Raw genomic sequence first — 112,265 nt, forward strand, 5'->3', positions numbered from 1 at the left:
ATGAGATCGAGCGCCGCCCGCGCGGCGCATCGCTGGCAAGCCAGCTCCCACATCTGTTTCGGGCCAGTCACTCCTGTGGTTTCATCACTGTCCGCCTTGTTGGTACGACGCGGTTTCAGCGTGGGCGTTCCCGCCGCTCCACATGACTCAAGACATGCACCAAGGCAGGCGCCGGTACTTTCACAGGATTCATTGGCCCGAAACAAACTGTGGGAGCTGGCTTGCCAGCGATGCGCCGCGCGGGCGGCGCTCGGTCTCATAGGCGCCACAAGAGCTGTGGCAAGCACCTGCATGCCCTGATGCAATCAACAACCAGGCACCCACACCAGGCAGGTTTCGCGGCCCTAGGTGGTGCAGGTTTTCAGGTCGTCGCTCATGGGCGTGGCTCCTGGGCGCCGTCGCAACGGGCCATCGTGTGTTCGATCAGGGCACGCGCCATATCGGCGGCGTAGGCGGCGTTGCTCAGCATGTGCAGGCCAAGGTCGCCGGCGTGCAGCCGGCAGTGTTCGTCCAGGGTTTCGCTCACGCCGCGCAGTAGCTGGCTGGCGTGGGCCAGGGCGTCGGGGGTGGGCAAGTCGGTTTGGAGGGTGAAACAGGGGATGAAGCGCGGTGGGTCGGGGACGCGTTTTTTCATTGCGGACATTCCTATTGAGAGTTCAGGAACTGCCCTCCGCCTCGTCTCACTGAATTGGGTGGCAGCCGTACGCGGGGTGAGACCCGGGACAATAGGAAAACCCGAACAGGCCGAAGCCTGCCCGCGTACAGCTGCCATAAAGCGGCGCTTATTGTTCCCGGGGGTCTCAATTCCCGATCGCCCGAAAGCGACCCTGGGACGTTATTCCTGAGGGATTCCACCGACAACATCGAAACTTCCGCAAGCCGCGTAGGATACGTCCCAAGCCATGCGGAACCGTAGGATTTGGTTTCATTTTCGGAAATGTCGCACGGCTTTCTGGCCATTCCTCGCGCTGGACCGCATCAAGGCCACCAGGTGTTCGCCGAAAGCCTTGCAGCGCCTATCAGATCGAGCGCCACGCGGGCGGCGCTCGGTCTGATAAGCGCTGCAAGGGCTGTGGCAGGCACCTGCATGCCCTGATACAACCATAAGCCAGGCATCTATCCCCTCGTGGGAGCGGGCTTGCCCCGCGATTGGCCAGGCCTGAAAACCACGCAACATGGCACTGGCTACGCCAGTGATCGCGGGGCAAGTCGCACCGCCAATCCCACGCAGCCTACCTACATCAGTTACTTGAAGATTGCCGCAGGGACTTGCCCTCGAAGACCTGCGCAGCACTTCAGCATTGATGAGCACCTGACAATTTTGCCAGTTGTCGCCCCACAGAAACTTATCCACAGTCAGGCCAATACCGCCCTCTTCGGGAACAACCACGCCATGGCCACTCGACTCTTTTACCAAGGCAAAAAGCTTCACTCGTTGATGAACGGTGACACCACATCATCGCTGCTGCACATAGCGGGTATCGCGCATGCCGAACGCAAGGCTACGCCTCTGGGAACCGACACATTACTGTTGGCCACGAACGAGCCAGGCTCCGTTGTGCAAACCTGCGCAAGCAGCGGCCCAGCCCAGCCATTGAGTTACTCCGCTTATGGCGCTACTCCGGCGGACCTGACCATGGCACAAACATTGATGTTCAACGCCGAACGGTATGAGTCAGTGAGCGCATGTTATGCACTGGGAAACGGTCATCGCTTATTCAGCCCAACGCTCATGCGCTTCTACTCATTCGACACATCCAGCCCTTTTGATAAGGGAGGGATCAACGGCTATGCCTATTGCGTCGGGGACCCGGTGAACTTGATTGACCCCAACGGCAGGGCAGGACGAAGACCTCTAAAGGCGCTGAACCAAGTGCAACGGCCTAAGATTGCCCGCAGAGCTGAACGGCGGGATCAAGCGCGCGCAAGAAAGAGGGAGCGGTTAATGCAATTAGCGGCAAGCAACCGTAGTGATGCACGAGATACTAGAGCGGAACTTTTGGAGCACCTAAGGGCGACTCAAACAGTTGAGGACACGGCTCTAGCCTCGGCGCCCCCCCCAGTGGGACATCAGCTGAATACCAGCGCCGCAAGACTGCCAGTAGAAGTTCAAGAGCTTCAGAGGGAATTTTTGCACCTACGATCCCGAGCTAACAAACTTCAACGTAAGGCCATCGCGCTTCAAGAAAACGTGAATCCTCGCTACACAAGTTCGGCCCAGACTCTGGCACCCGAGGGCAATCCCCCGCGCAGGGATGCTGATGACGGAATAATTGCTAACACTGCAGTGGCTCATACGGTGGTAGAAATACGTCGTACCTGAACAGATTAAAGCTCGAGGCCGTGCGGGCGGCGCTCGATTTCACAGACGCCGCCAGGGTTGTGGCGCGCACCTGCATGCCCTGATACAACCATAAGCCAGGCATCTATCCTGCCTACCTACATCAGTTGGTTGAGGTTTTATCCAGAGGCTTGGCACTACCCTTCCACCCCCCACCCAACGCCAGAAACACCCCAATCTGCCCCATCGCCACCTGGCTGTTCGCCGCCGCCAGCTGCGCCCGCACATCGGTATAGGTCCGCGTCGCCTGCAAGTCAGCCAGGAACGACTCACGCCCCACCTGATAACGCAGATGCGTCTGATCCGCCGACTCCTTCGCCGAACGCTCAGCCTCGGCCAGCGCATCACGCCGGTCGAGCAAGGCGCTGTACTGCGCCAACCGCGTCTGGGTCTCTCGAATGGCGTTCAGCACCACGCCATCGAACTGCGCCAATGCCGCCTGAGTCGAAGCTTCCGCCATGCGAATACGCGCACGGGTGCCATTGGTGGGGATGTTCCAGCTGATCTGCGGCCCAAAGCCCCAACGGTTGGTGGAAGGCTCACCGAGGTTTTCGAGAATGCCGATGGTCCCCACCTGTGCGCCAATGCTGATATCCGGATAAAGCGCGCCAGTGGCCACGCCGATATTCGCGGTCGCAGCCGCCAACATGCGCTCGGCCTGGCGCACATCGGGTCGGCGTTTGAGCAAGGCGGCGCCATCACCCACCGGGATCAGCTGCGCAAGATGCGGCAGCTCGGCGCAATCGGCGGTGCCCGCCGGCAACTGCTCGACCGGTTTGGCCAGCAGCGCAGCCAAGGTGTACAGGCCAGTTTCACGCTCGGCCTTGAAGCGCGGCAGTTCAGCGCGCAGCGACTTGAACTGGGTTTGCGAGCGGGTGACCTGGGTCTCGTCGCCGCGGCCAGCGTCGCGCAAGCGCTGTGTCAGTTGCACGCCCTGCTGCTGCAGGTCCAGCGACTCTCGCGCAATGTGGTACTCCTCGTTGGCCGAACACACCTGGGTGTAGGCCTTGACCACATCGGCCACCAAGGTGATGCGCGCAGTATCGGCAGCGGCCTGCACCGCATCGGCGTTGGCCTTGGCGGCCTCGGTGCCGCGCTTGAAAGTGCCCCACAAGTCGAACTGGTAGCTGACGCTCACCAGCGCCTCGCCAATGTTGGCCACCGGCACTTTCTCCGGCAGCAGGAAGGCCTCGCCGGACTCCTGCAAGCGCTGGGCACCGGCCTTGATGCCGCCATTGAAACCGCCCTGGGACTCGGCCACTTCCACCTGGGCACGGGCCTTGGCGATGTTGGCGGCGGCCACGCGCAGTTCGGTGTTGGCGCTCAAGGCCTGGCGCACCAGTTCGTTGAGGCGTTGATCCTGGTACAGCTGCCACCAGTCCTCGGGCACCGGTGCCGACACCACGCTGTCGGCATCCTGGCGCAACGGGCCGTTCAGGTCGCTGCGCTGCACGGCGGCGTCCTTGGGCTCTTCGTAGTTGGGGCCGACCATCATGCAAGCGCCGAGGGACAGGCTAAGCCCCACCAGGATCAGCTGTTTCATGGGCGCTGGCCCTCGATGATCGACACCGTGGCGGTGCGCCCGGCGATCATGCGAAAGTCCGCCGGCACCTCGTCGAAGGTGATGCGCACCGGGATCCGCTGGGCCAGCCGCACCCAGCTGAACGCTGGGTTGACGTTGGGCAGCAGGTTGGCGCCGCTGCTGCGGTCACGGTCTTCGATGCCGGCGGACAGGCTTTCGACACGGCCGCGCAGGCGGGTGTTATCGCCCATCACGCGGATGTCCACGGCATCGCCGATATGGATGCCACCGAGCTTGGTCTCTTCGAAATAGCCATCGACGTGGTACGAGGCGCTGTCGACCACCGACAGCACCGGGCGGCCGGCGCTGACGAACTCGTGGGCGCGCGGGGCGCGGTCGTTGAGGTAACCGTCCACCGGGCTGCGCACCACCGAACGGTCGAGGTTGAGCTGGGCCAGGTCCACCTGCACCTGGGCCTGATTGACCGCCGAGCGGGCGCGGGCCTCACGCGACTGGCTCTCTTCCAGCTGCTCGGCCGCCACCAGGTTGCCCAGCTTGCGGTTGCGCTGCGCCTCGCGGGATGCCTGGGCCAGGGTTTCCTGGCGCTCGGCCAGGGTCGCCTTGGCCTGGCGCAGGGCCAGGCTGAAGCGGTCCTGGTCGATGGTGAACAGCACGTCGCCGCGCTTGATGGTCTGGTTGTCGCGCACCTCGACCTTTTGGATCAGCCCGGACACATCCGGAGCGATCTGGATCACGTCGGCACGGATGTGCCCGTCGCGGGTCCAGGGGGCGAACATGTAGTACACCACCATCTGCCACACGAGCACGGCGGCGAAGGTCACTACCAGCAAGGTCAGGACCACGCGGCCCAGGGTCAGCAAAGGTTTTTTCATGGCAGCATCAGGCTTCGGCAAAAGTGGTCGACCGCGCCCAGCAGCACGGCATACAGGGCAACGTTGAACAGCGCTCGGTGCCAGACCAGGCGGTAGAAATGCACGCGCACCAGCACCGCGTGCACCCCCAGGAACAACAGGTAGGTCGCAAACATCATCACCAGCAGCGTGGGCAGGAACACCCCGCTGATATCCAGTTCACCGATCACAGGGGCGCTCCATCGAGCCCGGGGGGCAGTTGCGTTTGTTCAGTGGGTTCGAGCATCACCTCCACCCCCGGCAACAGCGCCAGGCGCAGGCCGCTCAGGGCGTGCAGCAGGTGGGTGCGGGCATCGCCGCGCTCGTACAGTTCGTCCAGGTTCAGCGCCAGGCGCGCCCGCTCCATGTTGCGCAGCAGCGCCGCCGGGGCATGCAGGCGTTCGCCGGCGCGCAGGCAGGCGGCGTAGTGGCCGCCGACGTCTTCGATCACCGTCTGCAGGCGCTCGCGGGCCTGGCTGCCAGCGCGCGGCAGGTAGGCCAAAAGGTCGAGCAGGTTCAGCCCCACGCGCAGGTCGCGCAGCGCCACGCCGCTGTCCTGGCCGGTTTGCGACAGACGCGGCAGGTGCTGCATCAGGCGGTCGAGCATCTGCACGCCGACCTGGCGGTGCTCGGCGAGAGTAGCCGGCGCGGTCATCTCGACGATGTCGCGCCAGGCGAAGCGGGTCATGCGCTTGGCCGCCAGCTCCACGCCGAACGGGCGCACCACGATGGTCCAGAGGAAGGCGAACAGCAGACCCACCGGCCCCGCCAGGTTGGCGTTGAGGAAGGTGAAGAAGTCAGCATCGTAGGCGCCCTGGATGCTGATGAAGGTCGAAGTGTTGACGATGGTCAGCAAGGTGCCCAGGTAGAAACGCGGCTGCACGGTGAGGGTGCCGACGCAGATGAACGGCACGGCAAAGGCCAGCACCAGCATGGCGAAGTCATGCAGGTTGGGCAGTACCAGGAACAGGTACAGGCTGGAGAAGATCACCGACATCAAGGTCCAGAAGAAGAACCGGTAGATCTGCGGCGCGGGGTCGTCCATGGCGGCGAAGAAGCTGCACGACACGGCGGCGAGGATCACCGCGCTGGCGCCGTCGTTCCAGCCCAGGCCGATCCACAGGCCGCAGGCGACGACGATGGCGGTGACGGTGGAGAACACCGAATAAAGCATCAGCCCACGGTCGAAGAACGGCGTCAGCCGGCCTAGCCGCCAGTGCCGATACACCGCGCGCCACGGCTTGGCGTCGTCAGTGCGCAGGGCGTGCTGCAGGGTGCAGCAGTCCTGCCACAGGTCGGCCCATTCGGTCAGGCGGTAGAGGGCGTTGGACAACAGCAGCTCGGCGCGCTGGTCGAGGGCGGCGGCGCCGGGTTGCAGGCGGTCGATCTGCTCGTGCAGGGCGGTCCAGCGTGCCACCGCGGCGCTGTCGGCGGTGCCCTTGAGCCATTCGCGGGCGGCCGCCAGCACCGGCTGCAGCTGGGCGAACTGCGCCGGGGCACGGCCTTCGAGGGCGATCAGGGCGTCGTCGAGGGCGTCGATCACCGGCAGCAGGTGGATCATCCGCCCGCGCAGTTCGCGGGCGTTCTTCAAGGTGTGCGGGCCGGCGCCTTCGTGGCCGAGCTGGCCGATCATCAGCTCCAGCGAGTTGAAGGTGGCGACCATCGCCCCGCGCATGCCGCCGACCTTGTCGGCACTGGCTTCGCGGGCCAGGTAGGTATCGCTGTATCGGATCGCCTCGCTGAACCAGCTGCCGGTCGCGCCCACCACCACCGGCGCCAGCCGGCGCGGCCAGAACACCGCGCCGACCACCGCCGCGCAGACGATGCCCAGGCAGATTTCCTGGGCCCGGGACGAGGCCACGTCGAACACCGCCAGGGGGTTGTCGACTACGGCCAGGGCAATCATCGGCATGGTGTAGCCGGCCAGCATCAGCACGTAGTTGTTGGCGGTGCGCAGGTTCAGCGAGAGGAACAGCAGGGTGCCGGTCCACAGCGCGACGGCAATGCTCAGCAGTAACGGCGACTGCACCAGCAGCGGCACGAAGAAGATCGCCGCACCCGCGCCCAGCAGTGTGCCGAGTGCACGGTACAGCGCCTTGGAGGTGGTGGGGCCGAGGAACGGGCTGGAGACGATGTACACCGTGGCCATCGCCCAGTACGGGCGCGGCAACTGCATCAGCAGGGCGATGTACAGGGCGATCATGGACGCGGCGAAGGTGCGCACGCCGTAGAACCAGTCGCGGGCCGGGGGCACCGAGCTGAAGAAACCGTTCATGGGGTCAGGCCCGCGTCTTCGAACACCCGGATCACCCGCAGGGTGGCTTCCAGGTCGGCCTGGTCGATGCCCTGCAGCAACTCGCGGCGCAGGCGCACCAGTTCGCCTTCGATGGACTCGGCCAGGGCGCGGCCTGTGGCGGTCAGGCTCAAGGCCTTGGCGCGGCGGTCCAGCGGGTCCTCGCTGCGCTGCACCAGGCCCGCCTTGCACAGCTGGTCGAGCAGGCGCACCAGCGACGGGCTCTCAAGGCCGGCGGCCTGGGCCACCGCCACCTGGTGCACGCCGTCGCCCAGGCGCACGATCATCAGCAACGGCACGGCGCAGGCTTCGGAGATGCCATAGCCGGTCAGGGCGCCCTGGCACAGGCGACGCCAATGCCGGGCGGCCACGACCATGCCGCTGCTGATTTTCATGTGCAGTGCGTCAAGTGACATAGGAGGAACCGAGGATATTCATAGTTTGCTAACTATCAATATACGCCCTGCCCTCCCCCTGCCGTCAACCGGGCCTGACGGCAGGCGAAGATGAAAAGTTGTTCATCCTCGCGGCAAACCCGCGCCGTCAGGCCATGTCGCTGGTGGCGAATTCCTCGGCCAGGTGGTCGATCAACGCGCGCACCGACGGCAGCAAGCCGCGCCGTGACGGGAAGATCGCATGGACGATGCCGCAGCGCGGGTGCCATTGCGGCAGCAACTCCACCAGCCTGCCCGCCGCCAGGTCCTCACGCACCGACACCCGTGGCAGGTGGGCGATGCCCACTCCGGCCACCACGAAATGGCGCAGGGCAAACAAGTCGTCGCTGACCATGCGCGGCCTGTGCGGGATGACCAGGCTGTGCTGCTGGTCCTCGCCCTGGAACAGCTCCCACTGGTATTCGCGCTGGGCGCCGCCCCAGTGCAGGCTGGGCAGCGTACCGAGTAGCTGCGGGTCGAAGCCCGCCGGCAGTTGCTCGAGGAACGCGGGGTGCCCGACCAGGCACTGGGTGCTGTTGCTCAGCACCTTCATCACCATGTCGGTGTTCTCCAGCGGCGGGAAGCGCACCCGCAGCGCCAGGTCGAAGCCTTCGTGCAGCAAGTCGACGCGGCGGTTGGTGCTCTCGATGAACAGTTCTACCTGCGGGTACTTGAGCATGTAGCGGGTGAGCATCGGCCCCACCCAGGAATTGAGCAGGGTGGTCGGGCAGCTGATGCGCACCAGCCCGCGCGGCTCGCTGCGGTTGCGCTCGATGATTTCGGCGGCGCCCTCGGCCTCCACGCGCATGGCCAGGCAACGGTTGTAGTAGGCCTGGCCGATCTCGGTCAGCGAACAGTGCCTGCTGGTGCGGTGCAGCAGGCGCACGCCCAGGCGCTCCTCCAGGTCGGCGATGCGCCGGCTGAGCTTGGACTTGGGCATGTCCAGCGCCCGCCCGGCCGGGGCGAAGCCGCCGTGCTCCACCACCTGGGTGAAGTAGTACAGGGAGTTGAGGTCTTCCATTGATCGTTCACCAAATAGAACGCTAGAGGCAATTTTTGCATTCTACCGCGCCAAAGGTGATGAATCTAATCTTTGCACATCAACGCGAAACACCCCACCCAGTGAACGACACACCCTAAGGAGCACGACCATGGCTAACTTCAAATACAACCGCCTGAACAAAGACGACGCCGCCGTACTGCTGGTGGATCACCAGGCTGGCCTGCTGTCGCTGGTGCGCGACATCGAGCCGGACCGCTTCAAGAACAACGTGCTGGCCCTGGCAGACCTGGCCAAGTACTTCAACCTGCCGACTATCCTCACCACCAGCTTCGAGCAAGGCCCCAACGGCCCGCTGGTACCGGAACTCAAGGCCCTGTTCCCCGACGCCCCGTACATCGCCCGCCCTGGCCAGATCAACGCCTGGGACAACGAAGACTTCGTCAAGGCAGTCAAAGCCACCGGCAAGAAGCAACTGATCATCGCCGGCGTGGTGACCGAGGTATGCGTGGCATTCCCGGCGCTGGCGGCCCTGGAAGAAGAGTTCGAAGTGTTCGTGGTGACCGACGCCTCCGGCACCTTCAACGAAATGACCCGCGACGCCGCTCACGACCGCATGAGCCAGGCCGGCGCGCAACTGATGACCTGGTTCGGCGTGGCCTGTGAGCTGCACCGCGACTGGCGCAACGACGTCGAAGGCCTGGCCGCGCTGTTCAGCAACCACATCCCCGACTACCGCAACCTGATGACCAGCTACAACACCCTGACCGCCGGCAAGTAACCCGCCAGCCGCCTGGCGCCGTCGTGGCGCCAGGCGGCGCAGCACACCCCGTCAACGCAGCTCACGCCAGGGACCGCCGATGAACACACCACACAACCGCAACGTCGTCACGCTGGTGATTCAGCACAAGGTCCGCGCCCAGGCGCTGGCGCCCTACGAGGCTTGGCTCAAGCATGCGGTGAGCACCGCGCGCCAGCAGCCCGGCCACCTGGACGTCAACGTGATCCGCCCGGACGACGGTGGTCGGCAGTTCACCACCATCGTGCGGTTCGCCGACGCCGGCCTGCTGCAGGCCTGGGTCAATTCGGCCGAGCGCCAGGCGCTGGTCAGCGAAGTGCTGCCACTGCTTGAAGAGGGCGACCAGACCCAGGTGCATGACGACCCGGAGTTCTGGTTCACCCCGCCCAGCACCCGCGCCGCACCACCGCCGCGCTGGAAGCAGGCCGTGCTGACCTACCTGGTGATCTGCCCCATGACCCTGCTGATCCCGCAACTGCTGGCGCCGCTGTTCGCCCGCTACCCGCTGCTGGGGGGCCCGATCAGCGGCAACCTGATCACCAACCTGTTCGTCATCCTGCCCGTGGTGTTCTACATCATGCCCTGGGTGACCCGCCGCTGCGCCGCCTGGCTGCGTGGCTGAAAGCTTTCTCACTGCCTCACTCGAATTTCAGGAGATACCGACATGAGCACACTCGTTACCCGCGATGGCACCTCGATCCACTACAAGGACTGGGGCAGTGGCAAACCCGTCCTGTTCAGCCACGGCTGGCCGCTGGACGCCGACATGTGGGATTCGCAGATGGAGTACCTGGCCAGCCGCGGCTACCGCACCATCGCGTTCGACCGCCGTGGTTTCGGGCGTTCCAGCCAGCCTTGGAGCGGGTACGACTACGACACCTTCGCCGATGACATCGCCCAGCTGATCGAACACCTCGACCTGCGCGAGGTGACCCTGGTGGGCTTCTCCATGGGCGGTGGCGACGTCAGCCGCTACATCGCCAGGCACGGCAGCGAGCGCGTTGCCGGCCTGGTGTTGCTGGGTGCGGTAACGCCGGTGTTCGGCAAGCGCGACGACAACCCGGACGGCGTCGACCGTGCGGTATTCGACGGCATCAAGGCCGGCCTGCGGGCAGACCGGGCGCAGTTCATCGCCGACTTCGCCGCGCCCTTCTATGGCATCAACCATGGCCAGCAGGTGTCCCAGGGCGTGCAGACCCAAACCCTGAACATTGCATTGCTGGCGTCGATCAAAGGCACCTTGGACTGCGTGACCGCTTTCTCCGAAACCGATTTCCGTCCGGACATGGCCAAGATCGATGTGCCGACCCTGGTCATCCACGGTGACGACGACCAGATCGTGCCGTTCGAGAGCACTGGCAGGAAAGCTGCAGAGCTGATCCGCGGTGCCGAGCTGAAGGTGTACGAAGGAGCGCCGCATGGCTTTGCCGTGACCCATGCACAGCAGCTCAATGAAGACCTGCTGGCCTTCCTCAATCGCTGACAGCATCGCGGGGCAAGCCCGCTCCCACAAAGCACTTGCTCACTGCGTGGGAGCGGCGGTGCGCCGATGCGACTTGCCCCGCGATAGGCCAGGCCAGGCAACACAAATCCCCCTGGTTGCTAACCTTCACCCGCCTGCCGCCGCCCGATGGAGAACACCATGTCCCAGGACCCGAACGACAAGAGCCGCCGCCAGTTCCTCGCCACCAGCAGCGTGCTCGGCGCCGCCGGCGCACTGTGGTCGGCCCTGCCCTTCAGCGGCTACGCCACTGCATCCACCCAAGGAGGCTCCATGACCGCCGATCTCATCCTGTTCAACGGCAAACTGCACACCGTCGACCGTGAAAACCCCACTGCCAGCGCCGTCGCCATCAAGGACGGCAAGTTCATCGCGGTGGGCAACGATGCCCAGGCCATGGCCCACAAAGGCGCCACCACGCAGATCATCGACCTCAAACAGCGCACGGTGATCCCAGGGCTCAATGACTCGCACCTGCACCTGATCCGCGGCGGCCTCAACTACAACCTTGAACTGCGCTGGGAAGGTGTGCCCTCGGTGGCCGACGCCCTGCGCATGCTCAAGGACCAGGCCGCCCGCACGCCGACCCCGCAGTGGGTACGGGTGGTCGGCGGCTGGAACGAATTCCAGTTCGCCGAAAAGCGCATGCCCACCCTGGAAGAGATCAACCAGGCCGCCCCCGACACCCCGGTGTTCCTGCTGCACCTGTACGACCGTGCGCTGCTCAACCGCGCCGCGCTCAAGGCGGTGGGCTACAGCAAGGACACGCCCAACCCGCCGGGTGGCGAGATCCAGCGCGACAAGTTCGGCAACCCGACCGGCATGCTCATCGCCCGTCCCAACGCGATGATCCTCTACGCCACCCTGGCCAAGGGGCCGAAGCTGCCGCTGGAGTACCAGGTCAACTCGACCCGCCAGTTCATGCGTGAGCTAAACCGCCTGGGCCTGACCAGCGCCATCGATGCCGGCGGCGGCTACCAGAACTTCCCGGACGACTACTCGGTCATCCAGGAACTGGCCGACAACAACCAGCTCACCGTGCGCATCGCCTACAACCTGTTCACCCAGAAGCCCAAGGAAGAGCTGGACGATTTCAAGAAGTGGACCGCCAGCGTCAAGCTGCACAGCGGCACCGACTTCCTGCGCCACAACGGCGCCGGCGAGATGCTGGTGTTCTCCGCCGCCGACTTCGAGGACTTCCTCGAACCGCGCCCGGACCTGCCGCAGACCATGGAGCAGGAGCTGGAACCGGTGGTGCGCCACCTGGTGGAACAACGCTGGCCGTTCCGCCTGCACGCCACCTACAACGAATCGATCACACGCATGCTCGACGTGTTCGAGAAGGTCAACCGCGACATCCCGTTCAATGGCCTGCCGTGGTTCTTCGACCATGCCGAGACCATCACCCCAGAGAACATCGAGCGTGTGCGGGCGCTGGGCGGCGGCATCGCCATCCAGGACCGCATGGCCTTCCAGGGCGAGTATTTCGTCGACCGCTACGGCGCCAAGGCGGCCGAGCAGACCCCACCGATCCAGCGCATGCTCGACATGGGCGTGCCGGTGGGTGCCGGTACCGACGCCACCCGCGTGTCCAGCTACAACCCGTGGACCTCGCTGTACTGGCTGGTCAGCGCCAAGACCGTGGGCGGCATGGCGCTGTACCCCGAAGGCCTGAGCCGCGACACCGCGCTGCAGCTGTTCACCCAGGGCAGCGCCTGGTTCTCCAGCGAGCAGGGCAAGAAAGGCCAGATCAAGGTGGGCCAGCTGGCGGACCTGGCGGCGTTGTCGCTGGATTTCTTCAGCGTCGATGAAGAGGCCATCAAGGGCATCGAGTCGGTGCTGACGGTGGTCGATGGCAAGGTGGTGTACGGCGCTGCCGAGTTCGACAAGCTGGGCCCGCCACAGGTACCGGTGCTGCCCGAGTGGTCGCCCGTGGCCAAGGTGCCGGGGCACTGGCGCGTGGGTACGCCATCGCTGGCGGCCGCCGTGCACCAGTGTTCAGGGCCATGCGGTGTGCATGCACACAGCCATGAACAGGCGCGCCACTCCAAGGTGCCGGTCAGCGACTTCCAGGGGTTCTGGGGGGCATTGGGTTGTTCGTGCTTTGCGTTCTGAGGTGACGCAAGCCTGGGTTGCGATTTTGGGCCGCCCTGCGGCCATTTCGCCGGCAAGCCGGCTCCCACAGGTACAGCGCATGTCTCAAGTTTGATGCGATTCCTGTGGGAGCTGGCTTGCCAGCGATGGGCTACCCCCGTGCCTCAACGCTGAACCTGGTCCTCCAGTTTCATGGTCAGCGCCAGGGTGCTGCCCAGCTGGATCGCCTGGTCACGCCAGCCCAGGTAACGCGCCGTGTCGCGGCTGCTGAAATGCACCGCCAGTTCCTCGGCGGCCTGCATCACCCCGGTGGCCGCTGCCAGCTCCAGCCAGTACAGCGCAGCCCGGGTGTCCGCTGCCACGTAGAGCCCATGCAGCAGGCGATAACCCACCTCGAAACGGCAGCGCGTTTCGCCGCGTTGTGCCCCGCGCAGGAACCACTGGTAAGCCTCGAGCGGGTCCACCCGCCATGGCGGGACACCGTCGCACACCTCTTCCTCGTACAGGTCGCCCAGCGCCGCCGCGGCATGCAGCATGCCGCGCTCGAAGGCATGGCGGTAATACTCGGCGGCGTTGGCATACGACACCTCCACGCCCTTGCCGAAATAATGCTGCTGCCCAAGGTTGAACCAGGCAACGGCATTGCCCTGCAAGGCCGCCATGCGCAGCAGATGCCCGGCCAGCGCGGTATCGCCGCGCCAATACTTGCCGTTGAGCCAGATCCAGCCCAGGTCGTTGAGCGCCGCCACGTTGCCGAGCAACGCCTGGCTGCACAGGTCGGCGTACACCGCCTGCAGGTCGGTGGCTTCATCCAGCCGGTCGATCAGGCCGAAGCGTTCACCGCCCTGCACCGCCTGGCTCGGCATGCCGACCCCGACGAACAACCGCTGGCGCTGGCCCGGCAATACCGGTACCGGCGCGATGCGCTCGGGCAGCAGCCGCGCGAGCAGCGAATGGATATTGCTGGCAGCAGACATGTTCATCCTCATTGAACGGCACACAGCTCCAGGCATTGCTGGGATGGGGCGTGATTCTGCGCGACGTCACGACAAAACCTGTCGCGAACGATCCAGGGCCAGGCAACCAATTGTCTGTTCCTTGATCTGAGCAGGCTGTGGCCAATTGCCATGACCTGCCCGTGCCGCCATTCTATGGCGGCAAGCCTAGACAAGGACGTTTCCTTTGCCGTTCGCCACCACCCGCGCCACCCTTAGCCGCCAATGGGCCCTTCTGCGCCAGTTGCCCAGCCGCTCCCCCGGGACCACCAGTGCAGAACTGGTGTGGCGCCTGCGTGACGTGGGCTTCAACGTCAGCAAGCGCACCGTCGAGCGCGACCTCAACGAGCTGTCGCTGATCTTCCCGCTGGAACGCAACGACAAGAGCATCCCGTTCGGCTGGCACTGGTCGGCCAATGCCGGCAGCGAGCTGCGCGGCAATTTCGATCTGCAGGGGTATTTGCGCGGCGATGCGCTGCAACCGGCCCAGGATGAGGGTGTGGAGCTGCAGGCGTGGGTCAGCGACCTGCTGGCGCGCCAGTTGCGTGAGTCGCCGCTGACCGGGGATATGCAGCTGACGGCGCTGGAGCAGGGGCACCGGCTAAGGGCAACGGTGATCGATGGCTGGCCGTTGCGCTGGTGGCTGCTGAGTCAGGGGGAAGGGTTGGTAGTGGAAGCGCCGCTGGCGTTGCGTGAGGAAATTGGTCGGACCCTGGCCAATGCGGCGGCGCAGTACCAGGTGTAGTGGCCTGTAGCGGCCCTATCGCGGGGCAAGCCCGCTCCCACAAGGCCTATGCGATACCTGTGGGAGCGGGCTTGCCCCGCGAAAGGCCGGCACAGAAGGACTACCGCTGCATACCCCACCGCCGCACGGTCAGCCGCTCCAGGGTATTGAACACCAGCCCTTCCACCAGCAACCCGATCAGGATTACCACGGCCAACCCGGCAAACACCTTGTCGGTGTACAACTCGTTGCGGTTCTGGAAGATGTACCAGCCCAACCCACCCTTGCCACTGCTGGCACCGAATACCAGTTCGGCGGCGATCAAGGTGCGCCAGGCAAAGGCCCAGCCGATCTTCAGCCCCGACAAAATCGACGGCAGCGCCGCCGGCACCAGGATATGCAGCACCAGGCGCAAGCCGCGCAGGCCGTAGTTGCGCCCGGCCATGCGCAGGGTTTCGGACACGCCGAGAAAGCCCGCGTAAGTGTTCAGTGCCAGCGCCCACAGCACCGAATGCACCAGCACGAAGATCAGGCTGTTGTCGCCCAGCCCGAACCACAGCAGCGCCAGCGGCAGCAGGGCGATGGCCGGCAGCGGGTTGAACATCGAGGTCAGGGTGCCCAGCAAGTCGCGCCCCAGTTGGGTCGACACCGCCAGGCTGGTCAGGCCGAAGGCCAGGACAATCCCCAGCACGTAACCCTTGAGCAGCACCACCAGCGACACGCCGACCTTGGCGAATATTTCGCCGCTGAGCAGCCCCTCCCCTAACGCCATAGCCGTCTGCACAAAGCTCGGCAGCAGCAGGTCGTTGTCGGTGAAGCGCGCCACCAGCTCCCACAACCCTGCCAGCAGCACCAGGATCATCGCCTTGCGCAGCCAGCCTTGCTGCCACAGGCGCTGGGCCAGCGGCAGATCACGTTCCAGCGGCACCCCGGGCAGGGGCTGCAACTGCACTTCGTATTCCTGGCGAACAGCTGTCGAAGTCATGCCAAGGCTCCTGTCAGTAGGCGATGCGAATGTCGTTGAAGCCAAGGTCACTGGCCTGAACCGGCGCCTCGTCCTGGTCGAACAGCAAGCGGTGGATGCGCCGGGCACTGGCCTGGAAGTCGCTGCCGCCCAGGCTGCCGAGGTCGTACTGGTGGCTGTGCACTTCAGCCCGCACCCGGCCCGGGTGCGGCGACAGCAGCAGGATGCGGTTGCCCACCACCAGCGCTTCTTCGATGGAGTGGGTGACGAACAGCAAGGTGAAGCGCACTTCCTCCCACAGCAGCAGCAACTCTTCCTGCATCTTGCGGCGGGTCAGGGCATCGAGCGCGGCAAAGGGCTCGTCCATCAGCAGGATCTTCGGCTGGGTCGCCAGCGCCCGGGCGATCGCCACGCGGGCCTTCATGCCGCCGGACAGGGTATGCGGGTAGGCATCGGCGAACGCCGCCAGGCCGACCTTTTCCAGGTAGTGCAAGGCGCGCTCCTCGGCCTCGGCGCGCTTGAGCTGGCCGGACACCAGCAGCGGGAACATCACGTTCTGCTTCACCGTCTTCCACGGCGGCAACTGGTCGAACTCCTGGAACACCACGATACGGTCCGGACCAGGGCCGCGTACCGGCTGGCCTTGCAGCAGGATCTGCCCTTCACGGGGCTCGATGAACCCGGCCACGGCCTTGAGCAAGGTGGACTTGCCACAGCCGGACGGGCCGAGCAGCACGAAGCGGTCGGCGCGGTCGACTTCGAAGCTGACCTGGTGGGTGGCCCGCACCACGCGCTGGGCGGTGCGGTATTCGAGGCTCAGGTTGTCCACCGCCAGCAGCGGTGGGGTGGCGACACGGCTCAGGTTGCTGGCCGTGTGGCCTGGCAATGGGGCGGTCATGGTCGGTCAGCTCCCCTGCAGCGGGCGTTCATCCTGGAAGAAGTAGTCCTTCCACGACGCGGGTTTGTTCTTGATCGCGCCGACGCGGTAGAGGAAGTCGGCCAGCTTGTAGGTGTTCTTCGGGGTGACGGTGAATTCGTACTGCGGGTTGTCGATCAGCTTGATCAGCGCGTCACGGTCGATCTTGGCCTTGGTCACGCGGATATAGGTGTCGGCGGCGGCCGCCTTGTCCTTCTGGGCGTAGTCGGCAGCTTCGGCCAGGGCATCGACGAAGGCCTTGTAGGTCTTGGGGTTGTCCTTACGGAATTTCTCGGTGGCGAACAGCAGGGTCGGCGAGTTGGGGCCGAGCAGGTCATAGCTGTTGAGCACCACGTGCACGTTCTTGTTGGCCAGCACCTGGTCCTGGAACGGCGGGTTGGAGAAGTGCCCGTTGAGCTCGGTACCGCCGGCCAGCAGCGCGGCGGTGGCGTCCGGGTGCGGCACGGCCAGGGTGTACTTGTCGAGGCGGTTGTATTCCTTGTCGCCCCACTGCTGGGCGGCAGCGTATTGCAGGAAGCGCGATTGCACCGAGACACCCACCGCCGGTACGGCGATACGGTCCTTGTCGCCGATGTCGGCGATGGTCTTCACGTTGGGGTTGCTGCTGACCAGGTAGTACGGGAAGTTGCCCAGCGAGGCCACGGCCTTGACGTTCTGCCGGCCGCGGGTTCGGTCCCACACGGTGAGCAGCGGGCCGACGCCGGCGCCAGCGATATCCACCGAGCCGGACAGCAAGGCGTCGTTGATCGCCGCGCCGCCCGAAAGCTGGGCCCAATCGACGGCGATGTCGATGCCCTGCTCCTTGCCGTGCTTTTCGATCAGTTGCTGGTCACGTACCACGTTGAGCAGCAGGTAGACGATGCCGAACTGCTCGGCGATGCGGATCTTGCCCTCGGCGTGGGCCACGGTCGGCGCCGCGAGGCTGCCAACGACCAGGCTGGCGCCCAGGCCGATGCTTGCCGCCAGGCGGCTGATGGATGTGCGCATGATGATGTTCCTCAGTCGTCAGTACGGGGCATCGCCCTGGATGGTGGTGCGGTACAGCTTGCGCCGCAGGTGCGCGGGGCAGCCGGTGGCCAGGTGGATCAGCGAGCGGTTGTCCCAGAACACCAGGTCATGGGGCTGCCACTGATGGCGGTAGATGTTCTGTTCGAGCACGCTCAGGGCATACAGCTGCTGCAGCACGTCGCGGCTTTCGTCATCGGGCAGGCCGACGATGCGGGTGGTGAAGCCTTCGCTGACGAACAGCGCCTGGCGCCCGTTCTCCGGGTGGGTACGCACCACCGGGTGGATGACTTCCTGCACCTGGGCCAACTGCTCGGCGCTGAGGGTCGGCCGCCAGTTGCCTTCGAACTTGGTCTCGGCATAACGCGCGGTGTAGGAGTGGGCAGCGTCACGGCCCTTGATGACCTTGCGCAGGGCATCGGGCACGGCGTCCCAGGCCTTGTGCATGTCGGCGAACAGGGTGTCGCCGCCCTCGCTGGGCAGCTCCTGGGCATGCAGCATCGAACCCAGGCTCGGCAGCTCTTTGTACGACAGGTCCGAATGCCAGAACTTGCCGGCATCGCCCAGGCCGATGTTGGCACCGTCCTCGACGATGTTGGACACGATCAGGATCTCGGGGTGGCCGGCCAGCAGGAACTGTTTGAGCACATGGATCTGCAGCTCGCCGAAGCGGCGGCTGAAGGCGATCTGTTGCTCGGGGGTGATGCGCTGGTCGCGGAACACCAGTACGTGGTGGTCCAGGTGGGCGCGATGAATTCGGTTGAAATCCGCAGCGTTGACCGGTCGGGTCAGATCGAGGCCGACGATCTCGGCGCCGACGGCACCTGTGAACGGGCGGATTTCGAAGGTTTGCGGCAAGGCGCTGTCGATGGTCGACAAGGCGTTCGAGGCGGCTGGCATTGTTCACTCCCACGCAAGTGCGCGACTTCCAAGGCGCGCAACGATCAGAAACGCACGGGGATTGCCCGTGTGGGTTCGAGTCGTGCGGCGCGCCGATTGGTCGGCAGGTACGCAGTGGCAGTGACTATAAAGTCATAAGAAAAATAATTTAAATACCTTAAATGCATATGCATATGAGGCTGTGCCGTGGCTGAGGGCCGACACGCCCGGCGAACTTTGCCTATGCTGCTGGCTACCCAAAGGAATCTTGATGACGAGGGACGACGCCATGTTCTACGTGCAACGCGACGCCGACGGCCAGTTGCTGCGGGTAGAAGCAGCCCCCTATCACGGCTACACGGAAATGCTCTCGGCCGACCAGGCGGAAGTCCAGGCATGGCTCGCCGAGGACGCCGTCGAGAACAGCCTGCAGCAGCTCAAGCAGAGCGACCTGGACATGATCCGGGTACTGGAGGACCTGATCGAGGTGCTGACCGCCAAGGGCGTGTTCAGCATCACCGACCTGCCCCCAGGCGCCCAGGCCAAGCTGCTGAGCCGCTCCAGCGCGCGCAAGGCCCTGGGCGGCCTGAACAACCTGATCGAGGAGGATGAACACGGCGGGCTGATCTGAGGATGGCCAGCGCCATGCCCGGCGCTGGGCTCAACGCCAGGGCGCCGGCGGCCCCACCCGCTGCCCCTGAATGCCCTGCACGCCCATCTCGCACAGCACTTTCAACTCCCCCTGGGTTTCCACCCGTTCGGCGATCAGTGGCAGGTCGATGCTGTGCGCCGCCCGTTGGATGGCCTCGATGAACAGCCGCTTGTGCTGCTCGTGGTCGATGTTGCGAATGTAACCACCGTCGACCTTGAGATACGCCAGGCCCAGGTTGGCCAGGTTGCCGATCATGCTGAAGCGCCCGCCGAAACGTTGCAGGGCCAGGCGGAAACCCAGGCTGTGCAGGCGCCGGGTGAACTGCTCCAGTACGGCCTGTTCGGGCAACTGCTCTTCGCCGATTTCGAAGGTCAGCCGCGGCCCCAGCGCGCGGTGCTGGCCCAACTGCGCGTAGACGCGCTGCAAGGCCTGGGCATCGGCCAGGGTCGCGCCTGACAGGTTCAGCGCCAGTGAAGCGTGGTGCCGCGGCAGATGCTTGAGTACCCGCTCCAGCATCAGCGCATCGAGCCGCGCCATCCAGCCGAAGCGCTCCAGCCAGGGCAGGAAACTGCCGGCGGCCAACGGCTCGCCCTGGCCGTCCTGCAGCCGTGAAGTCACCTTGAAATGCAGTATCCGTTGCGGTGCCTGGCAGTCCACCACCGGCTGGAAGTACAGCTCGAACTGCCCTTTGCTCAGGGCCTGGTCCAGGCGGCTGTGCCAGGCTTGCTGGCTGCCGAGGGCCTGGGCTGCCGGCCCCTGTTCCAGGCATACCCAGCTCGGCGTGGCTTGACTCTCGGCCCGGGCAAGGGCCTCGTCGGCCTGCGTCAGCAAGGCCTGTGGCTCATCACCCGGATCAAAGCTGACCAGGCCGATGCAGGCCACCGGGGCAACATCGCTGGCACCGGTCTCGTGCAGGCTCTGCAGGCTGGCTTCCAGGGCCTGGGCCAGCTCGATCGCCTCGTCATGCACCAGGCCCGGCGCCAGCACGGCGAATTCGCCCCCGCGGCTGCGGGCGATCAGGTCATGGGTTTGCGGGTAGCGGGCACAGGCACGACGCAGCTGCTCAGCCACCGCCTGCAGCAACTGATCGCTGCGCTGGCCACCCAGGCGGGCGTTGAGGCCGGCGAGGTCCTGCACGCGCAACAGCAGCAGGTAACCGGCGCGGGCCTCCTCCAGGTTGCTGACCTGGGCGCTGAGCTGCATCTCGAAGTATTGGCGGTTGGCCAGGCCCGTGAGGCTGTCCTGGTAGGCCTCGTTGCGCAACTGCTCGCTGCGCTCGGCCTGCTCGCGGAACAAGGCTTCGAGCTTTTCGACCATCTGGTTCATCGCCTGCACCACCCGGCGCAGCTCGGGCGTGCGCGGCAGCTCTGGCAGGCTGAGGAATTCGCGCCGGGCAATGGCGTGGGACTGCGCCACCATGTAATCCAGCGGCCGCAACTGGCGACGCAGCAACAGCGCGCCAAGCACCGCGCTCAGCACGCCGCACAGCAACAGCCAGCCCAGGCTGCCCAGGGCGCTCTGCCAGAGCTTGGCCAGGGCGAACATTGGATGGCTGATCACCTCGACCCGAGCAGCCTGCTGCCAGCCCCGGCTGACGATTGCATCGCCACCGGCCGGCTCCAGGTTGGCCAGCCGGATGAACCAGGCCGGTACACCTGCGCTGTCGGGTACGGCGTGGCGCTCGACCAGCACGGCGTTGGAGCCCTGCTCGATGACCTTGATGCTGGCGTAATAACCGCTGTCGAAAATCGAGCTGACCATCAGCTCGACCATTGCCGGGTCGTCGATGTTCGGCGTCAGCGCCAGCGCCAAGGCGGTCGCGGCATCCTGGGCGTGGGCACGCAGCTGGTTGATGTACTGGCTGCGCGAACTCTCCAGGCTGACCATGAAACTGCCGCTGAAGGCGACCACCAGGAGCAGGCAAATGGCAAGCAGCAATTGTTTGAACAATGACATCTGTGCTCCTTCAATAAACCGGCTCGGCCGGGAACCCTTCGGCCTGCATTTTCTTCAGCAACCCCTGCCAGCGCGACAGGCGCTTGGTATCGCCGACCTTCTTGTTGCCGCCCGCCCCCGTCAGCCACAAGCCCTCGCCGTTGAAAGCGTACACCGGCAACAGGTCAGTACGCTGGCTGGCCGGCTTGATCGCGTTCATCAGGCTGTCAAGCACCAGTGGCTGGGCCTGTGGGCTTGAATAATAGGTCAGGACCATGTGTGCCCGGTTCTGGCTCAGGGCCTTGACGTAGGTGATGCGCAGTTTGTCGGCGGGAATGCCCAGGCGCCGCAGGCTGAAGTACTTGGCGACGGCGTAGTCCTCGCAGTCGCCGGCGCCCTTGATCAGCGACTGGACCGGCGTGGCCCAATAGTCCACTTCGCGCCACAGGTCGATATCCTCGACATAGCGCAGCTGCGTGTTGAAGAACAGGTTGACCGCCTGCAACCGCTCCAGCTCGCTGCCCTGCTGGTGGGTCGCCAGCAGGCGCTGCCAGGCATCGATGCGCCCCTGGCCTGCGCCAAGGGGGCCGTAGAGGGCCTGGGCACGGCTGCTGATCTGCGCGAAGTCCCAGTCCGCCTGCGAAGCGCCCAGCAACAGGCAGGCCAGCAGTGCGGCAGCACCGATTCGGCGTACAGTCCTTGTAATGACCCAAGGTATCGCCACTGCGAACACCCGTTCAGAATCAGTTGGAAGCCGCGATGGTGCGGGCAGGCATGGCAAAAGACAATGGCAGGTTATGGCCCGTTTGCCAGCCGTCGGCTAACCCGCTTCGTACAACTTGCGGCCTTTTCGCCGACTTCCCAAGGCCGGCGACTTGCTTCACGATAGCCGCATTCCTTCACCGGCTGCAGGCCTCGCCAAGCAAGCGGTTTGACAAGACCCCCGTTCCCTCACTAGGGTTATTGGATCCAATCTTCATGTTGCCGAGGCAAACCCCGCGTGGCTGAGAAAAGCAAACTCCTGAGCACCGTACTGGGCAGCGAGCAAGTCCCGGCGCACCTGGCCCGCAGTGTGATCGAAGAACGCCTGCGCAGCGCCATCCTCGATGGGCGCCTGCCCCCAGGCACCGCCTTGCGCCAACAGGAACTGGCCTCGTTGTTCGGCGTCAGCCGCATGCCGGTACGCGAAGCCTTGCGCCAGCTCGAAGCGCAATCGCTGCTGCAAGTGGTGATGCACAAGGGCGCTGTGGTCGCACCGCTGATCGGCGAGGACGCCGTGGACACCTACGCCTTGCGCGTACTCCTGGAGACCGAGGCCCTGCGCCAGTCGATCCCGTTGCTCGACGCCGATGACATTGCCCAGGCCCGGGGTTACATCCAGCAGCTGGAAAACGAAACCCGCCACGCCGAGATCGGCCGCCTCAACCGGCTGTTCCACATGACGCTCTACAGCAAGGCGGGGAACCAGAAGCTGCTGCGCCTGATTGAAATCGAGCTCAACGAAGAAGAACGCTTCCTGCGTTTCCACCTGTCCTCCATGGGGCTCGGCAAGCTCACCCAGGACGATCACATCGCCCTGACCGATGCCGCCAGCGACAAGCTGGTGGACGAAGCGGTCAAGCTGCTCGAAGCGCACCTGAACAATGCCTCCCGGACCATCAGGAAGTACCTCGACAGGCAAACTGCCGGCTGATACTGCGGCAGTTGTCCGGCAAGAGGAACGCCCGTGCACGAGCACACCCCACAGGCAAGAGCTCCCGCGCAGCTACCCGGCATTCGCCTGATCTGCCTGGCCAGCAAGCGCCAGCAGCTGATCCAGTACCGCACCTGGTCCCGTGCCTTGAGCGACCCCATCGAACTGGTCGCCGTCGACATCAGCGCCACTGCGCACGCCGATGGGCCCTACGCTCCACAGTCCCTCCCTATGCTCGCCCGCACCCTGGCCAGCCGGCTGCAACCCTTCCTGGCTCACCCCCACGCCCTGTTTGCCCAGGATGAAGCCACACACCTGGCGCTGGCCCTGGCCTACCTGGCACAGCGCAGCAACCCAGGGCAAACCCGTCGCTTGTTTGTATCCAGCTGTGACAGCCCTGAAGCCACCGAGGGAGTCCAAACCGAGCACCTGCAGGTGCCGGTGACCGCGTTCTATCCCCCCGACACGCTAGCCGCCATGCTTGGCTGGCAGCGCCTTGCCCACCGGGAGCTCGAGCTTGTCGAGCTGCCGGCCCAAAGTTGGCCAGGCGACCAACGCCTGATCAACATCCTCAATGCCCACCTTGGGCTTCTCTGTTTCGCCTGACACCACCTGTTTTCACGCCCGTTATCTCGGCACCTGCAACGCCCGGTCCTTCGCAGACCATGGCGGCGCCAGCCTTTTGAGCACACTCTACACACTGCAGCGGCCGTTGATCTTCAAGCGGACCTGGCCGCCCGCAGCCACTTCCACCCGCAGAAGGAGCCTGCCACCGGGGCCAGGGCCGCAGCACGATCAGCCGCCCCTTAACAGTTCAACGTCTTCAACACCCATTCATCAGTGCTCCGAGTGAAGCATTCACTCCTTGTTTGTTTTTCTGATAGTTAATTATCGGAAGGAGCACTTATTGCCAAATTAAAACTTCCGAATAAGTTTTAACGCACCCACTCAACTTGTAAATTCTCAAACTTTAAAATAATTAAAAAAACAATTGCAGCAAACTTTGTCATTGTTTTAAGTTCTGTCTCGCCCCGAGCAAAAGCGCGGAGGCAACCGTGAACAGCAGCCCGCAACAACCCATGCGGCCTGGGCTTATTGATCTGCAGCGAAACTTTGTTCGGGGCACTTGCTCGCCCTGAATATAGTGAGCGCCGACAACTTGCCACACTTAAACCTACAACCAATGGAGCCTCCATGAGCACATTGAAGCGCACACTCGACCAAAAAAAATATGTACTTTCCCAGCACCCGCTGTTTTCTGAGATCGACTCGCTGGCGACCTTGCGACGCTTCATGGAAACCCATGTATTCGCGGTATGGGACTTCATGTCGCTGACCAAGCGCCTGCAGCAGGAACTGACCTGCGTCAGCCTGCCCTGGCTGCCCCCTGCCGACCCGGCCGCCGCACGGCTGATCAACGAGATCGTGCTCGGCGAGGAGTCGGACGACCGCCTCGACCACGGCCATTACAGCCATTTCGAGCTGTACCTGGACGCCATGCGCGAGGTCGGCGCCAACACCCAGGCCATCGAGCGCTTCATCAGCCTGCAGCAGCAAGGCGTCGATGCGCTCAGCGCCCTGGTGCGTTGCGAAGCCAGCGACGCCGCGCAGCGTTTCGTGCGCGATACCCTCGAAGTGGCCCTGCATGCGCCTGCCCACCGTGTGGCCGCGTCCTTCCTGCATGGCCGGGAAAGCGTCATCCCGACCATGTTCCAGCAGATCCTCGACGAGTGGGGCATTGGCAACGAACAGGCCCCGACCTTCCGTTACTACCTGCAGCGCCACATCGAAGTCGACTCCGAGGACCACGGCCCCGCCGCCGAGCAGTTGCTGGCCCGCCTGGTCGAGCACGACCCGGTGCGCCAGGAAGAGGTCTATGCCGCCGCCATCGCCGCCGTGGAAAGCCGCATGGCCCTGTGGGATCGCCTGCGCGCCGCGCTGCAGGCACCGGTCGCCGAGGTCAGCCCATGAACGCCGTGGACTACCGCTCCTTCGCCGATGCCTGGGAGGCGCGCGCGACTATCCGCACCCGGCCCCGGCGCCAGGTGGAGGACGACCAGCGCCTGATCTACCCCCTGAGCCGCCAGCCGCTGGTGCTGGGTGCCGCCTTCCAGCGCGAATGCCCGCAGTTGCGCGATTTCGTGCTGGTGCAGAGCCTCTACAAGTTCATCAACGACGTGGTGATCTTCGAGACCGAGATCGTCGACCGCACCGCCCGGCGCATCGCCAAGGATCGCTTCGCCGTGCGCTTCCCGTTCGCCTGCCGCTACGACGCGATGACCGTGGTGGTCGACGAGGACTACCACGCCCTGGTGGCCATGGACTTCCTGCAGCAGACCATCGCCCTGACCGGCATCGCGCCGCTCGCCCTGCCCCAGGAAATCGAGCTCAGCCGGGCCATCCCGGCGGCCCTGGAGCAGGTGCCCGAAGCGTTGCGCGACGCGCTTGAGCTGGTGTGCGTGGGCATCGCCGAGAACACCCTGACCGACGATGTCGCGGCGTTCGCCCGGGATGATTCGGTCAAGCCATCGGTCAAGGGGCTGATGGCCGACCACCTGCTCGACGAAGGCCGCCATTCGAGCTTCTGGGCTCGCCTCACACGGATCTACTGGCAGGCCGCGCCAGAGGCCGACCGGCAAGCGATCGCCAAGGTACTGCCGGTGTTCCTCGGCCAGTACCTGACCAACGACATCCAGCAGGCCTTCGACTTCGCCCTGATCGCCGCGCTGCCGGTGGACGAGGCGGTGCGCGAAGCCCTGCGCGAGGAGGCTCGGGGCCTGGCCTACCCGATCAACCACCAGCACCCGCTGCTGGGCAACATCCTGCGTTTCCTGCGCAGCAGCTCGATGCTCGAGTCGGCCTGCGTGCAGGACGCGCTGCGCGACTACTTGCCCTGAGGACCCGATCATGAGACGCCTCGACATACTCCTGGTGGGCACCAGCCCCGCCATCGGCGCCTTTGCCCACCTGCTCGACGAACATGGCCATGGCACCACCACAGCGGACAGCGCGCAGGCCCTGCGCCGGGAGCTGTCGCCCGCCACTGCATTGGTGGTGGACGACGGCAGCCTGGCCCTGGCCAGCGGCGACTGGCAGGCACTGGGCAGCACGCCCTTGCTCAGGCTGCGCCTGGGCGCCCGCTTGGGCGAAACCTTGCCGCACCTGGAAACCCTGTGCTGGTGCGGCAGCGCCAGTGCCCAACGCCTGATCGACAGGCTGGAAGTACAAGCGCCGGATTCGGGCAATGGCCAGCAACTGCACCAGGACACCTTGCAGGCCCTGTGCGATCAACTGGCCCTGCACGTCACCCGCTTTGCCCGCAACCCGCAGTACCTGCAGGAGGCGCCGGCGGTCAGCCCCGGCGCTGGCGAACACGAGCACGGCCTGGGCTGGCTGGAGGCGTTGGCCTACCGGCACCCGTTCAACCGCGCGCTGCGTGCCGACCTGCTGGAGCGCGCCCAGGACAGCCTGGTCGGGCAGCTGGAGCAGAGCCTGCGCCGGCACGCCGCATCCCCGGCCTTGCATTACGCTGGCCAGCGCCACAACTATCGCTAGCTGCACGCCCGCACAGCCGCCATCCAGCAAGCCCTGCTTCCGCTGCTGGACGGCACTGACACGTCCCCGCCGGTGGTGGCGGTGTGCATGGGCAAGTCGCCCGAGCTCTACGCCAGCCTGCTGGCGGTATTGGGTTGCGCCGCCATCTACCTGCCGCTGGACCCGGCCACGCCCGCGGCGCGACGCCAACGCATCCTCGACGATGCCGGCGCCTGCGTGCTGCTGCATGACGGCCAGCTGCCTGCCGCCATCGCCCAACTGGACGTACGTGACATAGCGCCGTTGCAGGGCCCTGCGCTGCCGAGCCTGGTACTGCGCGAAGCGCACGTCGGGCAAGCCTGCGTGGCGATCTACACCTCCGGCACCACCGGCCAGCCGAAAGGCGTGCTGCTCAGCCAGGGCAACCTGATGCATTTCATGGCCTGGTATCGCGAGCACGTGGCACTGGAGCGGTACAGCCGGGTACTGCAGTTTTCCACCATCGGCTTCGACGCCTCCTTGCTGGACATCCTGCCAACCTTCGCCTGCGGTGCCGAACTGGTGCTGCCCAGCGAAGACCAGCGCCGCGACCCGCAGCAACTGCTGGCACTTATCCACAGCCAGGAAATCACCCATGCGTTCCTGCCGCCGGCCCTGCTGAGCATCCTGCCGCGTGACCAACAACTGGGCCTGCAGCACCTGATCACCGGGGGCGATGTGTGCGAGCCCGAGGTGATCGCGCGGCTGGCCGGGCAATGCCGGATGCACAACATCTACGGCCCGACCGAAACCACGGTGCTGGCCACCACGCGGGTAATGACGCCGGAGGACAGCAACCGCAACCTCGGCCGGCCGATCGCCAACACCCAGGTGCTGATCCTCGATGAAGCCCTGCGCCCGGTGCTGGAGCAGACCCCCGGCGAGCTGTACATCGCCGGGCCCGGCGTCGGCCTGGGTTACCTGAACAATCCGCTGCTGACGGCCGAGCGCTTCGTCGAACTGAGCCTGCCCGATGGCCGCTCGCTCAGGGCTTACCGCACCGGTGACATCGGCAAATGGACCGCCCAGGGCATCGAGCTGTGCGGGCGACGCGACAACCAGGTGAAGATCCGCGGCTTTCGCGTGGAGCCCGAGGAGATCGAGCATTGCCTGCGCGACGCCCGCCTGTTCGCCCAGGTGGCGGTGGTGATCGACCCCCAGCGGCGGGTGCTGGCCTTCCTCGCCCACCCGCAAGACGCCGACGCCCAGGCGCGGTTGCGCGAGCACGCCGAAAGCAGCCTGCCCGACTACATGCGCCCGATGTTCTACCAGGTGCTGGAGCAGATGCCCTACACCGCCAATGGCAAGGTCGACCGCCAGGCCCTGCTGTTGCGGCCACTGGCCTTGGCGGCGCAGCAGCACCTGCAACCGCAGACCGCCACCGAGCATCAGTTGCGCGAGGTGTGGAGCGAACTGCTGGAACTGCCCCAGGCAGATATCGCCATCGACGACAGCTTCTTCAACCTGGGGGGCCACTCGATCCTGCTGTCGCGCCTGCTGCTGGAAGTGCGTGAGCGCTTCGGCCAGGGGGTGGCGATCAACCGCTTCATCGAGCAACCGACCGTGCAACGCCTGGGGGCGCTGCTCGACGGTGTCGAGGCCGTGCAGCAGGACCCGCTGGCCCGCCCGGAACAGGATGCGCTGCGCGAACTGGGCCTGCGGGTGCTGCCGGTGGAACAGCTGGGCGATGTGCACAAGGTGATCGTCACCGGCGCCAACAGCTTCGTCGGCGTGCACCTGGTCGAGGCGCTGCTGGATTGGGGCGCCACCGAAGTGGCCTGCCTGGTGCGCCGCGGCGACGGCCTCACGGCTGAGCAACGATTCGCCCAGGCTCTGCATGACAACCAGCTGGCGCTGGACATGGCCCGCGTGCGGGTGTTCGAAGCCGACCTGCGCCAGCCGCGCCTGGGGCTGGCCCAGGCCGACTACGACTACCTGGACGCACACTACGGCGCGCTGCTGCACAACGCAGCGCAGGTCAACCATGTGCTCGACTACCAGGCGCTGGCCGCCGACAACATCGAGCCGCTGTTCGAATGCCTGCAGTTGTGCGAGGGCCGGCGCAAGAAAATCTTCAACTTCGTCTCGACCCTGTCCGCCTGCAGTGCCGTGGACAACGCCGGCCAGGTGCTCGAGGCCGAGCCTGCGGCGACACCGCCGCTGTACATCCGCAACGGCTACAACCTGAGCAAATGGGTCGGCGAACGCATCCTGCAGCGCGCCCGCGCGCAAGGAGTGTGGGTCAACCTGTTCCGCCCCGGCAACATCACCTTCGACAGCCGCACCGGCGTCTGCCAGCCCCACAGCAACCGCCTGATGCTGATGCTCAAGGGTTCGCTGCAGCTGGGCCAGGTGCCGCGCCTGGAGATCGATTTCGACCTGATGCCGGTGGACTTCCTCGCCCGTTTCATCGCCTTCCACAGCAGCCGCCACCAGCCCGGCGAATGCGTGTTCAACCTGCACAACCCCGAGCCGCTGCGCTGGAGCGATTACCTGGCGTCGTTCCGCGAACAGGGCCATGCCTTCGAGCTGGTCAGCGTCGAGCACTGGCAACAGCGCCTGCGCCGGATCGACCGCGACAACGCGCTGTATGACGTCCTCGGTTTCTACCTGGACGGCTTCGGCGAAGACATCGGCGACATCGGCGGCATCGCCCACGACAACGCCCGCGCCGGTGTGCGGCGCATGGGCAGCCATTACCCGAGCAAGAGCCCGGCGCTGCTGCGCCGTGGCTGCCGCTACCTGGCCGACATCGGCTTTATCTGACCTTCACCCACAACCGGAGCAATACCACATGCAAGCACTCAAGCCCGATACCCTGATCCGCAACCCCGAAGGCTGCCGGGTGGTGTCCAGCGTCGACATCGCCGCGCCCGCCGCCAGCGTCTGGAACATCGTCGGCAACTTCGCCGGCTTCCCGGTGTTCATCCCCGCGCTGGCGCACATCGACATGACCGGCAGCGGCGTGCGTTCGGTACGCAAGAAGCTGTTCAAGGACGGCAACGTGGTGATCGAACAGCTCAACTCGCGTGACGAGCAGGCCATGCACATGACCTGGAGCCTGATCTACACCAGCCTGAACATCGGCAACCTGTGGGCGGCGATGGCCGTGGAGGCGCTCGATGGCGGCCACAGCCGCGCCACCTGGACCATCCAGGCCGAACCCCAGCAAGGCGGGCCCGAGGCGCTGCCAGGCTTCCAGGCGTTCCTGCAGGGCTTTGCCGATGAGGCGATGAACAATGTGAAGAACCTGCTCAGCTGACCCCGCCCAACGACAAAAAGCCGCGCCCCCTGGGGACGCGGCTTTTTGTCGTTGGGCAACCCTGAGGGCGGGTTACAGCACCACGCGCAGGCACTGCCCGGCGTGATACAGCGAGAACCCCGACTCATAGAACGCCGTGCGCAGCGACGGCGCACTCACCGGTTTCATTGGCGAGAACGGAATCGGCAGGCTGTCCGGCTCGTCCTTGAGCAAGAACTCGGCGAACGCCCGGCCGATCACCGTGCCGGTGGTGTTGCCACGGCCGTTGTAGCCAGTCACCGCCACCAGCCCCGGCGCCGGCTCGAACAGACGCATCAGGTGGTCGGGGGTGAAGTCGATGCAGCCGGTCCAGTGCATTTCCCACTCGACCTTGCCCAGCTCCGGGTAGTAGTGGCTCTGGATGCGGTCGGCCCAGCTGCGCACGAACCATGCCGGCTTGTTGTCGACCCGGCCAAGGCTGCCGAGCAGCAGGCGGCCCTGGTCGTCGCGGCGGATGCTGCTGAGCACGGTGCGGGTGTCCCACGAGCCCTGGCCATGGGGCAGGACCTTGTCGGCAGCGGCGCCGTGCAAGGGCTTGGAGGCCACCTGGTAGTAGTAGCCACGGAAGAACTGCTTCTGCAGGTTGCTCCAGTCGCCTTCGGTGTAGGCGCCGGTGGAAATCACCACCTTGTCCGCGCGCACCGCGCCGCGCGCGGTCTTCACCCGCCAGGCGTCGCCGTCGCGCTCCAGGCCCTCGACAGCGGACTGCTGGAACAGCTTGCCGCCCAGGCGGGCCACGGCGCCTGCCAGGCCCTGGGTATAGCCCATGGGGTTGATGGTGCCGGCGCGGCGGTCGAGCAGCGCGGCGGAAATCTTGTCGGTACCGCAGTATTCCTGGCACTGCGCGCCGGTCAGCAGCTCGACGTCGGCGCCACGGCGCGACCATTGCTGGTGGCGGGCTTCGAGGTCGGCGATGCCGGTGGCGTTGTGCGCCATGTGCAGGGTGCCTTTGTGCTGGGCCTGGCAGTCGATGCCAAGGCGCTCGATCATGGCGAACACCTCGCCCGGCGCCTCGCCCAGCACCTTGTTCAGGCGGCTGCCTTGCTTGTGGCCGAGGGTGGCCTCGACATCATCGGGACGGATCCAGGTGCCGGCGTTGACCAGGCCGACGTTGCGCCCGGAGCCGCCGTGGCCGATCTTCCAGGCTTCCAGCAGGATCACCGACTTGCCCTGTTCGAGCAGGTGGATGGCCGCGGACAGCCCGGTGATGCCGCCGCCGATCACGCAGACATCGGCCTTGTGCTCGCCGGCCAGGGCCTGGGCGGCGACGGTCGGCCGGGTGACGTGTTCCCACAGACATTCTTGACGCAGTTCGGACATGGCCCGGCTCCAGCAAAATTTTATTCTTGTTGCAGGATGAATCGACGTGGGAGCGGGCTTGCCCCGCGATGGCGTTGTCTGATCAGACGCCATCGCGGGGCAAGCCCGCTCCCACGATGCCTGGAAGGCTGACTCAGTCGAACACGATACCCTGCGCCAGCGGCAACTCGCGCGAGTAGTTCACGGTGTTGGTCTGGCGACGCATGTAGCCTTTCCAGGCATCGGAGCCGGACTCACGGCCACCGCCGGTCTCTTTCTCGCCACCGAACGCCCCGCCGATCTCGGCGCCGCTGGTGCCGATGTTGACGTTGGCGATGCCGCAGTCGCTGCCCGAGGCACTCTGGAAGCGCTCGGCCTCACGAATATCGGTGGTGAAGATGCACGACGACAGGCCCTGTGGCACTTCGTTGTTCAGGCGCAGGGCCTCTTCGAAGTCGTCGTAGGCCAGCACGTAGAGAATCGGCGCGAAGGTTTCGTGGCGCACCACGTCGCTCTGGGCCGGCATTTCGGCGATGGCCGGGGTCACGTAGTAGGCGTTCGGGTACTGCTCGGCCAGCTGACGCTCGCCACCGAATACCTGGCCGCCTTCGTCGCGGGCCTTGGCCAGCGCGCCTTGCATGGCGTCGAACGACAGCTTGTCGATCAGCGGGCCGACCAGGTTGTCCTTGCGCGGGTCGCCGATGCGCACCTTGGCGTAGGCGGCCTTGACCCGGGCAACCACTTCATCCTTGATCGAACGGTGCACGATCAGGCGGCGCAGGGTGGTGCAGCGCTGGCCGGCGGTGCCGACGGCGGAGAACAGGATGCCGCGCACGGCCAGGTCCAAGTCTGCGCTCGGGGCGAGGATCATGGCGTTGTTGCCGCCCAGTTCGAGGATGCTGCGGCCGAAGCGTGCCGCCACACGTGGGCCCACTTCACGGCCCATGCGGGTGCTGCCGGTGGCGCTGACCAGCGGCACGCGCGGGTCGTCGACCAGGGCTTCACCGGCTTCGCGCCCGCCAATCACCAGCTGGCTCAGGCCGGCCGGCGCATCGCCGAAGGCTTTCAGGGCTTTTTCGAACAGCGCCTGGCAGGCCAGGGCGGTGAGCGGGGTCTTCTCGGACGGCTTCCACACCACCGAGTTACCGGCCACCAGGGCCAGCGCGGTGTTCCACGCCCACACGGCGACCGGGAAGTTGAAGGCGCTGATCACGCCGACCACACCCAGCGGGTGCCAGGATTCACGCATGTGGTGGCCCGGGCGCTCGGAGGCGATGGTCAGGCCGTACAGCTGGCGCGACAGGCCGACGGCGAAGTCGCAGATGTCGATCATTTCCTGCACTTCGCCCAGGCCTTCCTGGGTGATCTTGCCGGCTTCGATCGAGACCAGCTCGCCGAGGTCGGCCTTGTGCTCGCGCAGCACTTCACCGAACAGGCGCACCAGCTCGCCACGGCGCGGGGCCGGCACGCTGCGCCAGGCTTCGAAGGCCTGCTGGGCCTGGTCGATGCGGGCAATGGTGTCGGCTTTGCCGAGCAGTTTCACCGAGGCGATCTGGCTGCCGTCGATCGGGGTGTGGACAGGGTAGTCGCCCTGGGTGTAAGCCGTGGCGGCAACGCCAAGACGCTCGAGCAATCCAGCAACCATTGTGCTTCTCCTTTCATCGTGTGAAGGGTTGGAAAATGACGTGGGTCAGTATTAATCCGATTACACAAGTGCAACAAACGACCTTTATTCCGCATATCATTCCGACAGGTAATGAATCGAGCCGCAGAGACCGCTATGTCCAAACGCCTGGTACCGTCCATGACCGCCCTGCAGTGCTTCGAGGCTGCGGCGCGCCACCTGAGCTTCACCCGCGCGGCCGAAGAGCTGCACCTGACCCAGAGCGCGGTCAGCAAGCAGGTCGCGCAGCTGGAAGAGATGCTGCGCCACCACCTGTTCCTGCGCATCCGTCGGCGCCTGCAGCTCACCCCCGCGGGCTCGTTGTACCTGGCCGAGGTGAACAAGATCCTCACCCAGGTCGACATGTCCAGCCGCTACGTGCAGACCTACGGCACCCAGACCGAAGTACTCAAGGTAGCCACTCAGCCGAGTTTTGGCGTGCGCTGGCTGATCCCGCACCTCAAGGGTTTCGGCAAGCGCCACCCGAACATCCACCTGGACATCCGCAACGAGATGGAGCCATTCGCCCTGCTGCAAGGGTCGGCGGACGTGGTGTTCTTCTACGGCCAAGGCACTTGGCCGGGGGCGACCTGCGTGGAGCTGTTCGGCGAGGAGGTGGTGGCGGTGTGTGCGCCGGAGTTGCTGCAGGGGCGCACGCTGGCGGACGCGGGTGCGCTGACGGACCTGGTGCTGCTGCAGAGCGCCTCACGCCCGGAGGCGTGGCATGAGTGGTTCCTGGAACAGGGGCTGCACACCGACAACAGCTACCACGGACCGCGTTTCGATACGTTCTATATGGCGTTGAGCGCGGCGCAGTCGGGTTGTGGGGTGGCGCTGGTGCCGCGCTATCTGGTGGCCAGGGAGCTGGCCGAGGGCAGCCTGGTGCTGGCCTGGGACCATGCGATGAAGAGCAATGGCGCGCATTACCTGGCGTATGCCGAGCATGCGGCGGAGGTGCCGAAGGTGCGGGCTTTGGTGGAGTGGGTGCGCGAGCAGCTCTGAAGCCATCGCGGGGCAAGCCCGCTCCCACGCATGAACCGTGGGAGCGGGCTTGCCCCGCGATAGGGCCCTCAGGTCGATCAAAAAAGGAATGAAACACCCACTTTTTTTCGCTTGTATGGCAACTCCATTCCCAGCTTTCATGTAAGCGTCCGAACCTAACCAGGAAGCTTGCGATGCCCGCCCACGATTTCGTCAGCCCCGACAGCATCCGCGCGCAGTTCTCTGCCGCCATGTCGCTCATGTACAAACAGGAAGTGCCCCTGTACGGCACGCTGCTTGAGCTGGTGAGCGAGATCAACCAGCAAGTCATGGCCGAGCAGCCCAAGGTGGCCGAGGCCCTGCGCTGGACCGGCGAGATCGAGCGCCTCGACCAGGAGCGCCACGGCGCCATCCGTGTCGGCACCGCCGAAGAACTCGCCACCATCGCCCGGCTGTTCGCGGTGATGGGCATGCACCCGGTCGGCTACTACGACCTCAGTTCGGCCGGTGTGCCGGTGCATTCCACCGCCTTTCGCGCGGTGCACGAGCAGTCGCTGCACGTCAGCCCGTTCCGCGTATTCACCTCGCTGCTGCGCCTGGAGCTGATCGACAACCCGCAATTGCGTGAACTGGCCCAGGGCATCCTCAGCCAACGGCAGATCTTCACCCCGCGAGCGCTGGAGCTGATTGCCCAGTGCGAACGCGACGGCGGCCTGAACGCGAGCGACGCCGAGCGCTTCGTCAACGAAGCCCTGCACACCTTCCGCTGGCACCAGGAGGCCACGGTCACCGCCGAGCAGTACCAGCAGTTGCATGATCAGCACCGCCTGATCGCCGACGTGGTGGCATTCAAGGGCCCGCACATCAATCACCTGACCCCACGCACCCTGGACATCGACGCGATCCAGGTCGGCATGCCGGCCAAGGGCATCCCGCCCAAAGCCGTGGTCGAAGGCCCGCCCACCCGTCGCCAGCCGATCTTGTTGCGGCAGACCAGCTTCAAGGCCTTGCAGGAAAAGGTCGCCTTCAGCGATGCCCAGGGCAGCCACACCGCGCGCTTCGGCGAGATCGAACAGCGCGGCGCGGCGCTGACGCCCAAGGGCCGCCAGCTGTACGACCGCCTGCTCGACGCCACCCGCGCCGCCCTGGGCGGCGTACCGGCCGAGGCCAATGCCGAACGCTACAAGGCGCTGCTGGAGGCGCAGTTTGCCGAGTTCCCGGATGACCTGGCGCAGATGCGCGAGCAGGGGCTGGCGTACTTCCGCTACTTCGCGACCGAGAAGGGCCTGGCCGCACGCGATCAGGCGGATCGCCCGACCACCCTGCAAGGGCTGATCGACGCTGGCCATGTGCATTACGAGGCGCTGGTGTACGAGGATTTCCTGCCGGTGAGTGCGGCGGGGATCTTCCAGTCCAACCTGGGCGACGAGGGCCAGGCCGAGTACGGCAGCAATGCCAACCGCGAGGCCTTCGAGGCGGCGCTGGGGCTCAAGGTGGAGGATGAGCTGGGGTTGTATGCGCAGAGCGAGCGGCGGTCGTTGCAGGCGTGTGCGCAGGCGTTGGATCTGGGCTCGATGTAAGGCTTCAGAATGCATCGCGGGGCAAGTCGCATCGGCGCACCGCCGCTCCCACAAGTGCACTCAGGCCTGTGGACTACCCCCAAGGGCTGGATTGGTGTCCAACTTCTTGGGGGCAGTCCACTGCGTGGGAGCGGGCTTGCCCCGCGATGGCTTCAGCGTCGGACGCGGAACCGATCCACTTCCTGCCTCAACTGCCCCGCCAACCCTTCCAGCTCGCGGGCGGTATTGGCCAGTTCATTGGCCACATCACGCTGCTCGCTGTTGGCCTGGGCAATGCTCTGCAGATTCCGGCTGAGCACCGTCGCGGTGCTGCTCTGCTCCTGGGTCGCCGTGCTGATCACCGCGAACTGCTCACCCGCCGTACGGCTCTGCTCGTCGATGCGCGCCAGGGCCTCGGCCACCTTGTCATTGCGCGCCAGACCTTCCTGCATCAGCTGGTTGCCCTGCTCCAGGGTGCTGATGGCATGGCCGGTCTGCTGCTGGATGCTGGCGATCATGCCAGAGATCTCATCGGTGGCCTGACGGGTACGCGCAGCCAGGCCACGCACCTCGTCGGCCACCACGGCAAAGCCACGGCCCTGCTCGCCGGCGCGTGCCGCCTCGATGGCGGCGTTGAGCGCCAGCAGGTTGGTCTGTTCGGCGATCGCGGTGATCACCCCGACGATGCCGCCGATCTCCTGGGAACGGGCACCCAGGGTATCCATCACCGTCGCGGTACCGCCCAACGCCTGGGCAATCTGCTTGAGCGAGGCCGAGGCTTCGTCCATGGCATTGCGGCCGATGCGGGTCTGCTGGGCGTTGTCGCGGGCCATGCGCTCGGTGCCGGCCATGTTGTCGGCAATGTTCATCGAGGTGGCGCTGAACTCTTCCACCGCGCCGGCCATGCTGGTGATCTCGCCGGACTGCTGGTCCATGCCCTCGCAGGCACCGGACGACAGGCCCGACAGCGAACGGGCGCGGCCGCTGACTTGCTCCGAGGCCTCGCGGATATGCTCGACCATGGTCGCCAGGGCATCGGCCATCTGGTTGAACCCGCGCGCCAGCTGGCCGATCTCGTCATGGCTGGTGACGCTCAGGCGGGCATCGAGGTTGCCGGCCCCCAGCGCCTCGGCCTGGCGCACCAGGTCACCCAGTGGGCGCAACTTGCGGCGTAGCAGCCACAGCGTGGCGACCACGGCCAGCAACATGGCCAGCAGGCTGCCGATGGCCAGGCGCAGGCCGACACTCCAGGTCACCTCGCGGATTTCTGCCTGCGGCATGCTCGCCACCACGGTCCAGGGGCCCTCGGCGAACGGCATGGCGACGCTGAACTGCGGCACGCCGGCGCTCTCCCAGAAGCGCCCTTCGCCGGCCTTGAGGCCTTTGATGGCCTGGGCCGCAGCCTCGCCGTCACGCACCTCGGCCGGCGGCACCAGCCACTTGCCCTGCTCGTCGAGCAGCGCCAGCGAGCCGGTCTGGCCGATGCGGAAGCGCTTGAGGTTGGCGAACTGGGCGTTTTGCGCGTCGGTGTAGTCGAAGCCGACGAACAGCACCGCGATCACCCGACCGCTGCCGTCACTGACCGGCACGTAGCGGGTCATGTAGTTGCGCTCGAACAGCACGGCGCGGCCGACGTAGGTCTGCCCGGCCATCAACTTGGCGTAGGCCGGGTGCTGGCGGTCGAGCTGGGTGCCGATGGCGCGGCTGCCGTCCTGTTTGGTCAGCGAGGTGCTGATGCGCACGAAGTCATCGCCGCTGCGCACGAACAGGGTGGCAACCCCCGCGGTCATCTGCTGGAACTCGTCGACCTGACGGAAATCGTTGTTCAGCAAGTGTTCGCCCAGGTACAGCGCCGGGGTGGCGACCCCGGCCACGCTGACCGTCTCGCCCGCATGCAGGGCCAGGCCCGTGGCGAAGCGGCGCTCGAACAGCCCGCTGAGGCGCTGGGTGTTGTCCCTGAGCGAGCCGTGGAAGGTGTCCAGCTGGTCGGCCAGCAGCCGCGCTTCGCTGCCCAGGTGGGCCTGGCGGGTGGTGAGGTTGGCGTCGTCCAGCGAACGCAGGGCGAACAGAGTACTGCCGGTGATCACCAGCGCCAGCACGATGGCGAGGGCGATACCGAGCTGCGAGGCGATACGGGCACGCGGTTGAGACATGGGTGAGCTCCTGGCAAGAGGCCGGGATCGTCCTGATCACGCTGACCACCCGCTTCCTGTCGACGGGGGAATCGCGCCCTCTTCCGGGACGCTGGTGCCAGTGGATCGGCGTCGCGGGGGAATACTTGAGTGTCGGGCCGGGGTATTCGCAAACGTTTTGCGCAAGGTATCGCGGCAGCCGCCAATCGCGGGGCAAGCCCGCTCCCACGCAGCCTGTAGGAGCAACTGTCTTGCTCATTTTTTGGAAGCTGGCGCGATCCCTGTGGGAGCGGGCTTGCCCCGCGATGGTTGTTACACCTGCGCCGGAAGTATCTGCACATCCGGCAAGTCCATCCCCACCGCCTCCTCCTGCAAGAAACCGCTCAACCTGCGTAACCGCTCGCCCCCCGGCCGGGTCCTGGGCCACACCAGGTAATAATCCAGCCCGCTGGCCACCGCCGTCGGCCAGGGCAGGCTCAGGCGCCGCTGGGCCACATCCTCGGCCACCATCAGCAGATCGCCCATGGAGATCCCGTAGCCCCGGGCAGCCGCGATCATGCCCAGCTCCAGGGTGTCGAACACCTGACCACCCTTGAGCGACACCTTGTCGGTGAGCCCCATGCGCGCCAGCCAGGCACGCCAATCACGCTTGTCGGGGGTGGGGTGCAGCAGTTCGATGCCGGCCAGCCGGCGCTCATCCCAGGGCGCATCGTCGAGCAGGTCCGGCGCCCCCACCGGGATCAGCAGCTCGCTGAACAGCCGGCGTACCTCCCAGTCGGCCGGAAAGTTACCGTCGCTGAGCAGCACCGCGCAGTCGAACGGCTCCTGGTTGAAATCCACGTGGTCGACGTCCATCCAGGCGCTGGTCAGTTGCACTTCGTTGCCCGGCTGCAGGTGGCGAAAGCGGCTCAGGCGCGCCAGCAGCCAGCGCATGGTCAGGGTAGACGGCGCCTTCATGCGCAGGATGTCATCTTCACCGCGCAAAGTTTCGCAGGCTCGCTCCAGCGCGGCGAAGCCGTCGCGCACGCCGGGCAGCAGCATCCGCGCGGCCTCGGTCAGTTGCAGGCTACGGCCGCTGCGCACGAACAGGCGGCAGGCGAAGTGCTCTTCCAGCGTGCGGATATGCCGGCTGACCGCACTCTGGGTAATCGACAGTTCGACACCGGCGCGGGTGAATGAGCTCAGCCGCGCGGCGGCTTCGAATGCGCGCAGCGCATACAGCGGAGGGAGCTGACGGGACATGGCGTACCTGGCATGCGGGGCCGTGGAGGCAGTGCACTGGATCATACATACATGAGTCAGACTCATGGCAATGATCGCTTTTATCCTTTTGTGCAAAGCTGACCGAAGCCTCAGAATCGACCGCTCGCTCATTGCATCACCCACAAGGACAAGCCCATGCACGTCGCGCCCACCACCGAACTCAAGGCTTTGCTGCGCCTGGCCGGGCCGCTGATCGCCTCGCAGTTGGCGCACATGCTGATGGTGCTCACCGACACCCTTATGATGGCCCGCATCAGCCCGCAGGCGCTGGCCGGTGGCGGGCTGGGGGCGGCGAGCTATTCGTTCGTGTCGATCTTCTGCCTGGGGATAATCGCCGCGGTCGGTACCCTGGTGGCGATCCGCAAGGGCGCCAACGACATCGAAGGCGCCACCCGCCTGGCCCAGAGTGGCCTGTGGCTGGCCTGGGGCCTGGCGCTGGCGGCAGCGCTGGTGCTGTGGAACCTCAAGCCGGCGCTGCTGCTGTTCGGCCAGCGGCCGGAGAACGTCGACGCGGCCATGCAGTTCCTCACCCTGTTGCCGCTGGCCCTGCCCGGCTACCTGACGTTCATGGCCCTGCGCGGCTTCACCAGTGCGCTGGGGCGCTCCACGCCGGTGATGGTCATCAGCCTGGTGGGCACGGTGCTCAACTACCTGCTCAACCATGCGCTGATCGAGGGCATGTTCGGCCTGCCCAAGCTGGGCCTGATGGGCATCGGCCTGGTCACTGCGCTGGTGTCGATGGGCATGGCCATCGCCTTGGCGCTGTACATCCGCTGGCACAAGGCCTATGCCGCCTACCCGCTGCGCAAGGGCCTGATGCGCCCTTCGCTGCCGGCGCTGCGCGAGCTGTGGCGCCTGGGCCTGCCGATCGGCGGCACCTACATGGTCGAGGTCGGGCTGTTCGCCTTCGCCGCGCTGTGCATGGGCGTGCTTGGCAGCACCGAGCTTGCGGCACACCAGATCGCCCTGCAGATCGTCTCGACCGCGTTCATGGTGCCGACTGGGCTTTCGTATGCGGTGACCATGCGCGTCGGCCTGTACTACGGCGCCGGCAACTTGCTGGCGGCGCGCAGTGCCGGGCGTGTCGGGATCGGTTTCGGTGCCTCGCTGATGCTTGGCTTTGCCGCGCTGTTCCTGTTGCTGCCGGACAACCTGGTGGGCTTGCTGGTGAACCGTGACGACCCGGCCTTTGCGCCGATATTCCAGCTGGCGGTGCAACTGGTGATGGTGGCGGCCTGGTTCGAGCTGTTCGACGGCGTGCAGACCATCGCCATGGGCTCGATCCGTGGCTTGAAGGATGCCCGGACCACCTTCCTGATCGGTGCGGTGTGCTACTGGCTGGTGGGGGCGCCGAGTGCCTGGTTGTTCGCCTTCACTCTCGGCGGTGGGGCGCCGGGGATCTGGTGGGGGCTGGCATTGGGGCTGGCGTGTGCGTCGGTGGCGCTGACGTTTGCCTTTGAATGGCGGATGAAACGGATGATTGGCCGTGGCGCAGGTGTGAACGCCGCAGTTTCGGCCTGATCGCGGGGCAAGCCCGCTCCCACGGCCGAGCGTGGGAGCGGGCTTGCCCCGCGAAGGGGCCCTAGAGGACTTCCGCCAACTTGGGCTCCGAGGCCTGCAACAGGTACTCGATCAACTCCGCCACCGGCAGCGGCCGGCTGACCAGGAAGCCTTGCACCTGGTCACAGCCGAACTCACGCAGCAACGCCATCTGCTCCTCGCTCTCGACCCCTTCGGCCACCACCTCCAGGTTGAGGTTGTGCGCCAGGTTGATCATCGCGTGCACCAGCTTGCGATTTTCTTCGCGCTGCTCCATGCCGCCGACGAAACTGCGGTCGACCTTGAGCAGGGTGATCGGCAGGCTGTTGAGGTGCACGAACGAGGAGAAGCCCGTGCCGAAGTCATCCAGCGAGAAACGCACACCGAGGCGCCCGAGGGCATCCATGGTCTGGCGCACCAGCTCGTTGCGGCGCATCACCGCCGTTTCGGTCAACTCGAATTCCAGCCAGCGCGCATCGACGCCATGCTCGACGATCAGCCGGCTCAGGGTGGCCAGCAACTGGCTGTCCTGGAACTGACGGAAGCTCAGGTTCACAGCCATGTGCAGCGGCGTCAGGCCGCGCTCGCGCAAGGCCTGCATATCGCTCAGCGCACGGGAGATCACCCAGTAGCCCAGCGGCACGATCAACCCGCTCTGCTCGGCCAGCGGCACGAACTCGCTGGGCGGCAGCAGGCCACGTTCCGGGTGGTTCCAGCGCACCAGCGCCTCGAGGCCGACGATACGGCCGTCGGTGAGATTCAGCCGCGGCTGGTAGTGCAGCTCCAGCTCGTCGCGGCGCAGGGCGCGGCGCAGCTCGCTTTCCAGGTCGGCGAGGCTGCGGGCGTTGCGGTTGATGCGCTCGTTGAACACATGGAAGGTGCAGCCCTGGCTTCCCTTGGCCTGGCGCATGGCGATGTGCGCATGCCACATCAGCGGGTCGGCGCCGGCCTGGGCGCGGGCGTGGGCAATGCCCAGGCTGCAACCGAGCAGCAGGCTTTCGCCGTCGATCCAGTAGGGTTCGGTCAGGGCTTCGGTGATGCGTTCGGCGATCCATTCGGCGCGGTTGGCGTCGCGGCGGGTGTCGATCAGCAGGGCGAACTCGTCGCTGCCCAGGCGCGCCAGCTGGTCGGTGGCTTCGAGCTGGCTCTTGAGCCGAGCCACCACCTGCAGGATCAGGCGATCGCCGCCCTGGTGGCCCAGGGCATCGTTGACGTGACGGAAGTTGTCGAGGTCGAGGTGGCCCAGAGCCAGGCCGCGGCCTTCGTTTTCGGCCAGGCGCGCGGTCAGCAAGGCCTGGAAGCCCTGGCGATTGGCGATGCCGGTCAGCGGGTCCTGCTCGGCCAGGCGCTGCAGGGTGGCGACCAGCACGCCGCGCTCGCGCACATGGCGCAGGGAGCGACGCAGGGTGTCGGTGCCAAGCTGCGCCAGCACCAGCCAGTCGCTGACGCCCACCGGTGTACTCGCTGGTTCCTGCTCGAGCAGCAAAATGGTCGGCAACTCGCAGCGCCCCGGGGCCGGCTGCAGCTCGGGGGTGGCCAGCACCACGGCCTGGCGGTCGTTGGCGAACAGGCTGTCGACCGCTGCCCAGTTCGGCGCGGTCAGCAGCACCGCACTCCCGCCCAGAGGCTGCAGGCATTCGCGCAAGCGTGCGGCCCATTCCGGCTCATCGGCCAACAGCAGCAAACGCAGGGGGTCGGCGGGCGTGGACAAGCGGGCTCCTTAGGCGTGGACGGTGAATCGGCGGGGGCGGTGTATCCTACCGCAACAAATGAAAATGATTTTCACTTTTAGTCATGGCCGTCCCTGACCAGCGCCCCGACGCATTTTGACGTGCATCCTGCGCGAAACCCGCGCAACCGGCAAACAGGATTTCGGGGAATTGCATGGCGCTTGGCAGTATCGCCCTGCCAAGCCGTGAAAAACCCCGCCTGGCAGGCGCTAAAAGGTTGACTCACACGTCAGACGGTCGCGCCACAAACCCTGGATGCCTGTTAGAATGCGCGGCTATTTTCTGGCGACCCCCGGTTTCTAGCATGTCCCGACTCAATCCCCGGCAACAGGAAGCCCGAGACTACGTTGGCGGCCCTCTTTTGGTGCTCGCCGGTGCAGGCTCCGGCAAGACCAGCGTGATCACGCGCAAGATTGCCCACCTCATCCAGAACTGCGGCATCCGTGCCCAGTACATCGTGGCGATGACCTTTACCAACAAGGCCGCACGCGAGATGAAGGAACGGGTCGGCACCCTGCTGCGTCCGGGGGAAGGCCGCGGCCTGACAGTGTGCACCTTCCACAACCTGGGCCTGAACATCATCCGCAAGGAGCATGAGCGGCTGGGCTACAAGCCGGGGTTCTCGATCTTCGACGAGTCCGACATCAAGGCGTTGCTGTCGGACATCATGCAGAAGGAATACTCCGGCGACGACGGCATCGACGAGATCAAGAACATGATCGGTGCCTGGAAGAACGACCTGATCCTGCCGCCCGAGGCGCTGGAGAAGGCGCGCAACCCGCGCGAGCAGACCGCCGCCATCGTCTACACCCACTACCAGCGCACGCTCAAGGCGTTCAACGCGGTGGACTTCGACGACCTGATCCTGCAACCGGTCAAGCTGTTCCAGGAGCACCCCGAAGTGCTCGAACGCTGGCAGAACCGCGTGCGCTACCTGCTGGTGGACGAATACCAGGACACCAACGCCAGCCAGTACCTGCTGGTGAAGATGCTGATCGGCATGCGCAACCAGTTCACCGTGGTGGGTGACGACGACCAGTCGATCTACGCCTGGCGCGGCGCGCGGCCTGAGAACCTGATGCTGCTCAAGGAGGACTACCCCTCCCTGAAGATCGTCATGCTCGAACAGAACTACCGCTCCACCAGCCGCATCCTGCGCTGCGCCAACGTGCTGATCGCCAACAACCCCCACGCCTTCGAGAAACAGCTGTGGAGCGAGATGGGCGTGGGCGACGAGATCCGCGTGATCCGCTGCAAGAACGAGGAAGCCGAGGCCGAACGCGTGGCCATGGAAATCCTCACCCTGCACCTGCGCACCAACCGCCCGTACAGCGACTTCGCCATCCTCTACCGCGGCAACTACCAGGCCAAGCTGATCGAACTGAAGCTGCAGCACCACCAGGTGCCGTATCGCCTGTCCGGCGGCAACAGCTTCTTCGGCCGCCAGGAAGTCAAGGACCTGATGGCCTACCTGCGCCTGCTGGTAAACCCGGACGACGACAACGCCTACCTGCGGGTGATCAACGTGCCGCGCCGCGAAATCGGCTCGACCACCCTGGAAAAGCTCGGCAACTATGCCACCGAGCGCGGTGTGTCGATGTACGCCGCCAGCGAGGAGCTGGGCCTGGGCGAGCACCTGGACGCGCGCTATACCGAGCGCCTGCAGCGCTTCAAGCACTGGCTCGACGGCGTGCGCCACAAGGTGGCCCTGGACGAGCCGATCGCCGCGCTGCACGAGATGATCCGCGACATCGACTACGAGAACTGGATTCGCCAGCAGACCGCCAGCGACAAGGCGGCGGAGTTCCGCATCAGCAACGTCTGGTTCCTGGTCGAAGCGTTGAAGAACACCCTCGAGAAGGACGAAGAGGGTGACATGACCATCGAGGACGCCATCGGCAAGCTGGTGCTGCGCGACATGCTCGAGCGCCAGCAGGAAGAGGAAGAGAACGCCGAGGGCGTGCAGATGATGACCCTGCATGCCTCCAAGGGCCTGGAATTCCCTTACGTGTTCATCATGGGCATGGAGGAGGAGATCCTCCCCCACCGCTCGAGCATCGAGGCCGATACCATCGAAGAGGAACGCCGCCTGGCCTACGTGGGCATCACCCGCGCGCGCCAGACCCTGGCCTTCACCTTCGCCGCCAAGCGCAAGCAGTACGGCGAAATCATCGACTGCACGCCGAGCCGGTTCCTCGATGAACTGCCGCCGGACGACCTGGCCTGGGAAGGCCTGGACGATGCGCCCGTTGAAGTGAAAGCCGCGCGCGGCAACAACGCCCTGGCCGATATCCGGGCAATGCTCAAACGCTGATCAACCATTACTCTTTAACTTTGCCGCTTTTTGCGGCCACCTTTGTTACATCGGAGACACACAGTGGAAGCACTGCAGCAGAAGATTCGCGAATAAGGCATCGTGCTTTCCGATCAGGTCCTGAAAGTCGATGCGTTTCTCAACCACCAGATCGACCCGGCGCTGATGCAGCTGATCGGTGACGAATTCGCCCGTCTGTTCGCCGACTCGGGCGTGACCAAGATCGTCACCATCGAAGCCAGCGGCATCGCCCCGGCGGTGATGACCGGCCTGAAGCTCGGCGTGCCGGTGATCTTCGCCCGCAAGCACCAGTCGCTGACCCTGACCGAGAACCTGCTGACCGCCTCGGTGTACTCCTTCACCAAGCAGACCGAGAACACCGTGGCCGTCTCGCCGCGTCACCTCAACAGCAGCGACCGCGTGCTGGTGATCGACGATTTCCTGGCCAACGGCAAGGCGTCCCAGGCGCTGATCTCGATCATCAAGCAGGCCGGCGCCACAGTGGCGGGCCTTGGCATCGTCATCGAGAAGTCGTTCCAGGGCGGCCGTGCCGAGCTGGACAGCCAGGGCTACCGCGTCGAATCGCTGGCGCGGGTGAAGTCGCTGGAAGGTGGCGTGGTCAGCTTTATCGAGTAAGCCCGCTCCCACGCTGCGTCACTGCCGCGTCACCTGAAGCGCCGCCAATAGCAAACGCTGATACAACTCCTCCTTCAGGCCCTGCGGGTCATCCAGCTGCATCCGCGCCAACTGTGCTCCATATCCCTCAGGCCCTGGCGCCTCAAGTGCCGCCTTGCCCAGCTCCAGCACCTCGCTCAACTTGAACTTGCTCTTCAACCAGTTCAGCGCCCGCAGCAGATCGCGCTCCTGGGCCGTGAAGTCGCTGCCCAGCGGGTACTCCGGGAACAGCCGTGCATGTCGTGCGCGGATCGCCTCCAGGCGCTCGGGGGTGTTGTCGCGGTAGCGCTCGTCGAGTTCGAAGTCCCTGGCCAGCTTGCCCGCCGCCTTGGCCTGCTCCACCAGCTGCGCCTGAAAACGTGAATCACTGATCGCCAGCAACCGCGCAATCACCTCGCTGTCGGTCTGCCCGCGCAGGTCGGCGATGCCGTATTCGGTGATCACCACATCGCGCAGGTGCCGGGGAATGGTGCAGTGGCCGTAGGTCCAGTACAGGTTGGAGCTGACCTCACCGCCCGCCTCGCGCCAGCTGCGCAGCAGCAGGATCGAGCGCCCGCCCTCCAGCGCATGGCCCTGGGCGACGAAGTTGTACTGCCCGCCCACGCCGCTCAGCACCCGGCCATCCTCCAACTGATCGGCCACGCCAGCGCCGAGCAGGGTCATGCCGAATGCCGTGTTGATGAAGCGCGCATCGCGACGCTGGCGGCGTTTCAGCTCTTCCTGGCCATACAGCTCGTTGATGAAGCTGATGCGGGTCATGGCGAACTGCGCGCGCTGCGCCAGCGGCATCTCGCGCAGGCGCTGGTAGAACGCCCGCGGGCCGAGGAAAAAACCGCCATGCACCAGCACGCCCTGCTCGTCCGCCGGGCGCCGCACCACGCCGGCCTCGGCCAGGGCCAGCAGGCCGTTGACGAACATCTCGCTGCAGCCGTACAGGCCCTGGGCGAAGGCATCCAGGCCGCCTTCCCGCTCTATCAGCGCCTGCCACGGGCCGATATCCAAGGCCTCGAGCAGGGCCCGGTAACCGTCGTTGTCACCCTGGCGCGCCAGCAAGGCGGCCGCCACGGCATCACCCATGGCGCCAATGCCGATCTGCAGAGTGCCGCCGTCGCGCACCAGGGTGCTGGCGTGCAGGCCGATACAGTGGTCCTGGGTGGTAACCGGCATGTTCGGCGTAGAGAACAGCCGGCGGTGCTCGGGCTCATCGATCAGCAGGTCGAAGTCGCTGATGGCCAGCTCCGAGTCGCCGGGCATGTAGGGCAGTTCGCTGTGCACCTGGCCGAGCAGCAGGATGGTTTCACCGGCCGCACGGCGCTTTTCGATCATCGGCAGCAGGTCGAGGGTGATGTCGGGGTTGCAGGCCAGGCTGAAGTGATCCGGGCGTTCAGGCGTGGCGGCCACCAGCTGGGCAACCAGGTTCAGGCCCTTGGCGTTGATGTCGCGGGCGGCGTGGCTGTAGTTGCTGCTGATGTAGTCCTGCTGGGCAGTCTCGCTATTCAGCAGGCTGCCGGGCTGCATGAAGAACTGCTCGACGCGGATGTTCGGCGGCAGGCTATCGGTGCGGAGGTCGGCGACGTAGGTGAGCTCTTGGTAGTCGGCGAACACGCGCTCGACGAAGGGTTCGAGGAAGCGCCGTTGCAGGCCATCGCCCAAGGGTGGGCGCCCGAGGGACAGGGCGGTGTAGATCGTCAGGCGGCGCTGGGGCAACTCGCGGATGCGGGCGTAGAGGGCGTTGACGAAAGCGTTGGGCTTGCCCAGGCCCAGGGGCAGGCCCATGTGGATGTGGGTGGGCAGGCGCTTCAAGACTGCGTCTACGGCCTGGTCGATGGGGCAGCGCTGCATCAGGGCCTCCTGGGGCATCCGTGGTTTCAGGATTGGACAGAACCTTGGGCGGGTTCGTTGCCTGTACCGGCCCCATCGCGGGGCAAGCCCGCTCCCACGCCAATCTGCATTGCCAGCGTGGGAGCGGGCTTGCCCCGCGATGAGGCCGGCACTGACTCCACAAAGACAAAGCCCGCCATCGATGGCGGGCTTTGCGCAAATCAGGTCCAGCTCACAGCCCGGACATCTTCTTGATCGCACCCTTGAGGTCATCATCCGAGCAATCCGCGCAGGTGCCCTTCGGCGGCATGGCGTTGATCCCGGTGATGGCCTTGGCCAGGATGCCGTCGAGGCCGCCCTGGTGGTCGGCGCGTTCTTTCCAGGCCGCGGTGTCGCCGATCTTCGGCGCACCCAGCAGGCCGCTGCCGTGGCAGGCGTTGCAGTGCTTGGCGATGATGTCGTCCGGCGTCTTGGCACCGCCGCCGCCAGCGCTGGCGACCACTTCCATGCCCTTGCATTCCTGGCCCTGGACGCAGACTTGGCCAACCGGCGCCAGGCGCTTGGCAATCTCGTCGTTGGTCGCAGCGGTTGCGCTCATTGCCCAAAGGGCGAATACGGCTGCTGGTACGGCCAGCATCTTCTTGATTTGGTTCACACGTACACCCTCATGGTGGCTAATCACGCTCGCGGCCACGGAATAGCGAGCGTTGAAAAGTATAGCGGCACTCCTGAAAGCGTGGAACGACCACACTCGGGGAAAGGGTATTGGCGAATCAATGCACTGCGCTGGATCAAAAGTTCGACGGGGTGGCCGCGCTGATCAACCGGGCAGGCTCGGCGAACGGGTTGCGAAAACGGTGCGGACGGGTGCTTTCGAAGTAGTAGCTGTCGCCGGCTTCGAGGATGAAGATCTCGGTGCCGACCACCAGTTCCAGGCGGCCTTCGAGGAGGATGCCGGTCTCTTCGCCGTCATGGGTGAGCATCTCTTCGCCGGTATCGGCGCCCGGCGGGTAGACCTCGTTGAGGAAGGCGATGGCACGGTTGGGGTGCGACTTGCCGACCAGCTTCATGGTCACCGCGCCGTCGGAGATGTCGATCAGCTCGTGGGCCTTGTAGACGATCTGCGTCGGGCTTTCCGGTGCCAGTTCGACTGAAAAGAACTCGACCATGGACATGGGGATACCACTGAGCACCTTGCGCAGGGAGCTGATGGAGGGGCTCACGCTGTTCTTCTCGATCATCGAGATGGTGCTGTTGGTCACCCCGGCGCGTTTGGCGAGTTCGCGCTGGGACAGGCCCTTGAGCTTGCGGATGGCTTGCAGTCGTTCACCGACGTCCAAAGCGTGGGCCTCCAGGAAGGGGTCAGGTGGGGGATGTGTGAACGATATGATGGCAATGCCGTTCAGTATTTACAACACACCGCCCCGCAGCCTGTCCGCTTCGGCGCCTTATTCGCCGATATAGTCCCGCGGCACGCGCTTGAGATTGCAGAAGATCTGGTAAGGAATGGTACCGGCCTGCAGCGCCACGTCGCTGGCCAGCACCTGCTTGCCCCACAGCTCGACCGGGCTGCCGACGGTAGCCTCGGGCACCTCGGTGAGGTCGATGCAGAGCATGTCCATCGACACCCGACCGATCAGCTGGGCGCGCTTGCCGGCGACCACCACGGGCGTGCCGGTGGGGGCCTGGCGCGGATAGCCGTCGGCATAGCCCATGGCGACCACACCGACCCGGGTCGGGCGAGGGCTGACGAATTTGGCGCCATAGCCCACCGGCTCACCAGCCGGCAGTTCGCGCACGCTGATCACCCGCGATTGCAGGGTCATCACCGGTTGCAGGCGGGCGGCCTGGGCCTGCTCCACCTCGAACGGGGTGGCGCCATACAGCATGATGCCTGGGCGCACCCAGTCGCTTTTGATGCTCGGCCAGCCCAGCACCGCCGGCGAGTTGCGCAGGCTGCACTCGGCGCTGAGGCCCTGGCGCGCAGCTTCGAACACCGCCACCTGCTGCTCGGTGGCCGTGGCGTCGAGTTCGTCGGCGCGGGCGAAGTGGCTCATCAGCACGATGCGCGACACCTTGCCGCTGGCCAGCAGGCGCTGGTAGGCGTTGTGGTAGTCCTTGGGGTGCACGCCGACCCGGTGCATGCCGGTGTCCATCTTCAGCCACATGGTCAGCGGCTTGTGCACCGCGGTCTTTTCCAGCGCTTCGAGCTGCCACAGCGAATGCACCACGCACCACAGGTCGTGCTCGGCGATCAATGCCAGCTCGCTGGCCTCGAAGAACCCTTCGAGTAGAAGCACCGGCGCCTTGATGCCGGCAGCGCGCAATTCCAGGGCTTCCTCGATGCAGGCCACGGCAAATCCGTCGGCCTCGGTTTCCAGGGCCAGGGCGCAACGCACCGCGCCATGGCCGTAGGCGTCGGCCTTGACCACGGCCAGGGCCTTGGCACCGGTCAGCTCACGGGCCAGGCGGTAGTTGTGACGGAGGGCTTGGAGGTCGATCAGGGCACGGGCGGGGCGCATGGCGGCAGCCTTCTGGCAGTTCTGGTTATCAGTAAAGCCCCGGCGCGGCAGATGGGGGTAGGTACCTACCGCGCCGGGGTGAGGGAACAGGTCAATCGGTTCGGGCCTCATCGCGGGGCAAGCCCGCTCCCACGAATACTGTCGAGGTCCGTGGGAGCGGGCTTGCCCCGCGATGAGCCCAGCAGCATCAATGCTTACTGGTGCGCCGGCGCCGGCTGGCCTTGGCTGGCAGCTTCGCGGCTGTTGCCGTAGCGCGAGATGTCCAGGCCTTCGGCACTGATCTGCGGCTTCTTGCGGGCAATCAGGTCGGCCAGCAGGCGGCCGGAACCGCACGCCATGGTCCAGCCCAGGGTGCCGTGACCGGTGTTGAGGAACAGGTTACGGAACTTGGTCGCACCGACGATCGGCGTGCCGTCCGGGGTGGCCGGGCGCAGGCCGGTCCAGAAGCTCGCCTGGCTCAGGTCGCCGCCGCGAGGATAAAGGTCGTTGACGATCATCTCCAGCGTTTCGCGTCGACGCGGGTTCAGCGACAGGTCAAAACCGGCGATTTCAGCCATGCCGCCAACACGGATACGGTTGTCGAAACGGGTGATGGCGACCTTGTAGGTTTCGTCGAGGATGGTCGAGGTCGGCGCCATGTCGCCATCGGTGATCGGCACGGTCAGCGAGTAGCCTTTGAGCGGGTAAACCGGGGCCTTGATGCCCAGCGGCTTGAGCAGTTGCGGCGAGTAGCTGCCCAGGGCCAGCACGTAGCGGTCGGCGGTTTCCAGCTTGCCGTCAATCCATACGCCGTTGATGCGGTCACCGGCGAAGTCCAGGCGCTGGATGTCCTGGCCGAAGCGGAACTCGACGCCCAGCTTGACGGCCATGTCGGCCAGCTTGGTGGTGAACAGTTGGCAGTCGCCGGTCTGATCGTTGGGCAGGCGCAGGGCGCCGGCGAGGATATCCTTCACGCCGGCCAGGGCCGGCTCGACGCGGGCGATGCCGTCGCGATCAAGCAGCTCGTAAGGCACGCCGGACTGCTCCAGCACAGCGATGTCCTTGGCCGCGGCATCCACCTGGGCCTGGGTGCGGAACAGCTGGGTGGTGCCCAGGCTGCGGTTCTCGTAAGCGATGCCGGTTTCGGCACGCAGCTCGTCGAGGCAGTCGCGGCTGTACTCGGACAGGCGCACCATGCGCTCCTTGTTCACCGCGTAGCGGCTGGCGGTGCAGTTACGCAGCATCTGCGCCATCCACAGGTACTGGTCGACGTCGCCGGTGAGCTTGATGGCCAGTGGGGCGTGGCGCTCCAGCAGCCACTTGATGGCCTTGAGCGGCACGCCTGGCGCGGCCCACGGCGAGGCATAGCCGGGCGAGATCTGGCCTGCGTTGGCGAAGCTGGTTTCCATGGCCACCGCCGGCTGGCGATCGACCACCGTCACTTCGAAACCTTGCCGGGCCAGATAGTAGGCACTGGCGGTTCCGATCACACCGCTACCTAGTACCAGTACTCGCATTGTTCATCCCTCGCACGCGGCTCGCCGCAGTCTTTTGTTGATATGGCATGGATGCGCGCATTGTATGAAGGACAGGCCAGTGCAATTCACTATATAAACGCCTATATTTGGCGAGAATTCTTGGCGAAATCGCCTTTGACGGAGGTGCATCCCCTATGAGAACCCAGCACCAGAGCAAGCGTGAACTGGACAAGATCGACCGCAACATCCTGCGGATCCTGCAGAATGACGGCCGCATCTCGTTCACCGAACTGGGCGAGAAAGTCGGGCTGTCGACCACCCCCTGCACCGAGCGCGTTCGCCGCCTGGAGCGCGAGGGGATCATCATGGGCTACAACGCCCGGCTCAATCCGCAGCACCTGAAGGGCAGCCTGCTGGTATTCGTCGAGATCAGCCTGGACTACAAGTCCGGCGACACCTTCGAGGAGTTCCGCCGTGCCGTACTCAAGCTGCCGCACGTGCTGGAATGCCACCTGGTGTCGGGCGATTTCGACTACCTGGTGAAAGCGCGTATCTCGGAGATGGCCTCGTACCGCAAGCTGCTCGGCGACATCCTGCTCAAGCTGCCGCACGTGCGCGAGTCGAAGAGCTACATCGTGATGGAAGAAGTGAAAGAGAGCCTGTGCCTGCCGATCCCGGACTGAGGCGTCAGACCAGCACCTGGCGGGTGCTGGCGATATAGGTGTGGACCAGCTGTTCGGCAGCCGGGTCGATCGGCTGCTCAGGCCCGCGTCCACGCGGGCAGGCCATGCGCGGGGTGGTGCCGAACAGGCGGCAGATCATTGGTCGCTCTTCATACACCGTGCAGCCGTTCGGGCCCAGGTGTACGCAGTTCAGGTGTTCCAGGGCCACTTCCTGTTCGGCCTGGGTCTTGCGCGGCAGACGGGCCATTTCTTCGGCCGAGGTGGTGACCGGGCCGCAGCAGTCGTGGCAGCCGGGTACGCATTCGAAAGAAGGGATGAGTTCGCGCAGGAAGTGGATCTTGTGGCGGTTGCAGGACATGGCCAAGGACAGAGCGAGGAATGAGGTTGAATTATAAGCCCAATCGCGGGGCAAGCCCGCTCCCACGCCGCTGTTTAGACGTGGGAGCGGGCTTGCCCCGCGAGAGGCCAGTTGCCTATCCTCCCCCTTTCGTCTCAACCCAGGAATCGACCCATGGTCCACAGCGCGCAGCACGCCGCCTCCTACTACGCCGCCAGCAGCGCGCCACACCCGGACCACGCGTTCCTGCAGGGCGAGCACAGCGCCGACGTATGCATCGTTGGCGGTGGCTACTCGGGCCTGAACACCGCCATCGAACTGGCCGAGCGCGGCCTGTCGGTGATCCTCCTGGAAGCCCGCAAGCTGGGCTGGGGCGCCAGCGGGCGCAACGGTGGGCAACTGATTCGCGGGGTCGGCCATGGCCTGGAGCAGTTCCTCCCGGTGATCGGCGAGGACGGCGTGCGCAGCATGCGCTTGATGGGCCTGGAGGCCGTGGAGATCGTCCGCGACCGCGTCGAGCGCCATGGCATCGACTGCGACCTGACCTGGGGCTACTGCGACCTGGCCAACAAACCCGCCGAGCTTGCAGGCTTTGCCGAGGACGCCGAAGAACTGCGCAGCCTGGGCTATCGCCACGAACTGCGCCTGGTGCAGCCCGGCGACATGCATTCGGTGGTGGGCTCGGACCGTTATGTCGGCGGCCTGATCGATATGGGCTCGGGGCACCTGCACCCGCTCAACCTGGCGCTCGGTGAAGCAGCTGCCGCCAGCCGCCTGGGCGTGCAGTTGTTCGAGCAATCGGAAGTCACCCGCATCGAGTACGGCCCTGAAGTGAAAGTGCACACCGCCCAGGGCCGGGTCCGCGCCAAGACCCTGGTGCTGTGCTGCAACGCCTACCACAACGACCTCAACCGCGAGCTGGGCGGCAAGGTACTGCCGGCCGGCAGCTACATCATCGCCACCGAGCCGCTGGGCGAAGAGCGCGCCCGCCAGCTGCTGCCACAGAACATGGCGGTGTGCGACCAGCGCGTGGCCCTGGACTACTACCGGTTGTCCGCCGACCATCGCCTGCTGTTCGGCGGTGCCTGCCACTACTCCGGGCGCGACCCGCAGGACATCGCCGCCTACATGCGGCCGAAGATGCTCAAGGTGTTCCCGCAACTGGCCGACGTGCGCATCGACTACCAGTGGGGCGGGATGATCGGCATCGGCGCCAACCGCCTGCCGCAGATCGGCCGCCTGGCCGGGCAGCCGAATGTCTACTACGCCCAGGCCTACTCCGGCCATGGGGTGAACGCCACCCACCTGGCCGGGCGCCTGCTCGGCGAAGCCATCAGCGGCCAGCAAAGCGGGCGTTTCGACCTGTTCGCCAAGGTGCCGCACCCAACCTTCCCCGGCGGCAAGCTGATGCGCTCGCCGCTGTTGGCGTTGGGGATGCTTTGGTACCGGCTCAAAGAGTTGGTGTGATCGGGTGCGGGGTCCTATCGCCGGCAAGCCGGCGATAGGGCCAATCCTGACAACCCAATCCCTTGATCCCTCAATCCTTCCAGAACGGCTTGCGCGCCTCCCGGCACGCCTGCTCCCAGGTCAGCCCGATATCGCGCAGCTGGTAATCCTCCAGCTGCAGCAAGGCCCTGCGGGTGCGCCAGCGATGCAGCATGAGCCCCCAGCGCCCCAGCCCCGCCGGAGCGCTGTAGACCTTGGGCCGCTGCCCCGCCTCCAGTTCCGTGGCCAACAGTTGCAACCGTACATCGCTCATGCCACCCATCACCGCACCCTCCAGATCACGTCATAGCGTGCAGAAAGCATGCGCGTGCGGGCCACGGGCAATACAGATCCAACACAGATTTATTATTCCCATACAGAATTGGCGTCACGCCGGCTGAATGGAGTATTTTCCTGCAATCTGTATCGGTCCAGCCCCACAAAATGCTCAGGAGTATGCCGTGACGCTCTACCTCAACCTGGCCGAACTGCTCGGGTCGCGCATCGAGCAGGGCCTGTACCGGCCGGGCCAACGCCTGCCCTCGGTCCGCGCCCTGAGCACCGAGCACGGGGTCAGCCTGAGTACCGTGCAACAGGCCTATCGCCTGCTGGAGGACAACGGCCTGGTGTCGCCACGGCCCAAGTCCGGCTACTTCGTCGCCGAGGACCGCAACCTCCCTGCCCTGCCCGACATCAGCCGCCCGGCGCAACGGCCTGTGGATATCTCCCAGTGGGAACAGGTGCTGGAACTGATACGCGCCACCCCACGCCCGGACGTGATCCAGCTGGGCCGCGGCATGCCGGATGTCGACAGCCCCACGCTCAAGCCGCTGCTGCGCAGCCTGGCGCAGCTCAGCCGGCGCCAGGACATGCCCGGCCTGTACTACGACAACATCCACGGCAATGCCCAGCTGCGTGAGCAGATCGCCCGGCTGATGCTCGATTCCGGCTGCCGCCTGGGCCCGGCCGACCTGGTGGTGACCACCGGCTGCCACGAGGCGCTGTCGTGCAGCATCCGCGCGGTGTGCCAACCCGGGGACATCGTCGCGGTCGACTCGCCGAGCTTCCACGGCGCCATGCAGACCCTCAAGGGCCTGGGCATGAAGGCGCTGGAGATCCCCACCGACCCGCTCACCGGCATCAGCCTCGAAGCACTGGAGCTGGCCCTGGAGCAGTGGCCGATCAAGCTCATCCAGATCACCCCCAACTGCAACAACCCGCTGGGCTACATCATGCCCGAGGCGCGCAAGAAGGCCTTGCTCACCCTGGCCCAGCGCTACGACGTGGCGATCCTCGAAGACGATGTGTATGGCGACCTGGCCTACACCTATCCGCGCCCGGCCACCATCAAGTCGTTCGACGACGATGGCCGGGTGCTGCTGTGCAGTTCGTTCTCCAAGACCCTGGCACCGGGCCTGCGCATCGGCTGGGTGGCGCCGGGTCGCTACCTGGAGCGGGTGCTGCACATGAAATACATCAGCACCGGCAGCACCGCCTGCCAGCCGCAACTGGCGATTGCCGACTTCATCGCCGAGGGCCACTACCAGCCCCACCTGCGGCGCATGCGCAGCCAGTACCAGCGCGGCCGCGACCAGATGTGCGACTGGGTGACCCGTTATTTCCCGCCGGGCACCCGCGCCAGCCGGCCCCAGGGCGGCTTCATGCTGTGGGTGGAGTTGCCGGAAAGTTTCGATACGTTGCGCCTGAACCGGGCTTTACTGGAGCAGGGCGTGCAGATCGCCGTGGGCAGCATCTTCTCGGCCTCGGGCAAGTACCGCAATTGCCTGCGCATGAACTTCGCCGCGCGGCCGACGCCGCAGATCGAGGCCGCGGTGCGCAAGGTGGGGGAAACCGCCCATCGTCTACTGGCGGCCGAACACGCTGCCGGGTAACGTTGCGCCGCCCGCCACGGTCCAACCCCATAAGCCCCTGTCGCACAGGACGATTCACCCTTGAGACGCCAGCCAGCCCTGCCCCTGCTGCTGGTGCTGCTGCTCGGCCTTTCAGGCTGCGCCAGCACCGGTACACCCCGTGATGTCAGCCAGGCGCTGCCGGCCAGTGAATCGGCGTTCGGCCGCTCGGTGCAGCGCCAGGCCGCGCCCTACGAGGGGCGCTCGGGTTTTCGCCTGCTGCCCAACAGCAATGAGGCCTTCCGCGCCCGCGCCGAGCTGATCCGCAGCGCCCAGGCCAGCATCGACCTGCAGTACTACATCGTCCACGACGGCCTCAGCACCCGCGCCCTGGTGCACGAACTGCTGCGCGCCGCCGACCGCGGCGTGCGCGTGCGCATCCTGCTCGACGACACCACCAGCGACGGCCTCGACACCCTGATGGGCACCCTGGCCGCCCACCCGAACATCCAGATTCGTGTGTTCAACCCGCTGCACCTAGGCCGCAGCACCGGCGTGACCCGCGCCGTGGGCCGACTGTTCAACCTGTCGCGCCAGCACCGACGCATGCACAACAAGTTGTTCCTGGTGGACAACAGCATGGCCATCGTCGGCGGGCGCAACCTGGGCGACGAATACTTCGACGCCGAGCCCAACCTCAACTTCACCGACATCGACCTGCTGGGCGTAGGCCCGGTGGCCGAGCAACTCGGGCACGGCTTCGACCAGTACTGGAACAGCGCGCTGAGCCGGCCGATCGGCGATTACCTGTGGTGGCAGCCCGACGCCGAAGACCTGCGCGCCAGCCGCCAGCGCCTGGAAGTGTCCCTGGCCGAGGCACGTATCAAACGCAAAGCCCTTTACGACCGGCTGATGGCCTACCAGACACAGCCACGTCTGGACGTATGGCGCAACGAACTGATCTGGGCGCACAGCCAGGCGCTGTGGGACGCGCCGAGCAAAGTGCTGGCCGACGACGAACCCGACCCGCAATTGCTGATGAGCCAGCAACTGGCGCCGGACCTGAACAGCGTGCGGCACGAGCTGATCCTGGTGTCAGCCTACTTCGTGCCGGGTGAGCCGGGCTTGCTGTACCTGACCAGCCGTGCGGACGCCGGTACCTCGGTCAAGCTGTTGACCAATTCGCTGGAAGCCACCGACGTACCGGCGGTACATGGCGGTTACGCGCCCTACCGCCGCGCCCTGCTCGAACATGGCGTGCAGTTGTACGAACTGCGCCGCCAGCCCGGCGACCGCAGTACCCGGCGCGGCCTGAGCCTGCACGGCAGCTCCGATTCAAGCCTGCACAGCAAGGCGATGGTGTTCGACAGGCGCAAGACGTTCATCGGCTCGTTCAACTTCGACCCGCGTTCTGTGCTGTGGAACACCGAGGTCGGCGTGCTGGTGGACAGCCCGGAGTTGGCCGAATACACCCGCGACCTGGCGGTACAGGGCATGGCGCCGGCGTTGAGCTACCAACCAAAGCTGGTGGGCGGGAAGCTGGTGTGGGTCACCGAGGACAATGGCCAGCGGCATATGCTGCTGACCGAGCCGGGGGGATTCTGGCGGCGGTTCAATGCCTGGATCAGCAAGGCGGTGGGGCTGGAGAAGATGTTGTAGGGCCTATCGCGGGGCAAGCCCGCTCCCACGCTGCAATAGGAACTGCGTGGGAGCGGGCTTGCCCCGCGATAGCGATCGCTCAGGCGGCGACCGGGTCAAAGGCCCCTTTGCGCCGGGTCAGCACCACCAACCCCGCTGCCCCCGCCGCCATCAGCAGCAGCAACGCATGCCCACTGACCCACTGGCTACCCGCCCCGGCCAGCAGTGGCCCGATCAGGCAACCGATACCCCACAGCTGCGCCACGTGGGCATTGGCCCGCACCAGCTCATCATCGCGATAGCGCTCGCCGATCAACACCAGCGACAGGGTGAACAACCCTCCCGCACTGGCCCCGAACAGCACCCACAACGGCCAGATCAGCGGCGTGTGCAGCAGCAGCGGAATGGCCAGGCTCGAGACCAGCAGGGTCAGCGCGCAGCCACTGAACAACGTGCGCCGCGACATGCGATCAGCCAGCGCACCGATCGGCAGCTGCAACACCGCATCGCCCACCACCACAGTACTGACCATGAACAGCGCCACTTCCGTGGTAAAGCCCTGCTGCAGGCAATACACCGGCAGCAGGGTGAGGATCATCGCCTCGAACGCGGCGAACAGCGCGATGGCCCAGGCAATGACCGGCAGCCGTCGACAGAAGGCGAACAGGTCGAGGAAGGTAACGCTGCACGCCTCGGTGCTGGGCGCGCCGCTACGGCCGAGCAGGATCAGCGGGGCAACCAGCAGCAGCCCGGTGGCCGCCCAGAAACCGAAGTCATCGTTGGAGCCGAGAAAACCCAGCACCATCGGCCCAGCCAGCTGGCTCAGGGCGTAGCTGCTGCCATACAGCGCCACCAGCCGCCCGCGCCATTGTTCGACCACCAGCTGGTTGATCCAGCTTTCGCCGAGGATGAACACCACGGTCAGCGACATGCCGATCAGCAGGCGCAGCGCCAGCCACAGCGGGTAGCTGGGCAGCAACGCCACTAGGCCGATAGACAGCGCCCCGCCCCACAGGCACAGACGCATGGCGGTCGGTACCCCGACCCAACCGGCCAGGCGGCTGGCCACGGCGGCGCCGACCAGCACGCCCAGCGCCGGCATCGCCGCCATCACGCCGATGGCGAACCCGCCGTAACCCCAGCCCTCCAGGCGCAGGGACACCAGCGGCATGCTCACGCCGAGCGCGAGCCCGACACTGAGCACCGACGCCAGCACGGCAAAATAGGTTCCCCAACGCATGGTGGCCTCCTGGGCAGACAAATCAGGCAAAAAGCATCGCGGGGCAAGCCCGCTCCCACGCCTCCAAAGCGACTGGCGGCGTGGGAGCGGGCTTGCCCCGCGAAAAGGCGTTACCGGATTACAGCTTGATCCAGGTCGCCTTCAGCTCGGTGTACTTCTCCAGCGCGTGCAGCGACTTGTCGCGGCCGTTGCCCGACTGCTTGAAGCCACCGAACGGCGCGGTCATGTCGCCGCCGTCGTACTGGTTGACCCAGACGCTGCCGGCACGCACGGCGCGGGCGGCCTTGTGGGCCTTGGAGATGTCCGAGGTCCAGATGCCGGCCGCCAGGCCGTACGGGGTGTCGTTGGCGATGGCGATGGCTTCTTCGGCGGTGTCGAAGGTGATCACCGACAGCACCGGGCCGAAGATTTCTTCCTGGGCAATCTTCATGGCGTTGGTCACACCGTCGAAGATGGTCGGCTCGACGTAGGTGCCGCCGGTCTCTTCCAGGATGCGCTTGCCGCCAGCCAGCAGCTTGGCGCCGCCTTGGTGACCGGCGTCGATGTACGACAGCACGGTGTTCATCTGCTGGGTATCGACCAGCGCACCGACGGTGGTTGCCGGGTCCAGCGGGTTGCCCGGTTTCCAGGCCTTGAGGGCCTCGACCACCATGGGCAGGAATTTATCCTTGATCGAACGCTCCACCAGCAGGCGCGAACCGGCGGTGCAGACTTCACCCTGGTTGAAGGCGATGGCGCTGGCAGCAGCTTCGGCGGCGGCCTGCAGGTCCGGCGCGTCGGCAAAGACGATGTTCGGGCTCTTGCCGCCGGCTTCCAGCCAGACGCGCTTCATGTTCGACTCGCCAGCGTAGATCATCAGCTGCTTGGCGATCTTGGTCGAACCGGTGAACACCAGGGTGTCGACGTCCATGTGCAGGGCCAGGGCCTTGCCCACGGTGTGGCCATAGCCTGGCAGCACGTTGAGCACGCCGGCCGGGATACCGGCTTCGATCGCCAGCTGGGCGATGCGGATGGCGGTCAGCGGCGATTTTTCCGACGGCTTGAGGACGATGGAGTTACCGGTGGCCAGGGCCGGGCCGAGTTTCCAGCAGGCCATCAGCAGCGGGAAGTTCCACGGTACGATGGCACCGACCACGCCCACCGGCTCACGGGTAACCAGGCCGAGCTGGTCGTGCGGGGTTGGCGCGACTTCGTCGTAGACTTTGTCGATGGCTTCGGCGTTCCAGTGCAGGGCACTGGCCGCGCCCGGCACGTCGATGCTGGAGGAGTCGCCGATCGGCTTGCCCATGTCGAGGGTTTCGAGCAGGGCCAGTTCTTCTACGTTCTTGCGCAGCAGGTCGGCGAAGCGGATCAGCTTGGCCTTGCGCTTGGCCGGAGCCAGGCGCGACCAGACGCCGGATTCGAACACGGCGCGGGCATTTTCGACAGCGCGGTTGGCATCGGCCAGGTCGCAGCTGGCAACCTTGGCCAGGAAGCGTCCGTCCACCGGGCTCAGGCAGTCGAAGGTTTCACCGGATGCGGCATCGGTGTATTCGCCGTTGATGAAGGCGCGGCCTTCGATCTTCAGTTGCTGGGCACGCTGTTCCCAGTCCGCACGAGTCAGGGTGGTCATAGGAAACTCCTCTCTTGTTAAGGTGCAACGCCGCACTGAGGACTCACGGGCGCTGTCAGAAATTCTGGCCGGGTGACGAGGCACACGGGCACCTGCCACCCTAAACCAGGGCGGGGAAACTATCAATATATTTGACACGAACGGCTCAAATGCCTACTGATGTTCATTTTATTAAACAACAACAGGGTAACCACCATGAGTATCGCCAGCATCGTCGATTTCGCCCAGGTTCTGACCGAGGCCGAACGCTACCGCCCGGCGGCGGAGAAAATCCTCAAGGGCGAGCCTGACCAGGCTGTCTACAACCACTATGCCAGCCCATGCGGGCAGTTCGCCGCAGGCGTCTGGGAAGGTGAAGTGGGCCAGTGGACGGTGAACTACACCGAACACGAGTACTGCGAGATCGTGCAAGGTGTGTCGGTGCTGCGCGACCAGGACGGCGGCGCCAAGACCCTGCGCACCGGTGATCGCTTCGTGATCCCGGCGGGCTTCAAGGGCACCTGGGAAGTGCTGGAGCCGTGCCGCAAGATCTATGTGATGTTCGAGGCCAAGTGAATATTGGCTGAAGGCCTCTAACTATGTACCGCGCAAGGGGTCAGCGCAGGCCGGATCATGGCCATGTCCACCGTCGGACATATCCTCAAGGAGATTCACCATGACCACCGATATCCTCGGCCCGGCCCGCCATGTCATCCGCACGCGCTACGTGGAAAGCGTCAAGCCTTACATCCTCGAGTTGACCAGCCTGACCATCGCCGCTGGACCGAAAGACTTGATCACCCGTGACCTGCGCGGTGACCGGCTCATCATCAGCGTCGATGCCGATGGTTTCATCAGCGGCCTGAAAATCGCCTGAACCCCAGACTCGATGCGACAAAGAAAAAGGCGCCCTGGGCGCCTTTTTCTTTGTCGCCTGCAGACGGCAGCGTTTCATGGCAGGCATAAAAAAACCCGCCACCTTACGGTTGCGGGTTTTTTCAGGTTGCCGATCAATTACTTGATCTTGGCTTCCTTGTACACCACGTGCTTGCGGACGACCGGATCGTATTTCTTGATCTCGATCTTGTCCGGAGTGGTGCGCTTGTTCTTGTCGGTGGTGTAGAAGTGGCCGGTACCGGCACTCGAAACCAGACGGATCAATTCACGCATGATGTTCTCCCTTAAACCTTGGCGCCAGCTTTGCGGATGTCGACCAGAACGGCATCGATGCCGCGCTTGTCGATGATACGCATGCCTTTGGCGGAAACGCGCAGACGCACGAAACGCTTCTCGGATTCAACCCAGAAACGGTGGTGCTGCAGGTTTGGCAGGAAACGACGACGGGTTTTGTTGTTTGCGTGGGAAATGTTATTCCCGGTTACTGGACCCTTACCAGTAACTTGACAGACTCTCGACATGCCTCAGCCCTCTAAAACCACATGCCCAACCCGGCATGGGTTGGCCGCTTAATCTCTCAGTCATTGGCGCCAGGCGCCGTGTTTCCGAGGGTCTTATCGACCGGAAGCGCTTACGCGACAGGCCGAGCCCCTAGAAAAGAGCGCTGCTTTATACCAGAAAGACTCAGCCGCAACAACAGAAGATGTGTCTTCAGGTCGGGCCGAGTGCGCCCGGGCAGCATAACGACTGGGGCGACAGGGTGTCGACCGCCCGTCGCCGAATTAATGCGAAAGGGTGTGGTCATTTGCTTGTGCCCACACTAGGGTAGGACTTTTCCAGACTGCACCGGCAGATGGTGCCACAAACCCGCCAAGGAGCCACCATGCGTGCCGCCGCCCTTTCCCTGTTGTTCACCACGCTGTGTGCCGCCGGCCTTGCCCAGGCCGCGCCGCTGTCGGTGTGCACCGAAGCCAGCCCGGAAGGCTTCGACGTGGTCCAGTACAACTCGCTGACCACCACCAATGCCTCGGCCGATGTGCTGATGAACCGCCTGGTCGAATTCGACGCCGGGCTTGGCAAGGTCGTGCCCAGCCTGGCCGAGAGCTGGACGGTGTCGCCGGACGGTCTGATCTACGACTTCACCCTGCGCCAGGGCGTCAAGTTCCACACCACGGCCTACTTCAAGCCCAGCCGCGAGCTGGACGCCGAAGACGTGCTGTTCAGCTTCCAACGCATGCTCTACCCCGCCCACCCATGGCACAAGACCGCCGCGGGCGGCTACCCGCATGCCCAGTCGCTGCAGCTGGGCAGCCTGATCAAGTCGATCGAGGCCCCGCAGCCCAATACCGTGCGCTTCACCCTCTCGCACCCGGATGCCACCTTCCTGGCCACCCTGAGCATGGGCTTCGCCTCGATCTACTCGGCTGAATACGCCGACAAACTGCTCAAGGCCGAAACCCCGGACAAGCTCAACAGCCAGCCTGTGGGTACCGGGCCGTTCATCTTCCAGCGCTTCCAGAAGGACGCCGTGGTGCGCTACCGCGCCAACCCCGACTACTTCGCCGGCAAGCCGTCGGTCGACCCGCTGATCTTCGCCATCACCACCGACGCCAACGTGCGCCTGCAGAAGCTCAAGCGCGGTGAATGCCAGGTGGCCCTGTCGCCCAAGCCGCTGGACATCGCCGAGGCCGGCAAGGACGGCAACCTCGAGGTGGCGACCACCCCGGCGTTCATGACCGCGTTCGTCGCCATCAACAGCCAGCACCCGCCGCTGGACAAACCCGAGGTGCGCCAGGCGATCAACCTGGCCTTCGACAAGCAGGCCTACCTCAAGGCCGTGTTCGAAGACACCGCCACCGCCGCCAACGGACCTTACCCGCCGAACACCTGGAGCTACGCCAAGGACCTGCCGGGTTACGCCATGGACCAGAAGAAGGCCAAGGCGCTGCTGGCCAAGGCCGGCCTGGCCGATGGTTTTGCAACCACGATCTGGACCCGCCCGTCGGGCAGCCTGCTCAACCCCAACCCCAGCCTGGGCGCGCAGATGCTTCAGGCAGACCTGGCCAAGGTCGGCATCAAGGCCGAGATTCGCACCATCGAGTGGGGCGAGTTGATCCGCCGCGCCAAGGCGGGCGAGCACGACCTGCTGTTCATGGGCTGGGCGGGTGACAACGGCGACCCGGACAACTTCCTCAGCCCGCAATTCTCGTGCGCGGCGGTCAAGTCCGGGACAAACTTCGCGCGGTTCTGCGACAGCCGCCTGGACCAGCTGATCAACGCCGGGCGCACCACCAACGACCAGAGCGTGCGCAGCCGCCTGTACCAGCAGGCCCAGGCATTGATCCAGCAGCAGGCGCTGTGGCTGCCGCTGGCGCATCCGACGGCGGCGACCTTGCTGCACAAGGGCGTCGAGGGGTATCAGGTGAGCCCGTTTGGGCGGTTGGATTTCAGCAAGGTCGCCGTAAACCGTTGAGGCCTCATCGCGGGGCAAGCCCGCTCCCACGACAGTATCGTGGGAGCGGGCTTGCCCCGCGATGATTAGCCTGCCAGCCACCCATGCTCGGCCATGGACAGCGGCTCGCCATCACCGACGATGACATGGTCCATCACCCGTACATCGATCAGCGCCAGCGAGCGCTTGAGCATCTGCGTCAGGTGCACGTCGTCCTGGCTGGGCTGGCAATGGCCTGACGGGTGGTTATGGCACAGGATCAGCGCCGCCGCGTTGTGCAGCAAGGCCCGGCGTACCACCTCCCGCGGGTAGATGCTCGCCCGGTCGATCGTGCCGCGAAACAGGATCTCGAACGCCAACGGCCGGTGCTTGGTATCCAGGAACAGGCAACCGAATACCTCGCTGGCCTCATGGCGCAGCATCGACTTCAGGTAGCGCCGCACCGATGTCGGCGACTCCAGCGCCGATGCTCGCTCGATGCCCTCATCCAGATACCGCCTGCCGATCTCCAGCAACGCCTGCAACTGAGCGTATTTCACCGGCCCCAGGCCCGGCTCGCGCAGCACCCGGACGCGATCGGCCTCGAGGAACGGCCTGAGCCCGCCAAACTTCGCCAGCAGCCCACGCGCCAAGTCCAGCACGTTACGCCCAGCAACTCCCGACCCCAGCAACACTGCCACCAGCTCGGCGTCCGACAGCATCGCCGCGCCGCGCTGCAACAACTTCTCCCTCGGCCGCTCCTCGGCCGGCCACTCCCTGATGTTCATCCTCCCTCCTCGCCTGCCACTACGGCCCGTTTGGGCGCTGTGTTAATCTAGTTCGCTTCGAAAATGCGACGATCTGCCGCAGGCAGTCACCGTCGCCGCCCGCTTTCACTGGAATAAGGCAAGGCCTATGCAGCGGTTGTATCGCAAGCGCATCGTTCTCGGCGTGGGTGGCGGCATCGCCGCCTACAAGAGCGCCGAGCTGATTCGCCGACTCCTGGAACACGGCGCGCAGGTGCGCGTGGTCATGACCCGTGGTGGTGCCGAATTCATCACCCCGCTCACCCTGCAGGCGCTGTCCGGCCACCCGGTGCACATGGACTTGCTCGACCCCGCCGCCGAAGCGGCCATGGGCCATATCGAACTGGCCAAATGGGCCGACCTGGTGCTGATCGCCCCGGCCACCGCCGACCTGATGGCGCGCATGGCCCAGGGCATGGCCGACGACCTCCTGACCACCCTGGTACTGGCCACCGATGCCACCGTCGCCGTGGCGCCGGCGATGAACCAGGCCATGTGGCGCGACCCGGCAACCCAGGACAACCTCGAGCTGCTCAAGCGCCGTGGCATCCAGGTGTTCGGCCCGGCCTCCGGCAGCCAGGCCTGTGGCGATGTAGGCCTTGGCCGCATGCTCGAGGCCACCGACCTGGCCTGGTGCGCCGCCGAGAGCTTCAAGCGCCAGGCACTGACCGGCAAGCACGTGCTGATTACCGCCGGCCCGACCCAAGAAAACATCGACCCGGTGCGCTACATCACCAACCATAGTTCAGGGAAAATGGGCTTTGCCCTGGCCGAGGCGGCCGCCGAAGCCGGGGCCCGGGTGACCCTGGTGACAGGCCCGGTACACCTGCCGACCCCCGACCGGGTCAGCCGCATCGACGTGGTCAGCGCCCGGGACATGCTCGCGGCCTGTGAAGCCGCCATGCCCTGCGACCTGTTCATCGCTTCGGCCGCAGTCGCGGACTACCGCCCGGAAGTCGTCGCCGCACAGAAGCTCAAGAAAGATCCCACCACCGGCGACGGCATGCTGCTGCAGATGGTGCGCAATCCCGATATCCTTGCGACCATTGCCGGCCGCGCCGATCGCCCGTTCAGTGTGGGCTTCGCCGCCGAGACCGAGCACCTGCTCGACTACGCAACGCGCAAGCTCAAGGACAAGAACCTCGACCTGATCGTCGCCAATGATGTGGCCAACCCCAGCATCGGCTTCAACAGCGAGGAAAACGCCCTGACCGTGATCGACCGGCAGCAGCATCAAACCCTCTTCGCGCAGACCAGCAAAGGCAAGATCGCCCGCCAGCTGGTTGCCTTCATCGCCGAACGGCTCAACCAGGTTCAGTAAGTTACATGCACGCTCTTCAAGCCAAGATCCTCGACCCACGCCTGGGCACCGAATTCCCCCTGCCGCAGTACGCCACCCCCGGCTCCGCCGGCCTGGACCTGCGCGCCCTGCTCAAGGAGGACACCGTCCTCGAGCCAGGCCAGACCCTGCTGATCCCCACCGGCCTGTCGGTGTACATCGGCGACCCGGGCCTGGCGGCGATGATCCTGCCGCGCTCGGGCCTGGGCCACAAGCACGGCATCGTGCTGGGCAACCTGGTCGGTCTGATCGACTCGGACTACCAGGGCGAGTTGATGGTCAGCTGCTGGAACCGCGGCAGCACGCCGTTCACCATCACCGTCGGCGAGCGCATCGCGCAACTGATCCTGGTGCCGGTGGTGCAGGCGCATTTCGACATCGTCGAGCAGTTCGACGAGACCCAGCGCGGCGCTGGCGGCTTCGGTCACTCGGGTACCCGCTGAGGCAACAACAGACCGTTCGGGCCATGGATGGCGAACTCTCTGGCGAAACCGCCGTCCAAGCGTTCAGTTTGCGCCTGCCCAGAAGCCTTTGACTTATGGAGTCCCCAGAGATGAACGACATGGCCCACCTGGTCCCCGCACTGCCGGACAGCATCTTCCGCGCCTATGACATCCGCGGCGTGGTCGGCAAGACCCTGCACGCCGAAACCGCCTACTGGATCGGCCGCGCCATCGGCGCCCAGACCCTCGCCCAGGGCGAACCACAGATCTCGGTCGGCCGTGACGGCCGCCTGTCCGGCCCGATGCTGGTCGAGCAACTGATCAAGGGCCTGGTCGAGGCCGGTTGCCAGGTCAGCGACGTCGGCCTGGTGCCGACCCCGGCGCTGTACTATGCCGCCAACGTGCTGGCCGGCAAGTCGGGCGTGATGCTCACCGGCAGCCACAACCCGTCGGACTACAACGGTTTCAAGATCGTCATCGCCGGCGACACCCTGGCCAACGAACAGATCCAGGCCCTGCTGACTCGCCTTAAGACCAACGACCTGACCCGTGGCGAAGGCCATGTGGAGAAAGTCGAGATCCTCGAGCGCTACTACCAGCAGATCGTCGACGACGTGAAGCTGGCCAGGCGCCTGAAGGTGGTGGTCGACTGCGGCAACGGCGCCGCTGGCGTGATCGCCCCGCAATTGATCGAGGCACTGAACTGCGAGGTGATCCCGCTGTTCTGCGAAGTCGACGGCAACTTCCCCAACCACCACCCGGACCCGGGCAAGCCTGAGAACCTGGAAGACCTGATCGCCAAGGTGAAAGAGACCGGCGCCGATATCGGCCTGGCCTTCGACGGCGACGGCGACCGCGTGGGCGTGGTGACCAACACCGGCAGCATCGTCTACCCCGACCGCCTGCTGATGCTGTTCGCCCAGGACGTGCTGTCGCGCAACCCGGGCGCCGAGATCATCTTCGACGTCAAATGCACCCGCCGTCTGACCCCACTGATCGAACAGCACGGTGGCCGCGCGCTAATGTGGAAGACCGGCCACTCGTTGATCAAGAAGAAGATGAAACAGACCGGCTCCTTGCTGGCCGGCGAGATGAGCGGTCACATCTTCATCAAGGAACGCTGGTACGGTTTCGACGACGGTATCTACAGCGCCGCGCGCCTGCTGGAGATCCTCAGCAAGGCCGGGCAAAGCGCCGAAGAGCTGTTCGCCGCGTTCCCCGATGATATTTCCACGCCGGAAATCAACATTGATGTGACCGACGAGGGTAAATTCAGCATCATTGATGCTCTGCAACGCGACGCCGACTGGGGCGATGCCAACCTGACCACCATCGACGGTGTGCGGGTCGACTACGCCCACGGCTGGGGCCTGGTTCGCGCCTCCAACACCACACCGGTGCTGGTGCTGCGCTTCGAGGCCGAGAGCGCGGCAGAACTCGACCGTATCAAGGCTGTATTCCGCACGCAGTTGCTGCGGGTCCAACCAGACCTGCAACTGCCGTTCTGACGACTATCCGTTCCTTACCTGGAGCCCTGCATGACCCTCGATCGCGATGCCGCTTCCCATGTAGCCGAGGTTTTGTCCGAAGCACTGCCTTACATTCGCCGCTTCGTCGGCAAGACCCTGGTGATCAAGTACGGCGGCAACGCGATGGAAAGCGAGGAGCTCAAGACCGGCTTCGCCCGTGACATCGTGCTGATGAAGGCCGTGGGCATCAACCCGGTGGTCGTGCATGGCGGCGGCCCGCAGATCGGCGACCTGCTCAAGCGCCTGTCGATCGAGAGCCACTTCATCGACGGCATGCGCGTCACCGACTCGGCGACCATGGACGTGGTGGAAATGGTCCTGGGCGGCCAGGTCAACAAGGACATCGTCAACCTGATCAACCGCCACGGCGGCAGCGCCATCGGCCTGACCGGCAAGGATGCCGAGCTGATCCGTGCGCGCAAGCTCACCGTCAGCCGCCAGACCCCGGAGATGACCCAGCCGGAAATCATCGACATCGGCCATGTCGGCGAGGTCGAGAGCGTCAACACCGACCTGCTGAACATGCTGGTCAAAGGCGACTTCATCCCGGTGATCGCGCCGATCGGCGTGGGCAAGAACGGCGAGTCGTACAACATCAACGCCGACCTGGTCGCCGGCAAGGTCGCTGAAGCGCTGAAGGCCGAGAAGCTGATGCTGCTGACCAACATCGCCGGCCTGATGGACAAGCAAGGCCAGGTACTGACCGGCCTGACCACCGAACAGGTCAACGAACTGATCGCCGACGGCACCATCTATGGCGGCATGCTGCCGAAGATCAAGTGCGCGCTGGAGGCGGTGCAGGGCGGCGTGAACAGCTCGCACATCATCGATGGCCGCGTGCCTAACGCAGTGCTGCTGGAGATCTTCACCGACAGCGGCGTGGGCACCTTGATCACCAATCGCAAGCGTCACTGATCCAGCTGTAACTCTATCGCGGGCGGTGTAGTTATCCGAACAGCCCGCTCCCAACCCTCTGCATGAGTGGTTATGGGAGCGACTTGGCCGGATCGCTGCACCGCCCGCGGTGCATTCGATCGGATATTTGCAAAAGATGGCCTTGAGCCATCTTTTTTCATTTTTTGCCATCAATTTACTGGTTAAGCTATCGAACCAACGTGGCAGAATGCAGCCTTGTTGCAAATAGTTTTTATTTACCTGGAGAAATCGCGTGAAATACGCATCACACGGACTCGTGCTGGCAGCCGCCCTGGCTGTCGGGTCCCTCGCCGGCTGTGCCACTGAAACCTCCACCGCTGTTGCCGTGCAACAGGTCGAAAGCGTCAACCGCCCTTACAGCGGCGTGCGCACCCCGATTGCCGTGGGCAAGTTCGACAACCGCTCCAGCTACATGCGCGGCATCTTCTCCGACGGCGTCGACCGCCTGGGTGGCCAGGCCAAGACCATCCTCATCACCCACCTGCAGCAGACCAACCGTTTCAACGTGCTGGACCGCGACAACATGGGCGAGATCCAGCAGGAAGCGGCCATCAAGGGCCAGGCTCAGCGCTTGAAAGGCGCCGACTTCGTGGTCACCGGCGACGTCACCGAATTCGGCCGCAAGGAAGTCGGTGACCACCAGCTGTTCGGCATCCTCGGCCGCGGCAAAACCCAGATCGCCTACGCCAAGGTAGCGCTGAACATCGTCAATATCAGCACCTCGGAAGTGGTCTACTCCAGCCAGGGTGCGGGTGAATACGCTCTCTCCAACCGCGAGATCATCGGCTTCGGCGGCACCGCCAGCTATGACTCGACCCTCAACGGCAAGGTCCTCGACCTGGCCATGCGCGAAGCGGTCAACAAGCTGGTAGGTGCCGTCGAAGGCGGCCAGTGGAAGCCACAAGCCCAGTAATACCTGGATTACGACAAGGAAGACGCTCGATGACCATCCTCCCCCAAGGCCGGCGCACCGTCGCCGCCCTGCTGTTGGGCAGCGCGCTGCTGGCCGGCTGCAACTCGCAAAAACCGCTGTATCAGTGGGAAAGCTATCAGCCCCAGGTGTACAGCTACCTCAAAGGTGACGCCAAGGAAGAGCAGATCACCGCCCTGGAGCGTGATCTGGAGAAGATCAAGGCCAAGAACGGCGCGGTGCCGCCGGGTTATCACGCACAGCTGGGCTTGCTGTACTCCAGCCTCGGCAAGGACGACCAGATGATTCAGCAGTTCCGCACCGAGAAGGCGCTGTTCCCTGAGTCGACGGCCTACATGGACTTCCTGATGAAAAACGCCAGCAAAGGGGCCAAACAGTGATCAAGCGCCTGACCCAACTGATCGTCGGTGCCTGTGTGCTGGCGTTGTTCGCTGGCTGTGCCGAGCGCAAGACCATCGACTATTCGGCTTACAAGCAGAGCCGTCCAAAATCGATCCTGATCCTGCCGCCGCTGAATGAATCGCCCGACGTAAAGGCGACCTACAGCATGCTCTCCCAGGTCACCTACCCACTGGCCGAAGCGGGCTACTACGTGATGCCGGTGGCACTGGTGGACGAAACTTTCCGCCAGAACGGCATGACCACGCCGGCCGACATCCACCAGTTGCGGACCAGCAAGCTGCACGAGATCTTTGGCGCCGACGCGGGCCTGTACGTCACCGTCAGCGACTACGGTACCCGCTACATGATCATCAGCAGCGCGACCATCGTCACCGCCAACGCCAAGCTGGTCGACCTCAAGACCGGCGCCACCCTGTGGACCGGCAGCGCCACCGCGTCGAGCGAGGAAGGCCGACAGAACCAGGGCGGCCTGATCGGCATGCTGGTGGCTGCGGCGATCAACCAGATCATCAGCAGCGTGCAGGATGACGCCGGCTACCCGATTGCCGGCATGACCAGCGCACGCCTGCTGTCGCCTAATCCTAACGGCGGGATCCTGTACGGGCCTCGTTCGCCTAAGTACGGCACGGATTGACACAGTAAAGGCGACCCAGGGGTCGCCTTTTTCATCTCCGCGTAGCGTGCTTTACGGCGGGAAAGGTCCTACTAAAGCGACGGACGCATACTACAACCGCTGTCACCATCGGCTGCTTATCATTGCCGCTTCCCACAAAGGAGATGCAGCTATGACGCAGAAAGCATTGGTCAAATACGGCAGCGATGTATCCGCTGGCACCTACTCGTGCGCAGATTGCGGCCACAAATACTCCAATCAGAGCAAGACCTCGCTTCCACCCTGCCCCCACTTCAAGCCCGCTACCCACCCGCTGCGTGGCTGGACGATCTTGAGCGGCCAGGGCGATGCGATGCAGGACCCTTACCCGAACAGCCGTTGAATGCGCAGAAATGAAAAAGGCGACCTTAGGGTCGCCTTTTCTTTGCACGTTCGCGTCAGATGCCGTACTGGGCGCGATACGCCTCGACCGCCGGCAAATGCTGCTTGAGCTGCGGATCGTCGGCCAGGAACTCCAGTACCTGGGTCAGCGACACGATGCTGACCACCGGAATGCCGAAGTCGCGCTCGACTTCCTGAATCGCCGACAGCTCGCCGTTGCCGCGCTCTTCGCGGTTCAGTGCGATCAGCACGCCAGCGGCCTTGGCCTGCTGGGCGTTGATGATCTGCATCACTTCACGGATGGCGGTGCCGGCAGTGATCACGTCGTCGATGATCAGCACGTCGCCGGCCAGCGGGGCGCCAACCAGGCTGCCGCCTTCGCCGTGGTCCTTGGCTTCCTTGCGGTTGAAGCACCATGGCACGTCGAGCTGATGGTGCTCGGCCAGTTGCACCGCCGTGGCCGCCGCCAGGGGGATGCCCTTGTACGCCGGGCCGAACAGCACGTCGAACGGGATCTTGCTGTCGACGATGGCCGCCGCGTAGCAACGCCCCAGCTGCGCCAGAGCGGAAGCTGTGTTGAACAGGCCGGCATTGAAGAAGTACGGGCTGGTACGCCCCGATTTCAGGGTGAATTCACCGAAGCGCAGAACGCCGCGATCGATGGCAAAACGAATGAAGTCGCGCTGATACGGCTGCATAAAAGGTCCCGGACACCACGGATTTAGCTAAATGTGTTGAGCTCGGGTATCATACACGCACGAGATTTTTGGGGCCATTTATGCGGATCATCAGTGTGAACGTGAATGGCATTCAGGCTGCAGCCGAGCGTGGATTGCTCAGCTGGTTGCAAGCCCAGAATGCCGACGTCATCTGTCTTCAGGATACCCGCGCCTCGGCCTTTGAACTCGACGACCCAGCTTTCCAGCTCGATGGCTATTTCCTTTACGCCTGCGACGCGGAGGTGCCCACCCAAGGTGGCGTGGCACTTTACTCGCGCATGCAGCCCAAGGCAGTCATCACCGGCCTGGGCTTCGAGACAGTTGACCGTTACGGGCGTTACCTGCAGGCAGATTTCGACAAGGTAAGTATTGCCACGCTGCTCCTGCCTTCGGGCATGAACGGCGATGAAGACTTGAACCAGAAGTTCAAGTTGATGGACGACTTTGCCAAGTACCTGGACAAACAGCGTCGCAAGCGTCGCGAATACATCTATTGCGGCTCGTTCTACGTGGCGCAGCAGAAGCTCGACATCAAGAACTGGCGCGACAGCCAGCAGTCGGTCGGCTTCCTGCCGCCAGAGCGCGCCTGGATGGACGCGATCACCGGCGAAATGGGCTACGTCGATGCGCTGCGCGAAGTCAGCCGTGAAGGCGACCAGTACAGCTGGTGGCCGGACAACGAGCAGGCCGAGATGCTCAACCTGGGTTACCGGTTCGATTACCAGATCCTCACCCCAGGCCTGCGCCGCTTCGTGCGCAATGCGCGCCTGCCGCGCCAGCCACGCTTCTCCCGGCACGCGCCGTTGATCGTGGACTACGACTGGACGCTGACCATCTAAGCCACGCCAGACACAAAAAAGCCGACGTTGAAGTCGGCTTTTTTGTGTCTGGCTGAGCGATCAGTCGGCCAGTGCGGCGTTCTGCAGCTCGAAGATCTCGCCCATGCCTTTTTGCGCCAGCGCCAGCATGGCGTTGAAGTCTTCCGGCTGGAACGGCGCGCCTTCAGCGGTGCCCTGCACTTCGATGAAGCCGCCGGCGCTGGTCATGACCACGTTGAGGTCGGTCTCGGCGGCGGAGTCTTCCAGGTAGTCGAGGTCGAGCACCGCTTCGCCCTGGTACATGCCCACCGATACGGCAGCGATCATGTGCTTGAGCGGGTTGCCGCCCTTCAGGCCGCCGCGCTTCTTGATCACGGCCAGGGCATCGCACAGGGCGACCATGGCACCGGTGATCGAAGCGGTACGGGTACCGCCGTCGGCCTGGATCACGTCGCAGTCGACGTACAGGGTGATATCGCCGAGCTTGCTCATGTCCAGCGCAGCGCGCAGGGAGCGGCCGATCAGGCGCTGGATTTCCAGGGTGCGACCACCTTGCTTGCCACGGCTGGCTTCACGTTGGTTACGCTCGCCGGTGGAACGCGGCAGCATGCCGTACTCGGCGGTCAGCCAACCTTGGCCCTGGCCTTTGAGGAAGCGGGGAACACCATTTTCGACGCTGACCGTGCAGATGACCTTGGTGTCACCGAACTCGACCAGTACCGACCCCTCGGCGTGCTTGGTGTAGTTGCGGGTGATGCGGATCGAGCGGAGCTGATCGGCGGCGCGACCACTTGGACGTTTCATCTGGGATACCTGTACCGGGACTTTAAATCTGCCGAGCATTATAGAGCCCGTCGCCCCGCGAAGACATGCCTATCGTCGCACCCGGCGCAGCCTGTCGCCTTTTCCGACCACGGCTGCGGGGCAGCGGTAGCATGGCCGGATTGGGCGCCCGGGCCGCACTGCGCTACAATCCTGCGCCTTGCAGCCGTAAGGCTCCCCCGCTCACCCGATTACGCGAGGTACTCCCCATGGTGCACAGCATGACCGCCTTTGCCCGCGCCGAACGCGCCGGCAGCCAGGGCACCCTGGTCTGGGAGCTGCGCTCGGTCAACCATCGCTATCTCGAACCCCACCTGCGCCTGCCCGAAGCACTGCGCGACCTCGAAGGCGCAGTGCGTGAAGGCCTGCGCCAAGGGCTGTCGCGGGGCAAGGTCGAATGCACCCTGCGCCTGAACGAAGACAGTACCGGCAAGCCGCTGCAGGTTGACCGTGAACGCGCCGCGCAACTGGTCGCCGCCGCCGAGACCGTCGCCAGCCTGATCAAGCAGCCGGCGCCGCTCAACCCGCTGGAAGTCCTGGCCTGGCCAGGCGTGCTGGTGGCCGACGCAAGCGACCCCCAGGCCCTCAACGCCGAAGCCATCGCCCTGTTCGACGAAGCCCTGGCCGAGCTCAAGGCCGGACGCCTGCGTGAAGGTGCCGAACTGGCCCGGCTGATCAACGAACGCCTGGACAGCATGGCCAGCGAAGTGGCCACCCTGCGCACCCAGGTGCCACAGATGCTGGCCGTGCAGCGGCAGAAGATCCTCGACCGTTTCAGCGACATGCAGGCCGAGCTCGACCCGCAGCGCCTCGAGCAGGAGATGGTGCTGCTGGCACAGAAGAGCGACGTCGCCGAAGAGCTCGACCGCCTCAGCACCCACGTCACCGAAGTGCGCCGGGTGCTCAAGTCGGGCGGTGCCGCCGGCCGGCGCCTGGACTTCCTGATGCAGGAGCTCAACCGCGAAGCCAACACCCTGGGCTCCAAGGCCTTTGACCCACGCAGCACGCAGGCGGCGGTCAACCTGAAGGTGTTGATCGAACAGATGCGTGAACAAGTACAGAACATCGAGTAAGGCCACCCCCGACCATGAACCACAGCAGCGGCACCCTCTACATCATTTCGGCACCGTCCGGCGCCGGCAAGACCAGCCTGGTTACCGAGCTGATCAAGCAGGATCCACACGTTCGCGTGTCGGTCTCCCACACCACCCGCGCCATGCGCCCGGGTGAGGCGCACGGGGTGAACTACCACTTCGTCGTCCACGAGGAATTCAAGGCACTGATCGCCCAGGGCGACTTCCTCGAGCATGCCGAGGTGTTTGGCAACTTCTACGGCACGTCGCGCAGCGCCCTGCAGGAAACCCTCGACCAGGGCTTCGACCTGATCCTCGAGATCGACTGGCAAGGTGCCCAGCAGGTACGCAAGCTGATGCCCGAGGCGCGCTCGATCTTCATCCTGCCGCCCAGCCAGCAGGCCCTGCGCCAGCGCCTGGACGGCCGCGGTCAGGACAGCGAAGAAATCATTGCCGGGCGCATGAAGGAAGCGGTCAGCGAGATGGAGCACTACGACGAATACGAGTACGTCATCATCAATGACGACTTCGACGTGGCGCTGGATGACCTGAAAGCGGTGTTCCGCTCGAACCGGCTGTTGCTCCAGAAACAACAACAGCGCCATGAGGCGCTGCTGAAACAACTGGTCGGCTGAAACAACATCGCGGGGCAAGCCCGCTCCTACGAAATGCGTGGGAGCGGGCTTGCCCCGCGATGACTGCTCCTACCTTTATTCCTGCAACTGAATGGTCGCCTGCTGACGCAGGGTAGCCCCCAGGAAGTACGCCGGCGCCCGCAACCGCGAGAGCAGCATCAGCACGATGCCCAGCGCCGAGATGATCGCTGCGATCACGAACACCAACCCCAACCCGCCGACATGCGAGCCGCTGCCAAAGTCCGGCGAAGCGCTGTCGATCGCGGTGCGCGCGAAGATCACCGACAGGATCACCCCACCCAACAGCGGGCACACGCCGCGCATGAAGAAGTGGCGCAGGCTGGTGAACAGGCTGTGGCGGAAGTACCACACGCAGGCGAACGCGGTCAGCGAGTAGTAGAAGCAGATCATCATGCCCAGGGCGGTGATGGTGTCGGCCAGCACGTTCTCGCTCAGGGTACGCATGGTCACGTAGAACAGGCCCGCGGCGACGCCGGCGCAGATGGTGGCGTAACGCGGGGTCTGCGAGCGCGGGCAGACGCTGGCGAAGCGCTGCGGCACGGCGCCGTAGTAACCCATGGCAAGCAGGGTGCGCGCCGGCGAAACGAAGGTCGACTGCAGCGATGCGGCCGTACTGGCCAGCACGGCGATGGACATCAGGATGGCCAGCGGGCCCATCACCGGGCCGGCCAGGTGGGCAAACACGTTCTCCTGGATACGCGGGTTGCCCAGGCCCAGGCCGCTGTCGCTGATCCCGGCGAACTGCAGGGTGGCGATGGCGGTGAGCAGGTACAGCATCAGGATCAGCAATACGGTCCAGGTGGCCGCCTTGCCCGGCACCTCGTCACTGCCGACGGACTCTTCACTGACGGTCAGGCATACGTCCCAGCCCCAGAAAATGAAGATCGACAACGACAGGCCGGCGGCGAACGCCGAGAACGACTCGACACCGAACGGGTTGAACCAGGCCAGGTCGAAGGCCAGCGGCGGCGGCGCCGTGGACTCGCTGAACGCGGCGAAGGCAAAGCCGATCAGCACCATCAGTTGCAGGGCCACCAAGCCATACTGCACCGTCATGGTCGTCGCCATGCCGCGACAACAGATCCACACCGCCAGGGCGATGAACACGCAACAGGTGGTGACGTTGATCAGCAGGTTGTCTGCCAGGGCCGCCAGCTCCTGGGTGCCGGTGATCTGGGCCAGGAACAGGTAGAAGAAGTCGACGGCCACGCCCGCCAGGTTGGACAGCACGATGGTGGTGGCGACCACCAGCCCCCAGCCGCCGATCCAGCCGATCATCGGGCCGAACGCCCGCGCCGACCAGGTGAAGGAAGTACCGCTGTCCGGCTCAGCCGAGTTCAGCTCGCGGTAGCCCAGGGCCACCAGCAGCATCGGCAGGAAGCCGACGATGAACACCGCCGGCAGGTGGGCGCCGACTTCGCGCACGGTCGGGCCGAGGGCGCCGGTCAGGGTGTAGACCGGGGCAATGGTGGAGATGCCCAGCACCACGCTGGCCAAAAGGCCCAGGCGGCCCTTGGCCAGGCCTTTGCTGGCGGCTTGGGTGTTGTTGCCCGAGTCGGCTGCCACATCAGGTGGGCGGCCGGCTTCTGTGTAATTGCTCATGAGTATTTGCCGTAACTATTGGAATTGTTCTCACAGGCCCGCCGTAGAGGGCCCGCTTTCACTCATTGAAAGCTTGCGGTGGGGGCACGGTCATCCTCGACCTTCGGCTAACGCCCGAATGTTTTCGAGCGCACACCCTCCCGTGCAGCGTGGGCAATGCAGGCCTCGCGGAACGCCTCGAACAGGCGCAGCGAGACCGGGTTTTCGGCGTAACGCCACTCCGGGTGCCACTGCACACCGAGCACCAGGCCCGGCGCATCCGGCATCGACACCGCTTCGATCAGGCCATCCGGGGCCCGTGCCTCGACACGCAGGCCAGGGGCCAGACGGTCGATGCCCTGGCTGTGCAGCGAGTTGACCTCGAACTGCGCCGCCAGGCCCAGGCGCTCGAACAACCCGCCAGGTGCAACAGCGACGGGGTGGCGAGGGCCGTATTGCACCTCCAGGGGTGCGTCCTCAGGTTCACGGTGGTCCAGGTAGCCGGGCAACTCCTGCACCCGCTGGTGCAAGCTGCCGCCAAGGGCCACGTTCAGTTCCTGGAAACCACGACAAATGCAGAACACCGGTACCCCGGCGGCAATCGCCGCCTGCAGCAACGGCAAGGTCAGGCGGTCACGCGCAAGGTCGTGGCGGGTGCCTGCCGCGCTGGGCGCGCCATTGTAATGATGCGGCTCGATATTGGAAGGCGAGCCGGTAAACAGAATGCCGTCGAGTTGCGCCAGCAGCGCCTGCGTGTCGCTGCCGCCATCACGGGCCGGCAGGATCAGCGGCAGGCCGGCAAAGCCTGCGGCCTCGACATACTTGTCGCCCACCGTGTGCGACGAGTTCTTCCCCACCTGCTGACGGCAGGCGCTGACACCGATCAAGGGGACCGCAATTGCGCTCATGGGCTTACACCGTGTGCAGGTACCAGTTGTACTCGAGGTCGGAGATCGACACTTCGAACTCGGCCAGCTCGCTCTCTTTGCAGGCCACGAAGATATCGATGTAGTCCGGGCTGATGTATTGGTTGAGCACTTCACTGTCGTCCAGCGCGCGCAGGGCATCGCGCAGGTTGTTCGGCAGGCTCTGCTCCAGTTGCTCGTAGGAGTTGCCCTCGATCGGCGCGCCCGGCTCGACCTTGTTGGTCAGGCCATGGTGGATACCGGACAGGATCGCGGCGAGCATCAGGTACGGGTTGGCATCGGCGCCGGCCACGCGGTGCTCGATACGCACGTTGTCGCGGTTGTCGTTCGGCACGCGCACCGCCACCGTGCGGTTGTCCACACCCCAGCTCGGCGCATTGGGCACGTAGAACTGGGCACCGAAACGGCGGTACGAATTGATGTTCGGGCAGAGGAAGGCCATCGACGCCGGCATGGTCTCCAGCACACCGCCGACGGCGTGGCGCAGGGTGTCGCTTTCGAGCGGGTCGTCACTGGCGAAGATGTTCTTGCCGGTCTTCTTGTCGAGCAGCGAGATGTGCACGTGCAGGCCGTTGCCCGCCTGGCCCGGGTAGGGCTTGGCCATGAAGGTGGTGTCCATTTCATGGTCGTAGGCGACGTTCTTGATCAGGCGCTTGAGCAAAATCGCGTAGTCGCAGGCCTTCATCGGGTCGGCGACGTGGTGCAGGTTCACTTCGAACTGCGCCGGGGCGCTTTCCTTGACGATCGCGTCAGCAGGCAGGCCCTGCTCCTTGGCGGCTTCGAGCATGTCCTGCAGGCAGTCGGCGTACTCGTCGAGGTCGTCGATCAGGTACACCTGGGTCGATTGCGGGCGCTTGCCGGAGATCGGCGAACGCGGCGGCTGCGGGCGGCCGTTGAGGTTGTCCTGGTCGATCAGGTAGAACTCCAGCTCGAACGCGGCGCAGATATCCAGGCCGAGGTCGTCGAACTTGCTCACCACCTGGCGCAGCACTTCCCGCGGGTCGGCGAAGAACGGCGCACCGTCCAACTCGTGCATGGTCATCAGCAGCTGGGCGGTGGGGCGCTTCTGCCACGGCTCGTCGGACAGCGTGCCGGGGATCGGGAAGCAGATGCGATCGGCGTCGCCGATGTCCAGGCCAAGGCCGGTGCTTTCGACGGTCGAACCGTTGATGTCGAGGGCGAACAGCGAGGCCGGCAGGTTGATGCCTTTCTCGTACACCTTGTGCAGGCTGGCACGCTCGATGCGCTTGCCGCGCACCACGCCGTTCATGTCGGAGATCAGCAGATCGACGTACTGGGTGTCCGGATGGGCTTCCAGGAATTCATTCATCTCGCGGGAAGAACTGGCGCACGGGGAGACCGACGTCATGGCTGTACATCCTTTGATTCGGAGCGGCGATGTGGGGATACGGCTGACGCCTGCTAAGGCGACGATGGAATTACTGTTGTTCTTTTCACTGGCCCATCGTTGGGGGCTGGTTGCCGACCGGCTGCATTGATTCCTGTCGGCCGTTTCACTATAAAATGGCTCAAACGCAACTAGACATTGGCAATTCGGCAAGCAGAGCGTGCACCAATGCAATATCAGATCAACCATGCGGACCTGTCACTGGTCCTGGCCCTGGAACGCGGCCGCTCCCTGGCAAAGGCTGCCGAACTGCTCAAGGTCGATGTTTCGACGGTGTTCCGCTCGATTCGCCGGCTGGAATCGGCGCTGGGCACCGCGCTGTTCGTCAAGAGCCGCAAGGGCTACCTGCCCACCGACACCGCCCAGGCCCTGGCCGAGCAGGCCGAGCGTGCCGAACAGGCGCTGGATGCCGCGCGCATCGCCCTGACCAGCGGCGAACAGGTGGTCAGCGGCACGGTGCGCCTGACCTGTACCGAGGCGGTCCTGCACAGCCTGCTGCTGCCGGCACTGGCCGAGTTCATGCCCAACTACCCGGCGCTGTCGCTGGAAATGGGCACCTCCAACACCTTCGCCAACCTCAGCCGACGCGACGCTGACATTGCCCTGCGCCTGACCAACACACCGCCGGAGCACCTGGTCGGCCGCTGCCTGGGCTCGACCAGCTACGTGATCTGCGGCCGGCCCGAGCTGCGCGAGCGCCTCGACAGCTCGCCCACCAGCGTGCCGTGGATCGCCCCGGACGACTCCATGCAGGACCACGCCACCGTGGTCTGGCGCAACCAGCAGTACCCGGGGCTGAGCCCGCGCTACCAGTGCAGCGGCATGTCGACCATTGCCCAGCTGGTGAGCACCGGCCTGGGCGTGGCGGCACTGCCCGACTACATGGTCCACGCGCTACCGGGCGTGGATGCGCTGAGCGGCCCGCTGCCCGGCTGCGATACCCAGTTGTGGCTGCTGACCCGCCCGGATTGCCGTGCGCTGCGCTCGGTGCAGACCCTGTTCGAGGAGCTGACCCCGCGGCTGCGCGACGCGATGCTGTGAGGCTGTTGTGTTCGCGGGCTGGGTGACGTTATTGTCAGCCTCAGGCCTGATGCTGTCTGTTCCGGCGCTTTCGCGGGGCAAGCCCGCTCCCGCGGGGTGCTTGCGATGGGTCACCAGATAAAACAGTCCTTCCCTATTGGCTGGTGATTTTTTAAACTATCGAGTCCGCCTGCCCATTCATGGGCGCACGCCTACCGCATTTGCTACTGAGGAAGACCATGGCCCGCGTAACTGTTGAAGACTGCCTGGAACACGTGGATAACCGCTTCGAGCTGGTCATGCTCTCGACCAAGCGCGCCCGCCAGCTGGCTACCGGCGGCAAAGAGCCACGCGTAGCGTGGGAAAACGACAAGCCAACCGTCGTCGCCCTGCGTGAAATCGCCGAAGGCATCGTCACCAACGAATTCATCGCCGCCGAAGAAATCGTCACCGAGGATCCGGTATTCGCCGCGTTCGAGGACGAGAACAACGAGGCCGTCTGATTGATGCCCAGTCGACACCGTGCGGCGCAAGGCCCTCTTCTTTCGCAAGAGGTGAAACCATGCCGGGTATAGAAGCCCTTGCCGAACGGCTGTCGACTTATCTAGGCCCCGAACAGGTCAACCTGGTTCGTCGGGCCTACTTCTATGCCGAACAAGCCCACGACGGCCAGCGCCGCCGCAGCGGCGAACCCTACGTGACGCACCCGCTGGCGGTCGCCAGCATCCTCGCCGACATGCACATGGACCATCAGAGCCTGATGGCGGCCATGCTGCACGACGTGATCGAAGACACCGGCATCGCCAAGGAAGCCTTGAGCCAGCAATTCGGCGAAACCGTCGCCGAGCTGGTCGACGGGGTCAGCAAGCTGACCCAGATGAACTTCGAGACCAAGGCCGAAGCGCAAGCGGAAAACTTCCAGAAAATGGCCATGGCCATGGCCCGCGACATTCGCGTGATCCTGGTCAAGCTGGCCGACCGCCTGCACAACATGCGCACGCTGGAAGTGCTGTCCGGCGAAAAACGCCGGCGCATCGCCAAGGAAACCCTCGAGATCTACGCCCCCATCGCCAATCGCCTGGGGATGCACACCGTGCGCGTGGAGTTCGAGGACCTGGGTTTCAAGGCCATGCACCCGATGCGCTCCTCGCTGATCCACCGCGCAGTGAAAGCCGCCCGTGGCAACCGCAAGGAGATCGTCGCCAAGATCGAAACCTCGCTGGCCAACTGCCTGGCCGCCGACGGTATCGAGGGCGAGGTCAGCGGACGGCAGAAACACCTCTACGGCATCTACAAGAAGATGCGTGGCAAGCGCCGCGCCTTCACCGAAATCATGGACGTGTACGCCTTCCGCATCGTCGTCGACAAGGTCGACACCTGCTACCGCGTGCTGGGCGCCGTGCACAACCTGTACAAACCGCTGCCTGGGCGCTTCAAGGATTACATCGCGATCCCCAAGGCCAACGGCTACCAGTCGCTGCACACCACCCTGTTCGGCATGCACGGCGTGCCCATCGAAATCCAGATCCGCACCCGCGAAATGGAAGAGATGGCCAACAACGGCATCGCCGCGCACTGGCTGTACAAGTCCAACGAGGAAGAGCAGCCCAAGGGCAGCCACGCCCGCGCCCGCCAGTGGGTCAAGGGCATCCTCGAACTGCAGCAGCGCGCCGGCAACTCGCTGGAGTTCATCGAGAGCGTGAAGATCGACCTGTTCCCGGACGAGGTCTACGTCTTCACCCCCAAAGGCCGGATCATGGAGCTGCCCAAAGGCTCCACCGCCGTCGACTTCGCCTACGCGGTGCACACCGACGTCGGCAACAGCTGCATCGCCTGCCGCATCAACCGCCGCCTGGCGCCGCTGTCCGAACCGCTGCAAAGCGGCTCGACCGTGGAGATCGTCAGCGCCCCGGGCGCCCGCCCGAACCCGGCGTGGCTCAACTTCGTGGTGACCGGCAAGGCCCGCACGCACATCCGTCATGCCCTCAAGCAGCAGCGCCGTTCCGAGTCCATCAGCCTCGGCGAGCGCCTGCTGAACAAGGTCCTGACCGGCTTCGACAGCAGCCTGGAGAAGATCCCCCAGGAACGCATCCAGGCGATTCTCGCCGAGTACCGCCTGGAGCTGATCGAAGACCTGCTCGAAGACATCGGCCTGGGCAACCGCATGGCCTATGTGGTCGCCCGCCGCCTGCTGTCTGCCGACGGCGAGGAGCTGCCGGCACCGGAAGGCCCGCTGACGATCCGCGGCACCGAAGGCCTGGTACTCAGCTACGCCAAGTGCTGCACGCCGATCCCCGGCGATCCGATCGTCGGCCACCTGTCGGCGGGCAAGGGCATGGTCGTGCACCTGGAAGACTGCCGCAACATCAGTGAAATCCGTCACAACCCGGAGAAGTGCCTGCAGCTCTCCTGGGCCAAGGATGTCGCTGGCGAGTTCAATGTCGAGCTGCGCGTCGAGCTGGAGCACCAGCGCGGCCTGATCGCCCTGCTGGCCAGCAGCGTCAACGCCGCCGACGGCAACATCGAAAAAATCAGCATGGACGAACGCGACGGTCGTATCAGCGTGGTCCAACTGGTGGTCAGCGTGCGCGACCGCGTGCACCTGGCCCGCGTGATCAAGAAGCTGCGCACCTTGACCGGGGTGGTCCGCATCACCCGGACGCGTGCGTAGTCCGCCAACCGCAAGGAGTCATCATGAGCAAGACTGTCATCACCAGCGACAAGGCCCCTGCCGCCATCGGTACTTACTCCCAGGCGATCAAGGCCGGCAACACCGTCTACATGTCGGGCCAGATTCCGCTCGACCCGAAAACCATGGAACTGGTTGAAGGCTTCGAAGCCCAGACCGTCCAGGTGTTCGAAAACCTGAAGTCGGTCGCCGAGGCTGCTGGCGGTTCGTTCAAGGACATCGTCAAGCTGAACATCTTCCTCACCGACCTGAGCCACTTCGCCAAGGTCAACGAGGTCATGGGCCGTTACTTCGAACAGCCCTACCCTGCCCGCGCCGCCATCGGCGTGGCAGCGCTGCCAAAAGGCGCCCAGGTTGAAATGGACGCCATTCTGGTCCTCGAGTAATACCCCGAGTGACGGGCGGCACGCCCGTCACCGCCCCTCCTGCCCCAAGGTTCTCCCCATGCGCCACGCATTGCCTCTGGCATTGGCAGCCCTGCTCCTGGGCGGCTGCGCCAGCCACAAACCTGAAGATTTCAACGGCACCTGGATCAACCAGGACGCCATCGACGCAGTCGTCAAAAGCGGCCGCGTGAGTGAACCGCTGAACAAGAATGGCATCGAGCTCGAATGGAAGCTGGATGTCGCCAGCCAGAAAGCCAGCTTCAGCAATGGTTTCGAAGCGGTCGACGGCCGACTCAGCGCCAACAAGAACAACTGGCAGGTCAGCTTTGACGGTGGCCAGACCGAACAGTTGGAGCTCGATGGCGACGAGCTTCGGGTCATCAACCCGGCAGGCGCAGAGCAGCGCTTCGTGCGCAGCGAAGCGGCAAGCAACACCCCATTGGGCGGCAGCTTCGAGAAGGCACTGTACAAAGCCTTCCTGGATGGTGACTGGAAGATCGTCGAGGGCCAGGGCCAAGGCACTACCGTGCGCTTCAGTGACACCGGCAATGTCACCGGGCTGCCTGGGGTTGACCGCTTCGCCGTGTGCCTGGCGGGCGATTGCGCGACCATGGGCGGCGGCAACGACAGCATGTGGCTGGAACGCAATCAGCGCGGCGCGCCGTGGATCTTCAAGCGCGATGGCGACACCCTGGAGATCTTCCGGGCAGTTAACCGTGCCCAGCCCGATGAAATGCCCGAGCTGGCTGCCGGCGCCCGGCAGTGGGTGCTGGAGAAGGACTAACGCTCATCGCGGGGCAAGTCGCAGCGGCGCACCGCCGCTCCCACGGTCTGAAGGGTAATATCTCACCATGAACGTGGGAGCGGGCTTGCCCCGCGATAGGGCCACAAACCTCAGCCACGCCCCTCCAGAATGGCGGCATACCCCTCTCTATAGCTGGGATACTGTGGCACCCAGCCCAACCCGCGAATCCGCGCATTGCTGCAGCGCTTGCTGCCTGTACGCCGCACCCGCTGGTCATCCGACCACTCGGTAACACCCATGTACCCCCGCAGCCAGGCCACCACATCGGCCAGCGGCGCCGGGTCGTCGTCGACACCGATATAGCAGTCGTCCAGCACCACACCACGGGCATCGGCCTGCAGCAGGTACGCCAGCAGGCTCGCAGCATCCTCGGCATGGATCCGGTTGCCATACAGTGGCGGCTCCTCGACAACGCGATAGCCCTGCCGCACCTGACTCAGCAACCACTCACGCCCCGGACCATAGATACCCGTCAGGCGCACGACACTGGCGGGGATGCCGCTGTGGAGGGCGAGCTGCTCGGCTTCAAGCATCACCTTGCCGGAATAGCCCTCAGGCTCGGTGCTGGCAGTTTCGTCGATCCACTCACCGTCCTTCTGCGCGAAAACGCTGCTGCTGGACACGAACAGCAGCCGACGAGGCAGTTTGCCGCCGCGCTGCAGCCAAGCCAGTACATGCCGCAAACCCTCGACGTAGGCTGCCTGATAGCCGGCTTCGTCATGCTGGCTGGCAGCCACGCAGTACACCAGGTAGTCCGGGTTGCGCTCGGGCCAATCAGCCGGCATACGCTGGTCGGACAGGTCGGCGGCGATGGGCTCGACCCCTTTGGGCAACTGCTGGACCGAGCGCCGCAAGCCGCTGACCTGCCAGCCGAGAGCCAGCAGTTGGCGGGCGAGGCGACTGCCGACATCACCACAACCTACGATCAAAGCAGATACGTCTGACATGCCAAAACTCCTATTCCTATAGGAGCAGGCTATAGGGTTCCGGCGATAAACGGCTATACCAAGGTCAAAAAAAGCAATCTCATTACTTTTGTTAACAAGAATTAATTGCAATAATGGCGGTCTTGTCTGTTCTCGGCCTGTTTCGAGGCCCTGGAGAACTCCATCTTTTCCTCTTCATCAGGTCCGGCCAGCATGACACGCACTCAACCTTCCGCTTCGCCAACCACGTCGCGCGCCTGGCGCGCCATTGCCGCGCTGATGTTCAGCCTGGTGCTGGCACCCGTGGCCATGGCCGATGAGCCAACCGCTACCGCCGCCGCTACCCCGGCCGCCGCTACCGCTCCGGCTGCGCCGGCCGCTGAAGGCCAGGCGCCGGTGGACGCAACCGCGCCGGTGGACGCCCAGGCTCCAGTGGACGAGAACGTGCAGCCGCTGGTCGAAGACACCTCGCTGGGCATGGCCCACGACCTGTCCCCATGGGGCATGTACAAGAACGCCGACGTGGTGGTGAAGGCCGTGATGATTGGCCTGGCCATCGCCTCGATCATCACCTGGACCATCTGGATCGCCAAAGGCTTCGAGCTGATGGGCGCCAAGCGTCGCCTGCGTGGTGAAATCGCGGCCCTGAAGCGCTCGGTGAGCCTCAAGGAAGCCAGCGAAGTCTCCAACAAGGAAGGCACCCTGGCCCACACCCTGGTGCACGACGCTCTCGAAGAGATGCGCCTGTCGGCCAACGCCCGTGAAAAAGAAGGCATCAAGGAGCGTGTCAGCTTCCGCCTCGAGCGCCTGGTAGCCGCCAGCGGTCGCACCATGAGCAGCGGCACCGGCGTGCTGGCCACCATCGGTTCCACCGCGCCGTTCGTCGGCCTGTTCGGTACCGTGTGGGGCATCATGAACAGCTTCATCGGCATCGCCAAGACGCAGACCACCAACCTTGCCGTGGTTGCCCCGGGTATCGCCGAAGCCCTGCTGGCCACGGCCCTGGGCCTGGTTGCGGCAATCCCGGCGGTGGTCATCTACAACGTCTTTGCCCGCTCCATCGCCGGCTACAAGGCGCAGGTATCCGACGCTTCCGCTCAGGTACTGCTGCTGGTCAGCCGTGACCTGGACCACCAAGGTGGCGAGCGCGCCGCCCCGCACATGGTGAAAGTGGGGTAAGCCATGGGCCTGCATCTGAACGAAGGTGGCGACGACCTCGCCGAGAACCACGAAATCAACGTCACGCCGTTCATCGACGTGATGCTGGTGCTGCTGATCATCTTCATGGTCGCCGCCCCCCTGGCCACGGTCGACATCAAGGTCGACCTGCCCGCCTCGACCGCCAAGCCGGCGCCGAGGCCGGAGAAGCCGGTGTTCGTCAGCGTCAAGGCCGACAAGAAGCTGTACCTCGGCGATGACCTGGTGGCCCAGCAGGATCAGCTTGGCGCGATGCTCGATGCCAAGACCAAGGGCGACAAGGAAACCACCATCTTCTTCCAGGCTGACAAAGGCGTCGATTACGGCGACCTGATGGAAGTGATGAACACCATGCGCGCCGCCGGCTACCTCAAGGTTGGCCTGGTCGGGCTCGAGACGGCAGCCAAGAAATGACGAAAACGCGCTCAAACATGGCGCGCTACGGCACCAGCCTGGCCATCGTGCTGGGCGTGCACGTGGTCGCCGTGGTGCTGACGCTCAACTGGTCGGTGCCCCAGGCCATCGAGCTGCCACCGGCAGCCATGATGGTCGAGCTGGCACCGCTGCCCGAGCCCGCACCGCCGCCACCGCCGAAGGCCGCACCGAAGCCGCCGACCCCGGTCGAGGAACCGCCGCTGCCGAAACTGGCAGAAGCGCCAAAACCGAAAATCGCCATCCCCAAGCCGCCCAAGCCCAAGGCCAAGCCGCAGCCGCCCAAGCCTGAGAAAAAGCCTGAGCCGCCCAAGGACGAACCGCCGGCCAAGGAAGACGTCGCGGATACTCCGCCGAGCAATTCGCCACCGCAGAAGTCGGCGGCACCGGCACCGAGCATCGCCTCGAACAGCAATGCCCTGCCGAGCTGGCAGAGCGACCTGCTGCGCCACCTGGCGAAGTACAAGAAGTACCCCGAGGACGCTCGCCGTCGCGGCTTGCAGGGCATCAACCGCCTGCGTTTCGTCGTCGACGCCGAAGGCAAGGTGGTCTCGTTCTCGATGGCGGGTGGGTCGGGCAGCGCGGCGCTGGACCGGGCCACAATGGAAATGATCCGCCGGGCCGGCACGGTTCCCAAACCTCCGGCCGAGCTGTTGACCAATGGCACGATCGAAGTCGTTGCACCGTTCGTCTACTCGCTGGACCGACGCTGACGCTTTTGTTTCTGTCACAAAACAGCAAGTCTGATAACGTGCGTCTATCAATTGCAGCCGCTATGCTGGGGCCGCAACTTCATGGACGCACGTTATGACCCTCACCGAACTTCGCTACATCGTCACCCTCGCCCAGGAGCAGCACTTCGGCCACGCCGCCGAGCGTTGCCACGTCAGCCAGCCCACCTTGTCGGTCGGGGTGAAGAAGCTCGAGGACGAGCTCGGCGTGCTGATTTTCGAGCGCAGCAAGAGCGCGGTACGCCTCACGCCGGTCGGCGAGAGCATCGTCGCCCAGGCGCAGAAGGTCCTGGAACAGGCCCAGGGTATCCGCGAACTGGCCCAGGCCGGCAAGAACCAGCTGACTGCCCCGCTCAAGGTTGGCGCCATCTATACCGTCGGCCCCTACCTGTTCCCGCACCTGATCCCGCAGCTGCACCGCGTGGCGCCACAGATGCCGCTGTACATCGAAGAGAACTTCACCCACGTGCTGCGCGAAAAGCTGCGCAATGGCGAGCTGGACGCGGTGATCGTCGCCCTGCCGTTCAATGAAGCCGACGTGCTGACGTTGCCGCTGTACGACGAACCCTTCTGCGCGCTGATGCCGGCCGACCACCCGTGGACCGCGAAAAAGACCATCGACACCGCCATGCTCAACGACAAGAGCCTGCTGCTGCTGGGCGAAGGCCACTGCTTCCGCGACCAGGTACTGGAGGCCTGCCCCACCCTCAACAAGGGCGGCGAAGGCGCCAAGCACACCACGGTCGAGTCCAGCTCGCTGGAAACCATCCGCCACATGGTCGCCTCCGGCCTGGGCGTGTCGATTCTTCCGCTGTCGGCGGTGCACAGCCACCACTACGCGCCCGGTGTCATCGAGGTTCGCCCGCTGACCTCACCGGCGCCGTTCCGCACCGTGGCCATCGCCTGGCGCGCCAGCTTCCCGCGGCCCAAGGCCATCGAGATTCTTGCCGACTCGGTGCGCCTCTGCTCGGTGGCCAAGGCGCCCGTGGCAGAACCGGCCTGACCCCATGACCGAGCTGTCGAATGTGCCGGTCACCACGCTCAAGGGCGTTGGCGATGCCATGGCGGAGAAACTCGCCAAGGTTGGCCTGGAGAACCTGCAGGACCTGCTGTTCCACCTGCCCCTGCGCTACCAGGACCGCACCCGCGTGGTCCCCATCGGTCAGCTGCGGCCAGGGCAGGACGCGGTGATCGAAGGTGTGGTCAGCGGCGCCGACGTGACCATGGGCAAGCGCCGCAGCCTGGTCGTGCGCCTGGGCGACGGCACCGGTGTGCTGAGCCTGCGTTTCTACCACTTCAGCAATGCGCAGAAGGAAGGCCTCAAGCGCGGCACCCACGTGCGCTGCTATGGCGAGGCCCGCCCCGGCGCCTCGGGGCTGGAGATCTACCACCCCGAGTACCGTGCACTGAACGGCGACGAGCCGGCAGCGCCGGTGGAACAGACCCTGACACCGATCTACCCGACCACCGAAGGCCTCACCCAGCAGCGCTTGCGCCTGCTGTGCCAGCAGAGCCTCGGTCAGCTCGGGCCGCGCAGCCTGCCCGACTGGCTGCCCGACGAGCTGGCCCGTGACTACCGGCTGGCGCCATTGAGCGACGCCATCCGCTACCTGCACAATCCACCGGCTGACGCCGATGTCGATGAGCTCGCCGAAGGCCAGCACTGGGCCCAGCACCGCCTGGCCTTCGAAGAGCTGCTGACCCACCAGCTGTCCCAACAGCGCCTGCGTGAAAGCCTGCGCAGCCTGCGTGCGCCGGTGCTGCCCAAGGCCATGCGCCTGCCCGCGCAGTACCTGGCCAACCTGGGCTTCAGCCCCACGGGCGCCCAGCAACGGGTCGGCAACGAAATCGCCTACGACCTGAGCCAGCCCGAACCGATGATGCGCCTGGTACAGGGCGACGTCGGCGCCGGCAAGACAGTGGTTGCCGCCCTTGCCGCGCTGCAGGCGCTGGAGGCCGGCTATCAGGTCGCGCTGATGGCGCCGACCGAGATCCTCGCCGAACAGCACTTCATCACCTTCAAACGCTGGCTTGAACCGCTGGGCATCGAAGTCGCCTGGCTGGCCGGCAAGCTCAAGGGCAAGGCCCGCGCCAGCGCCCTGGAGCAGATCGCCGGCGGTGCGCCGATGGTGGTCGGCACCCACGCGCTGTTCCAGGAGGAGGTGCGCTTCAAGCACCTGGCCCTGGCGATCATCGACGAACAGCACCGCTTCGGCGTGCAGCAACGCCTGGCCCTGCGCAAGAAGGGCGTCAACGGCGAGTTGTGCCCACATCAGCTGATCATGACCGCCACGCCGATCCCGCGCACCCTGGCCATGAGTGCCTACGCCGACCTGGACACCTCGATCCTCGACGAGCTGCCGCCCGGGCGAACGCCGGTCAATACCGTGCTGGTGGCCGACAGCCGCCGCTTCGAAGTGGTCGAGCGGGTCCGCGCCGCGTGCGCCGAGGGGCGCCAGGCCTACTGGGTATGCACGCTGATCGAAGAGTCCGAAGAACTGACCTGCCAGGCGGCCGAAAGCACCTTCGAAGACCTCGGCAGCGCTTTGGGCGAATTGCGCGTGGGCCTGATCCACGGGCGCATGAAGCCAGCGGAGAAGGCCGCGGTAATGGCTGAGTTCAAGGCTGGCAACCTGCAGTTGCTGGTGGCCACCACGGTCATCGAAGTCGGCGTGGACGTACCCAACGCCAGCCTGATGATCATCGAGAACCCCGAGCGCCTGGGCCTGGCCCAACTGCACCAGTTGCGCGGCCGGGTTGGCCGGGGCAGCGCCGTGAGCCACTGCGTGCTGCTGTACCACCCACCGCTGTCGCAGATCGGCCGCGAGCGCCTGGGCATCATGCGCGAAACCAACGACGGCTTCGTCATCGCCGAAAAGGACCTGGAGCTGCGCGGCCCCGGCGAGATGCTCGGGACCCGCCAGACCGGCCTGCTACAGTTCAAGGTCGCCGACCTGATGCGCGACGCCGACCTGCTGCCGGCCGTGCGCGATGCCGCCCAGGCCTTGCTGGCGCGCTGGCCCCACCACGTCAGCCCGCTGCTCGACCGCTGGCTGCGCCACGGCCAACAATATGGCCAAGTGTGACGCTCGTCCCATTACAGAACCAGCTTGCCGATCAGGCTGGTTATACTTCGCGTTCAAAGGAATTAGTGGATACAGGCCATGACTGAAGTTGCTCTGGATATCGCAACCCCACACGCACCGTCTGTCATCCGGCTGTTGCTCGAAAAACTCGGCGTGGCCTATGTCGAGGTGCCAGAAAGCCCGAAGCAGCCACCCGCATCGAAGGTTCAGGCCATCCTGCTCGATGACGAGGTCGGCGCCCTGCTGGTGCTGTACCCGCAGAGCAAGCTGCTGGACCTCAACCGCCTCGAGGAGCTGACAGGCCGCAAGCTCAAGGCCGTGCCGTTGCCGCGCCTCAAGCAGATGCTCGACAAGCATCATCTCAAGGCGCTGCCGGCCATTCCGGCACTCACCAGCTCGCCTTGCCTCTACGAAGGCAAGCTGCTCGAGCAAGAGCACCTGCTGATCCAGTCGGGCGAGGTGGGTATCCTGCTGTCGATCAAGCGCGACGATTTCAAGCGTATGTTGCACAAGGCCAGTGCAGGCAGCTTCGGCCAGCCGGTCCGTGAGATTCGCCCCAACCTCGACCGCCCGAATGACGACTCCAAGGAGATCACCCAGGCCGTCCAGGCCTTCACCGCTCGCCGTATCCAGAAGCGCCTTGAAGAAACCATCGAGATCCCGCCGCTGGCCGACACCGCGCAGAAAATCATCAAGCTGCGGGTCGATCCGAATGCCAGCACCGATGACGTCACCGGCGTGGTGGAAACCGACCCTGCCCTGGCCGCCCAGGTGGTCAGTTGGGCAGCATCGCCCTACTACGCCTCGCCGGGCAAAATCCGCTCGGTGGAAGACGCGATCGTGCGGGTGCTGGGCTTCGACCTTGTGATCAACCTGGCCCTCGGCCTGGCCCTGGGCAAGACCCTGAGCCTGCCCAAGGACCATCCGCAACAGGCCACCCCCTACTGGCAGCAGTCGATCTATACCGCTGCGGTCATCGAGGGCCTGACCCGCGCCATGCCACGCGCAGAGCGCCCGGAAGCCGGCCTGACCTACCTCGCCGGCCTGCTGCACAATTTCGGTTATCTGCTGCTGGCCCACGTGTTCCCGCCGCACTTCTCGCTGATCTGCCGCCATCTGGAGGTCAATCCGCACCTGTGCCACAGCTATGTAGAGCAGCACCTGCTGGGGATCAGCCGCGAGCAGATCGGCGCCTGGCTGATGAAGCTGTGGGACATGCCCGAGGAGCTGTCCACCGCCCTGCGCTTCCAGCACGATCCATCGTACGACGGAGAGCACGCGGCCTTCCCCAACCTGGTCTGCCTTTCGGTGCGCCTGCTGCGCTCGCGGGGTATCGGTTCGGGCCCGCAGGACGAAATCCCGGATGCCCTGTTCGATCGCCTGGGGCTGACCCGGGACAAGGCCGAAGAAGTGGTGAACAAGGTGCTGGAGGCGGAAGCTTTGCTGCGTGAGCTGGCCTCGCAGTTCCACGCACCGCACTGATGTAGCCGGTCCTCTGTCCTGTGTCCTGTGGGAGCGGGTTTACCCGCGAATGCGGTGGTCAATCCACAACCGTATTCGCGGGTAAACCCGCTCCCACAGGTGCATTGCGCTGTGTTGTCTATCAGCCCTTCTTCTTCGGCTTCAGGTATTTCATCAAGCCCTGGAACCAGATCACCAGCGCCGGGTTGCCCTTGATCTGGATGCTCTTGTCCTGAATGCCCTGCATGAACGCCAGTTGCTTGTTGCCCGCCTGCAGGGTGGCGAAGCCGTAGCCGGCATCCTTGAACGCAATGGCGAACGCCGGTTGCGGGTGCAGGCCACCCTTGCTGCTGATGCGTTGATCCTTGACCACGAAATGGCGGGCCACCTTGCCGTCCAGCGTCTGCATCTGGAATACCAGGTCCTTGTCCTGCAACTGCTGCTGGAACGCCGGGTTGTTGCGGCTGGCCTTGGCCATCAGCAACCCCATGGCCCAGAGAAGAAAGCGAAACTTCATCAACGCGCCTCGATTGAAAAATGACTGAGGCGCGCAGTTTATCCGTTTCCTGGGCGGTTTATGCAAGTTCGCCGCATTTTCACCGCAGAAACACAACGGGCGCCTCAAGGGCGCCCGTTCGAATGACCGTTGTTGCTGCCGATCACTTCTTCTTGGCAGGCTTGGCCGGTACGTTGACGCTGTCGCGCAGGTTCTTGCCTGGCTTGAAGGCGACGGTGTTGCTGGCCTTGATCTTGACCGGCTCGCCGGTTTGCGGGTTCTTGCCGGTGCGGGCGCCACGGTGACGTTTCTCGAAGGTGCCGAAACCGACCAGGGTGACGGTGTCCTTGTCGAGTGCGCCGGTGATGCTGTCGAGAATCGCGTTCAAGACCTGGTTGGCCTTTTCCTTGGTCAGATCGGCCTTGTCGGCGATGACGGCGGCGAGTTCTGGTTTACGCATAGTGAAGCCTCTTTGACGGAATTCTTGTTGTTATGCCGTGCTGCCAAGGGCGGCAGCGTTCAAGGCACCGCAGGCTCTAGGCTGCGGTAGACGCCAGTGAGAATGGCACGCCGTCCGGGGCCGCGCCAGTACCTGGGCGGCCATTGTCGCGGCAAGAACAGGAGAAATCCGACAGAACGCCCGCCATTTACGCCATCAGCGGCGGCAACTGGCGATTCAACGCCAGTTTCTCCATGACGGCCGCGCCTGTGAGGGCGTAGCCCAGCAGCTGGCCGTCAGAGCCGTGGCACAGCACCTTGAGGTCGGCGCCGCTGCCTTCCACCTGCCAGGTACCTTCCTGACCGGCGGGTGGGGGTGACACCACCAACGGGCAGGCCGGGGTCTTCACGGTGACGGGCATCGGCCCATAAGCGACCGCCGTGGGGTTGCCGGCCAAGGTCTGGGCAAGGGCACGGGCGCAGGTCATCAGGGGCATGACGTACAGCAGATTGATGCCATCGACCTCGGCGCAGTCGCCCAAGGCAAAGATATTGGCGTGGGAGGTGCGCAGCTGGCGATCGACTACCACGCCACGGTTCACCTGCAAACCGGCGGCGGCCGCCAGGTCGGTGCGTGGACGCAAGCCAATGGCCGAGACCACCAGGTCGCAAGGGATCACACTACCGTCGGAGAGGTGCGCGTCGAGGGCCGCCCCGACCCGCTGCAGGCGGGTCAGCACCGGCCCCAGGTGGAAGCGCACGCCCAGGCCCTCGAGGCCCGCCTGCACGGCATTGGCAGCGGCGGGATGCAGCAGGGTCGGCATCACCTGCTCGCACGGCGCCACTACGTCGCACTGGTAGCCGCCCAGGGTCATGTCGTTGGCGAACTCGCAGCCGATCAGGCCGGCACCGAGGATCAGCACCCGCTGCTTGCCAGCGGCGGCAGCCCGGAAGCGCGCGTAGTCCTCGAGGTCGTTGATCGGGAACACCTGGTCGCCGGCATCGCCTTCAACCGGCACCTGCACGGTCTGCGCGCCCCAGGCCAGGATCAGGTCGCGGTACTCGACCGCTTCTTCACCGATCCACAGGCGCTTGTGCCCCGGGTCGATACCGCTGATACGGGTATGGGTGCGAACCTCGGCCTTGAGCTGCTCGGCCATCGCGCCGGGCTCGGCCATGCACAGGCCGTCGGCGTCCTTGCCCTTGGCGAAACCGGTGGAGAGCATCGGCTTGGAGTAGGAGCGACCGTCGTCGGCAGTAATCAGCAGCAGCGGCGTTTCACTGTCGAGCTTGCGAAATTCGCGGGCCAGGTTGTAGCCGGCAAGGCCGGTGCCGATGATTACCACGGGGGACGTCATGCAGGTGCTTCCTCATTCCAGTAAGGGTGCGATCAGCCGATGGCGATCATTTCGAAGTCGCTCTTGCCCACGCCGCAGTCGGGGCACAGCCAGTCTTGCGGCACGTCTTCCCAACGGGTGCCTGGGGCGATGCCGTCATCCGGCCAGCCTTCGGCTTCGTCGTAGATCAGGCCACAGACAATACATTGCCACTTCTTCATGGGGGGTCGTTCCTCGGTCAGGCTTGATGTGTCGCTGCTGATGCCCCGCGATAGAGGCACCGCGCAATCTGGTCCGGGCTTTGTACTGTATGCAAGCCGCCAGGGCAATCATGCTAAGCTCGCCGCCTCTCTGGCTGTCACAAGCATACCGACGTGTCGTACGAAACCCCGCAAGCAGCCGCTGTCGCGTGGCTGCCGTATTCACAACTGGCGAGCACGCTCGACCAGCCGACCCTCGACTGGCTGTTCGACCAAGGCTCCCTGACCCGCCGCCTGACCCAGCTGTCCCACGACCACTTCAGCGTCACGCCCTTGTTCGAAGGCTGGCAGCCGCTGCGCGATGACGAATGCGCAGCGCTTGGCCTTGCGCCCGGCGAAGAGGGCTGGGTGCGTGAGGTCTACCTGCGCGGCCATGGCCAGCCCTGGGTGTTCGCCCGCAGCGTGGCCGGGCGCAGCGTGCTGGAACGCGGCGGCCTGGACCTGGAAACCCTGGGCACCCGCTCGCTCGGTGAGTTGCTGTTCTGCGACCAGGCGTTCATCCGCCACCCCATCGAGGTGTGCAGTTATCCACAGGGCTGGTTGCCTGCCGAGGCCGCCCATGCCGGGCTGTGGGGGCGGCGTTCGCGCTTCGAGCGTGCCGGCCTCGACCTGCTGGTGGCTGAGATTTTCCTGCCGGCGCTGTGGCAAGCGGCCAAGGAGGCAACCTGCTGATGTACCTGCAACTGCTCAAATCGCTCAACCGCCTGCACCCACGGGCCTGGGACTTCGTCCAGCTGAGCCGCATGGACCGCCCGATCGGCATCTACCTGCTGCTGTGGCCGACGCTGATGGCCGTGTGGATCGCCGGCAATGGCGCACCCAGCGTGGCCAACGTGCTGATCTTCGGCCTGGGGGTGGTGCTGATGCGTGCCGCCGGCTGCTGCATCAACGACTTCGCCGACCGCAAGGTGGACGGCCACGTCAAGCGCACCGCCGACCGGCCGCTGGCCAGTGGCAGGGTCAAGCCACGGGAAGCCTTGGCATTGTTCGCCGTGCTGGTGGGGGTGAGCTTCCTGCTGGTGCTGTGCACCAACGCCCGCACCGTCTGGCTGTCGTTCGGCGCCGTGGCCCTGGCGTTCTGCTACCCGTTCATGAAGCGCTACACCTATTACCCGCAGGTGGTGCTGGGTGCCGCGTATTCCTGGGGCATTCCCATGGCCTTCACCGCCGCCGGTGGAGAACTGCCGGCCGCCGCCTGGCTGTTGTACATCGCCAACCTGCTGTGGACGGTGGGCTATGACACCTACTACGCCATGGTCGATCGTGACGACGACCTGAAGATCGGGGTGAAATCCACCGCCATCCTGTTCGGCGAGGCTGACCGGGTGATCATTCTCACCCTGCAGCTGCTGTCGCTGGGCTGCTTGCTGCTGGCCGGCAGCCGTTTCGAGCTGGGGGGCTGGTTCCATCTGGGGTTGCTGGCGGCAGCGGTGTGCTTTGCCTGGGAATTCTGGTCGACGCGCAAGCTGGACCGAGAATCGTGCTTCAAGGCGTTCCTGCACAACCATTGGGCGGGGATGTTGATCTTTATCGGGGTGGTGCTGGATTACGCGTTGCGTTGACCTTCACTGCCCCTGTGGGAGCGGGTTTACCCGCGAATGCGTCGGTGAGTCCACCATCGCATTCGCGGGTAAACCCGCTCCCACAGGTTACAAGGCGCTGTTAAGGCTTGGCCACGTGCCAGACATCCTTCATGCCATCGCCGGTCATGTCCCCGGCTTTCTTGTCCTTGACGAAGGTGTACAGCGGCTTGCCATCGTAGGCCCACTGCATCGAACCGTCGTCGCGCTTGATCTGCGTCCACTTGCCTTCGGCTTTTTCACCGGCCGTGACCTTCAACGGCGGCCAGTTGGTCGCGCAATCGCCGTTGCACATCGACTTGCCACCTGCATCCTTGTCGAAGGTGTACAGGGTCATGCCGTTGTGGTCGACCCACATGCCATCCTTCTCCATGGCGTGATGAGCCGACGCCACCCCCGGCACTGCCAGCGCAGCGCAAAGGGCCATCCAGCTCAGCGTATGTCGTGTCATTGGAATCACCATCGTTTCGGGGGGTTGAAGGGTTCTGGTAGCCGCTGCAGCGGCCCTGTGAAGCCTAGCCCAGTCATGCAATGTCGCCAGAACTGCCCATGCCCTGTCACACAGCTGCAATAATTCCGTTATCTAATGCGGGCCAAGACACCGTTCCCGGGAGAGGTAATTGAGCATGGTTGGCAGAAACATTCTGATCGTCGACGACGAAGCGCCTATCCGCGAGATGATCGCCGTTGCATTGGAAATGGCTGGCTATGACTGCCTTGAAGCGGAGAACTCGCAACAGGCCCACGCCATCATCGTCGACCGCAAGCCGGACCTGATCCTGCTCGACTGGATGCTGCCGGGCACCTCGGGCATCGAACTGGCGCGCCGCCTCAAGCGCGACGAACTGACCGGCGATATCCCGATCATCATGCTCACCGCCAAGGGCGAAGAGGACAACAAGATCCAGGGCCTCGAAGTGGGCGCCGACGACTACATCACCAAGCCGTTCTCGCCGCGCGAGCTGGTGGCGCGCCTCAAGGCCGTGCTGCGCCGCACCGGCCCGAGCGACAGCGAAGCCCCAATCGAAGTCGGCGGCCTGCTGCTCGACCCGATCAGCCACCGGGTGACCATCGACGGCAGGCCTGCCGAGATGGGCCCCACCGAATACCGCCTGCTGCAGTTCTTCATGACCCACCAGGAGCGCGCCTACACCCGTGGCCAGCTGCTCGACCAGGTCTGGGGCGGCAACGTCTACGTCGAGGAGCGCACGGTCGACGTGCACATCCGCCGCCTGCGCAAGGCGCTGGGTGAAGCCTACGAAAATCTGGTACAAACCGTCCGCGGCACTGGCTATCGGTTCTCGACCAAGAGCTGATCGAAGCCCAGACGCCCGCAGTACAAGGACTGTCAATTGAACCAGAACTGGCACGCAACCCTGATTCGCCACATGTTGCTGCTGATCACCGTCTGCCTGATCGGCGGCCTGGTCAGCGGTTTCTACGGCTGGAGCCTGGCCATCGGCCTGGCGTTCTACCTGGGCTGGACGCTCAAGCAGCTGCTGCGCCTGCACGACTGGCTGCGCCACCACCAGCCCGATGAGGCACCGCCGGACGGCTACGGCCTGTGGGGCGAGGTGTTCGACAGCATCTATCACCTGCAGCGCCGCGACCAGCGCGTGCGTGGCCGCCTGCAGGCGGTGATCGACCGGGTGCAGGAGTCCACCGCCGCATTGCGTGACGCGGTGATCATGCTCGACAGCGAAGGCAACCTGGAGTGGTGGAACCGCGCTGCCGAAACCCTGCTGGGCTTCAAGACCCCGCAGGACGGCGGCCAACCGGTGACCAACCTGGTGCGCCACCCGCGCTTCAAGGAATACTTCGAAGCGGAAAACTATGCCGAGCCACTCGAGATCCCCTCACCGATCAACGACCGCCTGCGCGTGCAGCTGCAACTCACCCGCTACGGCAACAACGAGCACCTGATGCTGGTTCGCGACGTGACCCGCATCCATCAGCTCGAACAGATGCGCAAGGACTTCGTCGCCAACGTCAGCCACGAGCTGCGCACGCCGCTGACGGTGATCACCGGCTACCTGGAAACCCTGCTGGACAACGTCGAAGGCGTGAACCCGCGCTGGGGCCGTGCCCTGCAACAGATGAGCGCGCAAGGCTCGCGCATGCAGACCCTGCTCAACGACCTGCTGCTGCTGGCCAAGCTCGAAGCCACCGACTATCCCTCGGACAACCAGCCGGTGCTGGTCGACGCCCTGCTCACCGCCATCAACAACGATGCCCAGGCGCTGTCCGGCCCGCGCAACCAGCGCATCACCCTGGAGGCCGCACCCGGCATCCGCTTGAAGGGCAGCGAGTCGGAACTGCGCAGCGCGTTCTCCAACCTGGTGTTCAACGCGGTCAAGTACACCCAGGACGAGGGCAACATCCGTATTCGCTGGTGGGCCGACGAGCAGGGCGCGCACCTGTCGGTGCAGGACTCGGGCGTCGGCATCGAGGCCAAGCACCTGCCGCGCCTGACCGAACGCTTCTACCGCGTCGACTCCAGCCGCGCCTCCAACACCGGCGGCACCGGGCTGGGCCTGGCGATCGTCAAGCATGTGCTGATGCGCCATCGCGGGCGCCTGGAAATCAGCAGCGTGCCGGGGCATGGCAGCACCTTCACCTGTCATTTTGCGCCGGCACAATTGGTCGTGAACAAGGACTGAACCCTCGCGGGGCAAGCCCGCTCCCACGGATCTGCACAGGCATCGTGGGAGCGGGCTTGCCCCGCGATGCGCCAACCGGGCATGGCCCTCCCCTTTGCTTTTGCGGCTTCAGCCGCTACATTGGATCCCCTGTGCCAGCAAACGCTGGCACTTTTTTTCTTACTTTTCAGCAGACGGACCCCGTAAAACTCCATCATGGACCCTTCCCCTGGTATCAGCCTCACCTCGTTGTTCGCCGATTTCGGCATGATTCTCTTTGCCTTGTTCCTGGTGCTGCTCAACGGCTTCTTCGTTGCCGCCGAGTTCGCCATGGTCAAGCTGCGCTCCACCCGCGTCGAGTCCATCGCCGAGCTGCATGGCTGGCGTGGCAGCATCCTGCGCAAGGTACACAACCAGCTCGACGCCTATCTTTCGGCCTGCCAGCTGGGCATCACCCTGGCTTCGCTGGGCCTGGGCTGGGTCGGTGAGCCGGCCTTCGCCCACCTGCTCGAACCGCTGCTGGCCTACTTCGGCGTCGACTCTCCCGAGCTGATCAAGGGCATCTCGTTCTTCGTCGCGTTCTTCGTCATCTCCTACCTGCACATCGTGGTCGGCGAGCTGGCGCCCAAGTCCTGGGCGATCCGCAAACCCGAGCTGCTGTCGCTGTGGACGGCGGTGCCGCTGTACCTGTTCTACTGGGCGATGTACCCGGCCATCTACCTGCTCAACGCCAGCGCCAACACCATCCTGCGCATCGCCGGGCAAGGCGAGCCCGGCCCGCACCACGAGCACCACTACAGCCGCGAGGAGCTCAAGCTGATCCTGCACTCCAGCCGTGGCCAGGACCCGAGCGACCAGGGCATGCGCGTGTTGGCCTCGGCCGTGGAGATGGGCGAGCTGGAGGTGGTCGACTGGGCCAACTCACGCGAGGACATGGTCAGCATCGACGCCCATGCCCCGCTCAAGGACATCCTCGCGCTGCTGCGCCGGCACAAGTTCAGCCGCTACCCGGTGTACGACGCCGAGCGCGAAGAGTTCACCGGCCTGCTGCACATCAAGGACCTGCTGCTGGAGCTGGCCGAACTGGACCACCTGCCGCAGACCATCGACCTGGACGACCTGGCCCGGCCGCTGGAGCGTGTGTCCCGGCACATGCCGCTGTCGCAACTGCTCGAGCAGTTCCGCAAAGGCGGCGCGCACTTCGTGCTGGTCGAGGAGGCCGACGGCAAGGTGATCGGCTACCTGACCATGGAAGACGTGCTGGAAGTGCTGGTGGGCGACATTCAGGACGAACACCGCAAGACCGAACGCGGCATCCTCGCCTACCAGCCCGGCAAGCTGCTGGTACGGGGCGATACGCCGCTGTTCAAGGTCGAACGGCTGCTGGGGATCGACCTCGACCACATCGAGGCGGAGACCCTCGCCGGGCTGATCTACGAGACCCTAAAGCGCGTGCCTGAGGAAGAGGAAGTGCTGGAGGTCGAAGGCCTGCGCATCATCATCAAGAAGATGAAAGGGCCGAAGATCGTGCTGGCCAAGGTGCTCAAGCTGGATTGATCAGCATCTGCAACCTATCGCGGGGCAAGCCCGCTCCCACGAACCTCGTGGGAGCGGGCTTGCCCCGCGATGCTTTCAGGGGTTGCCAGCAGTGAAATCCGGCATCCCGCCAATCGGCCGGTCGAACTGATAGGGGATCGACTCCAGCGCCAGCCCCACGTTGCGCTGCACCACGAAGTGCAGATGCGGCCCACTGCTGTTGCCGGTATTGCCCGACTTGGCCAATGCCTGCCCCACCACCACCTGTTGCCCCTCTGCCACCACCACCGAGCCACGCATCAGGTGCAGGTAGACGCCCATGGTGCCGTCCGGGTGCAGGATGCGCACGAAGTTGCCCGCCGGGTTGCTGCCACGCCCGGTCTGGCTGTTCTCGATCCTGACCACCACCCCGCCCCTGGCCGCGATGATCGGCGTGCCCTCGGGCATGGCGATATCGATGGCGTAGCGCCCCTTCGGGCCGAAATGGCTGAAGCGGCCATTGGGCCCCTGGCTGATGCGAAACGGCCCGCCCTTCCACGGGAAGGGGTAGCGATAGCCCTGGGTACGCTGGATGGGATCGCCCATGGCGTACTCGAACTTGCTGACGTATTTCAACGGCCCGCTGGGCGCAGCCAGTATGACGCTGAGGACCTGGGTCGAACGCGCGGGCACCACACGCCTGACCAGGCGCGGGGCATTGCCGCCAAAGGCATTGGCCAGGCCATTGAGGCGCAGTTCGACCTCCATCGGCACATGCAGCTCGTTACGCGCAATGAAGCGCACGCCGCCACGGAATGCCTCGGTCTGCAGGCGCACCTGGCCGTCGAGGCGCTCGACCATGGGCTCGTGAACGATCAAGGGTTTTGCCCCTGGGCTGGGGCTTTCCGAGTAAGAGGCCACACCGAAATCGTCGGTGGTCTTGTAGATGGTCATGCCCAGGCTCGACGCCGAGGCCGTGAGCAAGGCACAGAACAGCAGCAGGCGGGCGGGCGGCATGATAGTGGCTTTTTGACAGTTGAGTTCTGTCGAAGCCTAGCAGCCGATTTCAAGACGAGTTGCTACAGCTGGTCGGATGCCATGGGTTCACCCCGGTCTGTAGGAGCGGCCTTGTGTCGCGATAGGGCCGCAAAGCGGCCCCAGCGATCTATGCATCCACGTTGAAATCCTGGGGCCGCTGCGCAGCCCTGTCGCGACGCAAGGCCGCTCCTACAAAGGCAGGACCTGCACCTCAGGCACCAGGCGTGAAGTGCTTCTGCGCAGTGCCACGAGCAATCAGCCGCGACAGGTAATCGAGCTTCTGCGCATCCTGATCGACGAACTTGAAGTTCAATTGCAGCCAGTCGCTGTCCGGCTTCGGCTCCAACGCCGCAACGGCATGCAGGTAACCGTTCAGCCGCGCCACTTCGGCGTTCTCGCCTTGCTCAAGGTCGAGCACCGCGCCTTCGAGCACCTGCGGCAGGTTGGCGCTGCGACGCACCACCAGCAACGCCTCCTTCAGGCTCAGGGCCTTGATCACGCACGGTTGCGGACCGCTGGCCAGGCGCAGCTGACCCTGCCCACGGCCGGTCGGTGCTGCAGCGGCGGCGGCTTTCGGCGCCGGCGCATTGATCAACGGCTTGGCGGCCGTTGCTGCTGGCGCGGCAGGGGCGGCAACCTTGGCAGCCTCCGGGCGGCCCCCGGTCAGGGCGCTGAGCGAATCGTTGGCGAACGCCGAGTTGACCCGCGCCGGCCCACTCGCCATCAGGCTGTCGAGTTTGCCGATCTTGGTCAGCGACTTTTTCACCTTGGTCAGCAGCTGTTCGTTGGTGAACGGCTTGCCGACGAAATCGGAGACGCCGGCCTGGATGGCCTGGATCACGTTCTCCTTGTCACCACGGCTGGTCACCATGATGAACTGCATGGTCTTCATTTCTTCCTGCTGGCGGCACCAGCTCAGCAGCTCGAGGCCGGACATCTCCGGCATCTCCCAGTCGCACAAAACCAGGTCGAAACGCTCCTTGCTGAGCATGGCCATGGCTTTGCGGCCGTTGACCGCATCTTCGATTACCATGCCCGGGAAGGCATTACGCAGGCACTTCTTTACCAGATCGCGGATGAACGGGGCATCGTCCACGACCAGCACATTGACTTTACTCATCGATACTCCTCTTGAATCCCGACTAGCATACCGCCGACTGATGGCCATTTGCCAAAACACGGGTCACGCCGGGACTTCTCTACACGTTCGCGGCTGCCTGCAGGGTGCTCGACCGCAAACGAAAACGCCCGGCGGATGCCGGGCGCTGTTGCTCGGGAGCAATTCTATTTATCGTCCGGTTCAGCCGGAACATTAGCGATTTCGCCCTCTTCGAAGGCCTCGCCCTGTACTTCCGCTTTCATGCGTTTGAGACCCATGTGGCGCACGTCGGTACCGCGTACCAGGTAGATCACCAGCTCCGAGATGTTGCGCGCGTGGTCGCCGATCCGCTCCAGCGAACGCAGGGCCCAGATCACGCTGAGCACGCGCGTGATCGAACGCGGATCTTCCATCATGTAGGTGACCAGTTCGCGCAACGCGGTCTTGTACTCGCGGTCGATGGTCTTGTCGTACTGGGCCACCGACAGCGCCAGGTCAGCGTCGAAACGGGCGAAGGCATCCAGTGCGTCACGCACCATGTTGCGCACCTGGTCGCCGATGTGGCGCACCTCGACATAACCCCGTGGCGACACCCCTTCCTCGCACAGCTGGATGGCGCGGCGGGCGATCTTGGTGGATTCGTCACCGATGCGCTCCAGGTCGATCACCGACTTGGAGATGCTGATGATCAGACGCAGGTCGGAGGCCGCCGGCTGGCGGCGGGCGAGGATGCGCACGCATTCCTCGTCGATGTTGCGCTCCATCTGGTTGATCTGTTCGTCGACTTCACGCACCTGCTGGGCCAGGCCCGAGTCGGCCTCGATCAGCGCGGTGACGGCGTCGTTGACCTGCTTCTCGACCAGCCCGCCCATGGCCAGCAAGTGGCTGCGGACTTCTTCGAGCTCGGCGTTGAACTGCTGGGAAATGTGGTGGGTAAGGCTTTCTTTGTTGATCATCGTTTCGCTCCGCGAAGAAGCTGCAAGCTTCAAGTCGTTCGTATCGTTCCCTGGCAAGCACTATGAACCGTGGGAGCGAGCTTGCCTCGCGATTGCGGTGCCAGCTCTGGCGCAATCGCGGGGCAAGTCGCAGCGGCGCACCGCCGCTCCCACGGATCCCACCTAGCCATAGCGGCCGGTGATGTAGTCTTCGGTCTGCTTCTTCGCCGGGTTGGTGAACAGGGTGTCGGTATCACCGAATTCCACCAGTTTGCCCATGTACATGAACGCGGTGTAGTCCGAAACACGGGCCGCTTGCTGCATGTTGTGGGTAACGATGACGATGGTGTACTTGGATTTCAGTTCGTAGATCAGCTCTTCGACTTTCAGCGTCGAGATCGGGTCCAGTGCCGAGCACGGCTCGTCGAGCAGCAGCACTTCCGGCTCGACGGCGATGGTACGGGCAATCACCAGACGCTGCTGCTGGCCACCGGACAGGCCCAGCGCCGACTCGTGCAGACGGTCCTTGACCTCGTCCCACAGGGCCGCGCCCTTCAGCGCCCATTCCACGGCTTCATCGAGGGTGCGCTTCTTGTTGATGCCCTGGATGCGCAGGCCGTAGACCACGTTCTCGTAGATGGTCTTGGGGAACGGGTTGGGCTTCTGGAACACCATGCCCACGCGGCGGCGCAGTTCGGCCACGTCCTCGCCCTTGCGGTAGATGTTGTTGCCGTACAGGTTGATGGCGCCGTCAACACGGCAGCCGTCAACCAGGTCGTTCATGCGGTTGAAGGTGCGCAGCAGGGTCGACTTGCCGCAGCCGGACGGGCCGATGAAGGCGGTCACGCGCTGCTTGGGGATATTCATGCTGACGTCGAACAGCGCCTGCTTGTCGCCGTAGAACAGGGACAGGCCGGGCACTTCGATGGCCACGGTCTCTTCAGCCAGGCGCAGGCTCTGCTTGTCGCGGCCCAGGGCCGACATGTCGATGCCGTGGGCGTGGGATTCATGCTGCATGGTCAACTCCATACGCTATCAATTCGTTTCAAAGGGCCGCCCGGGCTGCGGGCGGCGCGCTTGCAATCAGGATCAGCTGTCGAGGGCCTTGTACTTCTCGCGCAGGTGGTTACGCATCCACACCGCCGAGAGGTTGAGGGTGGCGATCACCAGCACCAGCAGCAACGCGGTGGCATACACCAGCGGCCGCGCGGCCTCGACGTTGGGGCTCTGGAAGCCGACGTCGTAGATGTGGAAGCCCAGGTGCATGATCTTCTGGTCCAGGTGCAGGTACGGGTAGTTGCCGTCCACCGGCAGCGATGGCGCCAGCTTCACCACACCCACCAGCATCAACGGGGCCACTTCGCCGGCGGCGCGGGCCACGGCGAGGATCATGCCGGTCATCATGGCCGGGCTGGCCATCGGCAGGACGATCTTCCACAGGGTCTCGGCCTTGGTCGCACCCAGGGCCAGCGAGCCCTCACGCACGGTGCGTGGAATGCGCGCCAGGCCTTCCTCGGTGGCCACGATCACCACCGGCACCGCCAGCAGCGCCAGGGTCAGCGAAGCCCAAAGCAGGCCGGGTGTGCCCAGGGTAGGCGCCGGCAGCGACTCGGGGAAGAACAGGCGGTCGATCGAGCCACCCAGCACGTAGACGAAGAAGCCCAGGCCGAACACGCCGTAGACGATCGCCGGTACACCGGCCAGGTTGTTCACGGCGATGCGGATCAAGCGGGTCACCGGGCCCTGCTTGGCGTATTCGCGCAGGTAGACTGCGGCCAGCACGCCGAACGGGGTGACGATCACGGCCATGATCAGGGTCATCATCACGGTGCCGAAGATGGCCGGGAAGATACCGCCTTCAGTGTTGGCCTCACGCGGGTCGTCGCTGAGGAACTCCCATACCTTGGCGAAGTAGGCACCCATCTTGGTCAGGCCGGACATGGCGTTCGGCTGGATCGCGTGGACCACCTTGCTCAGGTTGATCTCCACTTCGCGGCCGTTGCCGTCGCGGGCCACCAGGCTGTCGCGGGCGAAGGCCTGGTGCAGGCCGCTCAGGCGCTCTTCGATGGCCTTGTAGCGGTTGTTCAGCTCGGCGCGCTCGGCATCCATGTCGGCCTGGGCGGCGGCATCGAGCTTGCCGTCCAGTTCCAGCTTGCGGCCATGCAGGCGCAAGCGCTCCAGGCCGTGGTTGATGGCGCCGATGTCTTTCTTCTCGAGCTTCACCAACTGGTCGTTGAGTTCGCTGGCGCGCTTGAGGCGGGTCTGCAGCTCGTTCCAGGCCTCAGGGCCCTGGGCAACCACGCGCCCTTCTTCCTTGACGCTCACCAGATAGCCGTAGAAGTTGCCCCACTCGCGGCGCTCCAGGGCGATCAGCTCGGCGGGCTTTTGCTGATCCACCAGCCACTCGCCGACCAGCCAGGTGAAGTCGCTGCCGTTAAGGTCGCGGTTACCGATCTTGACCAGCTCGCGGGTCATGAACTCCGGGCCCTGGTCGGGCACCGGCAGGCCGGCACCCTTGAGGCGTTCGCGCGGTACTTCTTCCTTCTGTACCACTTCACCGATGATCACGTGGTCGGCCTGGCCAGGCACCTTGTAGGTGGCCTGGACCAGGTCGGCCGGCCAGAAGTGGCCCAAGCCACGCACAGCGATCACGGCCAGCAGGCCGACGGTCATGATGACCGCCATGGCTACCGCGCCACCGCTGATCCAGACGCCGGGGGCGCCGCTCTTGAACCAGCCTTTGAGGGAATCCTTTTTCACGGATCTCTACCTTTCTATCAAAGCGACGAGTATTTCTTGCGCAGGCGCTGGCGAATCAGCTCGGCCAAGGTGTTCATGATGAACGTGAACATCAGCAGCACGAGGGCGGCGAGGAACAGCACACGATAGTGGCTGCCACCGACTTCCGATTCCGGCATTTCCACGGCCACGTTGGCGGCCAGGGTGCGCATGCCCTCGAACAGGTTCATTTCCATCACCGGGGTGTTGCCGGTGGCCATGAGCACGATCATGGTCTCGCCCACCGCACGGCCCATGCCGATCATCAGTGCCGAGAAGATGCCCGGGCTGGCGGTGAGGATGACCACGCGGGTCAGGGTCTGCCACGGCGTCGCACCCAGGGCCAGCGAGCCCAGGGTGAGGCTGCGCGGCACGCTGAACACGGCGTCTTCGGCGATGGAGTAGATGTTCGGGATGACCGCAAAGCCCATGGCGATACCGACTACCAGGGCGTTGCGCTGGTCGTAGGTGATCCCCAGGTCGTTGCTGATCCACAGGCGCATGTCGCCGCCGAAGAACCAGCTTTCCATGAACGGGCTCATGTACAGCGCGAACCAGCCGATCGCCAGGATCACCGGGATCAGGATCGCCGCTTCCCAGCCATCCGGGATACGCAGGCGGATCGACTCCGGCAGGCGGCTCCAGGCAAAACCGGCGACCAGGATGCCCACCGGCAGGATCAGCAGCAGGCTGAACACGCCCGGCAGGTGGCCTTCAAGGTACGGCGCGAGGAACAGGCCGGCGAAGAAGCCGAGGATCACCGTCGGCATCGCTTCCATCAGTTCGATCACCGGCTTGACCTTGCGGCGCATGCCCGGGGCCATGAAGTAGGCGGTGTAGATGGCGGCGGCGATGGCCAGCGGAGCAGCCAGGATCATCGCGTAGAACGCGGCCTTGAGCGTCCCGAAGGTCAGCGGCGACAGGCTCAGCTTGGGTTCGAAGTCGGTGTTCGAGGCGGTCGACTGCCAGACGTATTTAGGCTCGTCGTAGTTCTCGTACCAGACCTTGCCCCACAGCGCACTGAAGGAGATCTCTGGGTGCGGGTTGCGCAGGCTCAGTGGCAGCAGCTTGCCGCCTTCTTCGATGATGATGCGGTTGGCGCGTGGCGACAGGGCCAGGATGCCCGCGCCTTCGGCGACCGGCTCGACCAGCAGGGTACGGTGCGCGGTGCTGTGGAACACACCCAGCTTGCCGGCGCTGTCGAGGGCGATGAAGCCCTTGCGGCGCTCTTCGGCGTCGATCTGCACGATCGGTGCGTTACCCAGCTGGAAGCTGCGGATCAGTTTCAGGCGCGACTCGCCATCCGGGTCGCGGGCCATGAACCACTGGCTCAGGCCGCCCTTGGAGTCACCGAAGATCAGCGAGATGCCGCCGACCAGTTGGCCGCTGGCGGTGATTTCGGCGTTGCCGTCCTCGAGCAGCTTGTAGCGGCCGTTGAGGCTCTTCTCGCGCAGGCTGAAGACGTCGGCGGTGGCACGGCCGTTGACCACGTACAGCCACTGCTGGCGCGGGTCGATGAAGATGTTCTTCACCGTCTCGGTCATCTGCGGCAACTCGATGCGGTTCTGCTCGACGGTGACCTCGTCGGTCATCATGTTCTCGGTGCGCGACAGTTCGATCACCTGCAGGTGCGCACCGGTGGAGCCGGCCAGCAACAGGGTGTCGCCATTGACGTTGACGCTCACGTGTTCCAGCGCGCGGCCCTGGTCATCCAGGGTGAACAGGTCCTGACCATAGGGGTAGTCGATGCCCGCCTCGATGGTCTTCTTGTTGTCCGGGTAGGTGATCTTGTAGGTGTGGTGGAACACCAGCGCCTGGCCGTTGGACAGGCCCAGCACCACCAGCGGGCTGCCGGGTTGGTCGGTGCTGATCGAGCTGACCTGGGTGCCGGCGGGCACGGGCAGGTCGACGCGTTTGAGTTCGTTACCGGTCTTGGTATCGAAGAACAGGGCCTGGCCCTTGTCGGAAACGCGCATGCCCACGAGGTTCTGTTCCTCGAGGGCGATCATCAGCGGTTTGCCGGCATCCTGCTGCAGCCAGGTCGGCTCCAGCGCCTTCTTGCTGGTCAGCGTGGCGCCCTGGAACAGTGGCAGCACTACGTAGGCCAGGTAGAAGAAGATCAGGGTAATGGCAGCCAGCACGGCCAGCCCGCCCACCAGGACGTACCAGCGGGTCAGGCGGTCCTTGAGGGCGCGCATGCGGCGCTTGCGTTGCAGCTCGGGCGTATTGAAATCAATGCGCACCGGCGGGGAATTTTGGGTCATGGTGGAGTTGGCCAGATCATTCATGCGCACACCCTAGCGGTCCCGTATGACAAAAACATGACAATGCAGTGACGCAAGAAAGCCCGCCGCGCAGGAACCCTGGCTTCGGACCGAGAAATTCGTGGACAAGGCCGGGCATCAGCACCGGCCTCATCCTCAGTTACTTACTTCTTTGCGACGTTACCGGCGTGGGACAGGCCCAGGTCAGCCAGGGTCTTGTCGACCACTTTGGCCGGCAGCGGGATGTAGCCATCCTTCACCACGACCTGCTGGCCTGCCTGGGACAGCACCAGCTTGACGAACTCGGCTTCCAGCGGGGCCAGAGGCTTGTTCGGGGCCTTGTTGACGTACACGTAGAGGAAGCGCGACAGCGGGTACGAACCGTTCAGGGCGTTGGCTTCGTTGTCTTCGATGAACTCGCCGCCCTCTTTCTTGGCCAGGGCCACGGTCTTCACGCTGGCGGTCTTGTAGCCGATGCCCGAGTAGCCGATGCCGTTCAGCGAGGAGCTGATCGACTGCACGACCGAAGCCGAGCCAGGCTGTTCGTTGACGTTAGGCTTGAAGTCGCCTTTGCACAGGGCTTCTTCCTTGAAGTAGCCGTAGGTGCCCGATACCGAGTTACGGCCGAACAGCTGGATTGGCTTGTTGGCCAGGTCGCCGGTCACACCGATGTCACCCCAGGTCTTCACGTCAGCCTTGCCGCCGCACAGGCGGGTGGACGAGAAGATGGCGTCGACCTGAGCCATGGTCAGGCCCTTGATCGGGTTGTCCTTGTGCACGAACACGGCCAGGGCGTCGACGGCAACCGGGATGGCGGTTGGCTTGTAGCCGTACTTCTGCTCGAAGGCCTGCAGCTCGACGTCCTTCATCTTGCGGCTCATCGGGCCCAGGTTGGCGGTGCCTTCGGTCAGCGCGGGCGGCGCGGTGGAGGAGCCGGCGGCCTGGATCTGGATGTTTACGTTCGGATATTCCTTCTTGTAGGCCTCGGCCCACAGGGTCATCAGGTTGGCGAGGGTGTCCGAACCGACGCTGGAGAGGTTACCCGATACACCGGTGGTCTTGGTGTAGGTCGGGATGGCTGGGTCGACAGCGGCGACCGCATTGGCGGTGGCAACGCCAGCGGCGGCAAAGGTCAGGGCCGCCATCAAACGCTTCAGTTTCATGCCTTGCTCCTAGCAGGAATATCGTAGGGGTTGTGATGGAACGGGCCTAAGTATCTGCAGGCCGCATGAACACGATATGACTCCAATGTGACAATTGGATGAAAGGCCATCACCGGTTGCCCGGGATGGCCTTTCAAGATGTTTCAGGAAGGGTTCGAGCAGGTCCACCTTCTTCGCAGGTTTACCCGCGAAGAGGCCAACAGTGCCAGCCGCTTAGCGCTTGTTGGCGAGCAAATAGAGACCCACGGCCAGACCAACGGCACACAGGCAAGCCACATAGTAAGCAGGCGCCATAGGGCTGAATTTCAACAGCGCGGTAACCACCATCGGCGTCAAACCACCGAAGATCGCGTACGCCAGGTTGTAGGAGAACGACAGCCCACTGAAACGCACCACCGGCGGGAACGCCTTGACCATCACGTACGGCACGGCACCGACGATACCCACGCACAGCCCGGTCAGGGCGTACAGCGGGAACAGCAGGTCCGGGCGGGTCGGCAGGCTGTGGTAGAAGGCCCAGGACGAGGCCAGCAGCGCCAGGCTGCCAACGATGAACACACGCCCGGCACCGAAGCGGTCGGCCAGGCTACCGGCGCCGACACAGCCCAGGCTGAGCAGCACGATGGCCAGGCTGTTGGCCTTGAGCGAATCGGTGGGGCTGACGTGGTAGAGGCTCTGCAGCAGGGCCGGGGTCATCAGGATGATCACCACGATGCCGGCCGACAGCAACCAGGTGAGCAGCATCGACAGGATGATCGCGCCGCGGTGGTCGCGTAGCACCGCGCGCAGCGGCAGCTCCTCGGCCAGGGCCTTGCGCGCCTGCATCTCGGCGAACACCGGGGTTTCATGCAGCCAGCGGCGCAGATAGACCGCGAAGAAGCCGAACACCCCACCCAGCAGGAACGGGATGCGCCAAGCGTAGTCAGCCACTTCTTCCGGGCTGTAGATCGTGTTGATCAGCGTCGCCACCAGCGAGCCAAGCAGGATGCCCGAGGTCAGGCCGGCGGTCAGGGTGCCGCAGGCATAACCGGTGTTGCGCGCCGGCACGTGCTCGGAGACGAATACCCAGGCGCCCGGCACTTCACCACCGATGGCCGCCCCCTGGATGACACGCATCAACAGCAGCAGGATCGGCGCCCACAGGCCGATCTGTGCATAAGTCGGCAGCAGGCCCATGACCAGGGTCGGCAGCGCCATCATGAAGATGCTCAGGGTGAACATCTTCTTGCGCCCGAGCAGGTCACCGAAGTGGGCCATGACGATGCCGCCCAGCGGCCGTGCCAGGTAGCCGGCGGCGAAGATGCCGAAGGTCTGCATCAGGCGCAGCCACTCGGGCATGTCGGCGGGGAAGAACAGCTTGCCCACCACCGTGGCGAAGAACACGAAGATGATGAAGTCGTAGAACTCCAGGGCACCACCGAGGGCGGACAGAGAGAGGGTCTTGTAGTCGCTGCGGGTCAGCGGCCTGGAAGGCTGCTCGATACTGCTCGGCACGGAGGTCATCGCTGCTCGTTCTCTTTTTTAGTGTGCAGGCCGCTTGGCATGCGGCTTCTGGATTGGGTAGCGGGTGAAGATAACAAATTGCCGAGCAGCCCTCATAGCGGTACAAAATCCGTACAGATATTCATGAATGTGACGTCGTCGCTGGCTGTAAGGGTCTATATACTGCCCGCTCGTAGGAAAAGGTTGATTCTGTTGAGGGATATTGTGCGAAAACGTCGGTCTCTATTGTCAGACTGTTTCGCAGAGTTTCCCCAAGGCCGCCCCTGAAGCGAAATCAGCGTAGTATGCGAGCAGCTGAATCGTTTTAACGGCGTCCGTCACTGCGCCACCCATGAAGCGTCACGGGTCAGAGGCCCCACGGCATGATTGAGCTCGAACAAGAAGATCCTATCCCGCAGGGCGATCTGGCCTTGCAGATCACCGCGCTGCCGCGCGAAACCAACGGTTTCGGCGACATCTTCGGCGGCTGGCTGGTCGCACAGATGGACCTGGCCGGTACCGCCATGGCCAGCCGCGTTGCCGGTGGCCGCGTGGCCACGGTGGCCATCGACCGCATGGCCTTCCTGGTCCCGGTGGCCGTGGGTGCGCAGCTCTCCTTTTATACCCAGACCCTGGAAATCGGTCGCAGCTCGATCCAGATGATGGTCGAAGTGTGGAGCGACGATCCGTTGTCCAGTGAATGGCGCAAGGTGACCGAAGCGGTGTTCGTGTTCGTCGCCATCGACGGCAGCGGCCGCACCCGCTCGGTGCCTCGTCGCTGAGCCAGGCGAGCGGTAAACTCATTGCAGGCTAACGGGTCCAACGGCCCGACAGGCATTCAATGAGACGAGCGCAATGGCTACTTTCAAGGTCGACACCGAGCTACACGGCGAACTCAACTGCTGGCGCATCACCAGCGACCGCGCCGAACTTCTGATCGCCCAGCAGGGCGCGCAGGTCCTCAGCTACCAGCGCATCGGCGAGCCGCCCCTGCTGTGGCTGAGCGACCAGGCCATCTTCCGTAAGGGCAAGTCCGTGCGTGCCGGGGTACCGGTGTGCTGGCCCTGGTTCGGCAATCTGCAGCGCAACCCGCAGTCGGTGCAGAACATGTTCCAGGGTGAACAAGCACCGGCCCACGGCCTGGCTCGTGGCCGCGACTGGCAGTTGCTCGGCATGGAAGAGTCAGGCAACAGCCTGCTTATCGAATTCACCCTGCCCGAAGCCCAGGGCGAATTGCCAGGCTGGCCCCATGAGGTCGAACTCAAGCTGCAGGTGGAGCTGGGCGATCAGTTGCAACTGACCCTCACCAGCTACAACCTCGGCAATACCAACGTCACCCTCAGCCAGGCCCTGCACAGTTACTTCGCCGTGAGCGATGTACGCCAGGTGCAGGTGGAAGGCGTCGATGGCCTGGGCTATATCGAAACCCTGGCCGACTGGGAGCAGCGCCAGCAGCAGGGCAACCTGGGCTTCGCGGGCGAGACCGACCGCATCTACCTGAACGCCCCCCAACGCTTGAGCATCGTCGACCCGCACTGGAACCGACGCATCAGCCTGCAGGCCAGCGGCTCACGCAGCGCGGTGATCTGGAACCCCTGGACCGACCGCGCCCAGGAGCTGGCAGACATGGCCGACGATGGCTGGCAGCGCATGCTGTGCATCGAGACGGCGAATGTGTGGGATGACGTGGTGACGCTCAAGCCTGGGGCGAGTCATTCGCTGGGGCTGGTGATCGGCAGCGAAATGATCTGATAACGCAATCGCGGGGCAAGCCCGCTCCCACGCCGACCGCTAATGACAGCGTGGGAGCGGGCTTGCCCCGCGATGGGTTTCACGGCCGATCAAAGATCGGCATCCTCCACCACCCTCACCTTCCCAGCATCCAGCGCATAGGCCGCATCGGCCAGGTCATTGCTGACCTTCTCCACCTTCAATTGGCCGGTCACCCACAGCGGTGTGTAGATATCGTCGATCTTCAACCCTTTCGGATAGCGCACCAGCACCAGCTGGTTCGGCGGCGGTGGCGGCACGTGGATACAGGCGCCGGGGTACGGCACCAGGAAGAACAAGGTGCTGTTGCCCTTGGCATCGCTCTCCAGCGGCACCGGGTAGCCACCCAGGCGGATCTGTTTGCCGTTCATGGCGGCGACGGTCTTGGTCGAGTACATAACCGCCGGCAGGCCCTTGCTCTGCTTCAGGCCACCTTTGGCAGTGAACACACCCTGGGCTTCGGGGGAATTGTGGTCGATCTCGGGCATCTGCTCGAGGGCCTTCTGGTCCGACTTGGGCATCAGCTCCAGCCAGTCGGTTTCGGGCAGCTCGGCATGGGCCAGGGCGCTGACAAGCAGCAGGGGGATGAGGAAAAACGCACGCATGGAAATGCTCGGCAACTCAGGTTTGAATTGCCGAGCATTCTAGCCTGTGTTCAGTTCTTCTTGATGAAGCCGTAGATCACCAGAAGGATG

Annotated in this window: 104 protein-coding genes and 3 pseudogenes (1 of these 107 running past the window's edge); 54 read left to right on the forward strand and 53 right to left on the reverse strand. The window is 64.8% G+C overall.

Annotated elements, in window-relative coordinates:
- Nucleotides 1-373: 373 nt before the first annotated feature.
- Complete coding sequence (locus tag F6X61_RS11160) at nt 374-634, reverse strand: DUF3077 domain-containing protein (RefSeq protein ID WP_153786695.1); 261 nt, start codon at nt 632-634, stop codon at nt 374-376.
- A gap of 804 nt (nt 635-1,438) precedes the next feature.
- Here F6X61_RS11160 and F6X61_RS27570 point away from each other — a divergent pair.
- The gene (locus tag F6X61_RS27570; protein ID WP_371923689.1) at nt 1,439-2,323 is read left to right on the forward strand and encodes an RHS repeat-associated core domain-containing protein; all 885 of its coding nucleotides are present in this window, start codon (nt 1,439-1,441) and stop codon (nt 2,321-2,323) included.
- A 121-nt stretch (nt 2,324-2,444) separates the two neighbouring features.
- Here the strand turns inward: F6X61_RS27570 and F6X61_RS11170 are convergent, their stop codons facing one another.
- The 6 genes from F6X61_RS11170 to F6X61_RS11195 all read right to left on the reverse strand — a co-directional run bounded on the left by F6X61_RS11170 (nt 2,445) and on the right by F6X61_RS11195 (nt 8,522).
- Complete coding sequence (locus F6X61_RS11170; RefSeq protein ID WP_153786697.1) at nt 2,445-3,884, reverse strand: efflux transporter outer membrane subunit; 1,440 nt, start codon at nt 3,882-3,884, stop codon at nt 2,445-2,447.
- On the reverse strand, nt 3,881-4,756 hold the full coding sequence (locus tag F6X61_RS11175) for an HlyD family secretion protein (protein ID WP_110992052.1): 876 nt from the start codon (nt 4,754-4,756) through the stop codon (nt 3,881-3,883). The genes F6X61_RS11170 and F6X61_RS11175 overlap by 4 nt, the downstream gene beginning before the upstream one ends.
- The gene (locus tag F6X61_RS11180; RefSeq protein ID WP_028635562.1) at nt 4,753-4,965 is read right to left on the reverse strand and encodes a DUF1656 domain-containing protein; all 213 of its coding nucleotides are present in this window, start codon (nt 4,963-4,965) and stop codon (nt 4,753-4,755) included. The genes F6X61_RS11175 and F6X61_RS11180 overlap by 4 nt, the downstream gene beginning before the upstream one ends.
- Nucleotides 4,962-7,049 carry an FUSC family protein gene (locus F6X61_RS11185; RefSeq protein ID WP_153786698.1) on the reverse strand — a complete coding sequence of 696 codons (2,088 nt, stop codon included), beginning with the start codon at nt 7,047-7,049 and terminating at the stop codon, nt 4,962-4,964. Before F6X61_RS11185 ends, F6X61_RS11180 begins: the two co-directional genes overlap by 4 nt.
- Nucleotides 7,046-7,483, reverse strand: coding sequence for a MarR family winged helix-turn-helix transcriptional regulator (locus F6X61_RS11190; RefSeq protein WP_153786699.1), 438 nt, complete (start codon nt 7,481-7,483; stop codon nt 7,046-7,048). The genes F6X61_RS11185 and F6X61_RS11190 overlap by 4 nt, the downstream gene beginning before the upstream one ends.
- 127 nt (nt 7,484-7,610) lie before the next feature.
- Entirely contained in the window at nt 7,611-8,522 is a 912-nt protein-coding gene (locus F6X61_RS11195) for a LysR substrate-binding domain-containing protein (protein WP_153786700.1), read from the reverse strand.
- Between the two features lie 130 nt (nt 8,523-8,652).
- Here F6X61_RS11195 and ycaC point away from each other — a divergent pair, with 130 nt between their 5' ends.
- The 4 genes from ycaC (at nt 8,653) to F6X61_RS11215 (ending at nt 12,916) form a co-directional block, all read left to right on the forward strand.
- Nucleotides 8,653-9,282, forward strand: coding sequence for an isochorismate family cysteine hydrolase YcaC (gene ycaC, locus F6X61_RS11200; protein ID WP_110992047.1), 630 nt, complete (start codon nt 8,653-8,655; stop codon nt 9,280-9,282).
- A 79-nt stretch (nt 9,283-9,361) separates the two neighbouring features.
- Nucleotides 9,362-9,922, forward strand: coding sequence for an antibiotic biosynthesis monooxygenase (locus F6X61_RS11205; RefSeq protein ID WP_153786701.1), 561 nt, complete (start codon nt 9,362-9,364; stop codon nt 9,920-9,922).
- 42 nt (nt 9,923-9,964) lie between these two features.
- On the forward strand, nt 9,965-10,783 hold the full coding sequence (locus F6X61_RS11210; RefSeq protein WP_153786702.1) for an alpha/beta fold hydrolase: 819 nt from the start codon (nt 9,965-9,967) through the stop codon (nt 10,781-10,783).
- A gap of 291 nt (nt 10,784-11,074) precedes the next feature.
- Nucleotides 11,075-12,916, forward strand: a complete 1,842-nt coding sequence (locus F6X61_RS11215; RefSeq protein ID WP_178125808.1) for an amidohydrolase — start codon at nt 11,075-11,077, stop codon at nt 12,914-12,916.
- A 143-nt stretch (nt 12,917-13,059) separates the two neighbouring features.
- Here the strand turns inward: F6X61_RS11215 and F6X61_RS11220 are convergent, their stop codons facing one another.
- Nucleotides 13,060-13,872, reverse strand: a complete 813-nt coding sequence (locus F6X61_RS11220; protein ID WP_153786704.1) for a tetratricopeptide repeat protein — start codon at nt 13,870-13,872, stop codon at nt 13,060-13,062.
- 205 nt (nt 13,873-14,077) lie between these two features.
- On the opposite strand from F6X61_RS11220, the gene F6X61_RS11225 reads away from it, so the two are divergent.
- Nucleotides 14,078-14,635, forward strand: coding sequence for a WYL domain-containing protein (locus F6X61_RS11225; RefSeq protein WP_153786705.1), 558 nt, complete (start codon nt 14,078-14,080; stop codon nt 14,633-14,635).
- Nucleotides 14,636-14,735: 100 nt separating this feature from the next.
- On the opposite strand, the gene F6X61_RS11230 is transcribed toward F6X61_RS11225, so the two are convergent.
- From F6X61_RS11230 to F6X61_RS11245, 4 genes are read right to left on the reverse strand one after another with little or no spacing between them, the layout of a single operon-like run.
- Entirely contained in the window at nt 14,736-15,599 is an 864-nt protein-coding gene (locus F6X61_RS11230; RefSeq protein ID WP_153786706.1) for an ABC transporter permease, read from the reverse strand.
- Between the two features lie 13 nt (nt 15,600-15,612).
- Nucleotides 15,613-16,476, reverse strand: a complete 864-nt coding sequence (locus F6X61_RS11235) for an ABC transporter ATP-binding protein (RefSeq protein ID WP_153786707.1) — start codon at nt 16,474-16,476, stop codon at nt 15,613-15,615.
- Nucleotides 16,477-16,482: 6 nt separating this feature from the next.
- Complete coding sequence (locus F6X61_RS11240) at nt 16,483-17,502, reverse strand: ABC transporter substrate-binding protein (protein WP_153786708.1); 1,020 nt, start codon at nt 17,500-17,502, stop codon at nt 16,483-16,485.
- Between the two features lie 18 nt (nt 17,503-17,520).
- On the reverse strand, nt 17,521-18,420 hold the full coding sequence (locus tag F6X61_RS11245) for a TauD/TfdA family dioxygenase (protein WP_153786709.1): 900 nt from the start codon (nt 18,418-18,420) through the stop codon (nt 17,521-17,523).
- Nucleotides 18,421-18,688: 268 nt separating this feature from the next.
- Here F6X61_RS11245 and F6X61_RS11250 point away from each other — a divergent pair, with 268 nt between their 5' ends.
- Nucleotides 18,689-19,030, forward strand: coding sequence for a tryptophan synthase subunit beta (locus tag F6X61_RS11250; protein ID WP_110992037.1), 342 nt, complete (start codon nt 18,689-18,691; stop codon nt 19,028-19,030).
- A gap of 30 nt (nt 19,031-19,060) precedes the next feature.
- On the opposite strand, the gene lapD is transcribed toward F6X61_RS11250, so the two are convergent.
- Together lapD and lapG are read right to left on the reverse strand one after the other, a co-directional pair.
- A complete protein-coding gene (lapD, locus tag F6X61_RS11255) occupies nt 19,061-21,007 on the reverse strand; it encodes a cyclic di-GMP receptor LapD (protein ID WP_153786710.1) in 1,947 nt (648 codons plus the stop codon).
- A gap of 10 nt (nt 21,008-21,017) precedes the next feature.
- Entirely contained in the window at nt 21,018-21,710 is a 693-nt protein-coding gene (lapG, locus tag F6X61_RS11260; protein WP_153786711.1) for a cysteine protease LapG, read from the reverse strand.
- Between the two features lie 276 nt (nt 21,711-21,986).
- On the opposite strand from lapG, the gene F6X61_RS11265 reads away from it, so the two are divergent.
- The 6 genes and pseudogenes from F6X61_RS11265 to F6X61_RS11290 all read left to right on the forward strand — a co-directional run bounded on the left by F6X61_RS11265 (nt 21,987) and on the right by F6X61_RS11290 (nt 29,514).
- Nucleotides 21,987-22,679: a GntR family transcriptional regulator gene (locus tag F6X61_RS11265; RefSeq protein WP_153786712.1), complete on the forward strand. Its 693-nt coding sequence runs from the start codon at nt 21,987-21,989 to the stop codon at nt 22,677-22,679.
- A 33-nt stretch (nt 22,680-22,712) separates the two neighbouring features.
- Nucleotides 22,713-23,285, forward strand: coding sequence for a hypothetical protein (locus F6X61_RS11270; RefSeq protein ID WP_153786713.1), 573 nt, complete (start codon nt 22,713-22,715; stop codon nt 23,283-23,285).
- A gap of 588 nt (nt 23,286-23,873) precedes the next feature.
- On the forward strand, nt 23,874-24,650 hold the full coding sequence (locus tag F6X61_RS11275; protein ID WP_153786714.1) for a DUF3050 domain-containing protein: 777 nt from the start codon (nt 23,874-23,876) through the stop codon (nt 24,648-24,650).
- Nucleotides 24,647-25,576: a diiron oxygenase gene (locus F6X61_RS11280; RefSeq protein WP_153786715.1), complete on the forward strand. Its 930-nt coding sequence runs from the start codon at nt 24,647-24,649 to the stop codon at nt 25,574-25,576. The genes F6X61_RS11275 and F6X61_RS11280 overlap by 4 nt, the downstream gene beginning before the upstream one ends.
- A 10-nt stretch (nt 25,577-25,586) precedes the next feature.
- Nucleotides 25,587-29,018, forward strand: a pseudogene (locus tag F6X61_RS11285) (amino acid adenylation domain-containing protein).
- A gap of 28 nt (nt 29,019-29,046) precedes the next feature.
- Nucleotides 29,047-29,514: an SRPBCC family protein gene (locus F6X61_RS11290; RefSeq protein ID WP_153786716.1), complete on the forward strand. Its 468-nt coding sequence runs from the start codon at nt 29,047-29,049 to the stop codon at nt 29,512-29,514.
- Nucleotides 29,515-29,586: 72 nt separating this feature from the next.
- On the opposite strand, the gene F6X61_RS11295 is transcribed toward F6X61_RS11290, so the two are convergent.
- On the reverse strand, nt 29,587-30,873 hold the full coding sequence (locus F6X61_RS11295; protein WP_153786717.1) for an FAD-binding oxidoreductase: 1,287 nt from the start codon (nt 30,871-30,873) through the stop codon (nt 29,587-29,589).
- A gap of 133 nt (nt 30,874-31,006) precedes the next feature.
- Nucleotides 31,007-32,497: an aldehyde dehydrogenase family protein gene (locus F6X61_RS11300; RefSeq protein ID WP_110992028.1), complete on the reverse strand. Its 1,491-nt coding sequence runs from the start codon at nt 32,495-32,497 to the stop codon at nt 31,007-31,009.
- Between the two features lie 135 nt (nt 32,498-32,632).
- Between F6X61_RS11300 and F6X61_RS11305 the strand changes: the two genes are divergently transcribed.
- On the forward strand, nt 32,633-33,517 hold the full coding sequence (locus F6X61_RS11305; RefSeq protein ID WP_153786718.1) for a LysR family transcriptional regulator: 885 nt from the start codon (nt 32,633-32,635) through the stop codon (nt 33,515-33,517).
- Nucleotides 33,518-33,690: 173 nt separating this feature from the next.
- On the forward strand, nt 33,691-35,076 hold the full coding sequence (locus F6X61_RS11310; RefSeq protein WP_153786719.1) for a VOC family protein: 1,386 nt from the start codon (nt 33,691-33,693) through the stop codon (nt 35,074-35,076).
- 152 nt (nt 35,077-35,228) lie between these two features.
- Here the strand turns inward: F6X61_RS11310 and F6X61_RS27575 are convergent, their stop codons facing one another.
- The 3 genes and pseudogenes from F6X61_RS27575 to F6X61_RS11320 all read right to left on the reverse strand — a co-directional run bounded on the left by F6X61_RS27575 (nt 35,229) and on the right by F6X61_RS11320 (nt 38,429).
- A complete protein-coding gene (locus tag F6X61_RS27575; RefSeq protein WP_371923690.1) occupies nt 35,229-36,098 on the reverse strand; it encodes a methyl-accepting chemotaxis protein in 870 nt (289 codons plus the stop codon).
- Nucleotides 36,096-37,208, reverse strand: a pseudogene (locus F6X61_RS27580) (Cache 3/Cache 2 fusion domain-containing protein); the annotation flags it as partial. The pseudogene F6X61_RS27580 and the gene F6X61_RS27575, both read right to left, overlap by 3 nt.
- 291 nt (nt 37,209-37,499) lie before the next feature.
- On the reverse strand, nt 37,500-38,429 hold the full coding sequence (locus tag F6X61_RS11320; protein ID WP_153786721.1) for a LysR substrate-binding domain-containing protein: 930 nt from the start codon (nt 38,427-38,429) through the stop codon (nt 37,500-37,502).
- Between the two features lie 156 nt (nt 38,430-38,585).
- Here F6X61_RS11320 and F6X61_RS11325 point away from each other — a divergent pair, with 156 nt between their 5' ends.
- Complete coding sequence (locus F6X61_RS11325) at nt 38,586-39,971, forward strand: NorM family multidrug efflux MATE transporter (RefSeq protein ID WP_153786722.1); 1,386 nt, start codon at nt 38,586-38,588, stop codon at nt 39,969-39,971.
- Nucleotides 39,972-40,032: 61 nt separating this feature from the next.
- Here the strand turns inward: F6X61_RS11325 and F6X61_RS11330 are convergent, their stop codons facing one another.
- Complete coding sequence (locus F6X61_RS11330; RefSeq protein ID WP_153786723.1) at nt 40,033-41,700, reverse strand: bifunctional diguanylate cyclase/phosphodiesterase; 1,668 nt, start codon at nt 41,698-41,700, stop codon at nt 40,033-40,035.
- Nucleotides 41,701-42,023: 323 nt separating this feature from the next.
- Here F6X61_RS11330 and rep point away from each other — a divergent pair, with 323 nt between their 5' ends.
- Both rep and F6X61_RS11340 read left to right on the forward strand, forming a co-directional pair.
- Nucleotides 42,024-44,033: a DNA helicase Rep gene (rep, locus tag F6X61_RS11335; protein ID WP_110992021.1), complete on the forward strand. Its 2,010-nt coding sequence runs from the start codon at nt 42,024-42,026 to the stop codon at nt 44,031-44,033.
- A 99-nt stretch (nt 44,034-44,132) separates the two neighbouring features.
- Complete coding sequence (locus F6X61_RS11340; protein ID WP_256671351.1) at nt 44,133-44,669, forward strand: xanthine phosphoribosyltransferase; 537 nt, start codon at nt 44,133-44,135, stop codon at nt 44,667-44,669.
- 18 nt (nt 44,670-44,687) lie between these two features.
- On the opposite strand, the gene F6X61_RS11345 is transcribed toward F6X61_RS11340, so the two are convergent.
- The 5 genes from F6X61_RS11345 to dadA all read right to left on the reverse strand — a co-directional run bounded on the left by F6X61_RS11345 (nt 44,688) and on the right by dadA (nt 50,547).
- Nucleotides 44,688-46,550, reverse strand: a complete 1,863-nt coding sequence (locus tag F6X61_RS11345) for an acetyl-CoA hydrolase/transferase C-terminal domain-containing protein (protein ID WP_153786724.1) — start codon at nt 46,548-46,550, stop codon at nt 44,688-44,690.
- Nucleotides 46,551-46,761: 211 nt separating this feature from the next.
- Nucleotides 46,762-47,166, reverse strand: a complete 405-nt coding sequence (locus F6X61_RS11350) for a cytochrome c5 family protein (RefSeq protein ID WP_110992137.1) — start codon at nt 47,164-47,166, stop codon at nt 46,762-46,764.
- Nucleotides 47,167-47,320: 154 nt separating this feature from the next.
- Complete coding sequence (locus tag F6X61_RS11355) at nt 47,321-47,869, reverse strand: cupin domain-containing protein (protein WP_110992018.1); 549 nt, start codon at nt 47,867-47,869, stop codon at nt 47,321-47,323.
- 108 nt (nt 47,870-47,977) lie between these two features.
- The gene (gene alr, locus F6X61_RS11360) at nt 47,978-49,051 is read right to left on the reverse strand and encodes an alanine racemase (protein WP_153786725.1); all 1,074 of its coding nucleotides are present in this window, start codon (nt 49,049-49,051) and stop codon (nt 47,978-47,980) included.
- Between the two features lie 194 nt (nt 49,052-49,245).
- Entirely contained in the window at nt 49,246-50,547 is a 1,302-nt protein-coding gene (gene dadA / locus F6X61_RS11365; protein ID WP_125466048.1) for a D-amino acid dehydrogenase, read from the reverse strand.
- Between the two features lie 155 nt (nt 50,548-50,702).
- Between dadA and dadR the strand changes: the two genes are divergently transcribed.
- Nucleotides 50,703-51,191, forward strand: coding sequence for a transcriptional regulator DadR (gene dadR / locus F6X61_RS11370; protein ID WP_003258963.1), 489 nt, complete (start codon nt 50,703-50,705; stop codon nt 51,189-51,191).
- A gap of 4 nt (nt 51,192-51,195) precedes the next feature.
- On the opposite strand, the gene F6X61_RS11375 is transcribed toward dadR, so the two are convergent.
- Nucleotides 51,196-51,549 carry a YkgJ family cysteine cluster protein gene (locus F6X61_RS11375; protein WP_153786726.1) on the reverse strand — a complete coding sequence of 118 codons (354 nt, stop codon included), beginning with the start codon at nt 51,547-51,549 and terminating at the stop codon, nt 51,196-51,198.
- 153 nt (nt 51,550-51,702) lie between these two features.
- Here F6X61_RS11375 and F6X61_RS11380 point away from each other — a divergent pair, with 153 nt between their 5' ends.
- Nucleotides 51,703-52,995 carry an FAD-binding oxidoreductase gene (locus F6X61_RS11380; protein ID WP_153786727.1) on the forward strand — a complete coding sequence of 431 codons (1,293 nt, stop codon included), beginning with the start codon at nt 51,703-51,705 and terminating at the stop codon, nt 52,993-52,995.
- A gap of 70 nt (nt 52,996-53,065) precedes the next feature.
- Here the strand turns inward: F6X61_RS11380 and F6X61_RS11385 are convergent, their stop codons facing one another.
- Nucleotides 53,066-53,296: a DUF1127 domain-containing protein gene (locus F6X61_RS11385; protein WP_153786728.1), complete on the reverse strand. Its 231-nt coding sequence runs from the start codon at nt 53,294-53,296 to the stop codon at nt 53,066-53,068.
- A 178-nt stretch (nt 53,297-53,474) separates the two neighbouring features.
- On the opposite strand from F6X61_RS11385, the gene F6X61_RS11390 reads away from it, so the two are divergent.
- Complete coding sequence (locus F6X61_RS11390) at nt 53,475-54,905, forward strand: PLP-dependent aminotransferase family protein (protein WP_178125805.1); 1,431 nt, start codon at nt 53,475-53,477, stop codon at nt 54,903-54,905.
- Between the two features lie 60 nt (nt 54,906-54,965).
- Entirely contained in the window at nt 54,966-56,522 is a 1,557-nt protein-coding gene (locus tag F6X61_RS11395) for a phospholipase D family protein (protein WP_153786730.1), read from the forward strand.
- A 79-nt stretch (nt 56,523-56,601) separates the two neighbouring features.
- Here the strand turns inward: F6X61_RS11395 and F6X61_RS11400 are convergent, their stop codons facing one another.
- The gene (locus F6X61_RS11400; RefSeq protein ID WP_153786731.1) at nt 56,602-57,741 is read right to left on the reverse strand and encodes an MFS transporter; all 1,140 of its coding nucleotides are present in this window, start codon (nt 57,739-57,741) and stop codon (nt 56,602-56,604) included.
- Between the two features lie 118 nt (nt 57,742-57,859).
- Nucleotides 57,860-59,353, reverse strand: a complete 1,494-nt coding sequence (locus tag F6X61_RS11405; protein WP_153786732.1) for an aldehyde dehydrogenase — start codon at nt 59,351-59,353, stop codon at nt 57,860-57,862.
- 195 nt (nt 59,354-59,548) lie between these two features.
- On the opposite strand from F6X61_RS11405, the gene F6X61_RS11410 reads away from it, so the two are divergent.
- Both F6X61_RS11410 and F6X61_RS11415 read left to right on the forward strand, forming a co-directional pair.
- Nucleotides 59,549-59,908, forward strand: a complete 360-nt coding sequence (locus tag F6X61_RS11410; RefSeq protein ID WP_153786733.1) for a cupin domain-containing protein — start codon at nt 59,549-59,551, stop codon at nt 59,906-59,908.
- A gap of 100 nt (nt 59,909-60,008) precedes the next feature.
- Nucleotides 60,009-60,209, forward strand: a complete 201-nt coding sequence (locus F6X61_RS11415; RefSeq protein WP_153786734.1) for a hypothetical protein — start codon at nt 60,009-60,011, stop codon at nt 60,207-60,209.
- Between the two features lie 137 nt (nt 60,210-60,346).
- On the opposite strand, the gene rpmG is transcribed toward F6X61_RS11415, so the two are convergent.
- Together rpmG and rpmB are read right to left on the reverse strand one after the other, a co-directional pair.
- Nucleotides 60,347-60,502: a 50S ribosomal protein L33 gene (gene rpmG / locus F6X61_RS11420; RefSeq protein WP_003253507.1), complete on the reverse strand. Its 156-nt coding sequence runs from the start codon at nt 60,500-60,502 to the stop codon at nt 60,347-60,349.
- 11 nt (nt 60,503-60,513) lie between these two features.
- Nucleotides 60,514-60,750, reverse strand: coding sequence for a 50S ribosomal protein L28 (gene rpmB / locus F6X61_RS11425; RefSeq protein WP_003253504.1), 237 nt, complete (start codon nt 60,748-60,750; stop codon nt 60,514-60,516).
- A 362-nt stretch (nt 60,751-61,112) separates the two neighbouring features.
- On the opposite strand from rpmB, the gene F6X61_RS11430 reads away from it, so the two are divergent.
- The gene (locus tag F6X61_RS11430) at nt 61,113-62,702 is read left to right on the forward strand and encodes an ABC transporter substrate-binding protein (protein ID WP_153786735.1); all 1,590 of its coding nucleotides are present in this window, start codon (nt 61,113-61,115) and stop codon (nt 62,700-62,702) included.
- Between the two features lie 65 nt (nt 62,703-62,767).
- On the opposite strand, the gene radC is transcribed toward F6X61_RS11430, so the two are convergent.
- Complete coding sequence (radC, locus tag F6X61_RS11435) at nt 62,768-63,448, reverse strand: DNA repair protein RadC (RefSeq protein WP_153786736.1); 681 nt, start codon at nt 63,446-63,448, stop codon at nt 62,768-62,770.
- Between the two features lie 127 nt (nt 63,449-63,575).
- Here radC and coaBC point away from each other — a divergent pair, with 127 nt between their 5' ends.
- The 8 genes and pseudogenes from coaBC (at nt 63,576) to F6X61_RS11475 (ending at nt 70,041) form a co-directional block, all read left to right on the forward strand.
- Nucleotides 63,576-64,787 (forward strand): bifunctional phosphopantothenoylcysteine decarboxylase/phosphopantothenate--cysteine ligase CoaBC, encoded by a 1,212-nt coding sequence (gene coaBC, locus F6X61_RS11440; protein ID WP_110992005.1) that lies wholly within the window; start codon nt 63,576-63,578, stop codon nt 64,785-64,787.
- Nucleotides 64,788-64,792: 5 nt separating this feature from the next.
- Nucleotides 64,793-65,248: a dUTP diphosphatase gene (gene dut, locus F6X61_RS11445; RefSeq protein WP_102684802.1), complete on the forward strand. Its 456-nt coding sequence runs from the start codon at nt 64,793-64,795 to the stop codon at nt 65,246-65,248.
- Nucleotides 65,249-65,382: 134 nt separating this feature from the next.
- A pseudogene (locus tag F6X61_RS11450) lies at nt 65,383-66,756 on the forward strand (phosphomannomutase/phosphoglucomutase); the annotation flags it as partial.
- A 30-nt stretch (nt 66,757-66,786) separates the two neighbouring features.
- On the forward strand, nt 66,787-67,692 hold the full coding sequence (gene argB / locus F6X61_RS11455; protein ID WP_110992003.1) for an acetylglutamate kinase: 906 nt from the start codon (nt 66,787-66,789) through the stop codon (nt 67,690-67,692).
- Between the two features lie 253 nt (nt 67,693-67,945).
- The gene (locus F6X61_RS11460; protein ID WP_110992002.1) at nt 67,946-68,626 is read left to right on the forward strand and encodes a CsgG/HfaB family protein; all 681 of its coding nucleotides are present in this window, start codon (nt 67,946-67,948) and stop codon (nt 68,624-68,626) included.
- Between the two features lie 29 nt (nt 68,627-68,655).
- Nucleotides 68,656-69,024, forward strand: coding sequence for a DUF4810 domain-containing protein (locus tag F6X61_RS11465; RefSeq protein WP_153786738.1), 369 nt, complete (start codon nt 68,656-68,658; stop codon nt 69,022-69,024).
- Nucleotides 69,025-69,032: 8 nt separating this feature from the next.
- Nucleotides 69,033-69,680, forward strand: coding sequence for a DUF799 domain-containing protein (locus F6X61_RS11470; RefSeq protein WP_256671352.1), 648 nt, complete (start codon nt 69,033-69,035; stop codon nt 69,678-69,680).
- Nucleotides 69,681-69,831: 151 nt separating this feature from the next.
- Complete coding sequence (locus tag F6X61_RS11475; RefSeq protein ID WP_153786739.1) at nt 69,832-70,041, forward strand: hypothetical protein; 210 nt, start codon at nt 69,832-69,834, stop codon at nt 70,039-70,041.
- 55 nt (nt 70,042-70,096) lie between these two features.
- Here the strand turns inward: F6X61_RS11475 and pyrE are convergent, their stop codons facing one another.
- Nucleotides 70,097-70,738 carry an orotate phosphoribosyltransferase gene (pyrE, locus tag F6X61_RS11480; protein ID WP_110991999.1) on the reverse strand — a complete coding sequence of 214 codons (642 nt, stop codon included), beginning with the start codon at nt 70,736-70,738 and terminating at the stop codon, nt 70,097-70,099.
- Nucleotides 70,739-70,818: 80 nt separating this feature from the next.
- Here pyrE and F6X61_RS11485 point away from each other — a divergent pair, with 80 nt between their 5' ends.
- A complete protein-coding gene (locus F6X61_RS11485) occupies nt 70,819-71,598 on the forward strand; it encodes an exodeoxyribonuclease III (RefSeq protein ID WP_110991998.1) in 780 nt (259 codons plus the stop codon).
- 60 nt (nt 71,599-71,658) lie between these two features.
- Here the strand turns inward: F6X61_RS11485 and rph are convergent, their stop codons facing one another.
- Complete coding sequence (rph, locus tag F6X61_RS11490) at nt 71,659-72,381, reverse strand: ribonuclease PH (RefSeq protein ID WP_110991997.1); 723 nt, start codon at nt 72,379-72,381, stop codon at nt 71,659-71,661.
- A gap of 227 nt (nt 72,382-72,608) precedes the next feature.
- Between rph and F6X61_RS11495 the strand changes: the two genes are divergently transcribed.
- Complete coding sequence (locus F6X61_RS11495) at nt 72,609-73,472, forward strand: YicC/YloC family endoribonuclease (protein WP_153786740.1); 864 nt, start codon at nt 72,609-72,611, stop codon at nt 73,470-73,472.
- A gap of 14 nt (nt 73,473-73,486) precedes the next feature.
- Nucleotides 73,487-74,107 (forward strand): guanylate kinase, encoded by a 621-nt coding sequence (gene gmk, locus F6X61_RS11500; RefSeq protein ID WP_153786741.1) that lies wholly within the window; start codon nt 73,487-73,489, stop codon nt 74,105-74,107.
- A gap of 75 nt (nt 74,108-74,182) precedes the next feature.
- Here gmk and F6X61_RS11505 read toward each other — a convergent pair whose 3' ends face one another.
- From F6X61_RS11505 to F6X61_RS11515, 3 genes are all read right to left on the reverse strand, one after another.
- A complete protein-coding gene (locus F6X61_RS11505) occupies nt 74,183-75,730 on the reverse strand; it encodes an APC family permease (RefSeq protein WP_153786742.1) in 1,548 nt (515 codons plus the stop codon).
- Between the two features lie 107 nt (nt 75,731-75,837).
- Complete coding sequence (locus F6X61_RS11510; RefSeq protein ID WP_153786743.1) at nt 75,838-76,617, reverse strand: gamma-glutamyl-gamma-aminobutyrate hydrolase family protein; 780 nt, start codon at nt 76,615-76,617, stop codon at nt 75,838-75,840.
- A 4-nt stretch (nt 76,618-76,621) separates the two neighbouring features.
- Nucleotides 76,622-78,004, reverse strand: coding sequence for a glutamine synthetase family protein (locus F6X61_RS11515; protein ID WP_153786744.1), 1,383 nt, complete (start codon nt 78,002-78,004; stop codon nt 76,622-76,624).
- Between the two features lie 207 nt (nt 78,005-78,211).
- Between F6X61_RS11515 and F6X61_RS11520 the strand changes: the two genes are divergently transcribed.
- The 5 genes from F6X61_RS11520 to F6X61_RS11540 all read left to right on the forward strand — a co-directional run bounded on the left by F6X61_RS11520 (nt 78,212) and on the right by F6X61_RS11540 (nt 82,922).
- Nucleotides 78,212-79,084: a LysR family transcriptional regulator gene (locus F6X61_RS11520; RefSeq protein WP_110991991.1), complete on the forward strand. Its 873-nt coding sequence runs from the start codon at nt 78,212-78,214 to the stop codon at nt 79,082-79,084.
- A gap of 218 nt (nt 79,085-79,302) precedes the next feature.
- A complete protein-coding gene (rpoZ, locus tag F6X61_RS11525) occupies nt 79,303-79,566 on the forward strand; it encodes a DNA-directed RNA polymerase subunit omega (protein ID WP_003253383.1) in 264 nt (87 codons plus the stop codon).
- A gap of 59 nt (nt 79,567-79,625) precedes the next feature.
- Nucleotides 79,626-81,734: a bifunctional GTP diphosphokinase/guanosine-3',5'-bis pyrophosphate 3'-pyrophosphohydrolase gene (spoT, locus tag F6X61_RS11530; protein ID WP_153786745.1), complete on the forward strand. Its 2,109-nt coding sequence runs from the start codon at nt 79,626-79,628 to the stop codon at nt 81,732-81,734.
- Between the two features lie 23 nt (nt 81,735-81,757).
- A complete protein-coding gene (locus F6X61_RS11535; protein WP_110991989.1) occupies nt 81,758-82,138 on the forward strand; it encodes a RidA family protein in 381 nt (126 codons plus the stop codon).
- 58 nt (nt 82,139-82,196) lie between these two features.
- Nucleotides 82,197-82,922: a hypothetical protein gene (locus F6X61_RS11540; RefSeq protein WP_153786746.1), complete on the forward strand. Its 726-nt coding sequence runs from the start codon at nt 82,197-82,199 to the stop codon at nt 82,920-82,922.
- A gap of 110 nt (nt 82,923-83,032) precedes the next feature.
- On the opposite strand, the gene F6X61_RS11545 is transcribed toward F6X61_RS11540, so the two are convergent.
- Nucleotides 83,033-83,890, reverse strand: a complete 858-nt coding sequence (locus F6X61_RS11545) for an SDR family oxidoreductase (protein WP_153786747.1) — start codon at nt 83,888-83,890, stop codon at nt 83,033-83,035.
- Between the two features lie 192 nt (nt 83,891-84,082).
- Between F6X61_RS11545 and exbB the strand changes: the two genes are divergently transcribed.
- From exbB to F6X61_RS11575, 6 genes are all read left to right on the forward strand, one after another.
- On the forward strand, nt 84,083-85,048 hold the full coding sequence (exbB, locus tag F6X61_RS11550) for a tonB-system energizer ExbB (protein ID WP_153786748.1): 966 nt from the start codon (nt 84,083-84,085) through the stop codon (nt 85,046-85,048).
- A gap of 3 nt (nt 85,049-85,051) precedes the next feature.
- Nucleotides 85,052-85,480 carry a TonB system transport protein ExbD gene (gene exbD / locus F6X61_RS11555; RefSeq protein WP_110991985.1) on the forward strand — a complete coding sequence of 143 codons (429 nt, stop codon included), beginning with the start codon at nt 85,052-85,054 and terminating at the stop codon, nt 85,478-85,480.
- Nucleotides 85,477-86,211 (forward strand): energy transducer TonB, encoded by a 735-nt coding sequence (locus tag F6X61_RS11560; RefSeq protein ID WP_153786749.1) that lies wholly within the window; start codon nt 85,477-85,479, stop codon nt 86,209-86,211. The genes exbD and F6X61_RS11560 overlap by 4 nt, the downstream gene beginning before the upstream one ends.
- A gap of 94 nt (nt 86,212-86,305) precedes the next feature.
- On the forward strand, nt 86,306-87,232 hold the full coding sequence (locus F6X61_RS11565) for a hydrogen peroxide-inducible genes activator (protein WP_153786750.1): 927 nt from the start codon (nt 86,306-86,308) through the stop codon (nt 87,230-87,232).
- Nucleotides 87,233-87,236: 4 nt separating this feature from the next.
- Nucleotides 87,237-89,315: an ATP-dependent DNA helicase RecG gene (gene recG, locus F6X61_RS11570; RefSeq protein WP_153786751.1), complete on the forward strand. Its 2,079-nt coding sequence runs from the start codon at nt 87,237-87,239 to the stop codon at nt 89,313-89,315.
- A 78-nt stretch (nt 89,316-89,393) separates the two neighbouring features.
- Nucleotides 89,394-90,797, forward strand: coding sequence for an aminoacyl-tRNA deacylase and HDOD domain-containing protein (locus tag F6X61_RS11575; protein WP_153786752.1), 1,404 nt, complete (start codon nt 89,394-89,396; stop codon nt 90,795-90,797).
- Between the two features lie 121 nt (nt 90,798-90,918).
- Here F6X61_RS11575 and F6X61_RS11580 read toward each other — a convergent pair whose 3' ends face one another.
- The 4 genes from F6X61_RS11580 to F6X61_RS11595 form a co-directional block, all read right to left on the reverse strand.
- Nucleotides 90,919-91,293: a helicase gene (locus tag F6X61_RS11580; protein WP_125466073.1), complete on the reverse strand. Its 375-nt coding sequence runs from the start codon at nt 91,291-91,293 to the stop codon at nt 90,919-90,921.
- Nucleotides 91,294-91,435: 142 nt separating this feature from the next.
- Nucleotides 91,436-91,732, reverse strand: a complete 297-nt coding sequence (locus tag F6X61_RS11585; RefSeq protein WP_110991978.1) for an HU family DNA-binding protein — start codon at nt 91,730-91,732, stop codon at nt 91,436-91,438.
- 187 nt (nt 91,733-91,919) lie between these two features.
- Nucleotides 91,920-93,068 (reverse strand): NAD(P)/FAD-dependent oxidoreductase, encoded by a 1,149-nt coding sequence (locus F6X61_RS11590; RefSeq protein WP_153786753.1) that lies wholly within the window; start codon nt 93,066-93,068, stop codon nt 91,920-91,922.
- A gap of 32 nt (nt 93,069-93,100) precedes the next feature.
- Complete coding sequence (locus F6X61_RS11595) at nt 93,101-93,268, reverse strand: rubredoxin (protein ID WP_008091623.1); 168 nt, start codon at nt 93,266-93,268, stop codon at nt 93,101-93,103.
- A 153-nt stretch (nt 93,269-93,421) separates the two neighbouring features.
- Between F6X61_RS11595 and F6X61_RS11600 the strand changes: the two genes are divergently transcribed.
- Complete coding sequence (locus F6X61_RS11600) at nt 93,422-93,979, forward strand: chorismate lyase (protein ID WP_153786754.1); 558 nt, start codon at nt 93,422-93,424, stop codon at nt 93,977-93,979.
- Nucleotides 93,979-94,869, forward strand: coding sequence for a 4-hydroxybenzoate octaprenyltransferase (gene ubiA / locus F6X61_RS11605; protein ID WP_153786755.1), 891 nt, complete (start codon nt 93,979-93,981; stop codon nt 94,867-94,869). Before F6X61_RS11600 ends, ubiA begins: the two co-directional genes overlap by 1 nt.
- 100 nt (nt 94,870-94,969) lie before the next feature.
- On the opposite strand, the gene F6X61_RS11610 is transcribed toward ubiA, so the two are convergent.
- Entirely contained in the window at nt 94,970-95,338 is a 369-nt protein-coding gene (locus F6X61_RS11610) for a hypothetical protein (protein WP_110991974.1), read from the reverse strand.
- A gap of 175 nt (nt 95,339-95,513) precedes the next feature.
- Between F6X61_RS11610 and phoB the strand changes: the two genes are divergently transcribed.
- The 3 genes from phoB (at nt 95,514) to F6X61_RS11625 (ending at nt 99,083) form a co-directional block, all read left to right on the forward strand.
- Complete coding sequence (phoB, locus tag F6X61_RS11615) at nt 95,514-96,203, forward strand: phosphate regulon transcriptional regulator PhoB (RefSeq protein ID WP_011536427.1); 690 nt, start codon at nt 95,514-95,516, stop codon at nt 96,201-96,203.
- Between the two features lie 72 nt (nt 96,204-96,275).
- The gene (phoR, locus tag F6X61_RS11620) at nt 96,276-97,547 is read left to right on the forward strand and encodes a phosphate regulon sensor histidine kinase PhoR (RefSeq protein WP_256671353.1); all 1,272 of its coding nucleotides are present in this window, start codon (nt 96,276-96,278) and stop codon (nt 97,545-97,547) included.
- Nucleotides 97,548-97,742: 195 nt separating this feature from the next.
- Complete coding sequence (locus F6X61_RS11625; RefSeq protein ID WP_125466079.1) at nt 97,743-99,083, forward strand: hemolysin family protein; 1,341 nt, start codon at nt 97,743-97,745, stop codon at nt 99,081-99,083.
- A 75-nt stretch (nt 99,084-99,158) separates the two neighbouring features.
- On the opposite strand, the gene F6X61_RS11630 is transcribed toward F6X61_RS11625, so the two are convergent.
- The 8 genes from F6X61_RS11630 to F6X61_RS11665 all read right to left on the reverse strand — a co-directional run bounded on the left by F6X61_RS11630 (nt 99,159) and on the right by F6X61_RS11665 (nt 109,821).
- Nucleotides 99,159-100,058, reverse strand: coding sequence for a peptidoglycan DD-metalloendopeptidase family protein (locus F6X61_RS11630; RefSeq protein WP_153786757.1), 900 nt, complete (start codon nt 100,056-100,058; stop codon nt 99,159-99,161).
- 232 nt (nt 100,059-100,290) lie between these two features.
- Nucleotides 100,291-101,199, reverse strand: coding sequence for a response regulator (locus tag F6X61_RS11635; protein WP_153786758.1), 909 nt, complete (start codon nt 101,197-101,199; stop codon nt 100,291-100,293).
- Between the two features lie 164 nt (nt 101,200-101,363).
- On the reverse strand, nt 101,364-102,134 hold the full coding sequence (gene phoU / locus F6X61_RS11640) for a phosphate signaling complex protein PhoU (RefSeq protein WP_110991969.1): 771 nt from the start codon (nt 102,132-102,134) through the stop codon (nt 101,364-101,366).
- Nucleotides 102,135-102,296: 162 nt separating this feature from the next.
- Entirely contained in the window at nt 102,297-103,130 is an 834-nt protein-coding gene (gene pstB, locus F6X61_RS11645) for a phosphate ABC transporter ATP-binding protein PstB (protein WP_153786759.1), read from the reverse strand.
- A gap of 72 nt (nt 103,131-103,202) precedes the next feature.
- The gene (gene pstA / locus F6X61_RS11650; RefSeq protein WP_153786760.1) at nt 103,203-104,873 is read right to left on the reverse strand and encodes a phosphate ABC transporter permease PstA; all 1,671 of its coding nucleotides are present in this window, start codon (nt 104,871-104,873) and stop codon (nt 103,203-103,205) included.
- A 17-nt stretch (nt 104,874-104,890) separates the two neighbouring features.
- Entirely contained in the window at nt 104,891-107,179 is a 2,289-nt protein-coding gene (locus F6X61_RS11655) for an ABC transporter permease subunit (RefSeq protein WP_153786761.1), read from the reverse strand.
- 140 nt (nt 107,180-107,319) lie between these two features.
- Nucleotides 107,320-108,318: a phosphate ABC transporter substrate-binding protein PstS gene (locus F6X61_RS11660; RefSeq protein ID WP_110991966.1), complete on the reverse strand. Its 999-nt coding sequence runs from the start codon at nt 108,316-108,318 to the stop codon at nt 107,320-107,322.
- A gap of 213 nt (nt 108,319-108,531) precedes the next feature.
- Entirely contained in the window at nt 108,532-109,821 is a 1,290-nt protein-coding gene (locus F6X61_RS11665; protein WP_153786762.1) for an MFS transporter, read from the reverse strand.
- Between the two features lie 362 nt (nt 109,822-110,183).
- Between F6X61_RS11665 and F6X61_RS11670 the strand changes: the two genes are divergently transcribed.
- Both F6X61_RS11670 and F6X61_RS11675 read left to right on the forward strand, forming a co-directional pair.
- Nucleotides 110,184-110,582: an acyl-CoA thioesterase gene (locus F6X61_RS11670; RefSeq protein ID WP_003253317.1), complete on the forward strand. Its 399-nt coding sequence runs from the start codon at nt 110,184-110,186 to the stop codon at nt 110,580-110,582.
- Between the two features lie 73 nt (nt 110,583-110,655).
- Nucleotides 110,656-111,552 carry a D-hexose-6-phosphate mutarotase gene (locus tag F6X61_RS11675; protein ID WP_153786763.1) on the forward strand — a complete coding sequence of 299 codons (897 nt, stop codon included), beginning with the start codon at nt 110,656-110,658 and terminating at the stop codon, nt 111,550-111,552.
- 89 nt (nt 111,553-111,641) lie between these two features.
- Here the strand turns inward: F6X61_RS11675 and F6X61_RS11680 are convergent, their stop codons facing one another.
- Together F6X61_RS11680 and F6X61_RS11685 are read right to left on the reverse strand one after the other, a co-directional pair.
- Nucleotides 111,642-112,175, reverse strand: a complete 534-nt coding sequence (locus F6X61_RS11680; RefSeq protein ID WP_178125806.1) for a DUF3299 domain-containing protein — start codon at nt 112,173-112,175, stop codon at nt 111,642-111,644.
- A gap of 50 nt (nt 112,176-112,225) precedes the next feature.
- A protein-coding gene (locus F6X61_RS11685; protein WP_050707557.1) for a GlsB/YeaQ/YmgE family stress response membrane protein crosses the window boundary here: on the reverse strand, nt 112,226-112,265 show its 3' end. Its footprint extends 206 nt past the window's final position; the window shows 40 of its 246 coding nt (coding positions 207-246); the start codon falls outside the window, past its right edge; the stop codon is at nt 112,226-112,228.

Source organism: Pseudomonas sp. EMN2 (genome assembly GCF_009650555.1).
GTDB lineage: Bacteria > Pseudomonadota > Gammaproteobacteria > Pseudomonadales > Pseudomonadaceae > Aquipseudomonas > Aquipseudomonas sichuanensis.

Excerpts from the sequence above, each read along its gene's own strand:
- F6X61_RS11160 (WP_153786695.1), bottom strand. The coding sequence starts at position 634 with ATGAAAAAACGCGTCCCCGACCCACCGCGCTTCATCCCCTGTTTCACC.
- F6X61_RS27570 (WP_371923689.1), top strand. The coding sequence starts at position 1,439 with ATGAACGGTGACACCACATCATCGCTGCTGCACATAGCGGGTATCGCG.
- F6X61_RS11170 (WP_153786697.1), bottom strand. The coding sequence starts at position 3,884 with ATGAAACAGCTGATCCTGGTGGGGCTTAGCCTGTCCCTCGGCGCTTGC.
- F6X61_RS11175 (WP_110992052.1), bottom strand. The coding sequence starts at position 4,756 with ATGAAAAAACCTTTGCTGACCCTGGGCCGCGTGGTCCTGACCTTGCTG.
- F6X61_RS11185 (WP_153786698.1), bottom strand. The coding sequence starts at position 7,049 with ATGAACGGTTTCTTCAGCTCGGTGCCCCCGGCCCGCGACTGGTTCTAC.
- F6X61_RS11190 (WP_153786699.1), bottom strand. The coding sequence starts at position 7,483 with ATGTCACTTGACGCACTGCACATGAAAATCAGCAGCGGCATGGTCGTG.
- F6X61_RS11195 (WP_153786700.1), bottom strand. The coding sequence starts at position 8,522 with ATGGAAGACCTCAACTCCCTGTACTACTTCACCCAGGTGGTGGAGCAC.
- ycaC (WP_110992047.1), top strand. The coding sequence starts at position 8,653 with ATGGCTAACTTCAAATACAACCGCCTGAACAAAGACGACGCCGCCGTA.
- F6X61_RS11205 (WP_153786701.1), top strand. The coding sequence starts at position 9,362 with ATGAACACACCACACAACCGCAACGTCGTCACGCTGGTGATTCAGCAC.
- F6X61_RS11210 (WP_153786702.1), top strand. The coding sequence starts at position 9,965 with ATGAGCACACTCGTTACCCGCGATGGCACCTCGATCCACTACAAGGAC.
- F6X61_RS11215 (WP_178125808.1), top strand. The coding sequence starts at position 11,075 with ATGACCGCCGATCTCATCCTGTTCAACGGCAAACTGCACACCGTCGAC.
- F6X61_RS11220 (WP_153786704.1), bottom strand. The coding sequence starts at position 13,872 with ATGTCTGCTGCCAGCAATATCCATTCGCTGCTCGCGCGGCTGCTGCCC.
- F6X61_RS11230 (WP_153786706.1), bottom strand. The coding sequence starts at position 15,599 with ATGACTTCGACAGCTGTTCGCCAGGAATACGAAGTGCAGTTGCAGCCC.
- F6X61_RS11235 (WP_153786707.1), bottom strand. The coding sequence starts at position 16,476 with ATGACCGCCCCATTGCCAGGCCACACGGCCAGCAACCTGAGCCGTGTC.
- F6X61_RS11240 (WP_153786708.1), bottom strand. The coding sequence starts at position 17,502 with ATGCGCACATCCATCAGCCGCCTGGCGGCAAGCATCGGCCTGGGCGCC.
- F6X61_RS11245 (WP_153786709.1), bottom strand. The coding sequence starts at position 18,420 with ATGCCAGCCGCCTCGAACGCCTTGTCGACCATCGACAGCGCCTTGCCG.
- F6X61_RS11250 (WP_110992037.1), top strand. The coding sequence starts at position 18,689 with ATGTTCTACGTGCAACGCGACGCCGACGGCCAGTTGCTGCGGGTAGAA.
- lapD (WP_153786710.1), bottom strand. The coding sequence starts at position 21,007 with ATGTCATTGTTCAAACAATTGCTGCTTGCCATTTGCCTGCTCCTGGTG.
- F6X61_RS11275 (WP_153786714.1), top strand. The coding sequence starts at position 23,874 with ATGAGCACATTGAAGCGCACACTCGACCAAAAAAAATATGTACTTTCC.
- F6X61_RS11280 (WP_153786715.1), top strand. The coding sequence starts at position 24,647 with ATGAACGCCGTGGACTACCGCTCCTTCGCCGATGCCTGGGAGGCGCGC.
- F6X61_RS11290 (WP_153786716.1), top strand. The coding sequence starts at position 29,047 with ATGCAAGCACTCAAGCCCGATACCCTGATCCGCAACCCCGAAGGCTGC.
- F6X61_RS11295 (WP_153786717.1), bottom strand. The coding sequence starts at position 30,873 with ATGTCCGAACTGCGTCAAGAATGTCTGTGGGAACACGTCACCCGGCCG.
- F6X61_RS11300 (WP_110992028.1), bottom strand. The coding sequence starts at position 32,497 with ATGGTTGCTGGATTGCTCGAGCGTCTTGGCGTTGCCGCCACGGCTTAC.
- F6X61_RS11305 (WP_153786718.1), top strand. The coding sequence starts at position 32,633 with ATGTCCAAACGCCTGGTACCGTCCATGACCGCCCTGCAGTGCTTCGAG.
- F6X61_RS11310 (WP_153786719.1), top strand. The coding sequence starts at position 33,691 with ATGCCCGCCCACGATTTCGTCAGCCCCGACAGCATCCGCGCGCAGTTC.
- F6X61_RS27575 (WP_371923690.1), bottom strand. The coding sequence starts at position 36,098 with ATGGCCGATGCCCTGGCGACCATGGTCGAGCATATCCGCGAGGCCTCG.
- F6X61_RS11320 (WP_153786721.1), bottom strand. The coding sequence starts at position 38,429 with ATGTCCCGTCAGCTCCCTCCGCTGTATGCGCTGCGCGCATTCGAAGCC.
- F6X61_RS11325 (WP_153786722.1), top strand. The coding sequence starts at position 38,586 with ATGCACGTCGCGCCCACCACCGAACTCAAGGCTTTGCTGCGCCTGGCC.
- rep (WP_110992021.1), top strand. The coding sequence starts at position 42,024 with ATGTCCCGACTCAATCCCCGGCAACAGGAAGCCCGAGACTACGTTGGC.
- F6X61_RS11345 (WP_153786724.1), bottom strand. The coding sequence starts at position 46,550 with ATGCAGCGCTGCCCCATCGACCAGGCCGTAGACGCAGTCTTGAAGCGC.
- F6X61_RS11350 (WP_110992137.1), bottom strand. The coding sequence starts at position 47,166 with ATGCTGGCCGTACCAGCAGCCGTATTCGCCCTTTGGGCAATGAGCGCA.
- alr (WP_153786725.1), bottom strand. The coding sequence starts at position 49,051 with ATGCGCCCCGCCCGTGCCCTGATCGACCTCCAAGCCCTCCGTCACAAC.
- dadA (WP_125466048.1), bottom strand. The coding sequence starts at position 50,547 with ATGCGAGTACTGGTACTAGGTAGCGGTGTGATCGGAACCGCCAGTGCC.
- dadR (WP_003258963.1), top strand. The coding sequence starts at position 50,703 with ATGAGAACCCAGCACCAGAGCAAGCGTGAACTGGACAAGATCGACCGC.
- F6X61_RS11375 (WP_153786726.1), bottom strand. The coding sequence starts at position 51,549 with ATGTCCTGCAACCGCCACAAGATCCACTTCCTGCGCGAACTCATCCCT.
- F6X61_RS11380 (WP_153786727.1), top strand. The coding sequence starts at position 51,703 with ATGGTCCACAGCGCGCAGCACGCCGCCTCCTACTACGCCGCCAGCAGC.
- F6X61_RS11385 (WP_153786728.1), bottom strand. The coding sequence starts at position 53,296 with ATGGGTGGCATGAGCGATGTACGGTTGCAACTGTTGGCCACGGAACTG.
- F6X61_RS11400 (WP_153786731.1), bottom strand. The coding sequence starts at position 57,741 with ATGCGTTGGGGAACCTATTTTGCCGTGCTGGCGTCGGTGCTCAGTGTC.
- F6X61_RS11405 (WP_153786732.1), bottom strand. The coding sequence starts at position 59,353 with ATGACCACCCTGACTCGTGCGGACTGGGAACAGCGTGCCCAGCAACTG.
- F6X61_RS11410 (WP_153786733.1), top strand. The coding sequence starts at position 59,549 with ATGAGTATCGCCAGCATCGTCGATTTCGCCCAGGTTCTGACCGAGGCC.
- F6X61_RS11415 (WP_153786734.1), top strand. The coding sequence starts at position 60,009 with ATGACCACCGATATCCTCGGCCCGGCCCGCCATGTCATCCGCACGCGC.
- rpmG (WP_003253507.1), bottom strand. The coding sequence starts at position 60,502 with ATGCGTGAATTGATCCGTCTGGTTTCGAGTGCCGGTACCGGCCACTTC.
- rpmB (WP_003253504.1), bottom strand. The coding sequence starts at position 60,750 with ATGTCGAGAGTCTGTCAAGTTACTGGTAAGGGTCCAGTAACCGGGAAT.
- F6X61_RS11430 (WP_153786735.1), top strand. The coding sequence starts at position 61,113 with ATGCGTGCCGCCGCCCTTTCCCTGTTGTTCACCACGCTGTGTGCCGCC.
- radC (WP_153786736.1), bottom strand. The coding sequence starts at position 63,448 with ATGAACATCAGGGAGTGGCCGGCCGAGGAGCGGCCGAGGGAGAAGTTG.
- coaBC (WP_110992005.1), top strand. The coding sequence starts at position 63,576 with ATGCAGCGGTTGTATCGCAAGCGCATCGTTCTCGGCGTGGGTGGCGGC.
- dut (WP_102684802.1), top strand. The coding sequence starts at position 64,793 with ATGCACGCTCTTCAAGCCAAGATCCTCGACCCACGCCTGGGCACCGAA.
- argB (WP_110992003.1), top strand. The coding sequence starts at position 66,787 with ATGACCCTCGATCGCGATGCCGCTTCCCATGTAGCCGAGGTTTTGTCC.
- F6X61_RS11465 (WP_153786738.1), top strand. The coding sequence starts at position 68,656 with ATGACCATCCTCCCCCAAGGCCGGCGCACCGTCGCCGCCCTGCTGTTG.
- F6X61_RS11475 (WP_153786739.1), top strand. The coding sequence starts at position 69,832 with ATGACGCAGAAAGCATTGGTCAAATACGGCAGCGATGTATCCGCTGGC.
- pyrE (WP_110991999.1), bottom strand. The coding sequence starts at position 70,738 with ATGCAGCCGTATCAGCGCGACTTCATTCGTTTTGCCATCGATCGCGGC.
- F6X61_RS11485 (WP_110991998.1), top strand. The coding sequence starts at position 70,819 with ATGCGGATCATCAGTGTGAACGTGAATGGCATTCAGGCTGCAGCCGAG.
- rph (WP_110991997.1), bottom strand. The coding sequence starts at position 72,381 with ATGAAACGTCCAAGTGGTCGCGCCGCCGATCAGCTCCGCTCGATCCGC.
- F6X61_RS11495 (WP_153786740.1), top strand. The coding sequence starts at position 72,609 with ATGGTGCACAGCATGACCGCCTTTGCCCGCGCCGAACGCGCCGGCAGC.
- gmk (WP_153786741.1), top strand. The coding sequence starts at position 73,487 with ATGAACCACAGCAGCGGCACCCTCTACATCATTTCGGCACCGTCCGGC.
- F6X61_RS11505 (WP_153786742.1), bottom strand. The coding sequence starts at position 75,730 with ATGAGCAATTACACAGAAGCCGGCCGCCCACCTGATGTGGCAGCCGAC.
- F6X61_RS11510 (WP_153786743.1), bottom strand. The coding sequence starts at position 76,617 with ATGAGCGCAATTGCGGTCCCCTTGATCGGTGTCAGCGCCTGCCGTCAG.
- F6X61_RS11515 (WP_153786744.1), bottom strand. The coding sequence starts at position 78,004 with ATGACGTCGGTCTCCCCGTGCGCCAGTTCTTCCCGCGAGATGAATGAA.
- F6X61_RS11520 (WP_110991991.1), top strand. The coding sequence starts at position 78,212 with ATGCAATATCAGATCAACCATGCGGACCTGTCACTGGTCCTGGCCCTG.
- rpoZ (WP_003253383.1), top strand. The coding sequence starts at position 79,303 with ATGGCCCGCGTAACTGTTGAAGACTGCCTGGAACACGTGGATAACCGC.
- spoT (WP_153786745.1), top strand. The coding sequence starts at position 79,626 with ATGCCGGGTATAGAAGCCCTTGCCGAACGGCTGTCGACTTATCTAGGC.
- F6X61_RS11535 (WP_110991989.1), top strand. The coding sequence starts at position 81,758 with ATGAGCAAGACTGTCATCACCAGCGACAAGGCCCCTGCCGCCATCGGT.
- F6X61_RS11540 (WP_153786746.1), top strand. The coding sequence starts at position 82,197 with ATGCGCCACGCATTGCCTCTGGCATTGGCAGCCCTGCTCCTGGGCGGC.
- F6X61_RS11545 (WP_153786747.1), bottom strand. The coding sequence starts at position 83,890 with ATGTCAGACGTATCTGCTTTGATCGTAGGTTGTGGTGATGTCGGCAGT.
- exbB (WP_153786748.1), top strand. The coding sequence starts at position 84,083 with ATGACACGCACTCAACCTTCCGCTTCGCCAACCACGTCGCGCGCCTGG.
- exbD (WP_110991985.1), top strand. The coding sequence starts at position 85,052 with ATGGGCCTGCATCTGAACGAAGGTGGCGACGACCTCGCCGAGAACCAC.
- F6X61_RS11560 (WP_153786749.1), top strand. The coding sequence starts at position 85,477 with ATGACGAAAACGCGCTCAAACATGGCGCGCTACGGCACCAGCCTGGCC.
- F6X61_RS11565 (WP_153786750.1), top strand. The coding sequence starts at position 86,306 with ATGACCCTCACCGAACTTCGCTACATCGTCACCCTCGCCCAGGAGCAG.
- recG (WP_153786751.1), top strand. The coding sequence starts at position 87,237 with ATGACCGAGCTGTCGAATGTGCCGGTCACCACGCTCAAGGGCGTTGGC.
- F6X61_RS11575 (WP_153786752.1), top strand. The coding sequence starts at position 89,394 with ATGACTGAAGTTGCTCTGGATATCGCAACCCCACACGCACCGTCTGTC.
- F6X61_RS11580 (WP_125466073.1), bottom strand. The coding sequence starts at position 91,293 with ATGAAGTTTCGCTTTCTTCTCTGGGCCATGGGGTTGCTGATGGCCAAG.
- F6X61_RS11585 (WP_110991978.1), bottom strand. The coding sequence starts at position 91,732 with ATGCGTAAACCAGAACTCGCCGCCGTCATCGCCGACAAGGCCGATCTG.
- F6X61_RS11590 (WP_153786753.1), bottom strand. The coding sequence starts at position 93,068 with ATGACGTCCCCCGTGGTAATCATCGGCACCGGCCTTGCCGGCTACAAC.
- F6X61_RS11595 (WP_008091623.1), bottom strand. The coding sequence starts at position 93,268 with ATGAAGAAGTGGCAATGTATTGTCTGTGGCCTGATCTACGACGAAGCC.
- ubiA (WP_153786755.1), top strand. The coding sequence starts at position 93,979 with ATGTACCTGCAACTGCTCAAATCGCTCAACCGCCTGCACCCACGGGCC.
- F6X61_RS11610 (WP_110991974.1), bottom strand. The coding sequence starts at position 95,338 with ATGACACGACATACGCTGAGCTGGATGGCCCTTTGCGCTGCGCTGGCA.
- phoB (WP_011536427.1), top strand. The coding sequence starts at position 95,514 with ATGGTTGGCAGAAACATTCTGATCGTCGACGACGAAGCGCCTATCCGC.
- phoR (WP_256671353.1), top strand. The coding sequence starts at position 96,276 with ATGTTGCTGCTGATCACCGTCTGCCTGATCGGCGGCCTGGTCAGCGGT.
- F6X61_RS11625 (WP_125466079.1), top strand. The coding sequence starts at position 97,743 with ATGGACCCTTCCCCTGGTATCAGCCTCACCTCGTTGTTCGCCGATTTC.
- F6X61_RS11630 (WP_153786757.1), bottom strand. The coding sequence starts at position 100,058 with ATGCCGCCCGCCCGCCTGCTGCTGTTCTGTGCCTTGCTCACGGCCTCG.
- F6X61_RS11635 (WP_153786758.1), bottom strand. The coding sequence starts at position 101,199 with ATGAGTAAAGTCAATGTGCTGGTCGTGGACGATGCCCCGTTCATCCGC.
- phoU (WP_110991969.1), bottom strand. The coding sequence starts at position 102,134 with ATGATCAACAAAGAAAGCCTTACCCACCACATTTCCCAGCAGTTCAAC.
- pstB (WP_153786759.1), bottom strand. The coding sequence starts at position 103,130 with ATGCAGCATGAATCCCACGCCCACGGCATCGACATGTCGGCCCTGGGC.
- F6X61_RS11655 (WP_153786761.1), bottom strand. The coding sequence starts at position 107,179 with ATGAATGATCTGGCCAACTCCACCATGACCCAAAATTCCCCGCCGGTG.
- F6X61_RS11660 (WP_110991966.1), bottom strand. The coding sequence starts at position 108,318 with ATGAAACTGAAGCGTTTGATGGCGGCCCTGACCTTTGCCGCCGCTGGC.
- F6X61_RS11665 (WP_153786762.1), bottom strand. The coding sequence starts at position 109,821 with ATGACCTCCGTGCCGAGCAGTATCGAGCAGCCTTCCAGGCCGCTGACC.
- F6X61_RS11670 (WP_003253317.1), top strand. The coding sequence starts at position 110,184 with ATGATTGAGCTCGAACAAGAAGATCCTATCCCGCAGGGCGATCTGGCC.
- F6X61_RS11675 (WP_153786763.1), top strand. The coding sequence starts at position 110,656 with ATGGCTACTTTCAAGGTCGACACCGAGCTACACGGCGAACTCAACTGC.
- F6X61_RS11680 (WP_178125806.1), bottom strand. The coding sequence starts at position 112,175 with ATGCGTGCGTTTTTCCTCATCCCCCTGCTGCTTGTCAGCGCCCTGGCC.